The organism is Dietzia sp. PP-33 (assembly GCF_033790845.1).
Taxonomy (GTDB): domain Bacteria; phylum Actinomycetota; class Actinomycetes; order Mycobacteriales; family Mycobacteriaceae; genus Dietzia.
Genome location: NZ_JAMYEI010000006.1, coordinates 113,093 through 227,202 on the forward strand (window position 1 = coordinate 113,093; position 114,110 = coordinate 227,202).

101 protein-coding genes, 3 tRNA genes and 1 pseudogene (2 of these 105 running past the window's edge) are annotated in these 114,110 nt (G+C 69.6%); 51 read left to right on the plus strand and 54 right to left on the minus strand.

The annotated features are described in order from the left end of the window. The 9 genes from NJE57_RS11870 to rpmH form a co-directional block, all read right to left on the minus strand. A protein-coding gene (locus NJE57_RS11870; RefSeq protein WP_319028638.1) for a hypothetical protein crosses the window boundary here: on the minus strand, positions 1–402 show its 5' portion. The gene continues 309 nt to the left of window position 1, outside the view; only the first 402 of its 711 coding nucleotides appear in the window; its start codon is at positions 400–402; its stop codon lies beyond the left edge, outside the window. Then, entirely contained in the window at positions 399–1,508 is a 1,110-nt protein-coding gene (locus tag NJE57_RS11875) for a ParB/RepB/Spo0J family partition protein (RefSeq protein WP_319028639.1), read from the minus strand. Before NJE57_RS11875 ends, NJE57_RS11870 begins: the two co-directional genes overlap by 4 nt. Further along, the gene (locus NJE57_RS11880) at positions 1,505–2,428 is read right to left on the minus strand and encodes a ParA family protein (RefSeq protein WP_319028640.1); all 924 of its coding nucleotides are present in this window, start codon (positions 2,426–2,428) and stop codon (positions 1,505–1,507) included. Before NJE57_RS11880 ends, NJE57_RS11875 begins: the two co-directional genes overlap by 4 nt. Positions 2,429–2,536: 108 nt before the next feature. After that, the gene (rsmG, locus tag NJE57_RS11885; protein ID WP_319028641.1) at positions 2,537–3,226 is read right to left on the minus strand and encodes a 16S rRNA (guanine(527)-N(7))-methyltransferase RsmG; all 690 of its coding nucleotides are present in this window, start codon (positions 3,224–3,226) and stop codon (positions 2,537–2,539) included. A 247-nt stretch (positions 3,227–3,473) separates the two neighbouring features. Continuing rightward, positions 3,474–3,962 carry a protein jag gene (locus tag NJE57_RS11890; RefSeq protein ID WP_319028642.1) on the minus strand — a complete coding sequence of 163 codons (489 nt, stop codon included), beginning with the start codon at positions 3,960–3,962 and terminating at the stop codon, positions 3,474–3,476. A 129-nt stretch (positions 3,963–4,091) separates the two neighbouring features. Continuing rightward, positions 4,092–5,282, minus strand: a complete 1,191-nt coding sequence (yidC, locus tag NJE57_RS11895) for a membrane protein insertase YidC (RefSeq protein WP_319028643.1) — start codon at positions 5,280–5,282, stop codon at positions 4,092–4,094. Between the two features lie 13 nt (positions 5,283–5,295). Next, positions 5,296–5,559 carry a membrane protein insertion efficiency factor YidD gene (gene yidD / locus NJE57_RS11900; protein ID WP_413464409.1) on the minus strand — a complete coding sequence of 88 codons (264 nt, stop codon included), beginning with the start codon at positions 5,557–5,559 and terminating at the stop codon, positions 5,296–5,298. Between the two features lie 41 nt (positions 5,560–5,600). Further along, entirely contained in the window at positions 5,601–5,966 is a 366-nt protein-coding gene (gene rnpA / locus NJE57_RS11905; RefSeq protein ID WP_319028646.1) for a ribonuclease P protein component, read from the minus strand. Positions 5,967–5,984: 18 nt separating this feature from the next. After that, a complete protein-coding gene (gene rpmH / locus NJE57_RS11910) occupies positions 5,985–6,128 on the minus strand; it encodes a 50S ribosomal protein L34 (protein WP_319028647.1) in 144 nt (47 codons plus the stop codon). Positions 6,129–6,662: 534 nt separating this feature from the next. Between rpmH and dnaA the strand changes: the two genes are divergently transcribed. From dnaA to gyrB, 5 genes are all read left to right on the plus strand, one after another. Continuing rightward, positions 6,663–8,165 (plus strand): chromosomal replication initiator protein DnaA, encoded by a 1,503-nt coding sequence (dnaA, locus tag NJE57_RS11915; protein WP_413464406.1) that lies wholly within the window; start codon positions 6,663–6,665, stop codon positions 8,163–8,165. A gap of 606 nt (positions 8,166–8,771) precedes the next feature. Then, entirely contained in the window at positions 8,772–9,947 is a 1,176-nt protein-coding gene (dnaN, locus tag NJE57_RS11920; RefSeq protein WP_319028648.1) for a DNA polymerase III subunit beta, read from the plus strand. A gap of 25 nt (positions 9,948–9,972) precedes the next feature. Further along, on the plus strand, positions 9,973–11,205 hold the full coding sequence (gene recF / locus NJE57_RS11925; protein WP_319028649.1) for a DNA replication/repair protein RecF: 1,233 nt from the start codon (positions 9,973–9,975) through the stop codon (positions 11,203–11,205). Beyond that, positions 11,202–11,756, plus strand: a complete 555-nt coding sequence (locus tag NJE57_RS11930) for a DciA family protein (protein ID WP_319028650.1) — start codon at positions 11,202–11,204, stop codon at positions 11,754–11,756. The genes recF and NJE57_RS11930 overlap by 4 nt, the downstream gene beginning before the upstream one ends. A 113-nt stretch (positions 11,757–11,869) precedes the next feature. Continuing rightward, positions 11,870–13,993: a DNA topoisomerase (ATP-hydrolyzing) subunit B gene (gene gyrB / locus NJE57_RS11935; protein WP_319028651.1), complete on the plus strand. Its 2,124-nt coding sequence runs from the start codon at positions 11,870–11,872 to the stop codon at positions 13,991–13,993. 86 nt (positions 13,994–14,079) lie between these two features. Here gyrB and NJE57_RS11940 read toward each other — a convergent pair whose 3' ends face one another. Next, positions 14,080–15,408 carry a lipase family protein gene (locus NJE57_RS11940; RefSeq protein WP_319028652.1) on the minus strand — a complete coding sequence of 443 codons (1,329 nt, stop codon included), beginning with the start codon at positions 15,406–15,408 and terminating at the stop codon, positions 14,080–14,082. A gap of 211 nt (positions 15,409–15,619) precedes the next feature. On the opposite strand from NJE57_RS11940, the gene gyrA reads away from it, so the two are divergent. The 5 genes from gyrA to NJE57_RS11965 all read left to right on the plus strand — a co-directional run bounded on the left by gyrA (position 15,620) and on the right by NJE57_RS11965 (position 20,463). Then, positions 15,620–18,145, plus strand: a complete 2,526-nt coding sequence (gene gyrA, locus NJE57_RS11945; protein ID WP_319028653.1) for a DNA gyrase subunit A — start codon at positions 15,620–15,622, stop codon at positions 18,143–18,145. A gap of 6 nt (positions 18,146–18,151) precedes the next feature. After that, a complete protein-coding gene (locus tag NJE57_RS11950; protein WP_319028654.1) occupies positions 18,152–18,859 on the plus strand; it encodes a DUF3566 domain-containing protein in 708 nt (235 codons plus the stop codon). An 88-nt stretch (positions 18,860–18,947) separates the two neighbouring features. Continuing rightward, positions 18,948–19,021 (plus strand) — tRNA-Ile (locus NJE57_RS11955). 58 nt (positions 19,022–19,079) lie between these two features. After that, positions 19,080–19,152 (plus strand) — tRNA-Ala (locus tag NJE57_RS11960). A gap of 78 nt (positions 19,153–19,230) precedes the next feature. Further along, positions 19,231–20,463, plus strand: coding sequence for an MFS transporter (locus NJE57_RS11965; RefSeq protein WP_319028655.1), 1,233 nt, complete (start codon positions 19,231–19,233; stop codon positions 20,461–20,463). A gap of 67 nt (positions 20,464–20,530) precedes the next feature. Here NJE57_RS11965 and NJE57_RS11970 read toward each other — a convergent pair whose 3' ends face one another. Together NJE57_RS11970 and NJE57_RS11975 are read right to left on the minus strand one after the other, a co-directional pair. After that, entirely contained in the window at positions 20,531–21,016 is a 486-nt protein-coding gene (locus NJE57_RS11970) for a hypothetical protein (protein ID WP_319028656.1), read from the minus strand. 10 nt (positions 21,017–21,026) lie between these two features. Next, the gene (locus tag NJE57_RS11975) at positions 21,027–21,602 is read right to left on the minus strand and encodes a nuclear transport factor 2 family protein (protein ID WP_319028657.1); all 576 of its coding nucleotides are present in this window, start codon (positions 21,600–21,602) and stop codon (positions 21,027–21,029) included. 53 nt (positions 21,603–21,655) lie between these two features. Between NJE57_RS11975 and NJE57_RS11980 the strand changes: the two genes are divergently transcribed. Genes NJE57_RS11980 through NJE57_RS11990 form a run of 3 tightly spaced genes read left to right on the plus strand, consistent with a single transcriptional unit; the run spans position 21,656 to position 24,601 of the window. Beyond that, positions 21,656–23,110 (plus strand): FAD-dependent oxidoreductase, encoded by a 1,455-nt coding sequence (locus NJE57_RS11980; protein ID WP_319028658.1) that lies wholly within the window; start codon positions 21,656–21,658, stop codon positions 23,108–23,110. After that, positions 23,107–23,862, plus strand: coding sequence for a PaaI family thioesterase (locus NJE57_RS11985; protein ID WP_319028659.1), 756 nt, complete (start codon positions 23,107–23,109; stop codon positions 23,860–23,862). Before NJE57_RS11980 ends, NJE57_RS11985 begins: the two co-directional genes overlap by 4 nt. Before the next feature lie 40 nt (positions 23,863–23,902). Further along, a complete protein-coding gene (locus tag NJE57_RS11990) occupies positions 23,903–24,601 on the plus strand; it encodes a PaaI family thioesterase (protein WP_319028660.1) in 699 nt (232 codons plus the stop codon). A 71-nt stretch (positions 24,602–24,672) separates the two neighbouring features. On the opposite strand, the gene NJE57_RS11995 is transcribed toward NJE57_RS11990, so the two are convergent. Next, the gene (locus NJE57_RS11995; protein WP_319028661.1) at positions 24,673–25,491 is read right to left on the minus strand and encodes an SDR family NAD(P)-dependent oxidoreductase; all 819 of its coding nucleotides are present in this window, start codon (positions 25,489–25,491) and stop codon (positions 24,673–24,675) included. A gap of 12 nt (positions 25,492–25,503) precedes the next feature. On the opposite strand from NJE57_RS11995, the gene NJE57_RS12000 reads away from it, so the two are divergent. After that, positions 25,504–26,262 carry a PaaI family thioesterase gene (locus NJE57_RS12000; RefSeq protein WP_319028662.1) on the plus strand — a complete coding sequence of 253 codons (759 nt, stop codon included), beginning with the start codon at positions 25,504–25,506 and terminating at the stop codon, positions 26,260–26,262. 26 nt (positions 26,263–26,288) lie between these two features. Here NJE57_RS12000 and NJE57_RS12005 read toward each other — a convergent pair whose 3' ends face one another. Further along, a complete protein-coding gene (locus NJE57_RS12005; RefSeq protein WP_319028663.1) occupies positions 26,289–26,939 on the minus strand; it encodes a TetR/AcrR family transcriptional regulator in 651 nt (216 codons plus the stop codon). A 42-nt stretch (positions 26,940–26,981) separates the two neighbouring features. Next, positions 26,982–28,535, minus strand: coding sequence for a fatty acid desaturase (locus NJE57_RS12010; protein ID WP_319028664.1), 1,554 nt, complete (start codon positions 28,533–28,535; stop codon positions 26,982–26,984). A gap of 230 nt (positions 28,536–28,765) precedes the next feature. Here NJE57_RS12010 and NJE57_RS12015 point away from each other — a divergent pair, with 230 nt between their 5' ends. Beyond that, positions 28,766–30,631 (plus strand): ABC transporter ATP-binding protein, encoded by a 1,866-nt coding sequence (locus tag NJE57_RS12015; RefSeq protein WP_413464410.1) that lies wholly within the window; start codon positions 28,766–28,768, stop codon positions 30,629–30,631. A gap of 117 nt (positions 30,632–30,748) precedes the next feature. Here the strand turns inward: NJE57_RS12015 and NJE57_RS12020 are convergent, their stop codons facing one another. The 4 genes from NJE57_RS12020 to NJE57_RS12035 form a co-directional block, all read right to left on the minus strand. Next, positions 30,749–31,678: an SDR family oxidoreductase gene (locus NJE57_RS12020; protein WP_319028665.1), complete on the minus strand. Its 930-nt coding sequence runs from the start codon at positions 31,676–31,678 to the stop codon at positions 30,749–30,751. 108 nt (positions 31,679–31,786) lie between these two features. Continuing rightward, positions 31,787–33,124: a TrpB-like pyridoxal phosphate-dependent enzyme gene (locus NJE57_RS12025; RefSeq protein WP_319028666.1), complete on the minus strand. Its 1,338-nt coding sequence runs from the start codon at positions 33,122–33,124 to the stop codon at positions 31,787–31,789. A gap of 130 nt (positions 33,125–33,254) precedes the next feature. Further along, a complete protein-coding gene (locus tag NJE57_RS12030; RefSeq protein WP_319028667.1) occupies positions 33,255–33,431 on the minus strand; it encodes a hypothetical protein in 177 nt (58 codons plus the stop codon). A 10-nt stretch (positions 33,432–33,441) separates the two neighbouring features. Next, the gene (locus NJE57_RS12035) at positions 33,442–34,119 is read right to left on the minus strand and encodes a hypothetical protein (RefSeq protein ID WP_319028668.1); all 678 of its coding nucleotides are present in this window, start codon (positions 34,117–34,119) and stop codon (positions 33,442–33,444) included. Between the two features lie 86 nt (positions 34,120–34,205). Here NJE57_RS12035 and NJE57_RS12040 point away from each other — a divergent pair, with 86 nt between their 5' ends. Beyond that, positions 34,206–34,736 (plus strand): peptidylprolyl isomerase, encoded by a 531-nt coding sequence (locus NJE57_RS12040; RefSeq protein ID WP_319028669.1) that lies wholly within the window; start codon positions 34,206–34,208, stop codon positions 34,734–34,736. A gap of 139 nt (positions 34,737–34,875) precedes the next feature. Further along, positions 34,876–35,610, plus strand: coding sequence for a rhomboid family intramembrane serine protease (locus NJE57_RS12045; protein WP_319028670.1), 735 nt, complete (start codon positions 34,876–34,878; stop codon positions 35,608–35,610). Here the strand turns inward: NJE57_RS12045 and NJE57_RS12050 are convergent. Together NJE57_RS12050 and crgA are read right to left on the minus strand one after the other, a co-directional pair. After that, positions 35,600–36,127 carry a PH domain-containing protein gene (locus NJE57_RS12050; protein ID WP_319028672.1) on the minus strand — a complete coding sequence of 176 codons (528 nt, stop codon included), beginning with the start codon at positions 36,125–36,127 and terminating at the stop codon, positions 35,600–35,602. The two genes, NJE57_RS12045 and NJE57_RS12050, sit on opposite strands and share 11 nt — an antisense overlap. 367 nt (positions 36,128–36,494) lie before the next feature. Beyond that, complete coding sequence (crgA, locus tag NJE57_RS12055; RefSeq protein WP_319028673.1) at positions 36,495–36,761, minus strand: cell division protein CrgA; 267 nt, start codon at positions 36,759–36,761, stop codon at positions 36,495–36,497. A gap of 88 nt (positions 36,762–36,849) precedes the next feature. Here crgA and NJE57_RS12060 point away from each other — a divergent pair, with 88 nt between their 5' ends. Then, a complete protein-coding gene (locus NJE57_RS12060; RefSeq protein WP_319028674.1) occupies positions 36,850–37,530 on the plus strand; it encodes an aminodeoxychorismate/anthranilate synthase component II in 681 nt (226 codons plus the stop codon). A gap of 193 nt (positions 37,531–37,723) precedes the next feature. Here NJE57_RS12060 and NJE57_RS20020 read toward each other — a convergent pair whose 3' ends face one another. The 8 genes and pseudogenes from NJE57_RS20020 to NJE57_RS12095 all read right to left on the minus strand — a co-directional run bounded on the left by NJE57_RS20020 (position 37,724) and on the right by NJE57_RS12095 (position 47,222). Continuing rightward, positions 37,724–38,659, minus strand: coding sequence for a PASTA domain-containing protein (locus NJE57_RS20020; protein ID WP_413464407.1), 936 nt, complete (start codon positions 38,657–38,659; stop codon positions 37,724–37,726). A 206-nt stretch (positions 38,660–38,865) separates the two neighbouring features. Next, positions 38,866–39,741, minus strand: a pseudogene (pknB, locus tag NJE57_RS20025) (Stk1 family PASTA domain-containing Ser/Thr kinase); the annotation flags it as partial. Then, the gene (locus NJE57_RS12070; RefSeq protein WP_319028675.1) at positions 39,738–41,312 is read right to left on the minus strand and encodes a serine/threonine-protein kinase; all 1,575 of its coding nucleotides are present in this window, start codon (positions 41,310–41,312) and stop codon (positions 39,738–39,740) included. The gene NJE57_RS12070 and the pseudogene pknB, both read right to left, overlap by 4 nt. After that, a complete protein-coding gene (locus NJE57_RS12075) occupies positions 41,309–42,790 on the minus strand; it encodes a penicillin-binding transpeptidase domain-containing protein (protein WP_319028676.1) in 1,482 nt (493 codons plus the stop codon). Before NJE57_RS12075 ends, NJE57_RS12070 begins: the two co-directional genes overlap by 4 nt. Positions 42,791–42,797: 7 nt before the next feature. Continuing rightward, complete coding sequence (locus NJE57_RS12080) at positions 42,798–44,246, minus strand: FtsW/RodA/SpoVE family cell cycle protein (RefSeq protein ID WP_319028677.1); 1,449 nt, start codon at positions 44,244–44,246, stop codon at positions 42,798–42,800. Positions 44,247–44,249: 3 nt separating this feature from the next. Further along, positions 44,250–45,785 (minus strand): PP2C family protein-serine/threonine phosphatase, encoded by a 1,536-nt coding sequence (locus NJE57_RS12085; protein WP_319028678.1) that lies wholly within the window; start codon positions 45,783–45,785, stop codon positions 44,250–44,252. Continuing rightward, positions 45,782–46,240, minus strand: coding sequence for an FHA domain-containing protein (locus NJE57_RS12090; RefSeq protein ID WP_319028679.1), 459 nt, complete (start codon positions 46,238–46,240; stop codon positions 45,782–45,784). Before NJE57_RS12090 ends, NJE57_RS12085 begins: the two co-directional genes overlap by 4 nt. A gap of 88 nt (positions 46,241–46,328) precedes the next feature. After that, positions 46,329–47,222: a DUF3662 and FHA domain-containing protein gene (locus NJE57_RS12095; protein WP_319028680.1), complete on the minus strand. Its 894-nt coding sequence runs from the start codon at positions 47,220–47,222 to the stop codon at positions 46,329–46,331. A gap of 208 nt (positions 47,223–47,430) precedes the next feature. Between NJE57_RS12095 and NJE57_RS12100 the strand changes: the two genes are divergently transcribed. From NJE57_RS12100 to pntB, 3 genes are all read left to right on the plus strand, one after another. Further along, a tRNA-Leu gene (locus NJE57_RS12100) sits at positions 47,431–47,516 on the plus strand. A 387-nt stretch (positions 47,517–47,903) separates the two neighbouring features. Further along, the gene (locus NJE57_RS12105; protein WP_319028681.1) at positions 47,904–49,517 is read left to right on the plus strand and encodes a Re/Si-specific NAD(P)(+) transhydrogenase subunit alpha; all 1,614 of its coding nucleotides are present in this window, start codon (positions 47,904–47,906) and stop codon (positions 49,515–49,517) included. A 4-nt stretch (positions 49,518–49,521) separates the two neighbouring features. Beyond that, positions 49,522–50,943, plus strand: a complete 1,422-nt coding sequence (gene pntB / locus NJE57_RS12110) for a Re/Si-specific NAD(P)(+) transhydrogenase subunit beta (RefSeq protein ID WP_319028682.1) — start codon at positions 49,522–49,524, stop codon at positions 50,941–50,943. A gap of 112 nt (positions 50,944–51,055) precedes the next feature. Here the strand turns inward: pntB and NJE57_RS12115 are convergent, their stop codons facing one another. Further along, on the minus strand, positions 51,056–52,429 hold the full coding sequence (locus NJE57_RS12115; protein WP_319028683.1) for an ammonium transporter: 1,374 nt from the start codon (positions 52,427–52,429) through the stop codon (positions 51,056–51,058). A 276-nt stretch (positions 52,430–52,705) separates the two neighbouring features. Here NJE57_RS12115 and glnT point away from each other — a divergent pair, with 276 nt between their 5' ends. The 7 genes from glnT (at position 52,706) to NJE57_RS12150 (ending at position 60,934) form a co-directional block, all read left to right on the plus strand. After that, a complete protein-coding gene (gene glnT / locus NJE57_RS12120) occupies positions 52,706–54,124 on the plus strand; it encodes a type III glutamate--ammonia ligase (protein WP_319028684.1) in 1,419 nt (472 codons plus the stop codon). A 111-nt stretch (positions 54,125–54,235) separates the two neighbouring features. Further along, on the plus strand, positions 54,236–55,132 hold the full coding sequence (locus NJE57_RS12125) for a glutamine amidotransferase (RefSeq protein ID WP_319028685.1): 897 nt from the start codon (positions 54,236–54,238) through the stop codon (positions 55,130–55,132). A 120-nt stretch (positions 55,133–55,252) separates the two neighbouring features. Beyond that, positions 55,253–56,047, plus strand: coding sequence for a protein glxC (locus NJE57_RS12130; RefSeq protein WP_319028686.1), 795 nt, complete (start codon positions 55,253–55,255; stop codon positions 56,045–56,047). Positions 56,048–56,137: 90 nt separating this feature from the next. Then, complete coding sequence (locus NJE57_RS12135) at positions 56,138–57,520, plus strand: FMN-binding glutamate synthase family protein (RefSeq protein WP_319028687.1); 1,383 nt, start codon at positions 56,138–56,140, stop codon at positions 57,518–57,520. Positions 57,521–57,616: 96 nt separating this feature from the next. After that, positions 57,617–58,282 carry an XRE family transcriptional regulator gene (locus tag NJE57_RS12140; protein ID WP_319028810.1) on the plus strand — a complete coding sequence of 222 codons (666 nt, stop codon included), beginning with the start codon at positions 57,617–57,619 and terminating at the stop codon, positions 58,280–58,282. Between the two features lie 157 nt (positions 58,283–58,439). Continuing rightward, the gene (locus tag NJE57_RS12145) at positions 58,440–59,717 is read left to right on the plus strand and encodes an allantoate amidohydrolase (RefSeq protein WP_319028688.1); all 1,278 of its coding nucleotides are present in this window, start codon (positions 58,440–58,442) and stop codon (positions 59,715–59,717) included. A gap of 26 nt (positions 59,718–59,743) precedes the next feature. Continuing rightward, a complete protein-coding gene (locus tag NJE57_RS12150) occupies positions 59,744–60,934 on the plus strand; it encodes an FAD-dependent oxidoreductase (protein ID WP_319028689.1) in 1,191 nt (396 codons plus the stop codon). Between the two features lie 6 nt (positions 60,935–60,940). Here the strand turns inward: NJE57_RS12150 and NJE57_RS12155 are convergent, their stop codons facing one another. Together NJE57_RS12155 and NJE57_RS12160 are read right to left on the minus strand one after the other, a co-directional pair. Beyond that, positions 60,941–61,417, minus strand: coding sequence for a hypothetical protein (locus NJE57_RS12155; protein ID WP_319028690.1), 477 nt, complete (start codon positions 61,415–61,417; stop codon positions 60,941–60,943). Positions 61,418–61,516: 99 nt separating this feature from the next. Continuing rightward, positions 61,517–62,875, minus strand: coding sequence for an acyl-CoA dehydrogenase family protein (locus tag NJE57_RS12160; protein WP_319028691.1), 1,359 nt, complete (start codon positions 62,873–62,875; stop codon positions 61,517–61,519). A gap of 146 nt (positions 62,876–63,021) precedes the next feature. On the opposite strand from NJE57_RS12160, the gene NJE57_RS12165 reads away from it, so the two are divergent. After that, positions 63,022–63,981, plus strand: coding sequence for a TIGR03620 family F420-dependent LLM class oxidoreductase (locus tag NJE57_RS12165; protein ID WP_319028692.1), 960 nt, complete (start codon positions 63,022–63,024; stop codon positions 63,979–63,981). Between the two features lie 60 nt (positions 63,982–64,041). On the opposite strand, the gene NJE57_RS12170 is transcribed toward NJE57_RS12165, so the two are convergent. Then, positions 64,042–64,569, minus strand: coding sequence for a hypothetical protein (locus NJE57_RS12170; RefSeq protein ID WP_319028693.1), 528 nt, complete (start codon positions 64,567–64,569; stop codon positions 64,042–64,044). A 142-nt stretch (positions 64,570–64,711) separates the two neighbouring features. Between NJE57_RS12170 and NJE57_RS12175 the strand changes: the two genes are divergently transcribed. Together NJE57_RS12175 and NJE57_RS12180 are read left to right on the plus strand one after the other, a co-directional pair. Then, a complete protein-coding gene (locus NJE57_RS12175; RefSeq protein WP_319028694.1) occupies positions 64,712–66,130 on the plus strand; it encodes an MFS transporter in 1,419 nt (472 codons plus the stop codon). A gap of 105 nt (positions 66,131–66,235) precedes the next feature. Next, the gene (locus NJE57_RS12180; RefSeq protein WP_319028695.1) at positions 66,236–67,768 is read left to right on the plus strand and encodes an HNH endonuclease signature motif containing protein; all 1,533 of its coding nucleotides are present in this window, start codon (positions 66,236–66,238) and stop codon (positions 67,766–67,768) included. A 67-nt stretch (positions 67,769–67,835) separates the two neighbouring features. On the opposite strand, the gene NJE57_RS12185 is transcribed toward NJE57_RS12180, so the two are convergent. From NJE57_RS12185 to NJE57_RS12200, 4 genes are all read right to left on the minus strand, one after another. Further along, positions 67,836–68,609 (minus strand): alpha/beta fold hydrolase, encoded by a 774-nt coding sequence (locus NJE57_RS12185; RefSeq protein ID WP_319028696.1) that lies wholly within the window; start codon positions 68,607–68,609, stop codon positions 67,836–67,838. Between the two features lie 151 nt (positions 68,610–68,760). After that, entirely contained in the window at positions 68,761–69,306 is a 546-nt protein-coding gene (locus tag NJE57_RS12190; protein ID WP_319028697.1) for a polyketide cyclase, read from the minus strand. A 154-nt stretch (positions 69,307–69,460) separates the two neighbouring features. Next, positions 69,461–71,719, minus strand: a complete 2,259-nt coding sequence (locus NJE57_RS12195; RefSeq protein ID WP_319028698.1) for a catalase — start codon at positions 71,717–71,719, stop codon at positions 69,461–69,463. A gap of 181 nt (positions 71,720–71,900) precedes the next feature. Next, on the minus strand, positions 71,901–72,140 hold the full coding sequence (locus NJE57_RS12200; protein ID WP_319028699.1) for a zinc-ribbon domain-containing protein: 240 nt from the start codon (positions 72,138–72,140) through the stop codon (positions 71,901–71,903). Between the two features lie 90 nt (positions 72,141–72,230). Between NJE57_RS12200 and NJE57_RS12205 the strand changes: the two genes are divergently transcribed. The 3 genes from NJE57_RS12205 (at position 72,231) to NJE57_RS12215 (ending at position 75,085) form a co-directional block, all read left to right on the plus strand. Continuing rightward, a complete protein-coding gene (locus NJE57_RS12205) occupies positions 72,231–73,541 on the plus strand; it encodes an AI-2E family transporter (protein WP_319028700.1) in 1,311 nt (436 codons plus the stop codon). Beyond that, complete coding sequence (locus tag NJE57_RS12210) at positions 73,541–74,068, plus strand: hypothetical protein (protein ID WP_319028701.1); 528 nt, start codon at positions 73,541–73,543, stop codon at positions 74,066–74,068. The genes NJE57_RS12205 and NJE57_RS12210 overlap by 1 nt, the downstream gene beginning before the upstream one ends. Before the next feature lie 114 nt (positions 74,069–74,182). Then, positions 74,183–75,085 (plus strand): alpha/beta fold hydrolase, encoded by a 903-nt coding sequence (locus NJE57_RS12215; RefSeq protein ID WP_319028703.1) that lies wholly within the window; start codon positions 74,183–74,185, stop codon positions 75,083–75,085. A gap of 163 nt (positions 75,086–75,248) precedes the next feature. Here the strand turns inward: NJE57_RS12215 and NJE57_RS12220 are convergent, their stop codons facing one another. Further along, positions 75,249–75,671, minus strand: a complete 423-nt coding sequence (locus NJE57_RS12220; protein WP_319028704.1) for a hypothetical protein — start codon at positions 75,669–75,671, stop codon at positions 75,249–75,251. Between the two features lie 263 nt (positions 75,672–75,934). On the opposite strand from NJE57_RS12220, the gene NJE57_RS12225 reads away from it, so the two are divergent. After that, complete coding sequence (locus tag NJE57_RS12225; RefSeq protein ID WP_319028705.1) at positions 75,935–76,531, plus strand: maltokinase N-terminal cap-like domain-containing protein; 597 nt, start codon at positions 75,935–75,937, stop codon at positions 76,529–76,531. 84 nt (positions 76,532–76,615) lie between these two features. Here NJE57_RS12225 and NJE57_RS12230 read toward each other — a convergent pair whose 3' ends face one another. Together NJE57_RS12230 and NJE57_RS12235 are read right to left on the minus strand one after the other, a co-directional pair. Further along, the gene (locus tag NJE57_RS12230; protein WP_319028707.1) at positions 76,616–77,167 is read right to left on the minus strand and encodes a YceI family protein; all 552 of its coding nucleotides are present in this window, start codon (positions 77,165–77,167) and stop codon (positions 76,616–76,618) included. A gap of 139 nt (positions 77,168–77,306) precedes the next feature. After that, entirely contained in the window at positions 77,307–77,975 is a 669-nt protein-coding gene (locus NJE57_RS12235) for a FadR/GntR family transcriptional regulator (RefSeq protein WP_319028708.1), read from the minus strand. 189 nt (positions 77,976–78,164) lie between these two features. On the opposite strand from NJE57_RS12235, the gene NJE57_RS12240 reads away from it, so the two are divergent. Further along, a complete protein-coding gene (locus NJE57_RS12240; RefSeq protein ID WP_319028709.1) occupies positions 78,165–79,919 on the plus strand; it encodes a 2-isopropylmalate synthase in 1,755 nt (584 codons plus the stop codon). A 54-nt stretch (positions 79,920–79,973) separates the two neighbouring features. Here NJE57_RS12240 and NJE57_RS12245 read toward each other — a convergent pair whose 3' ends face one another. Genes NJE57_RS12245 through NJE57_RS12255 form a run of 3 tightly spaced genes read right to left on the minus strand, consistent with a single transcriptional unit; the run spans position 79,974 to position 82,884 of the window. Next, the gene (locus NJE57_RS12245) at positions 79,974–80,885 is read right to left on the minus strand and encodes an alpha/beta hydrolase (protein ID WP_319028710.1); all 912 of its coding nucleotides are present in this window, start codon (positions 80,883–80,885) and stop codon (positions 79,974–79,976) included. Further along, positions 80,882–81,532: a TetR/AcrR family transcriptional regulator gene (locus tag NJE57_RS12250; RefSeq protein WP_319028711.1), complete on the minus strand. Its 651-nt coding sequence runs from the start codon at positions 81,530–81,532 to the stop codon at positions 80,882–80,884. Before NJE57_RS12250 ends, NJE57_RS12245 begins: the two co-directional genes overlap by 4 nt. Then, positions 81,529–82,884 carry a flavin-containing monooxygenase gene (locus NJE57_RS12255; protein WP_319028712.1) on the minus strand — a complete coding sequence of 452 codons (1,356 nt, stop codon included), beginning with the start codon at positions 82,882–82,884 and terminating at the stop codon, positions 81,529–81,531. The genes NJE57_RS12250 and NJE57_RS12255 overlap by 4 nt, the downstream gene beginning before the upstream one ends. Before the next feature lie 157 nt (positions 82,885–83,041). Here NJE57_RS12255 and NJE57_RS12260 point away from each other — a divergent pair, with 157 nt between their 5' ends. Both NJE57_RS12260 and NJE57_RS12265 read left to right on the plus strand, forming a co-directional pair. Next, positions 83,042–83,818 carry an SDR family oxidoreductase gene (locus NJE57_RS12260; protein ID WP_319028713.1) on the plus strand — a complete coding sequence of 259 codons (777 nt, stop codon included), beginning with the start codon at positions 83,042–83,044 and terminating at the stop codon, positions 83,816–83,818. A gap of 23 nt (positions 83,819–83,841) precedes the next feature. Then, a complete protein-coding gene (locus NJE57_RS12265) occupies positions 83,842–84,678 on the plus strand; it encodes an SDR family oxidoreductase (protein ID WP_319028714.1) in 837 nt (278 codons plus the stop codon). 48 nt (positions 84,679–84,726) lie between these two features. Here NJE57_RS12265 and NJE57_RS12270 read toward each other — a convergent pair whose 3' ends face one another. Further along, positions 84,727–85,137 carry a cupin domain-containing protein gene (locus tag NJE57_RS12270; protein WP_319028715.1) on the minus strand — a complete coding sequence of 137 codons (411 nt, stop codon included), beginning with the start codon at positions 85,135–85,137 and terminating at the stop codon, positions 84,727–84,729. Between the two features lie 90 nt (positions 85,138–85,227). After that, positions 85,228–85,686: a DUF1622 domain-containing protein gene (locus NJE57_RS12275; protein ID WP_319028716.1), complete on the minus strand. Its 459-nt coding sequence runs from the start codon at positions 85,684–85,686 to the stop codon at positions 85,228–85,230. Between the two features lie 106 nt (positions 85,687–85,792). Between NJE57_RS12275 and NJE57_RS12280 the strand changes: the two genes are divergently transcribed. The 5 genes from NJE57_RS12280 (at position 85,793) to NJE57_RS12300 (ending at position 91,910) form a co-directional block, all read left to right on the plus strand. Beyond that, the gene (locus NJE57_RS12280; protein ID WP_319028717.1) at positions 85,793–86,941 is read left to right on the plus strand and encodes an LLM class flavin-dependent oxidoreductase; all 1,149 of its coding nucleotides are present in this window, start codon (positions 85,793–85,795) and stop codon (positions 86,939–86,941) included. Between the two features lie 94 nt (positions 86,942–87,035). Further along, positions 87,036–87,386: a thiamine-binding protein gene (locus NJE57_RS12285; RefSeq protein ID WP_319028718.1), complete on the plus strand. Its 351-nt coding sequence runs from the start codon at positions 87,036–87,038 to the stop codon at positions 87,384–87,386. Continuing rightward, complete coding sequence (locus NJE57_RS12290) at positions 87,383–87,838, plus strand: hypothetical protein (protein ID WP_319028719.1); 456 nt, start codon at positions 87,383–87,385, stop codon at positions 87,836–87,838. Before NJE57_RS12285 ends, NJE57_RS12290 begins: the two co-directional genes overlap by 4 nt. A gap of 356 nt (positions 87,839–88,194) precedes the next feature. Beyond that, positions 88,195–89,151 carry an ATP-binding protein gene (locus NJE57_RS12295; RefSeq protein ID WP_319028720.1) on the plus strand — a complete coding sequence of 319 codons (957 nt, stop codon included), beginning with the start codon at positions 88,195–88,197 and terminating at the stop codon, positions 89,149–89,151. Further along, complete coding sequence (locus NJE57_RS12300) at positions 89,148–91,910, plus strand: S8 family peptidase (RefSeq protein WP_319028721.1); 2,763 nt, start codon at positions 89,148–89,150, stop codon at positions 91,908–91,910. The genes NJE57_RS12295 and NJE57_RS12300 overlap by 4 nt, the downstream gene beginning before the upstream one ends. A gap of 591 nt (positions 91,911–92,501) precedes the next feature. On the opposite strand, the gene NJE57_RS12305 is transcribed toward NJE57_RS12300, so the two are convergent. From NJE57_RS12305 to NJE57_RS12320, 4 genes are all read right to left on the minus strand, one after another. After that, entirely contained in the window at positions 92,502–93,017 is a 516-nt protein-coding gene (locus NJE57_RS12305) for a GNAT family N-acetyltransferase (protein WP_319028722.1), read from the minus strand. 374 nt (positions 93,018–93,391) lie between these two features. After that, a complete protein-coding gene (locus tag NJE57_RS12310) occupies positions 93,392–94,384 on the minus strand; it encodes an esterase/lipase family protein (RefSeq protein ID WP_319028723.1) in 993 nt (330 codons plus the stop codon). A gap of 230 nt (positions 94,385–94,614) precedes the next feature. After that, positions 94,615–95,385, minus strand: a complete 771-nt coding sequence (locus NJE57_RS12315; protein ID WP_319028724.1) for an SDR family oxidoreductase — start codon at positions 95,383–95,385, stop codon at positions 94,615–94,617. 148 nt (positions 95,386–95,533) lie between these two features. Then, complete coding sequence (locus NJE57_RS12320; RefSeq protein WP_319028725.1) at positions 95,534–96,280, minus strand: class I SAM-dependent methyltransferase; 747 nt, start codon at positions 96,278–96,280, stop codon at positions 95,534–95,536. A gap of 225 nt (positions 96,281–96,505) precedes the next feature. Between NJE57_RS12320 and NJE57_RS12325 the strand changes: the two genes are divergently transcribed. The 4 genes from NJE57_RS12325 to NJE57_RS12340 are packed head-to-tail and all read left to right on the plus strand — an operon-like array spanning position 96,506 to position 99,605. Beyond that, a complete protein-coding gene (locus NJE57_RS12325; RefSeq protein WP_319028727.1) occupies positions 96,506–97,102 on the plus strand; it encodes a sigma-70 family RNA polymerase sigma factor in 597 nt (198 codons plus the stop codon). Next, positions 97,099–97,743: a methylated-DNA--[protein]-cysteine S-methyltransferase gene (locus tag NJE57_RS12330; RefSeq protein WP_319028728.1), complete on the plus strand. Its 645-nt coding sequence runs from the start codon at positions 97,099–97,101 to the stop codon at positions 97,741–97,743. The genes NJE57_RS12325 and NJE57_RS12330 overlap by 4 nt, the downstream gene beginning before the upstream one ends. Next, positions 97,740–98,378 (plus strand): LysE family translocator, encoded by a 639-nt coding sequence (locus NJE57_RS12335; protein ID WP_319028729.1) that lies wholly within the window; start codon positions 97,740–97,742, stop codon positions 98,376–98,378. Before NJE57_RS12330 ends, NJE57_RS12335 begins: the two co-directional genes overlap by 4 nt. Before the next feature lie 24 nt (positions 98,379–98,402). Further along, positions 98,403–99,605 (plus strand): MFS transporter, encoded by a 1,203-nt coding sequence (locus NJE57_RS12340; RefSeq protein ID WP_319028730.1) that lies wholly within the window; start codon positions 98,403–98,405, stop codon positions 99,603–99,605. 188 nt (positions 99,606–99,793) lie between these two features. Here the strand turns inward: NJE57_RS12340 and ppc are convergent, their stop codons facing one another. Then, positions 99,794–102,670 (minus strand): phosphoenolpyruvate carboxylase, encoded by a 2,877-nt coding sequence (ppc, locus tag NJE57_RS12345; protein WP_319028731.1) that lies wholly within the window; start codon positions 102,668–102,670, stop codon positions 99,794–99,796. 132 nt (positions 102,671–102,802) lie between these two features. Here ppc and NJE57_RS12350 point away from each other — a divergent pair, with 132 nt between their 5' ends. Beyond that, entirely contained in the window at positions 102,803–103,219 is a 417-nt protein-coding gene (locus tag NJE57_RS12350) for a DUF4870 domain-containing protein (protein ID WP_319028732.1), read from the plus strand. Positions 103,220–103,231: 12 nt separating this feature from the next. Here NJE57_RS12350 and NJE57_RS12355 read toward each other — a convergent pair whose 3' ends face one another. Then, the gene (locus NJE57_RS12355) at positions 103,232–104,983 is read right to left on the minus strand and encodes an AMP-binding protein (RefSeq protein WP_319028733.1); all 1,752 of its coding nucleotides are present in this window, start codon (positions 104,981–104,983) and stop codon (positions 103,232–103,234) included. An 86-nt stretch (positions 104,984–105,069) separates the two neighbouring features. Here NJE57_RS12355 and NJE57_RS12360 point away from each other — a divergent pair, with 86 nt between their 5' ends. Then, positions 105,070–105,687, plus strand: a complete 618-nt coding sequence (locus NJE57_RS12360) for a hypothetical protein (protein ID WP_319028734.1) — start codon at positions 105,070–105,072, stop codon at positions 105,685–105,687. Between the two features lie 102 nt (positions 105,688–105,789). Next, positions 105,790–106,614 carry a tyrosine-protein phosphatase gene (locus NJE57_RS12365; protein WP_319028735.1) on the plus strand — a complete coding sequence of 275 codons (825 nt, stop codon included), beginning with the start codon at positions 105,790–105,792 and terminating at the stop codon, positions 106,612–106,614. On the opposite strand, the gene NJE57_RS12370 is transcribed toward NJE57_RS12365, so the two are convergent. Beyond that, positions 106,598–106,987, minus strand: a complete 390-nt coding sequence (locus NJE57_RS12370; RefSeq protein WP_319028737.1) for a hypothetical protein — start codon at positions 106,985–106,987, stop codon at positions 106,598–106,600. The genes NJE57_RS12365 and NJE57_RS12370 overlap by 17 nt on opposite strands. Before the next feature lie 238 nt (positions 106,988–107,225). Between NJE57_RS12370 and NJE57_RS12375 the strand changes: the two genes are divergently transcribed. Further along, positions 107,226–108,374, plus strand: coding sequence for a DNA gyrase subunit A (locus tag NJE57_RS12375; protein WP_319028738.1), 1,149 nt, complete (start codon positions 107,226–107,228; stop codon positions 108,372–108,374). On the opposite strand, the gene NJE57_RS12380 is transcribed toward NJE57_RS12375, so the two are convergent. Further along, positions 108,367–111,801 carry a UvrD-helicase domain-containing protein gene (locus tag NJE57_RS12380; protein ID WP_319028739.1) on the minus strand — a complete coding sequence of 1,145 codons (3,435 nt, stop codon included), beginning with the start codon at positions 111,799–111,801 and terminating at the stop codon, positions 108,367–108,369. The two genes, NJE57_RS12375 and NJE57_RS12380, sit on opposite strands and share 8 nt — an antisense overlap. Continuing rightward, positions 111,798–114,110 carry the 3' portion of a PD-(D/E)XK nuclease family protein gene (locus NJE57_RS12385; RefSeq protein ID WP_319028740.1) on the minus strand. The gene runs 720 nt beyond the window's last position, so only the last 2,313 of its 3,033 coding nucleotides appear in the window; the start codon falls outside the window, past its right edge; its stop codon occupies positions 111,798–111,800. Before NJE57_RS12385 ends, NJE57_RS12380 begins: the two co-directional genes overlap by 4 nt.

Sequence of the window (114,110 nt, forward strand, 5' to 3'; positions counted from 1 at the left end):
CCCGAACGCCTCGACCGCCTTGATTCCGCGACTACGCAGATCGACGACGACAGCGTCGAGGAGGGATGTCAGAGATCCGGCGGGAGCCCCCTGCTCGACGCTCATTCCGGCGAGGAGGATGGCATCCGAACCCACCGGGGACGTGGGGAAGCACGCGGCGCGGGGGACCATCCCGGGGGGCGCATAGAACGCGGCGCCGGTCGAGCGATCGCCGTATCTCGCGATCTGGCCACACACTCCCCACTCCAGGGAGACGTGCGAGATCCACGCCTCCTTCTCGAACTCGGGATCGCCCGGTTCGGGCTGACCGTCCTGACCATCCGTCTGCCAGTACACGCACCTGCGGGCCCGGGGGCCAAGGTCGTCTACGGCGGTGAGGTCTAGTGGCCGGATCGAGATCATCGGGACGTACCGGTCGCCCCACCCTCGAGTAGCGAGAGCACCCGCTGGAGGTCCTCGGTGTCGCCCACGTCGATCGTGATCCGTCCCTTGCGCCGCCCCATCGTCACGGAGACCGAGGTCTCGAACCGATCCGACAACCTGCCCGCCACAGCCTCGAGCTCGGGATCGCGTTGACGACCCCTGGGGGATGGGGGCGGCTTGCGCTTCGATTCGTCCCCGTCCCGGTTGGCCAGGGTGACGATCTCCTCCGTCGCCCGCACCGACATGCCCTCCGCCACAATTCGCGCGGCGAGGTCGTCCTGGGCCTGCCCGCCCGCTTCGAGTCCCAGTAGGGCTCGGGCATGTCCCGCGGACAGCACTCCTGCGGCGACCCGTCGCTGTACGGCGGTCGGCAACTGCATCAGACGGATGGCGTTGGTGATGGCCGGGCGGGACCTCCCGATCCGCGCGGCGAGTTCGGCCTGCGTCACGCCGAACTCCTCGAGCAGCTGCTGGTACGCCGCCGCTTCTTCGAGGGGGTTCAGTTGGACCCGGTGGATGTTCTCCAGGAGTGCATCCCGGAGCAGGTCCTGATCGTCGGTCTGACGCACGATCGCGGGCACCGTCTGGAGTTCCGCACGCTGGCTCGCGCGCCAGCGGCGTTCGCCCATGATGAGCTGATAGCGACCCTCTGCGATCTCACGGACCACGATCGGTTGGAGCAGACCGAACTCCTTGACCGAGTGGGCGAGCTCGGCGAGCGCCTCTTCGTCGAAGTGCGTGCGGGGCTGCTTGGGGTTCGGCTCGATCGCAGAGGGAGCGATCTCCATGTAGACCGCTCCGGGGTCGACGAGCTCCTCGGTTTCACGTGAAACCTCCGCCTCGTCCATGCCGTTGGCAGGAGTCTCGTCTATGGGCCCCCGTGTGGCCGACGCCGTCTCCGGCGGCGGCCCGGCCGACCCACTCGATTCCGTCCTCCGGCGAGGGGGAGTGGTCCTGGGTCCGCCGCCCCGTGGGCCCAGGATCACATCAGCGGCATCGTTGCCCAGCCGTGGCCCCTCGTCCGGACCGGTGGGGATGAGAGCAGCCAGCCCACGTCCGAGGCCGCCCTTGCGTTGCTGACTCATCGACTCTCCTCCGTGCCGGTCGACGCCCGATCGTCCGGCATCGCGCCGTCGAGACGGTCAGCGCGACTGTTGAGTTCTTTCGCCGCATCGAGGTACGCCAGCGCTCCCCGTGATCCCGCGTCGTACTGCAGGATGGTCATCCCGTACCCGGGGGCTTCCGAGACCTTCACGCTGCGGGGGATGACGGTCCGGAGAACGGTGTCCCCGAAGTGCCGTCGCACCTCTCCCGCGACCTGCTCCGCGAGCTTGGTCCGGCCGTCGTACATCGTCAGCATGATCGTCGCGATCTCGAGAGTCCTGTTGAGGTGCTGCTGGATCATCTCGACGTTGCGCAGCAACTGGCCCACACCCTCCAGCGCGTAGTACTCGCACTGGATCGGGATCAGCACCTCTCTTGCCGCCACCATCGCGTTGACGGTCAGGAGCCCCAGAGAAGGCGGGCAGTCGATCAACACATAGTCGATTCCCAACGACAGCAGATCCTCCATCGCGAGCACCTCCGCGAGCCTGCGCTCACGTTGATCGAGGCCCACCAGCTCGATCTCGGAGCCGGCCAGGTCGATGGTGGCCGGGATGCAGAACAGGTGCTCCCCGTGGGGGCTGCTCTGCATCAGGTCCTCGAGCGGGCTCTCCCACATCAGGAGCTCATAGCTCGACGGGGTGCCCTCCCGGTGATCGACGCCGAGTGCGGTACTCGCATTGCCCTGCGGGTCCATGTCGATCACGAGGACACCGAGCCCCCCGAGTGCCAATGCGGCAGCGAGATTGACCGTCGAGGTGGTCTTACCGACCCCGCCCTTCTGGTTGGCGATCGTGATGATCCGGGGGGACGTGGGTCTGGGCAACTCGAGCGCGTCACCGTGGAGTACCTCGTTCGCCTGCCTCGCGGCTGCGAAGATCGGGGTCTCGTCTTCGGACATCCGTCACCTTTCGAATACATGATGGAGAATCTCAGGTCTGCTGTTCGTCGCCAGCGGTGTCAGTGTTTCACGTGAAACCGACATCACCGGGGGCGATCCCGGCCCACCTCACCGACGCCGCGGTCCGCCGGCGCGAGAGCGTGGGCCCCGAGACCCCATCCTAGTCCCGAGAGTCGCGATCACCAGCCTCGTCTCCTCGGCGTCCGGTGCAGATACCACCTCCACCCGAGCCTCGCCGAATCCGAGCTTTCGCAACGCACCGGCATCCCGCTCGACTTCCTCGGACGCGGACGCACCCTTCAACGCCACCATTCGACCGCCGGGCCGGAGCAGGGGAGCGGACCACCCAGCGAGCTTTGCCAGAGGAGCCACGGCCCGAGAGGTCACGACATCGGCACGGCCGGCCTCAGCGATGACCGCCTTCTCCTCCGCGCGACCCCGGATCACACGGATGTCGATCCCCAACTCATCGACAACCTCTTGCAGAAAGGTCGCGCGGCGCAGAAGCGGCTCCACCAGGGTCATCCGCAGATCCGGGCGAGCGAGCGCCAACGGCACACCCGGGAGCCCGGCCCCACTCCCGATATCGACCACAGCCTCCCCCTCGGAGAAGCCTCCCGCCGCCGCGGCGCTGTTGAGCACGTGCCGATCCCACAGTCGTGGGCGCTCCCGTGGACCCATCAGACCGCGCTCGAGTCCTGCCGTGGCGAGGATCTCGACGTACCGGGTGGCGCGGTCCAGGTTGGGCCCGAAGACGTCCCGCGCACCACCCGGTGGGATCGGGATCGGCTCAGTCATCCCCGATGCGTCCTCTCGTGCCGGGGACGTACGGGCAGGGAAATTACCCAAGCCGTCACGTGATGTTTCGTCGCTAGTGTGCTGATCCATCGCTACGCAGCCCCGTTCTACTGTTGACCGGCCCCGGTTTCACGTGAAACACCGGCGAATAACAATGCTGTAAGTCATGCCCTCTACACGGAGCAGGGGCGCGGACCCGATGTCCACGCCCCCAACCTCGTTCATGCGCTCCCACAACCGCAGACGATCATTCCGGCAGTACGACCACTCGCCGTTCGGGCTCGACCCCGGTGGAATCCGACGTCACGCCCTCTATCTCTGCTATCGCATCGTGGATCACCTTGCGTTCGAACGGAGTCATCGGCTCCAGCTCCTCGGATTGCCCCGACTCCAGGACCCGCTGGGCCGCGACACGGCCGGACTCGGTCAGTGCCTCCCGCTTGGCGGCACGCCAGCCGGAGATATCGAGCATCAACCGACTTCGATCGCCCAGCTCCTGCTGCACGGCCAGCCGGGTGAGTTCCTGAACGGCATCGAGGACCGCCCCGTCCGAGCCGACCAGACGATCGAGATCCTCGCTGCCGTCGATGCTCACGACTGCGCGATCACCCTCCACGTCCAGATCGATATCCCCGTCGAAGTCCAGGATGTCCAAGAGCTGTTCGAGGTAGTCGCCGGCCACCTCGCCCTCCTCGACTAGACGCTCCTCCGACACCTCGATGTTCTTCTTCGACATGGATCTGCCTCCGTCATGACCGCCGATCGCCCGGCCCGTACGAGCCGACGAATACTTCCCCCAAGTATGGGACAAGGTCCCCGGCGCCGGAGCATCGGGGACCTTGTCGGTAGTCGAATCGAACCGCGGTCAGCGCTTCTTTTTCTTCTTCTTGTTCTTCCCGCCGCCGCCACCGGTCTTCTGGGCCGGCCGGGTTCGCTGACCCCCGGGTTGCTGCGGCTTCTGACCGGGACGTGGAGTGGCGCCCGGGGACGGTGCTGGCTCGATCGTCGCAGAGGAGTCCACCTCGTCGTCGTCGTCGTCCCCCGTAGCCTCCACCGTCACCGGAGAGGCCACGGCAGCGCCCGCCGCAACACCCCTGGCCTTCTTCGGGTTCACCGGCTTCACCCCCACCTTGGGCGCCAGGGTCTTCTGCTCCTCACGCCGCTTGAGCGCCGCGACGTCATCCTCCTTGGCCATCTTCTCGAACAGGTAGTACTGCTGGCCCAGAGTCCACAGGTTGTTGGTGACCATGTAAACGAGAATCGCCATGGGCCAGAACGCGCCCGTCACCAGGATGCCGATGGGGAACGCCCACAGCATCAACTGGTTCATGATCTTCGCCTGCGGGTTGGCGGCCGCCTCGGGGGACTGACGGGACAGCGAGATCCGGGCGTTGAGATGGGTCGTGACCGCAGAGACGATCATCAACGGGATGGCCACCAGGATGATGTTCCAGCGCTCGAAATCCAGCGCCGCGCCGGGATCGACGAATGCCTGGAACTGCTCGACCGGCTGCGAGATGAAGGACGACAGAGGGGCCCCGAACAGCCGGGCATCCAGGAAACTCTGCACCTCGTCGGCGTTGAAGACGTAGTTGCCGGTGTTGCGGGTCTCCTCCGCGGTCATCCCGAGGGCGCCGAAGGCGTCACCCATGCGGTTGAAGGACCGGAGCACATGGAACAGGCCGAGGAACACGGGGATCTGGATGAACATCGGCAGGCAGCCCAGGACGGGATTGAAACCCTCCTGCTTCTGCATCTTGCGCGTCTCGGTCGCGAGCTTCTCGCGATCGTTCTTGTAGCGTTTCTGCAGCTCCTTCATCCGGGGCTGCATCTCCTGCATCTTCCGCGAGAAGCGGATCTGTTTGGCCGCCGGCCAGAACAGCATGATCCGGAGAGTCACCACGAGGAAGATCACGGAGAGCGCCCAGATGATGCCGCTCGAATCCGCCGACTCCACCCACGGCAGTAGACCACCGAGGAACGCGAAGATCTTGTGCCAGAACCACAGGATCCCGGAGATGGGGTAATAGACCAGGGGGTCGGTGATGAACGACATCGGTGCTTGAGTCCTAGCTTCGTTCGGAATTGTCGTGATGCTCGTGCGCGTGATCGGCGTGATCCGCGAATCGGTCGGGAGCACGTGGCTCGGGGACGGGGTCCCATCCGCCGGGTGTCCAGGGCCCACACCTCAGCAACCGCCACACGGACAACCAGGTCCCGTACCAGGCACCGTGCACACGGACGGCCTCGACGGCATAGCTGCTGCACGTGGGTTCGAACCGGCAGCTCGGAGGGGTGAGAGGTGAGATGCCCTTCTGGTAGAAGTCGAGCATCCACAGGAGCACCCGCGCGACGGGCCCGTGGCGACCCGCGCTCACGCCCGGACCTCCAGGGCGCGGGCGACCGCGGAGGCGAGCCCGGTACGCATGTCGCGAACCAGATCCGAGTGGGTGGCCGTCGCCGAGGCCGGATTGGCCCTGATCACCACGAGCAGATCGGGCCGGACGTCCCCCAGCATTTCGGCCGCGACATGACGAAGCCGCCGGCTGACACGGTGACGGGTCACCGAATCCCCGACGGCTTTACTGACGACCAGGCCGAAACGCGGACCGCCCACGCGGACATCCGAGGAGTCCACGTGGGCGTGCACGACCATGGTCCGACGGCCCTTCCTGGCACCCTGCCGCACCACCGTCGCGAAATCAGCGGAACGGTGGAGTCGATGGGCCCTGGGAAGCACCAGCCACCCCGACCCGGATCAGGCCGTCAGCGAAGCGCGGCCCTTGCGGCGACGATCGCCGACGATCCCGCGGCCGGCGCGCGTACGCATCCGGAGACGGAAGCCGTGCACCTTGGCGCGACGACGGTTGTTCGGCTGGAAAGTCCGCTTGCCCTTGGCCATGGTTGGCTCCTCACGTGAAGTAGGCGCCACTCGTGCGCCCGGTCGAGTTCAAGATGTCGTCGCCGGCACCACCGGACGGCGGTACCACGACGCGCCGCACGCCCCACGGGCGCGCGACAGACTGTTAAAGATTACGCGCACGGGTCCCCGGCGACCAAACCGTGTAATCCCATCCGCACCACGCTTACCACCCCGCAGGCCACGACAACACGCCGAGCCCCGAGGATGCTTGACATCCGCCCTCCAGTTGATCTTGAGGGTTGCCCACGAGTTCACGGTGTTGTTACGGTCATTCATCATCGAGCCCCACCCGGGCCGTCCGAAGTAGTCCTTAGATCAGTACGTCCAACCCTCACCCACTGAAGACCGACCCCGTCACCACGGGAGCGGTCTATCTTCCACAGCTGTGGACAACCATGTGGATACCTCGGTAGACCTGGGTCGGAGCCTGTGGATAGAGTGTGGTGCCCGGCGTCCGCCGGATGCCCCGGCCACCCGGAGCCGCTTCACGCCGACGAGAGGAGACCGCCCACCGTGGCTCCTGAACTCGAACACGTGTGGAATGCGGTCCTCGACAAACTGACCGACCCGGCGCTGGCGAGCGACGACAACCCGGCGCTGTCCCGGCAGCAACAGGCCTGGTTGCGTCTGGTCCAGCCCATCGCCGTGGTCAACGGCTTCGCGATGCTCGCCGCGCCGTCGGCGTTCGCCCGCGACAACATCGAATCGGTGCTCCGCGGCCCGATCACGCGGGCACTGAGTTCGCAGCTCGGGGAACCCGTGGACCTGGCCGTCAAGGTGGACACCTCCCTCGCCGGACGCCACCATCAGACCGATGACGACGACGCGCGCATCGACGTCGACGAGATCCACCGGCCCGAGCCCGACCCGTCACATCCGCCGGCCACCTCCCGACCCGTCCGGATGACGGAGGAACAGATCGCGGCCGAACGGCTCCTCCACGGCAGCGACCGGGACGAGGCACTGTCCGCAGCCACCGCTCCCGGACTCAACGAGCGCTACACCTTCAGCGCGTTCGTCCAGGGCAACTCCAACCGGTTCGCCCGTGCCGCCGCGCTCGCCGTGGCCGAGGCGCCCGCGCGCGCCTACAACCCGCTGTTCATCTGGGGTGAATCGGGTCTCGGCAAGACCCACCTGCTCCACGCGATCGGCCACTACTCCCTCCGGATGTACTCCGAGCAGAAGGTCAAGTACGTCTCCACGGAGGAGTTCACGAACGACTTCATCAACTCCGTCCGCGACGGACGCCAGAACATGTTCAAGAAGCGGTACCGGGAAGCGGACATCCTCCTGGTGGACGACATCCAGTTCCTCATCGGCAAGGAACAGGTCCAGGAGGAGTTCTTCCACACGTTCAACACGATCCACAACGCCCAGAAGCAGATCGTCATCTCCTCCGACCGCCCCCCGAAGCAGCTCCAACCGCTCGAAGACCGGCTGCGCACCCGCTTCGAGTGGGGTCTGATCACGGACATCCAACCTCCCGAACTCGAGACGCGCATCGCGATCATCGACAAGAAGGCCAAGTCGGAGAACTACGTGGTTCCCCGCGACGTCCTGGAACTCATCGCCACCCGCGTCCAACGCAACATCCGCGAACTCGAAGGCGCACTCATCAGGGTCGTGGCGTTCGCATCCCTCAACGGCCACGAGATCGACGTCCCGCTGGCGGAGGTGGTGCTGCGCGACGTGGTGTCCGACGACGACTCCCTGCAGATCTCGGCGGCCACCATCATGGCGGTCACCGCAGAGTTCTTCTCCACCAGCATCGACGAGCTCTGCGGCACCTCCAAGACCCGCTCACTCTCCCGTGCCCGACAGATAGCGATGTATCTGTGCCGGGAGCTCACCGACCTCTCACTGCCCAAGATCGGCGTCACCTTCGGCGGCAAGGACCACACCACGGTCATGTACGCCCAGCGCAAGATCCTCAAGGAGATCAAGGACGACCGGCGCACGTACGACCAGATCCAGGAGCTCACCGCCCGGATCAAGGAGCGCTCGCGTTCACTCTGACGGGTCCGCTACACGCGGGCCTGGAGCGGCTCGCTCGTACGCTCGTCCTGTTTGCTGCGTCGCTACCGACGCCACTTCGCCGCACCCTCGCCGCAGCCTTCCGAGGCCGGCCCCGTGGAGCGCCCGCCGTCGACCGGTCCACCCGCCCCGCGATGCAACTGTGACCTCGTTCACACCTGTTTTCACACCCTTCACACCTGTGGACAACTCTGTGGTTTCCTGTGGACCGACGGTGGACAGACGGTGGACCGAAATCTGTGATTCCACCGAGCGGTCGGGGAAGTCACAGGATGAGCGTGATCGGTCCACACCCTGAAATCGCTCCGGACCTGCGAGAAGGGCGCTCCGCTAACAATTTCACAGGACCTACTACTACCTCTTATCTCTCTATAGAGTTCTTGTAAGAAGTAGGCATGTGGAACGGCGAGCCTGCTTGACCGGGTTACAGGAGTCCGTGTTCCGGCTGTCGGTGGGAGCGGTTACTCTCATGGAGATGCTTCGTCGGACACCGACCGAGGCCAGAGAGTTCCACTGCTCCCGCCGCGAACCGACCACCCGTCCAGATACCGCCTCCCGGTATCCGCCCCGCCCAGAAAGAGGTCACCGATGGAGATCACGGATCCGACGTTCCGCGTCACCCGCGAGGACTTCGCAGATTCGGTGGCCTGGGTGGCACGGACCCTGCCGTCACGACCGTCGGTTCCGATCCTCGGTGGGGTTCTCCTGGAGGCCGACTCGGGTCTGACGATCTCCGGTTTCGACTACGAGACCTCCGCCCAGGTCTCCGTCCCGGCCGAGGTCTCCGAGCCGGGGAGCACCCTCGTCTCGGGTCGACTGCTGGCGGACATCGCCCGCGCGCTCCCGGACCGCCCGGTCGAGGTGACCGTGAGTGCGCAGAAGATGTACATCAATTGTGGATCCGCCAAGTTCACCCTGCCGACGATGCCGGTGGAGGACTACCCGCAGCTGCCCGCGATGCCCGGGGTCACCGGTTCGGCCGCGGTCGACGCGTTCTCCGAGGCCGTCGCCCAGGTCGCGGTGGCGGCAGGAAAAGACGACACGCTGCCGATGCTCACCGGTATCCGGATGGAGATCGAGGGCCCCCGGGTCACGCTCATCGCCACCGACAGGTTCCGGCTCGCCATCCGGGATCTCGAATGGGAGCCCGCTCGTGACGACGTCGCCGTCGAGGTCCTCATCCCGGCCAAGACGCTGTCCGAGGTGACCCGCTCGGCGGGTCAGGGCGGCCGCGTCGACCTGAGCCTCGGCGCCGGCTCGGAGGTCGGGGCCGACGGCATCATGGGTGTGCTGGTCTCGGGACAGCGCACCACCACGCGCCTCCTGGACGCGGAGTTCCCCAAGGTTCGTCAGCTGCTGCCGACGCAGCACACGTCGATGGCGATCGTGCAGGTCGACGGACTGGTCCAGGCCATCAAGCGAGTCGCCCTGGTCGCCGACCGTGGCGTGCAGGTCCGGATGTCGTTCTCCGATGGTGAGCTGGCCCTCTCCGCAGGTGGCGACGACGCGGCCCAGGCCTCGGAGACCCTGCCGGTGGACTTCCTCGGCGAGCCGTTGACCATCGCGTTCAACCCGGGTTACCTGCTCGACGGTCTCGGGAGCATGCACTCGGCGCGCGTCGCGTTCGGATTCACCCAGGCCAGCAGGCCCGCGGTGCTCCGGCCGGCGCCGGAGACCCCGCCGTCCCCGGATGCCGACGGCGCGATCGCGCCCGTCGAGTCGAACCACACCTACCTGCTCATGCCGGTCCGCCTACCGGGCTGACCCGGCTCGTCCCAGGACAACCGGCATGCACCTGCGTCACCTGAGACTCCTGGATTTCCGTTCCTGGCCGCTGCTGGAGATGGAGCTCGAGCCCGGGGTCACCACGTTCGTGGGTCGTAACGGTCACGGAAAGACGAACATCCTCGAGGCGATCGGGGTGCTGTCGACCCTGAGGTCCCATCGGGTGGCGACCGACTCACCGATGATCCGCACGGGAGCGGCGACGGCCCTGATGGGTGCGCTCGCCCACAACGCCGGCCGCGAACTCACGGTCGAACTTGCCCTCAACTCCGGCAAGGCCAACCGGGCGCGTCTCAACACCTCGCCCTGCCGGCGCCTCGGTGACATCCTGGGGGTGGTCCAGTCGGTGCTCTTCGCTCCCGAGGACCTGGCGCTGGTCAGGGGCGAACCGGCCGAACGACGGAGACTGCTCGACGAACTCCTGGTCCAGCGGCGGCCGGCCCACGGTGGGGATCTCGCCGAGTACACCTCGGTACTCAGGCAACGCTCGGCGCTGCTCAAGTCGGCGTCCGGTGCGCTCCGGCGTGGACGGGGCGATGAGGCCACGGCCGCCCTGGACACACTCGACGTGTGGGACGGCCGGATCGCCGAACTGGGGTCGAGGATCGTCGCGGGTCGGATCGGTCTGTTGGAGGAGCTGCGCCCGCTGGTCGCCGAGGCCTATCGCGGTCTGGCCCCCGAGTCCCGGTCCGCCGACATGACGTATCGGTTCCGGGTCGCCGAACCGCCGGCACAGTCCGAACTGACCGACCCCGGTTTCATCGAGGCCGTTCTGCTCACCGAACTGGGCAGACGACGGCAGGACGAGATCGACCGGGGATTGTCTCTCGTCGGCCCGCACCGGGACGACGTGCTCCTGACTCTCGGCGAGGAGCCCGCCAAGGGGTTCGCGAGCCACGGTGAGACGTGGTCGTTCGCACTGGCGCTGAGACTCGGATCGCTCGGGTTGCTGCGTGCGGACGGCATCGAGCCGGTACTGCTGCTGGACGACGTGTTCGCCGAACTCGACCGTCACCGTCGCGCTGCGCTCGCGGACGTGGCGCTCGGGGTGGAACAGGTCCTGGTCACCGCGGCGGTCGGGGAGGACGTCCCCGAAGGGTTGCGGGGTACCCGTCATGACGTGGTGATGACCGGTGAGGGCTCGGGTCGTCACTCGGCGATGACGGTGTCCCGCGCGTACACCGGTCAGGAAGACGACGACGAGAACCACGTTATCGACAGTGAGGACCAGCCGTGACCAGCGACCAGAACAGGGGCGGAGAAACACCGTCCGACAAGCCGCAACGTGGTTATGACATCGCCAGGCAGGCCCTCGAGGAGGCGCGGGCCCGGGCCCGGGCCGACGGTAAGCAGGTCGGCCGTGGTCGTACCGGTCCGGTGGGCGGCGGCAAGCGTCTGCGCAAGCGCGGATGGACCGGTGCGGGTGCCGATCCCTGGGACCCGCAACCTCTCGGCCGCCTCGTGGGGCAGGTGGCCAAGAGACGGGGTTGGGACGACAAGGTGACCACCGGCCGGCTCTTCGCGGAATGGGACCGGATCGTCGGTGAGGACATGTCCGCGCACGCCACGCCGGAGCGTCTGGAGGAGGGCGTCCTGTACGTCCGCGCATCCAGCACCGCGTGGGCCACCCAGCTCCGGTTGGTGGCGGCCGACATCCTCCGCAAGATCGCCGCGGCGATGGGGCCGGGTCACGTCCGTCGCCTGAAGATCGAGGGACCGGAGAAGCCGAGTTGGCGGATGGGCCCGTTGCACGTGTCCGGTCGCGGACCGCGCGACACCTACGGGTGAGAGTGGGCTCGGCCGCCTCGTGGGGCCGGTCGCGGCGAGCCCGCGGGCCGCGTGCGGGTTGTCGCAGGTAGACTGGGCCGGTCCCAGACCCCCGAGACGCGAGGAGTTCGCACGTGGCGGACGCCAAGAGCAAGGCCAACAAGAACGGCTCGAACGACTATGGCGCGTCGTCGATCACCGTGCTCGAAGGGCTCGAGGCGGTCCGTCTTCGCCCGGGTATGTACATCGGCTCGACCGGGCCGCGAGGTCTGCACCACCTGATCTGGGAGGTCGTGGACAACTCGATCGACGAGGCCATGGCCGGCCACGCGACCGGGGTCAAGGTCACGCTGCTGGAGGACGGCGGCGTCGAGGTGATCGACGACGGCCGCGGCATCCCCGTCGAGATGCACGAGTCCGGCATGCCCACCGTGCAGGTCGTCATGACCCAGCTCCACGCGGGCGGCAAGTTCGACTCCGACTCCTACGCGGTGTCCGGTGGCCTCCACGGCGTGGGTATCTCGGTGGTCAACGCCCTGTCGACGCGGGTCGAGGTCGAGATCAAGCGCGATGGTCGGTTGTGGCAGCAGAACTTCGATCTCGCCGTCCCCGCGGAGCTGGTCGACGCCGGACCCGCGGAGGGGACCGGTACCCGGGTGCGCTTCTGGGCCGATCCGTCGATCTTCGAGTCCACGGAGTACGAGTTCGACGTGGTGGCCCGTCGTCTCCAGGAGATGGCGTTCCTCAACAAGGGACTGACCATCACGTTGACCGACCGGCGTCCCGTGGCGGAGAAGGCCGCGGAACTGGATGCCATCGCGGACAGTGAGGGACGCGGATCCGACTCGGCGCCCGGTTCCGACGAAGGCTCGGATCTCGCACACGCGGTGGACGCGGAGTCGGCCTTCGTCGATGGTGCGGCCGACGCTGTCGAGCCGGTCCGGGTGGAGCCCGTGAAGGTCCGTGAGCGCAAGCGCACCTTCCACTACCCCGACGGGCTGAAGGACTACGTCACCGCGATCAACAAGTCCAAGACGGCGATCCACCCGACGATCCTCTACTTCGAGGGCAAGGGCACCGGTCACGAGGTCGAGGTCGCGATGCAGTGGAACTCGGGCTACTCGGAATCCGTCCACACGTTCGCCAACACCATCAACACCCATGAGGGCGGCACCCACGAGGAGGGCTTCCGTGCGGCGTTGACCTCTCTGGTCAACAAGTACGCGCGCGAGAAGAAGCTCCTCAAGGAGAAGGACCCGAATCTCACGGGAGACGATATCCGCGAGGGCCTCGCCGCCGTGATCTCCGCGAAGATCTCGGACCCGCAGTTCGAGGGCCAGACCAAGACCAAGCTGGGCAACACCGAGGTCAAGGGCTTTATCCAGCGTCAGGTGTCCGAGCACGTGGGCCACTGGTTCGAGGCCAACCCGGCCGAGGCCCGGGTGATCATCAACAAGGGCATCGCCTCGAGCCAGGCCCGCGTCGCCGCGCGCAAGGCCCGCGAGATGGTCCGCCGCAAGTCCGCGACCGACATTGGCGGACTACCGGGGAAGTTGGCCGACTGTCGCTCCAAGGACCCGGCCAAGTCCGAGCTGTACATCGTGGAGGGCGACTCCGCCGGCGGCTCGGCCAAGTCCGGCCGCGACTCGATGTTCCAGGCGATCCTCCCGCTGCGGGGGAAGATCATCAACGTCGAGAAGTCGCGTATCGACAAGGTCCTCAAGAACACCGAGGTCCAGGCGATCATCACCGCGTTGGGTACGGGGATCCACGAGGAATTCGATATCGAGAAGGTGCGCTATCACAAGATCGTGCTGATGGCCGACGCCGACGTCGACGGCCAGCACATCTCGACGCTCCTGCTCACCCTGTTGTTCCGGTTCATGAAGCCGCTGGTGGAGCACGGGTACGTCTACCTGGCGCAGCCGCCCCTCTACAAGCTCAAGTGGGGCAAGGGCGAGCCGGACTTCGCCTACTCCGACCGTGAGCGTGACGAACTGCTCAAGATCGGTCTGGAGAAGAAGCGTCGGATCAACGTCGAGGACGGGATCCAGCGGTACAAGGGTCTCGGCGAGATGAACCCCAAGGAACTGTGGGAGACCACCATGGACCCGACGGTGCGGACCCTGCGACTGGTCACCCTCGACGACGCGGCGGCAGCGGACGAGCTGTTCTCGATCCTCATGGGCGAGGACGTCGACGCGCGTCGTAACTTCATCACCCGCAACGCCCGCGATGTGAGGTTCCTGGACGTCTGAGTTCAGCCATCGGTTGGCGGACATCTCGTGGGAGATCACTGGACTGCGAGATGGGATCCCCTGCGAGATGTCCGCCAACCGATGGGTTAGAACGACCCGCAGTCGTTCGGCGCCGGGAGTCCGGCCAGACGATCGATGATGAACCGCACGGCGGGTTCGAAGTTGGTCACCGCGGCGGCGGCGTGGGTGACGCCCGGGATCAGCGGGGTGGTCTCGTACCGCAGATGCACCGGAGCGCCTTGTCCGCACCAGTCGCGACCCAGCTGCTCGACCTGCCCCAGCGGGATGATGTCGTCGTTGACCCCACCCGCCAACATCACCGGCACGGCGGGCGCGCGGCTACCGATCCGCTGGTGGTCGAGGACCCGCAACGCGTCCGGCTCGTCGCGGATCAGTTCACCCAGGCTCCGCCCCGAGGTGGTCCATCCGGACGTGGTGTGCCCGCCGTAGGCGATGCGGGTGTCCGCCAGGCAGAGCCCCGAGAGGTCGTCGAGCGCCGACCGCCCCGCGTCGTTGAGGTGCCGGTCCACCACCCGACGGACAGCCGGGTACCGCTCGACCATCCCGTTGATGGCGAAGCCGATCGCGCCCGTCAGGCTGGACCCGTCGATGTGGTCGAGTACGGCGAGTAGATCGGCCGGGGGCGCAGAGGCGTATGCCGCACGGACGTCCAGTTCCGGGGCGTACACGGGGGCCGACTCGGCCGCAGCAGCGGAGGCCCCGCCTCCCTGGGAATGGCCCCAGAAGACCACGGGTGACTGCTGCCCGGTGAGAGCCTGCGCCGCCCGGGCTCCGTCGAGCATGGCGTGCGCCTGTTCCACACGGTCCGCGTAGGTGTGGATGCCGGGCGTGCCGAGGCCGATGTAGTCCACGACCATCACCCGGAAGCCCCGGGCGGCCAGCACCAGTGCGAAGCCCTCCTCGTAGGACACCACCGGACCACCGGTCCGGGGATTGGTTCCGAGCCCGGACTCGATGTTCCGGGAGGGGGCGCACGGATCGCCCTGTCCCTGTGTGCCCGGCCCGAGGACCAGGGTCGGGCGGGGGCCGGGGCCGTGCCATGGTGCGGTCGGGTCGTAGAGCGCGCCGGAGGTCGCCACCGGGCCCCCGTCGACATCGGCGGTCTGGTAGATCACCCGCCGGGCGACGGCCGGCAGCGGGGACGGCAGCGAGGGGAGCCCGGGGACGGCCACCGCCAGTGGCAGGGCGGCGGATTCGGCGCGGAGGACCTCGCCGGGCGCGGCGGTCGGCAGCGTCCGGGTGTCGTAGAACCCGCCCGGGAGGTCGACGTCATCGGCAGCCGCGACCGCGGGGTTCAGCGTGAGCGCCCCGAGTATCAGGGACACGGTCGCGGCCAGACCCGCGAGAACTCGTCGGTGGGTGATCGGCGCGGAGAGTGGTGAGGAAGAGCGCATGAAGTGAGACTAGAGTCACAGTGACGGGCGTGGGCATGCCACGGGCGGCGCGCTCGGCGGAGTGCATCGAGGCGCCTGCCGCGCGCCCGCCGATCAGCGTTTCCGCAGGACCTATAGACTGGGTGGGTCCTAAGGCCGCCGTTTCGCACGCGCGCGCCCGCGACATCGTCGGCGAGTAGAGCCAGCGCGACGAGGAACCGAAGAGGAGCCCATGACGGACACGACGTTGCCGCCCGACGCCGGGGGACACGACCGCATTGAACCGGTCGACATCCAGGCGGAGATGCAGAGAAGCTATATCGATTATTCGATGAGCGTCATCGTCGGGCGGGCGCTCCCGGACGTGCGGGACGGGCTCAAACCCGTCCACCGTCGCATTCTGTACGCGATGTGGGACAACGGCTACCGGCCCGACCGCACGTATGTGAAGTCGGCGAAGCCCGTCGCGGACACCATGGGCAACTATCACCCACACGGTGACTCGGCGATCTACGACACCCTGGTCCGTCTGGCCCAGCCGTGGGCGATGCGCTATCCGATGGTCGACGGCCAGGGCAACTTCGGCTCGCGCGGCAACGACGGTGCGGCCGCCATGCGCTACACCGAGTGCAAGATGACCCCGCTCGCCATGGAGATGGTGCGGGACATCGAGAAGAACACGGTGGATTTCCAGCCGAACTACGACGGTAAGACGTCGGAGCCGGTGGTCCTGCCGTCCCGGGTCCCCAACCTGCTGATCAACGGGTCCAGCGGCATCGCGGTGGGGATGGCCACCAAGATGCCGCCGCACAATCTCCGCGAGGTCGCCGAGGCCGTCTACTGGACGCTGGAGAACCCGGACGCCGGTGACGACGAGGCGATCGCGGCGTGCATGGGCTTCATCAAGGGCCCGGACTTCCCCACCCACGGGTTCATCGTGGGCGACCAGGGGATCAGGGACGCCTACACGACCGGGCGCGGCTCGATCCGGATGCGCGGCAAGACCTCCATCGAGGAGGACGGCAACCGGACCGTCATCGTGATCACCGAGCTGCCCTACGAGGTCAACCCGGACAACATGATCCTGTCTATCGCCGAGCAGTTGCGTGACGGCAAGATCGCCGGCATCTCCAAGATCGACGACGAGTCGTCCGACCGCGTGGGCCTGCGGATCGTCATCACGCTCAAGCGTGACGCCGTGGCGAAGGTCGTGCTCAACAATCTCTACAAGCACTCCCAGCTGCAGACGTCGTTCGGCGCCAACATGCTGTCGATCGTCGATGGTGTGCCGCGCACCCTGCCGATCCATCAACTGGTGCGTCTGTACGTCACGCACCAGATCGAGGTCATCGTCCGGCGCACCCAGTACCTGCTGGACGAGGCCGAGAGGCGGGCCCACATCCTGCGCGGTCTGGTCAAGGCGCTCGACGCGCTCGACGAGGTCATCGCGCTCATCCGCCGGTCGCAGACCGTCGACATCGCTCGCGAGGGCCTCAAGGACCTCCTCGACATCGACGACGACCAGGCCCAGGCCATCCTCGACATGCAGCTCCGCCGCCTCGCGGCCCTGGAGCGGCAGAAGATCGTCGACCAGCTCGCCCAGATCGAGCTCGAGATCGCCGACTACAAGGACATCCTCGCCCGGCCCGAGCGCCAGCGGGCGATCGTGTCCGACGAGCTGCGCGAGATCGTCGAGAAGTACGGAGACGACCGACGCACCGTGATCATCCCGGCCGACGGAGACGTCACCGACGAGGATCTGATCGCCCGCGAGGACGTGGTCGTCACCATCACCGAGACCGGATACGCCAAGCGGACCCGCACCGACCTCTACCGCGCCCAGAAGCGCGGCGGGAAGGGCGTGCGAGGCGCCGAACTCAAGCAGGACGACATCGTCCGGCACTTCTTCGTCTCCTCGACGCACGACTGGCTGTTGTTCTTCACCACCAAGGGGCGGGTCTACCGGGTCAAGGCGTACGAGCTGCCCGAGGCCAGCCGTACCGCCCGCGGCCAGCACGTGGCCAACCTCCTCGCCTTCCAGCCGGAGGAGCGCATCGCCGGGGTCATCCGGATCAAGGGCTACCAGGACGCGCCGTACCTGGTCCTGGCCACCCGGAACGGCCTGGTCAAGAAGTCCAAGCTCGAGGACTACGACTCCCCGCGGTCCGGCGGTCTCATCGCCGTCAACCTCCGCGACGGTGACGAGCTGGTGGGCGCGTCACTGGCCGGTCCCGAGGACGACCTGCTGTTGGTCTCGGAGAAGGGGCAGTCGATCCGCTTCCACGCCAACGACGACACGCTGCGCCCGATGGGCCGGGCGACGTCCGGTGTGATGGGCATGCGGTTCAACGACGGGGACGCGCTGCTCAGCATGTCCGTGGTACGAGCCGAGTCGTCGGATCAGGAGAAGTACTTCCTCCTCGTGGCCACCGAGCGCGGGTACTCCAAGCGCACTGCGCTGAGCGAGTACGCGGCGCAGGGCCGCGGCGGCAAGGGCGTGCTCACCCTGATGTTCGATCCGAAGCGCGGCAAACTCGTCGGCGCGACGATCGTGGAGTTGCAGGACGAGCTCTATGCCATCACCTCCAGTGGCGGCGTCATCCGGACGTTCGCCAAGCAGGTCCGCAAGGCGGGCCGGCAGACCAAGGGCGTGAGGCTGATGAACCTCGGCGAAGGCGACTCGCTGCTGGCGATCGCCCGCAACGCCGACGAGCCCGACGACGAGGACCGGCTCGACGCCGGGACCGACAAGGAGTAGCAGCCGATGACCGACCCGAGCGACTCACCCGACAGCGGCCCGGCGCCCAAGGGGTCCACCCCTGCGCCGGGCTTCGGCGGCGGGTCGGCCGGTTCGCCGGCGGGCCCCTCGGCAGATCCCTCGGTCGACTCCTCGACCGGCACGGACTCCACGCATTCGGACTCCACGTACGCGGACCACACCCCGGCGGACCGCACCCCGGCGGAGGACACCGCCGCGGACAACCGGGCGACCACGGCGTTCCCTGTCGCCTCCCAGCATCGGGCCGAGGGTGTGCCCGGGGGGGTCTCGACCGCCCACTCGGGAGGCGCGGCCGGTCGCGCGGCACCGATGGTCCCGCCCACGGAGCGGCGCGGGCCGATGGAGTCGGTACTCGTGCTGCGACGCATCGACCCCTGGTCGGCGTTCACCACCGTGCTCGGACTGATGTTCGCGCTGTACCTGGTGTGGATGGTCGCGATCGGCGTGACCTACCTCCTGCTCTCCGGCATGGGGGTGTGGGACCGGCTGGGAGGGCTGCTCTCCGGTGTCGCGGGGGACGAGTCCGCGGCCGCGATCGGGCCGTCGACGATCTTCCTCTACAGCGGCGGCGTGGGCCTGCTCAACGTGCTGCTCCTGTCGATCCTGTGCACCCTCGCGGTGTTCATCTACAATCTCGCCGCCGGTCTGACCGGTGGCGGCGTGCAGGTGACGCTCAGCGATCGCCGGAACTGAACCGGCGGATCAGGCGGCCCACCGCCCTGCGGGGCTTCCCGATTTGGGCGGTGGCGAGGACGTCGGGTAGATTAACGCTTCGGTACGAGGGCCTATAGCTCAGGTGGTTAGAGCGCCAAACTGATAATTTGGAGGTCGGAGGTTCAAGTCCTCCTAGGCCCACCCCGCACGGCAGACGCCGGATCGCCAGCCGCGGTCCGGCGTTCACGCTTTGTGGTCCGGGGCCTTAGCTCAGTTGGTAGAGCGCTGCCTTTGCAAGGCAGATGTCAGGGGTTCGAATCCCCTAGGCTCCACTCCTCCCGCCCCTTCCCGTCTCCCGTTCTCATCGACGGGTATCGGACCGTGGCGGAATCGACCCCAGGAATCTCCCCGTGCACAGCACCAGCCGATCGTGGACCCCGTTCGTTCTGATGGCGCTCGTCGTGATGGCAGCGCTCATGTCGAGCGCGACACCCTCTCCGCTGTACGTCGACTACCAGGAGGCGTGGGGGACCGGCGGGACCATGATCACGGTGGTCTACGCGGTGTACGCACTGGCGGTGCTGGTCCCGCTGCTGTTCCTGGGGCGCCTGTCCGACGCGATCGGCCGGCGACCGGTGGTGATCGCGGGCCTGGTCCTGCTGGTGCTGAGCATGATCGCGCTGGCCGCGGCGCCGTCGGTGTCGTGGCTGATCGCCGCCCGCGTGGTGCAGGGCCTGGGTGTCGGTCTGGTCACCGGCTCGGCGGCCGCGGCGATCATCGAGCTCCATCCGTCCGGGAACGCGCGCGCGGGAGCGCTCACCAGTAGCTCCACCACCAATTTCGGTATCGCGGCCGGTGTGCTCCTGGCGGGCGTGGTGGCCACCTCGTCGTCGTCGCCGCTCGTCCACCCGTACGTTTTGATGGGCGTGATCCTGGCCGCGCTACTGGCCGGTGTGGTCTTCCTGGTGCCCGAGACCTCGGGCACCGGACCGGAGACGTTCCGGGACGCCGTTCGGGTCCAGCGGATCGCGGTACCGGTCGGGGCGAGGCCGGCGTTCGCGTTGGCCTCGGTGTGCGTGATCGTCTCCTGGTCCGTCGGCGGGGTCTTCCTCGGCCTGGGCGGCGCGATCTCCAAGGACCTCGTCGGTCGGTCCGACTACCTGGTCACCGGGCTGGTGGTGGCGTGTCTGCAGGCTGCAGCCGCACTGGCCCAGCTGGTGTGGAACCTGCGTGCGGGTCAGGAACAGTGGCGCAGGGGAGTGGTGATCGGTGGGGTGACCCTCGTGGTGGGACTGGTCGCCGCCTCCGTGACGCTCGAGGCGGCGTCGGTGCCCGGGTTCGTGGCGGCCGCGATGGTGACCGGCGTGGGGATGGGACTGCTGTTCCTCATGGGCACGTCGCTGGTGGCGCAGCACGCCCCCGATGACGCTCGGGGGGAGATCTTCTCCGCGCTGTTCGTGGTGGCCTACCTGTCCCTGGGTGTGCCCGCGGTGGTGGCGGCGCTGCTGGCCGAGGTCGTCGGGCTCACCACCGCGTACCACCTGATGTCCGCGGTGGTCTCGGTGATCGCGGTGGGTGCGCTCGTCGCGGTCGCCCGTCGGAGGCCGCCCCGCCGGTCGGTCGACGGGCCGGCCGCCGCGTGAGGTGACTCAGTTGCTGAGTGACTAGCTGCCTAGTAACTAGCTGGCTGAGTGACTGACTGCCGAGTGACTAGCTGCCGAGTGACTGGCTGCTGAGTGAGTGGGCGGCGGCGGCCACGCCGATCGCGGCCAGGCCCGTCCGGATCCGGTCGGAGGCCAACAGTGCCTGAATTCGGGGCCGCGTGACCTGCTCCTGGGCGATGCCCATGTGGAGCGGCACGACCCCGGCCGTGAGGGCCGGAATGGCGACGGTGGTCAGGCACGCGACGATGGTGGCGGCCAGGCCGCCGCGCTCGGCGGACCGGGCCGATCCGTAGGTGGCCCACGCGGCGGCGCCCAGGCCGGAGGCGTACAGGGTGAGGGCGACCGGGGCGATCCGGCGGGCGTGGTCGGCCTGGCGTTCGGCGATCCCGAGGGTGGGGCCCTCGAAGAGCGTCGGATAGACCACGGAGGTGACCATGGACTGGAATCCCAGCTGGGCCGCGGACATCGTGAGCAGGGCGAGCCGGCCCGCCCGGAGGGTGGGGTCCGGGCCCGCGGGGCGTCGGCGGATCATGTCCCCCAACCTACCCCTCGCGGGACCTGCCCAGCAGGCGTCGTCCCTCGCCGTCGTCGGTCACCGCGCGCGCGGTGCGCAGCACCACACGCCAGCCGCGGTCGGTCGCGTCCACCGGCCCGCGGCGCTCGAGTTCCCACCGGTTGGCCGTGACGCGCATGACGGTGTAGCGCCCCGGGCGGGAGGAACGGACGACGAGCTGGGTGTACCCGGTGGCCACGGCGTGGTCTCCGTCGAGCAGGACCACCGGCAGTCCGGGGACGTGGCCGCATCCGTGTGCGATGAGTCCCTGGTGGGCGTCCCCGCGCACCATCTCCGTCAGACCCCGGTGTCCCTCGAGTAGCCCGGTGTCGACGTCGTAGACCCCGTCGTCGGTCCAGAGCTCGGCCACGCCCTCGGCGTCGCCGGAGTCCACCCGCGGGGAGTAGGAGGCCACCAGCCGGAGGATCGCGAGTTCGTCCGCGACGCGGCCCTGGGCGGTCTCGGCGGCCGCGAGGCGGGCTCGTGCCGAGTCGAGCCCTTCCTCGAGGGCCGCGAGCCGGGCCTCGATCGGGACCGAGGGCATGGGTGATGGAGGAGAGGACATGACAGTGACACTAATGTGCCGTCTCACGCGATGAACACGTTATAGTTTCGGCCATGACGGACACCAGGCCAGACACTCGTCCATCGCTACACACTGCAGACGTGGTGGTGATCGGCATGGGCATCGCTGGGGCGTGCGCGGCGATCGAGGCGGCGGAGGCCGGGGCGTCGGTCATCGTGCTGGAGGGCGCCTCCGGGCCGGGAGGGTCGTCGGCGCAGTCGGGGGGCGAGGTCTACCTGGGCGGCGGCACCTCCACCCAGCGCGCGCTCGGGGTGGAGGACACCGAGGAGGACATGCGGGCGTTCCTCACCGCCGCCCTGGGCCCGAACGCGGACGAGGCCAAGATCGCCGACTACTGCGCTGGCGCGGTCGAACACCACGACTGGCTGGTGGCACACGGGGCCGACTTCAACCACAAGCTGTGGGAGACCCCCACGTGGATGCCGGGGGACGACTCGGGGCTGATGTGGATGGGCGAGCGCGCCCAGCCCTACGCCTCGATCGCCCGGCCCGCCGCGCGCGGACACCGGCCGCCCGCCCCGAACTTCGCCGGCAACGTGCTCATGGACTCGCTCGTGGCCACCGCGCAGAAGGCGGGGGTCGAGCTGCACTGCGACGTCAAGGCGCGCTCGTTGATCGTCGAGGGGGGCCGGATCGTCGGTGTCCGCGCCACCGTGTTCGGTGAGCCGCGCGAGTACCGCGCCACCGGTGGCGTCGTCCTGGCGACGGGCGGGTTCGTGGACAACGACCGCATGCTCGAGCAGTGGGCCCCGCAGCAGGTGGGCAAGGACAAGGTCTCCGACGGCCGCGACGACGGCTCGGGCATCGAGATGGGCATGGACGTCGGTGCCGCCGTGCGCCGCATGCACCAGACGGAGACGGCGATGCTCATCATCCCGCGCCTGGTGGTGGGGGCGATGCTCGTCGACGGTGACGGACAGCGCTTCATCAACGAGGAGGTCTATCCGGGCCTGTACTGCCACGCCGCCGTGCACCACCGCCGTCCTCCGGTGTGGGTGATCATCGACGAGAAGGGCATCGAGGACGTCCCGGAGTCCGAGCTGTGGGGCATGCAGCCCATGCACGCGGCCGAGACCATCGAGGAGCTCGCCGAGGACTGCGGCCTGCCCGCCGGGGCGTTGGCCGACCAGCTCCGTCGCTACAACGAGGGTGCCGGCCGCGGCGAGGACCCGCAGTTCGGGAAGAACGCGCAGTGGGTGCGGCCGCTCGAGCCGCCGTTCGGCGCGTACCCAACCGGGGCGGGTGGGCCCGACACGTACAACGGGCTCCCGCTCAAGGCGCAGGGCTTCACGCTGGGCGGCCTCCACACGGACCTCGAGTCGCGGGTGCTCGACCGCGCGGGTGCGCCGATCCCCGGCCTGTTCGCCGCCGGCCGCTGTACCCACGGCCTGCACGGTGACGGCTACATCTCCGGCACCTCGCTGGGCGACGGGTCGTTCTACGGCCGCCGCGCCGGGCGCGGGGCGGCGCAGGGGACGGTGGGATGACCGACCGGCTGGCCGGTTCGGGAGCGGATGCCCCAGCCGGTCAGGTGGCCGGTCGGGTGGGCGACCCACGGCGACCACGGCCCGATGTGGAGACCGGACCGCTGCACCCCTCCCGCGGTGGTGGGGAACCGATCGACACGCTGGACGACGACGAGGCGGGCCTCTACGCGTTGGTGGACCAGCTGCGTCGCATCCGCGCGCTGACCACCGGCGGGGTGTTCGAGACGGACCTCGGTCCGCTGACCGCACGGTTGCGCGAGGTGGCCGACCGGTTGGAGGACGCGTCGGCGAGCCCGGAGCGCAGGCAGGCGGTCGCGTGGTCGACGGGTGACTACGTGGCCAACTGTCCGGTGGTCGGGCGGTCCAACGCCCTCGCCCCGCCGGTCGAGTTCGAGATCCTGGAGGACGGGACGCTCCGTGGGGAGGTGACCCTCGGGTTGGAGTACCAGGGCCCGCCGGCGTGCGTGCACGGCGGGATCGTCTCGTTGTTGTTCGACGTCGTCCTCGGCCGGGCGAACTTCCACGCCGGCGCCACCGGGATGACCGTCTACCTGGACGTCGACTACCGCAGCCCCACCCCGGTCCTCGAGCCGATCGTGGTGACCGGACGGCAGGTGCGGGTGGACGGTCGCAAGATCTGGTCCCAGGGTGCGATCCACGCCGACGGCCGGTTGTGTGCGACGGCGGAGGGCATGTTCGTCGAGCCCGGTGGTCTGCTCCTGGAGAACCGCCGACGCCTGGCGGGAGGGTGATCGGCGGCATCCGGGTGATTGCGGAGTAGATTCGGTTTTCGTGACCACCGATGCCTCCGCCACCGACGACCGCCCCTTCGGAACGACCGACCCCGCCTCGGCCGCCGAGGAGGGGACCCCGTTCCTGCGCCAGGACGACGACGCCTCCGGCTCCACCGAGCTGGCCCGCGAACTGCGCCGGGTACGGGGCCTGGTGGCGGGCTCGCGCTTCGACGACGTCCACGACGCCGTCACCATCGTCCGTGAGCTCGCCGACCACCTCGAGGCCGTCGGCACCATAGTGCGCCCGTCGGACTACGCCACCTGGGGCGTTCCGGAGCACCTCGCCTCCAACCCCGCGATCGGCAGCCGCAACCCGGTCTCGCCGCCGCTCGAGCCGGTGGTGCTGCCCGACGCCACGGTGCGGGCGGATCTGCGGCTGGGCATCGAGTACCAGGGCCCTCCCGGTTGCGTGCACGGGGGGATCGTGGCGCTGGTCTTCGACGAGATGCTGGGCCTGGCCAACGCCGCCGCCAAGAGCGTGGGGATGACCGCGGACCTCAGGGTGATCTACAGGTCGCCGACGCCGTTGTACGCCCCGCTGCGGTTCGAGGCGCGGCAGGACCGGGTGGAGGGTCGCAAGATCTGGGCCAGCGCCACCGTGTACAACGGCGAGACGCTGTGCGCGCGCGCCGAGGCGTTGTTCATCGAACCCAGGGGGATCTCGGAGTCGCAGCGGGACCAGCCCATCGAGGGCTGAGTCCGGTCGGTTGCCGTCGGTCGCCCGTCCGCGGCCACCTCCGTCGCAAGCCCGCTGTGGAGGGGCGCCGGCTACTCGCCGCGCAGGGCCTTCATCCGCTTGTGCGCCCCGGCCACTATCCGGCCGCGGTCGACGCCGGAGCTGAACTCGACACCCGTGCGATTGCCCTCCCCGCCGCAGACGTGGACGGGGCCGTCGCCGATCGACGCGAGGACCTCCTCGGCGACGTCGGCGGGCTCGCTCACGGTCATGCCCGGCAGATCCATGTCCAGACCGGCACGGATCATGGCCGGAGTGCGGGTGACGCCGAGGATGACCTCGACCACGTCGACGCCGTGCCCGCGCATCTCCAGCCACAGGCCCTCGACGAACACCCGGCTGAAGGCTTTGGCCGCCGAGTAGATGCTCATGTCGGCGTGACCCAGGTAGCCGGCCATCGAACCCATCACCACGATCCCGCCGCGACCGCGGGCCTTGAGGGCGGGCGCGAAGTGCCGGATGACGTGCATCGAGGCGGTGATGTTGAGGTCGATCACCTGCTGGACCCGGTCCATGTCCGACTCGGCGAACTCCGCGCCGTAGGTGTTGGCGCCGGCGTTGAGGATCACCAGACCCACGTCCAGTCCGTCACAGGCGGCGGCGATCCCGTCGGAGGCGCCTGGTTCGGTGAGATCGACCGAGAGCACGCGGCACTCCACGCCCCGGGCGCGGACCGCGTCGGCGGTCTCCTCGAGGGGGCCGCTCCTGCGGGCGACGAGCACCGAGGAGACTCCGGCGTCGGCCAGGCGGAGGGCGATCTCGGCGCCCACCCCCTCGCTGCCGCCCACGATCAGAGCCCAGGGACCGTACGCGGAGGGATCGAACTGCTTCTTTTTGACGGGTGTCGACATAGTCTTCAGAGTATGGCTAACGACAGTGGCAGTCCCGAAATCGGTCGAGGTCCGCTCCCGAGGATCGAGGGCGTGGACGATTTCCAGCTCAGCAGCATGCGGGAGAGTCGCGGGCAGACCTTCGACCCCGTCCCGGTCCCGGACCTGCCCACGCCGGATCCCGACCTGGACCGGTCGGTGGCCGAGCTACGCAGGCTCCGCGACGCGATCGCCGGGCTCGCCCATTCGGAGGTCGAGTTGGGGGACATCGCGGACCGGCTGGCCGAGGTCGCGGACCTCCTCGAACCGCGGGTCCCGGACCCCGCGACGCGGCTGGAGAACATGTGGACGGGTGCCGGGTCCCGCCGGGCCAACCCGGTGGGCGGGCCGGAGAACCCGATCGCCCCGCCGGTGCGGTTCTCCGGCTGCGATGACGGCTCGGTGACGGCCGAGGTCACACTGGGCGTCGCGTACCAGGGTCCTCCCGGTTGCGTCCATGGCGGGATCAGCGCGCTGATCATCGACCACATGATGGGCTTCGCGAACCACTGGGGGGGCCGCTACGGCATGACCGCCCACTACGAGATCGACTACCGGTCGCCCACCCCGCTGCTCCGGCCGCTGACGTTCCGCTCGTGGGTGGACGAGGTGGACGGTCGCAAGACCTGGACCAACGCGACCATCCACGCCGGGGACCGGCTGTGTGTCCAGGCCCGCGGTCTGTTCCTGGAGGCGAGCGTCGCGATACCGGGCCGCCCTGACGAGCGGTACACCGTGGGGGACGGGGCCTGATCGCCCCCGCCCCCTGCCCCCTGCCCTCAGGGCTGCACCTCGACCGGCGACTGCAGGTCGACCTGCACCACCTTCTGCAGGTAGGGGGCGATCACCTCGGTCAGACCCGAGGCCAACTGCTGCGGATCGTCGGGCGGCAACGAGATGAAGCTGATGCCGATCCGGGCGATGATCGAGGCGGCCAGCCGGGCCTGGGTCTCCTCGATCCGCATCCAGCTCTCGGACAGTGCCGGCATGAGCACCTCGGTGGCACGCTCGATGAGCGGCCCGGCCTCGGTGGTGATCAACCGCAGCAGGTCCGGTTTGATGTCGCCGGTGACGAGGGCGCGGATGAGCGGGTCCCGACGGCTCGACAGCAGGAAGCCGTTGATCCCCTCACTCAGGGCGAGCTCGATCTGCCCCGGATGACGGATGATGGAGTCCCGGATCTCGCCCGCGAAGGTCTCGGACAGCTGGAGGGCGTAGGCCTGCGCGAGACCCTGCCGGTTGCCGAACGTGCTGTAGAGCGTCTGTCGGCTGAGCCCGGCCGCCTTGGCCACGTCGGACATCGTCACGGCCGACCAGTCGCGGGACTCCAACAACTCGTGCATCGCCTCGAAGACGGTGCGGCGAGGTGACCAACGCTCCCCCTGGGGGTCCCCGGAGGAGCGTTGGTCACTGGAGCGGTGGCGCGGCATGAGGTCCATTGTTCCTGATCTCTCGCGCCGTGCGGTGGAGGGCTACTTCACAGGCCGGAAGTCGACCTTGTCACGGACGCCGCAGTCCGAACACCGCCAGGTGTCGGGGATCGCCGACCACGGGGTCCCGGGCGGGAAGCCCTCGCGCGGTTCGCCGGCGGTCTCCGAGTAGTGGTGCCCGCAGTTGGGACACACGTACTCACCGGTGGGCGAGGTCTGGTCGGGGGCGATGTCGGTGTCCGCGACGACCTTCTCTGCCACCGCGGTGGACCCGGTCGCCGCCGGATCGGCCCCGTACCGGGCGAGAATCTTCTCGCGCTTGGACGGCTGGATGTTGGCGCGGGTGATGTCACCGTCGTAGTGGGCGAGGACGCGCTTGTCCATGACCTTGCGCCACAGCGGCGGCACGTACGCCAGGACCATCATCGTGGCGTACCCCGACGGCAGCTGCGGGGCCTGCTCGAAGCTGCGTAGGACCTGGTAACGGCGCATCGGGTTGGCGTGGTGATCCGAGTGACGCTGCAGGTGGTACAGGAAGATGTTGGTCACCAGGTGGTCGGAGTTCCAGGAGTGCTCCGGGCGGCAGCGCTGGTAGCGGCCGGCGGAGGTCTTCTGCCGCTTCAGTCCGTAGTGCTCCAGGTAGTTGACGACCTCCAGCAGGGAGAAGCCGAAGATCGCCTGGACGATCAGCCACGGCGCGACCTCCCAGCCGAACACCGCGATGAGCCCGCCGAACAGCACGGCGGTCATGAGCCACGCGTTGAGGTTGTCGTTACGGAGGGTCCACGGGCTCTTGCCCAGGCGTCCGAGCCGCTCGGACTCCAGGTGCCAGGCAGACTTGAGCGAACCGAACACACTGCGGGGCAGGAAGGCCCAGAACGATTCGCCGAACCGCGAGCTGGCCGGGTCCTCCGGGGTCGCCACGCGGGCGTGGTGGCCGCGGTTGTGCTCGATGAAGAAGTGTCCGTAGCCGGTGGTGGCCAGGGCGACCTTGGACAGCCACTTCTCGCTGCCCGCGATCTTGTGACCGAGCTCGTGCGCGGTGTTGATGCCGATGCCGCCGGTGATGGCGACGGTCCAGGCCACGCCGATCGAGGCGGCGATCCCCAGCCCGCCGTCGTAGCCGAGCCACGACAGGTCATCGGCGGTCCACAGGTAACAGGCCGCGATGAGGGACGCGTACTGGAACGGGATGTACAGGTAGGTGCACCACCGGTAGTACGGGTCCGCCTCGAGCTTGTCCATCAACTCCTCCGGCGGGTTCTCCCCGTCCGCCCCGATCGCCAGGTCCCCGAGCGGGATCGCGACGTAGACCAGGACGGGCAGCAGGAACCACGCCGCCGTGGCGGCGATCTCCCAGCCCAGGGCGTTGAACCCGGCGACGAAGGGCATGGACAGGAAGAGCCCCACCGCCGGGATCACTCCGAGCAGCCACAGGTACCGCTTGGCGTCGGTCCACGGGTACGGGTCGACCTCGACCTCGTGGCCGTGGTGGTGACCGTGCTCGTGCGTGTGCTCGTGCGCGTCGTGCGCCGCGTCGGACCCGTCCGGGTCCCGTGCCCCGTCGCGAGGGCGGATGTACTCGGTGCTGGACATCGTCGACGACCTCCACAATCTGCTTTGATGTGGCATATGCCACTCTCTTGAATACAGATTAGACAAAAACCGCGCCCCTGTCTAGACAGCGGGAGGGATTTTGTCCACGGCTGGGATAGCGGCGCGAGCGGAGGCCGGGCCGGGCCGGAATAAGGGTGCCCGGGGCGGGGTTGTACCGTCCGGTCGTCGGAACCCCTCTCCGGCGGGGGAGGAGCGGGCGCGACGTGACGATGCAGCAGGCCGCGATGCGCACCCTGATGCGGGCCGAGAACAACAACATCTCGATGGACCGCAGCGTCTTCACGCGCGAGAACTTCCGCCGCATCGGGCAGTTCGCCCGTCCGCACACCCGGCTGATCGTCCTGTTCCTCATCCTGTCCGTGTTCGGGGCCACCCTCGCGGTGGTGACCCCACTGCTCGCCGGCCGCGTGGTCACCGCGATCGTGGACGGTGCCGAGGTGCGGGTGGTGTTCCTCCTCGCCGCGGCCATCGCTGCGATCGGGATCGTCGAGGCGATCAACAACGTGGTCACCAGGTTCTGGTCGGCCCGTATCGGTGAGAGCCTGATCCTGGACCTGCGCCGATCGGTGTTCGACCACGTCCAGACCATGCCGGTCGCGTTCTTCATGCGTACGCGGACCGGCGCGCTGGTCAGCCGGCTCAACAATGACGTGATGGGCGCCCAACGGGCCTTCTCGGACACGCTGTCCGGGGTGGTGTCGAACCTCGTCCAGCTCATCCTGACCCTCATCGTGATGGCCGGGCTCAACTGGCAGCTGACGCTCATGTCGGTGCTGCTCCTGCCGGTGTTCCTCTTCCCCGCCCGCTACGTGGGCAGGCGGCTCGCCAGGCTCCGCCGCGAGGCCTCGGATCTCAACGCGTCGATGAACGACCAGATGACCGAGCGTTTCAACGCCGGCGGGGCGACCCTGGTCAAGCTCTTCGGCCGCCCCGACGCGGAATCGGCGGAGTTCGCCTCCCGGGCGGGACGCGTGCGGGGAATCGGTGTCCGCACCGCGCTGCTCATGAGCGTGTTCATGAACTCGCTGACGCTGGTCTCCACACTGGCGCTCGCCCTGGTCTACGGCGTCGGCGGCTGGTTCGCCCTCACCGGCGGGATGGATGCCGGCTCAGTCGTCGCCCTCGCGCTCCTGCTCACCCGCCTCTACGGGCCGCTGACCTCGCTCGCCAACGCGCCGATGGACGTGGTGACCGCCATCGTCAGCTTCGAGCGCGTCTTCGAGGTCCTCGACCTCGATCCGTTGCTCAAGGACGCCCCCGACGCGGTCGACGTCCCGGAGGGGCCCGCCTCCATCGAGTTCGACGACGTGCGGTTCTCCTATCCCTCGGCGGACAAGGTCTCCCTGGCCTCGCTGGAGGAGGTCGCCGTCCTCGACACCCGTGGCGGACAGGAGGTCCTGCACGGGGTCAGCTTCCGGGCGGACCCCGGACAGATGGTCGCGTTGGTCGGGTCGTCCGGGGCCGGGAAGTCGACCATCGCCTCGCTGCTGCCGCGGTTGTACGACGTGGACTCGGGAGCCGTGCGGGTGGCCGGTCTCGACGTGCGCGAGGTGACCTCGTCGTCGTTGCGTCGGACGGTGGGCATGGTCACCCAGGACGGCCACCTCTTCCACGACACGATCCGTTCCAACCTGACCTTCGCGCGGCCCGAGGTCACCGATGACGTCGTGTGGGACGCCCTGCGGCGGGCGCGGCTGGAGGACCTGGTCCGGTCGTTGCCCGACGGGTTGGACACCGTTATCGGCGACCGCGGCTACCGGCTCTCGGGCGGCGAGCGGCAGCGCCTGACCATCGCGAGGCTGCTCATCGCGGAGCCGTCGGTGGTGGTGCTGGACGAGGCCACCAGCGCACTGGACTCGACCAACGAGTCAGCGGTCCAGGAGGCCCTGACCGAGGCGATGTCCCACCGGACCTCGCTGGTGATCGCCCACCGGCTCTCGACCGTCCGCGCGGCCGACCGCATCCTCGTGCTCGAGGCCGGGACCGTGGTGGAGTCGGGCACCCACACCGAACTGTTGGCCGCGGGCGGGCGCTACACCGAGTTGTACGAAACGCAGTTCGCGGACCAGGAGTAACCCGCCGCCGCCGGATACGGCTGACGCGATCCGGCGGACATCTCGCAGGGATCCACGCGGATTTCCCTGCGAGATGTCCGCCAGACGCGGTGGGGCGTGGCGGCCGGCCGCGGTGGCTCAGCTCTCGAGGTGGAGCCCCAGTTCGCGCGCCGCGAGCGCGGCGTACTTGGAGGTCTGCTCGAACGCGGACTCCAGCGGGTTGGCGTCGGTGACGTCGGCGATCTCGTTCCACCGCTCGGCCACGACCTCGGGGGTCCGGGCGTTGTCGGGCAGGTAGACCCCGCGGCTCTCGACCATCTGGGAGACGGCGAAGACTCCCGCGCCGGCGCCGAGAATGGTCTTGGTGGGGGCGTCCTCGCTGACCATGAACAGCGCACCGGGGGCGATGGTCTCCGGCCCCATGATGTCCAGGACCCGCTGCGGCAGCAGGTCCTCGGTCATGCGGGTGGCGGCGGTCGGGGCGATGGCGTTGACCTTGATGTTCTTCTTGGCTCCCTCGATGGCCAACACGTTCATCAGGCCGACCAGACCGGACTTGGCGGCGGCGTAGTTGGCCTGGCCGAAGTTGCCGTAGATGCCCGAGGACGAGGTGGTCATGAGGATGCGGCCGTATCCGGCCTCGGCCATATGGGGCCAGACGGCCCTGGTGCAGTTGACCGAGCCCATGAGGTGGACCTCGAGGACCTTGCGGAAGTCGTCGGTGTCCATCTTGGCGAACGACTTGTCGCGCAGGATGCCGGCGTTGTTCATGAGGACGTCGATCCGACCCCACTTGTCGATGACGGAGGAGACCAGCGCGTCAACGGCGGCCTCGTCGGTGATGTCGTTGCCGTCGACCATGGCCTCGCCGCCGGTGGCGACGATCTCGTCGACGACGTGCTGGGCGGGGGAGGACGTGCCGCCTTCACCGTGGACGTCGCCACCGAGGTCGTTGACGACGACCTTGGCGCCGCGCTCGGCCAGCGCGAGGGCGTAGGCGCGGCCGAGGCCGCCGCCGGCACCGGTGATGATCGCGACACGGTTGGTGAAATCAATCGGGTTGACCATGGGTGACTCCTGAGGTTGAAGAGGGGGTCGGTTCAGATGGTAGGCGGGTCTCCCGCACCGGCACCGGCACCGGCACCGGGAGGCCGGAGTGTGCCGGATTCGTACCGGTCAGCCCAGCTCGCCGCGGACGTACGACTCGTAGGCCGGGAGATCGAGGAACCCGTGGCCGGACAGTCCGATCACGATGGACGGGCCCGTGCCCGCCTCGCCGGTGTGCTTGCGGGCTTCGTCGAACGCTCCCGCGAGCGCGTGCGTGGACTCGGGCGCGGGCACGATGCCCTCGGCCTTGGCGAACTCGACGCCCGCGGCAAAGGCGACGTTCTGCTCGACGGCGATCGAGTCGAGCAGGCCGAGGTGCTTGACGTGACTGACCAGGGGCGCCATCCCGTGGTATCGCAGACCGCCCGAGTGGATGGGGTCCGGAACGAAGTCCTGGCCCAGCGTGTACATCTTCATGAGCGGGGTCAGTCCGGCCACGTCGCCGTGGTCGTAGCGGAACTCGCCCTCGGTCATGGACGGGCAGGCGGTCGGTTCGACGGCGACGATCTTCGTCTGCGCGCCGGTCAGGTTCTCGCGGATGAACGGGAACGCCAGACCGGCGAGGTTGGAACCGCCCCCGGCGCAGCCGAAGACGAAGTCGGGTGCGGTCTCGCCGAACATCTCGAGCTGCTTGAGGGCCTCCTCGCCGATGATCGTCTGGTGCAGGCACACGTGGTTGAGCACGGAACCGAGGGAGTAGCGGGCCTCGGGATCGCCCGCCGCCACCTCGACGGCCTCCGACACGGCCATGCCCAGTGAGCCGGGGGTGTCGGGGTCCTTGGCCAGGAAGGAGCGGCCCGCCTCGGTGAGGTCGGACGGGCTCGGGTGCACGGACGCGCCGAAGGTCTCCATGAGCATGCGGCGGTACGGCTTGGACTCGAAGGACGCCTTGACCTGCCACACCTCGACCTCGATGCCGAAGGCCTGCCCGGCGAACGCCAGCGAGGCGCCCCACTGTCCGGCGCCGGTCTCGGTGGTGAGCTTGGTGATGCCCTCCGCGGCGTTGTAGTACGCCTGCGCCACGGCGGTGTTGGGCTTGTGTGAGCCGACCGGGCTCGTGCCCTCGTACTTGTAGAAGATCCGCGCCGAGGTGCCGAGGGCCTTCTCCAGCCTGCGGGCCCGGATGAGGGGTGAGGGCCGCCAGAGGCGGTAGATCTCTCGGACCTCCTCCGGGATCTCCACGTACCGCTCGGGGGTGACCTCCTGCTCGATGAGCGCCATCGGGAACAGCGGCGCCAGGTCCTCGGGGCCGAGCGGCTCCTTGGTGCCGGGGTGCAGGTGCGGCGCCATCGGCTCGGGCAGGTCGGCCTGGATGTTGTACCAGTGGGTCGGCATCTCGCTCTCGGGGAGCAGTGCCTTGACCAGAGGTGCCGTGACCGGCGAGCCGGAGGGAGCGTCAGACGTCATGTGGTGTCCTCGAACGGTGTGGGGAGGGGTGAGCCACACCTCATCTTAGGAGGTCGCGCCGCATGGGTAGGTGGGGGATCCGTCCGTTGAGGCCATCCTCGCCGCGGCGGACGACTCCGAACTGCTCGAATCACTGCCGGAGGTGGGCCTGAGCACCGAACTCCACCGGTCTATCTTCGGCGTACGGGCAGTCCTGGCCCGCGACGAAGACGCCCACGCGCAGCGTGTACAGCGCGTGGGCGTCCAGTGGTCCCAACCCGGCCAGGGAGGAGGCGACGACCCTCAGCGGGAAGTCCCCCTCACTCACGACGAGCGGGTCACGACTTGTCGGACGGCGTCCCGTCGGCGCGACCGTTGTCGGACGGCTGCGGTGCGGAACCGGCGGCGACGCCCGGGGAGGCGCTTCCGGCCGCGGGAGTGGTGCCGTCCGACTGGTCTGCGGGACCCTCGGGATCGGGGGAGTCGATGGTGAGGTCCTCACCGGTCTCGGAATCGTTCTCGGTCGCCGAACCGGAGGCCGGGGCGCTCGCCGCAGCGGTCGAGGCCGTGGTCCCGGGGGTGGTCGTAGGCGCGGCTCCGGAGTGGTCCTGCCCACGAAGGAAGTACGCGGCGGCTCCCGCGACTGCCGCACCGCCGGCGAGACCGACGATCCACAGGGGGGCGACGCGGCGCAGCGGGCTGCGCTTCTTCTGGGGTGCGGCGAGGGCGGAGGTGTGCTCCCGCAGGGCGTCGGCGTGCTGCTTGGCGTCGGATGCCAGGTTGTCCAGGAGTTCCGCCTGCTCCGCGCGACGATCGCGCACCACCTGGATACCGCGGCTCGCACCGAACAGGGCCAGACCCACGGGCCCACGGGTGGCGGCCACGGCGGCCTCGCCCAGGAAGCGGGGGTCCTTGAGGTCGAATGCCTTGCGGGCGGCGGTGCCGGCCTGCTTCAGGTCCTTATCCGCCTGCTTGACGGCTTTACGCTCAGCGGCGCGATCGCTTCGTGTGCTCATGGGTAGATGGTGGCACAGCCCTCGGACACCGACCACCACCTCGCCGACATCCACCTCGCCGACATCCCCCCTGACCGCGTGGCAGGATGGAGCGCGTGAGCATCGCAACGCAGAAGGCAACCATCCACACGAACAAGGGCGACGTCGTCGTCGAACTGTTCGGCAACCACGCCCCGGAGACCGTCGCGAACTTCGTCGGTCTGGCCGACGGTTCCAAGGAGTACTCCCAGCCGAACGCCAAGGGGGAGAAGTCCGGGCCGTTCTACGACGGCTCGATCTTCCACCGCGTCATCTCCGGGTTCATGATCCAGGGTGGCGACCCCACGGGGACCGGCCGCGGTGGCCCGGGGTACCAGTTCAAGGACGAGTTCCACCCGGAGCTCCAGTTCTCCGAGCCGTACCTGCTGGCCATGGCCAACGCCGGACCGGGCACCAACGGTTCACAGTTCTTCGTCACCGTGGGCCCGACGCCGCATCTGAACAACCGGCACACCATCTTCGGCAAGGTCGCCGACGCGGACTCGCAGAAAGTCATCGACGCCATCGGCACCACCAAGACCGGCGCCATGGACCGCCCGGTCGAGGACATCGTGATCGAGTCCATCGAGATCTCCTGACAGGTGATCCCCCTGGTCGTGTCAGACACGGCCCGGCGAGCGGCGCGGGCACCGGGACTCCGGGCCCGCGCCGTCGGCTTTCCGCGACACGCTCGCCCGCCGGGCGTGACCTCCCAGGAACCGTGACACCCGAGAAACCATGACCACCCAGACCCACCGCGGCGGTGCCGTCTCCCGCTTCTTCCGACTCCAGCCGGTGACGGCGTGGCTCATCACCGCGAACCTCGCCGTGTATGCCGCCACGGTCGCCCAGGCGCGGAGCATGCTCGGCAACAACGCCTCCGCGCTGTTCGAGGCCACGGCGCTCTACCCGCCGCTGGTCGCGGTGCAGGACGAGTGGTGGCGGCTGCTGACCTCCACTTTCCAGCATTTCGGGCCGATGCACCTGCTGCTCAACATGTACATGCTGTGGATCCTGGGCCTGGGGATCGAGCGGAGCATCGGCCACCTGCGATTCCTCGCGTTGTACATGGTCTCCGCGCTGGGCGGGTCCGTCGCCGTGATGTTCTACGGCCAGAACGCGCTCACGGCGGGGGCGTCCGGCGCGATCTTCGGGCTCATGGGCGCCTACGCCATCGTCGCGATGTCCATGCGGCTGGATGTCAAGGGGATCGGCCTGTTGTTGGTGCTGAACATCGGGGTGAGTTTCCTGGTCCCCGGGATCTCGCTCGCCGCGCACCTCGGCGGCCTCGGGGTGGGCGCGGTCGCCGCGTTCGCCCTGGTGGTGCTGCCGCGCCGGCTACCGAACCGGGTGGGCCGCAGGGGCCGGGAGGTCGCCTCGTGGCTCGGCTACCTGCTGGTGGTCGTGCTGGTCGTGGCGGCCGCCTGGTATGCGGCCGACACCATGTCACTGGGCTCCCTCCTCACCCGGTAGCGGTCGGCCCCCGAGAACCAGGGCCGCCAGAACCAGGCCCGTCAGAACCCGGCCCGCCAGAACCAGGCCCGCCAGAACCCCCGAACCCCAGCCCGACCAGCGTCTCGATCACCTCGCGCGGATCCGCGCCCAGGTCGCCGCGGGTGAACACATCGAGTTGCTCTCGTCCGCGGTCGTCCACGTACTCGAGCCGCATGAGGTGCTGACGCACACCCCACCTCGCGACCCCGAGTGCCCGCACCTCCACGATCTCGGCTGGTGGCACGAACACCACGCCGCCGAGTTTCTTGATCGCCAGCTGGCCGTCCACGACCTCGATCCGTGGCCGTCGCAGCAACTGCACCACCCCCGCGGGGACGAGGAGCACGGCGAGAAACCCTGTGAGCAGCAGCCCCAGCGGATCCCCGTTGACCAGGCCCACCACCACGGCGCCGATCCCCAGGGCGATCTGGGCGGCCGGCCACAGCGTCCCGGGGGACCACGAGGCGGCCCGGTGACCGCCGGTCGGCGCTGCCATCTCACTCGCTCCGCCACTCATTCCGCCATCCTCCCTTATCCACAGGCGTTATCCACACTGTGGATGAATAACACCGGTGGAGTTCGATTCGCGTTCGAGAGGACAGCACCCCGACCTGCGATGTCGTCCTCGTCGTCGTCGTGGCGGGTTTATCCCCAGTGTGGAGGGAGTTGTCCACAGCCTGTGTGGGCGTGTGTAGGCCCTGGTAACACCGGTCACTTCGTTCGATACACCACGTTGACCTGCGACTATGTCAATTCGCGGAGAAAATGCAGGTCACCCCCCGCGGAATGCGGGGGGTGACCTGTGGACAAAGCTGTGGATTGCGCGGAACCGGGTCGGATCCGGCCCCGGCAGCGGCTCGGGGCTACCGCCAGTTCATGGTCATGAGCAGGCCGACCACGGCCAGACCGAACCCGATGGCGAAGTTCTGCCAGGTCTCGAGGGACTGCATGAACGGGATCCGCTCCCCGGCGATGTAGTACGTGACCAGCCACACCAGACCCAGGATCATGAGACCGAACATCACGATGAGGTACCACTGTGAGGTCGGGGTCCCCTTGACCTTCACGGGGGTGCGGCTGACGGCCGCGTCTGTGTACTCGGTCTTCGACCGGACCTTTGACTTGGGCATGGCGTCCTCGCACTGGTGGGTATGTTCGGGCCACCCTACCAAGCCCGGCGCCGGGCGTTCATCCCACCGACGGCAGTACGCTGCATCTATGCGCATCCTCGTCGTCGACAACTACGACAGCTTCGTCTACAACCTGGTCCAGTACCTGGGCCAGTTGGGTGCGACGTGCGAGGTGTGGCGGAACGACGACGACAGGCTCCTCGGCCCGGACGGTGACTACGACCCGGCTGCGCTCGCGGGCGTCATCGCGGAGTTCGACGGCGTTCTGCTCAGTCCGGGCCCGGGAACGCCCGATCGCGCAGGGGCCACGATCCCGCTCATCGGGGTCTGTGGACGCGCAGGGGTTCCCGTGCTGGGTGTGTGCCTGGGGCACCAGGCGATCGGTGAGGCGTTCGGCGCCACCGTCGACCGGGCGGCCGAGCTCATGCACGGCAAGACGAGCAGGGTCACCCACGACGACTCGGGCGTCCTCGCTGGGATCCCCAGCCCGTTCACGGCAACCCGCTACCACTCGCTGACCGTTCTGCCGGAGACCATCCCGGACGAGCTGGTCCCCACCGCGTGGACGGACTCCGGCCTGGTCATGGCGATGCGCCACCGCGAGATGCCGGTGCACGGCGTGCAGTTCCACCCCGAGTCGGTGATGAGCGACGGGGGCCACCGGATGCTCGCGAACTGGCTGGGGATGTGCGGCGAGCAGCCGGCGGAAACCCTGGTCGCGAACCTGGAGCAGGAGCTCGACCGGGCCCGCGGCGCCGCGCTGGCCTGAGTCGCCGCCAGCCGCGCCGCCGGCCCGTCGCTCGCCCGGCCCGGCCCGGTGCCCGCCCGTCGAGTGGTAGCAAATACGCCCAGACTCGGAACCCGCCCTGGGGAAACGTGAACGGGAGTGACCACTCGGCGGGAACCGGGAGGCGGGAGCTGGGAGCAGGGAGCTGGGTGGGGGAGGGGCCTGCCCCCGGGCCTCAGCCGGGACCGGGCACGAGGCCGAAGCGGATCACCCGTACCACCACCTGGTCGTTCACCCCGGCCTCGCCCACCGGCGGCTGCTGCGAGAAGATCTGGCCCACCCGGGACAGGTCGGGGTCGTTCTGCGGGAGCTCGACCAGCTGCGCCCGGCCTCCCCGCCATCCGGCCCGCTCGAGCTCCGCCAGCGCCTCGGGCACGGTGTCACCCACGAGGTTGGGCATGAGGAACCGGTTGCCGGCGGAGACCTGGAGCGTGATGGTGGCGCCCTTGAGCTGGGTCTGCCCGGCCGGCGTGGACTGGTCCACCACCTCACCCTCCGGGGCGGTGCCGTCGACCCTGCTGGTCTCCACCCGGAACCCGGCGCCCTCGATCGTCGCCCGGGCCGAGTCAACCGACTGGCCCACCACGCCCGGCACCTGCAGTTGCTCGGGACCCGAGCCCACCGTCAGTCTGACCGGGCGATCGGACGGAACCTGAGCGCCCGGCGCGGGGTCGGTGTCCACCACCTTGTCCTGGTCCTCTGCCGTGGAGGGCCTGACCTCGTTCTCCGGGACCACCTGGAACCCGGCCTCCTCGAGGGCGACCCGGGCGTCCGCGGGTGACATCCCCATGACGTTGGGGACGGAGAGGATCGGCGCGCCGGTGGACACCATGAGGTTGATCTCGGAACCCACCGGCAGGCGCTTGCCCGCGATCGGGTCGGAGGAGATCACCAGCCCCTCGGGGACCCGGGGGTCCGGCTGGGGGATCTCGACCGGCTCGAGCCCCAGGGCCGAGAGCTCGTCGACCACTTCCTGGACGGGCCGCTGGGCCACCTCGGGGACGGTCACCTCCTGGACCTGGACCACGGAGTCGTCGCGATCGGACGCCGCCCAGATCGACACCGCCGCGACGACACCGAGGACCAGCAGGACCGCGAGCGCGATCGTCACCGCGCGGGGCCGAGTCCGGTCCACTGCGCGGTGGTTGCTCCGGCGGCCGACCCCACGGCCGTCCCCGCGGCTGCACCCGCGGCGAGCCCGGGCAGGGCGTGCGCCTCGGTGGGCGCCTCGGAGGGCGGGATCCGGTCCGACCGGCCCGAGCCGTAGCCGGCGCCGGTGAACCCGTGGGGGGCGTCGGGTCGCTGTTCGTCCTCGAGCTCGTCGTCGGAGAGCACCAGCGGGGCGGACGGCCGGCCGCCGGTCAGGACCGCGATGAGGTCGGTGCGCATGTCCCCGGCGGACTCGTACCGGTTCTCGGGATTCTTGGCCATCGACTGCATCACCACGGCGTCGACGTACCGACCGACCTCCGGGTTGACCGCCGACGGGGGACGCGGCGTCTCGCGGACGTGCTGGTAGGCCACGGCCACGGGGGACTCGCCGGTGAACGGCGGGGCTCCGGTGACCATCTCGTAGAGCACGCACCCGGCCGAGTACAGGTCCGAGCGGGCGTCCACGGTCTCACCACGCGCCTGCTCGGGACTGAGGTACTGGGCGGTGCCGAGCACCGACGAGGTGTTGGTGAGCGTGGAGCTGGCATCGCTGACCGCACGGGCGATACCGAAGTCCATGACCTTGACGGCCCCGTCGCGCGAGATCATGATGTTCGCCGGCTTGACGTCGCGGTGGATGATCCCCCTCTTGTGCGAGAAGTCCAGGGCGCCACAGACGTCGGCCATCACCCCGAGTGCGCGGTCGGGCTCCATCGGCCCGTCCATCTTGACGATGTCCCGGATCGTGTCGCCCTCGACCAGCTCCATGACGATGTAGGGCAGGGTGCCGTCGTCGGTGTGCTCCTCACCGGTGTCGTAGATCGCCACGATGGAGGGATGGTTGAGCGACGCCGAGTTCTGGGCCTCCCGGCGGAAGCGTTGGTAGAAGGTCTCGTCGCGGGCCAGTTCCGACCGCATGATCTTGACGGCCACGTCACGGCCGAGGACGGTGTCGCGGCCGCGGTGGACCTCCGACATGCCACCGAATCCGAGCACCTCGCCGATCTCGTACCGCCCGGCCAGCAGTTGAGGTGTGGTCATCCGCCGTCACCTCCCCTGCCGTTGTTCGCGACCCCCCCGGCATTACCGGCCGCATTACCGGCCGCATTGCCGGCAGCGTTGCCAGCCGCGTCACCACCGTTGCCACCCTGTTCCTGCGGCGCGAACGAGTTGAACTCCGAGGTCAACGAATCCAGCATGTCCTGCAGGTCGGGCGCCGGGGGCTCGGCGGTGGGCTCCGGTTCCGGTTCCGGTTCCGGTGTGGGTTGGGGAGCGGGCTGCGGGGCGGGGGCCGGCGCCTGCGGCGTGGGGGGTGGCGTGACCGAGGTCGTGGCGGGGACCGACGGGGTTGTCCGGCCGAACAGGCCACCGGAACCGAAGACACCGGCGTTGGACAGCGCGATCACGGCCGCGACCGCGAGGGCCGCGATCAGGACGACCACGAGCAGGAACCACCCCGCGCACCCGGCACCACCGCGCCGACGGGGCGGTCGGGAGGTCACGGGCGGAGCCGGGTGGCGACGGGCGGGGGCCGGAGCGGGCGGGCGCTGGTCCCGGGGCCGCGGCCGGCCCTGCGACCCGGGCTGGACCCGCGTGGCCGGACCGGGCTCGAGCCGGGTGTACGCCCGGGTGCGGTCGGTGCCCGGGCCGCCCTGGGTACCGGCTGACTCGTCGGGCAGGACGGTGGTGGCGGCCGTGGCCGCGGCGGCTCCGGCTGCACCGGCCAGCGCCCCGCCGGCGGCCGCGGCGATGAAGGCGCGGGGAGGGCGCGGATCCCGACCGGCGCGCACGTCGGACACCGCCTCGGCGAAGGCCTCGCCGTCGGGATACCGCCGCCCCGGCTCCTTGAGCATGGCGTCGGTCAGGAGGCGCCGCACGGGCGCCGGCACGGAGTCGGGCAGCGGCGGCGGCGTCTCGCGCACGTGCATCATCGCGACGCTCACGGGCGAGTCCGCCACGAACGGACGCCGCCCGGACACGCACTCGTAGCCCACCACGCCCAGCGAGTAGACGTCGCCGGCCGGAGTGGTCTCGTGCCCCATGGCCTGCTCGGGAGCGATGTACTGGGCGGTGCCCACCACCATCCCGGCCTGGGTGACCGCCGCGGACCCCATGGACTTGGCGATGCCGAAGTCGGTGAGTTTGACCTGCCCGGCGGGCGTGATGAGGACGTTGCCCGGCTTGACGTCCCGGTGAACCAACCCGATCGCGTGCGCGGCGTTCAGTGCGCGACCGGTCTGTTCCAGCATGTCGAGGGTGTGTCGCAGCGGCAACGTGCCCTCGCGGGCGAGGACGTCCGAGAGAGGCTCACCCACCACCAGCTCCATGACCAGGTAGGACAGCGGGGACCCCGAGGCCGGGTCGTCGATCTGCCCGTAGTCGTAGACGGTCGCGATACCCGGATGGGAGATCCGCGCGGTGACCTTGGCCTCGGACCGGAACCGCTCGACGAACTCCGGGTCTGAGGAGAACTCGGCCTTGAGCACCTTGACCGCCACGTGACGGTCGAGCACGGCGTCGTCGGCCTCCCACACCTGACCCATTCCCCCCGTGGCGATCAGACGCAGCAGGCGGTACCTGTCGGACAGGAGAGCTCCCGAGTTGAGGCTCATCCGGGGCCCCCGAGGAGAGCTCCGAGGACCTCGCGCCCGATGGGTGCGGCGTACGTGGAGCCCACCGTGTCGCGGGTGATGCCCGGCCCGGACTCGATCGCCACCGCCACCGCCACGTCCTGGCCGGGGACGAAGGCGATGTACCAGGTGTAGGGGATCGAGTCGGACGAGTCCACGCCGTGCTCGGCGGTGCCGGTCTTGGACGCGATGGTGACCCCGGGGATCGACCCGCCGGAGCCCGCGGCGTTCGCCTCGGCCCCCACCATGAGCTCGGTGAGGGTGCCGGCCTGTTCGTCGGTGAGGGCGCGGCCGTCGTCCTCGGGCGTGAAACCCTCGACGACGGAGAGGTCGGGCGCCGTCAGTGAACGGATCAGCTGCGGTTCCATCCGGACCCCGCCGTTGGAGACGGTGGCCGCCACCATCGCGTTCTGGAGCGTGGTCATGCGGACATCGCTCTGTCCGATCGAGCTCATGGCGAGCTGGGCGGCATCCTCCATCTGCCCCAGTCCCGACGGTGCCACGGGGATCCCGAAGTCCTCCGGGCGGGTCCCGTCCACGCCGAACTTCTCCGACATCTCGGTGAACGCCTCGGCACCGATCTGCTGGCTGAGTTCGACGAACGGCACGTTGCAGGAGAGTTCGAAGGCGGTCCGGAGGGTGACCGTGCCGCCCCCGCAGGACTGCCCGGCGTAGTTCTCCAGGTAGGTCGCGGTACCGGGCAGGAGGGTCCGGTCGGCGCCGGACACCGGGGTGTCGGGACCGACCCCCTGCTCGAGTGCCGCCGCCGTGGTGATGACCTTCATGGTGGAACCGGGCGGCAGCGACTGCTGGGTGGCGTGGTTGAGCAGCGGCCGGTCGGGGCTCTGTTCGATCCGCGCCATCTCCTGGGCCCGGACGGTCTGCTCCTGGCTGGACAGCGAGTTGGGGTCGAAGGACGGGCTCGACGCGAGCGCCAGCACCTCACCGGTCGAGGGCCGGACGGCCGCCACGGAACCCACCACCGGGCCCTGGCCCGCACCCCGCTGGAGGGCGGAGTACGCGACCTCCTGGGCCACCGGGTCGAGCGTGAGCTCCACGGATCCGCCCTGGGGGGTGCGGCCGGAGATCAACCCGGAGATGCGCTGGGAGAGCAGGCGGGGGTCGGAGCCGCTGAGGAAGGCGTCCTGGGACTGTTCGATCCCCGAGGTGGCGAACTGCAGAGAGTAATAACCGACCGTCGGGCCGAACGCGACCGGGTCGGTGGGGTAGGTGCGGACGAACTCGTACCTGCCCTCCGAGGGCAGCGACATGGCCAGGACCCGGCCGCCGGCGGTGATCTGTCCGCGCTGGCGGGAGTACTCGTCGAGCAGCATGCGGGTGTTCCGGGCGTCGGCGCGCAGGTCGTCGGCCCGGAAGACCTGGACCCAGGTGAGTTGGAGGAGCAGCGCCACCACCATGACCATGGCGGCGATCGCGACCTTGCGGATGGCGGAGTTCATGTGGCGCTCACCCGGACTTCCGGACGCGGGCCAGCAGCGGGGTGCGCATCATGCCGGTCGCCGCCTCGGCCAGGGCCGGGGCCTGACGCGGTGTGGGCAGCGGGCGGCGTGCGTCGTCGGACAGGCGGAGCAGGACGGCCAGCAGCGCGTAGTTGGCCAGCAGGCTCGACCCGCCATAGGCCATGAACGGCAGTGTCAACCCGGTCAGCGGGATGAGGGTCGAGACGCCACCGACCACCACGAACACCTGGATGGCCATGGTGAAGGCCAGCCCCACGGCGACCAGCTTGCCGAAGCTGTCCCGGATCGTCAGACCCACCCGGATCCCGCGGAGGATGATGACCGCGTAGAGCATCAGCACGGCCGCCAGACCGATGAGGCCCAACTCCTCCCCGATGGTGGAGGTGATGAAGTCGGTGTTCGCGAACGGCACCTGGTCGGGTCGGCCGTTGCCGAGACCGGTGCCGCCCATGCCTCCGGAGGCGAGCCCGAACAGGGCCTGCGAACTCTGGTACCCGCCGGTGTCGAAGAACGCGAAGGGGTCCTGCCAGATCTGGAACCGCACGCGCACGTGGCCGAACAGCGCGTAGGCCAGTACGCCGCCGATCGCCACCAGCACCACGCCGATGAGCAACCAGCTCACCCGTTCGGTGGCCACGTAGAGCATGGTCAGCACGGTCGCGAACAGCAGCAGGCACATGCCGAGGTCGGTGTTGAACACCAGCACGCCCAGCGACAGGAACCAGGCCACGATGATCGGCCCGAGATCGCGGCCCCGGGGCAGGTCCACGCCCAGGACCCGGCGGCCGGCGGTGGTGAACAGCTCCCGCTTCTCGACCAGGATCGAGGCGAAGAAGACGATGAGGAGGATCTTGGCGAACTCACCGGGCTGGATGGTGAAGCCCGGCAGGATGATCCAGTTCTTCGCGCCGTTGATCTCCGAGAACCGGGCGGGCAGCACGGCCGGGATCGCCAGCAGCACCAGACCGGCCAGGCCCATGGTGTAGCCGTACCGGGCCAGCACGCGGTGGTCGCGCAGGAAGTACAACACCCCCGCCATGACGGCCAGTCCGATCAGCGTCCACAGCAACTGGCGGGTGACGTCCATGCCGGGCGGGTCGCTGCCGTTGGCGACCGCGCGCGCCGCGTACGCCAGGTCCAGGCGGTAGATCAGCACCAACCCCAGGCCGTTGAGCAGGGCGACGCCCGGGAGCAGGACGGGGTCGGAGAAGGGCGCCAGCCAGCGGATCAGCAGGTGCGCACCGCCGCACAGGCCCAGGTAGGCGAGGGTGAGCCACAGCAGCATCAGGCTCATCTCCTGCTCCTGGGCCAACTGGACCAACAGGAGAGCGAAGCCGACGATCACCGAGGCGGCGACCAGCAGGACGAGTTCCTTGCCACGCCGGGGCGGGGCGGGCCTCGTCTGCGTTCCGGGGGCGGTGGTGGGGGCGGTCACCGGTCAGCTCACCGCCCGGCAGTTCTCACCCGGCACCGGGGCCGGTGCGGGGCGTGGGGACGGCTCCGGGGACATCGTGGGTGAGGGAGACGCTGTGGGTGAGGGAGAGGTGGGTGGGGGAGAGGTGGTGGTCGCGGGCGAGGCGGCGGGTGACGGCGAGAGGGGCGACGACGGCGAGGTGGCGTCCCCGGCCGGCTCCTCGGTCTGCTCCTCCGGTTGGCACGGTGGCAGAAGGTTGTCCTCCGCGAGCCTGGAGACCTGGGCTCCCGCATCGGAGAGGCTGCCCGACGGCATCCCCGCGCGCACGGACTCGCGGGCCGGCTCCCGCAGGTCGCCGAGGGTGAAGACGTCGCAACCGGGCGGGATCGCGTCCGGGTCGTGCATCGTGAGCGCACCCTCCGCCGTCAGACACGCCACCTGGGAGACCGAGGCGAGCGAGATGCCGAACACCTCACCCGAGATGCCCCGCTTGACCACCACCTGGCTGTCCTGCTCGGTGACGAAGTAGTTGCTGCGCACGAGCAGCGCGGACACGCCGACGATCCCCGCGATCAACAGCAGCACCCCGGCCACGCTCAGGGCGAAACGCCAGCGACTGCCGCGCGGAGGGTCGGCGTCCTCCTCGTCGTCGTCGGACTCGTCGCCACCCCCGGACCCCGTGCCGGCGGTGCCGTTCGCACCATCGGTGGATCCCCGTGAGGCGACCTGGGCGCGGGAGAACGCGGCGGCGCGGCCGGCCGCGGTGTCGGCGTTCACCGCGATCTCGCCGGGCTCGTCGGTGGAGGCCGCACCCACGACGACGGGGACGACCGTGCCCCCGCGGGGTGAGTCCACGACCTCGGCCACCACGACCGTGACGTTGTCCGGACCTCCCGAGCGCAACGCGAGTTGGACCAGGCGGTCGGCGGCGGCGTCGACCGACCCGGTCCCGAGGGTCTCCTCGATGGTCTCCGCGCTCACCGGGTCGGACAGGCCGTCCGAGCAGAGCAGGTAGCGGTCACCCACCCGTGCCTCGCGGACGGTGGTGGTGGGCTCGACGGGGTCGCCGGTGAGGGCCTTGAGGATGAGCGAGCGCCGGGGGTGCACGTGTGCTTCCTCGGCGGTGAGCTCGCCGCGGTCGACGAGCGACTGGACGAAGGTGTCGTCCTTGGTGATCTGCGTCAGGGTGCCGTCACGCAGGAGGTAGGCACGCGAGTCGCCCACGTGGATCAGACCCATCCGGCGCCCGTCGAAGAGCAGGGCGGTGAGCGTACAGCCCATCCCGTCGGACTCCGGATGAGCCTCGACGTGCGCGGCGATCGCGTCGTTTCCGTCGTTCATCGCCCGGGTGAGCGCGTCGGCGAGGTCGGATCCCGGTTGGTCCTCGTCGAGTCTGGCGAGGGTCGCGACCATGATCTGACTGGCCAGTTCGCCCGCCGCGTGGCCGCCCATCCCGTCGGACAGGACGAGGACGCGGGGCGCGGCGTACGCGGAGTCCTCGTTGTTCTCGCGCACCATCCCGGTGTGGGATCGCGCGGCGTAGGTGAGCGCGGGGGTCACGCGCGCAGCTCGATCACGGTCTTGCCGATACGGATCGGGGTGCCGGCGGCCACCTTCACCGGGGTCGTCACCCGTGACCTGTCCAGATAGGTGCCGTTGGTCGAGCCCAGGTCCTCGAGGAACCAGTCCGGGCCGTGGGGTGAGAGCCTGGCGTGCTGGTTGGAGGCGTAGTCGTCGTCGATCACCAGCGTGCACGAGTCGGCACGGCCGAGAAGGACCGGTTGTTCGGACAGGGTGATGCGGGTCCCGGCCAGCGCTCCCTGGGTGACGACGAGGTGGCGGATGGCCCTGGGACCGCGGCCGAGGAGGCCACCCCGACGCTCGCCCTGGCCGCCCGATCGCATGCCGACGTTGCCGAAGACGTCGGTCTTCAGAGCCCTCAGCGTGAGATAGATGAACAGCCACAGCATCACCAGGAGGAGGCCACGCGACAGTTGTAGGACAAGTCCCTGCACGGCTTGGTCCTCCCCTCTTGAAGGTCAGGTCACCTCGGGCAACGAGTGATCGCCCCCGGCGGTTCCCGGGGGTCGGTTCACGTCGAGGCTAGTCGAACCGGACGGTGATCTCCGAGTGTCCGACGCGGATGGTGTCGCCGTCCGCCAGCTGCCAGTCCTGAACCGGGCCACCGTTGACGGTGGTCCCGTTGGTCGAGCCCAGGTCCGTCAGGACCGCCTCGCGGCCGTCGAAGCGGATGTCCGCGTGTTGCCGGGACACCCCGGTGTCCGGGAGCCGGAAGGCCGCGTCCTGGCCGCGACCGAGCAGGTTGGACCCCCGCTGGAGCCGGAAGGTGCGGCCGGAACCGTCCTCGAGGTGCAGCGTCACCGCGAGAGAGGCGCGGCCCTGGGTGATCTGGGTGGGCGCGTCGGACGGGCCGCCCCAGCCGGTGTTCTGGCCGGTGGACCCGGATCGGGTGGCCACGGGGTAGTTGGAGGCGGGTGCCTGCATGGGGTTGTTCTCCTGACTGGCGCTCGGCGGCGCTGGGCTCGGAGGCGCAGTGGCCGGGGACGACGGTGCCGGGTGGCCCGGCGCCGGCGCCGGCGCGGCGGCCGAGATGTGGAACGGGACGGCATCGGGGTCCACGACCCCGTTGATACGCATCTGCCCGGTGTGGAGGTCGTCTCGTTCGACGAAGGTGACGGTGACCGGGCCGTAGGTCTCCCAGCCCTGTTCGGCGACGTGATCCGACAGATGGCGGGAGAAGGTCTTGACGGCCAGGGCCTCGTCCTCGGTGAAGGACGCGTAGTCCGACCGGGCGAGGGTGATGGTGTAGCTGTTGGAGACAAGAAGGTGACCGTCGACCACCTTCAGGGAGGCCTCCGCCTGCTTGCGCAGCTGGGCCTCCACCTCGGCCGCGACCACCTTGCCGCCGAAGAGTCGGGCGAAGGCGTCGCCGACCGCGCCCTGCAGTGTGCGTTCGAACTTGCCGACGATTCCCACGGGCGCCTCCTTCTCTCTGCTGATCTGCTGCCGGTTCCACGGTCGGTGTGGTCGAGTGCCCGTCGCGAGTCGACGGCATCCGGTCGATCATAGAGGCGACAGCGGCCCGAAGCACGCGCCTACGATCTCCGGGGTCCGGGGGAGCCGGGTTCCACCTGCCGATTAGTGTGGCCGGTTTGGTGCGTGTTAACGTATTCGGGCGTTACTCGGGCGAGTGGCGGAATGGCAGACGCGCTGGCTTCAGGTGCCAGTGTCCTTCGGGACGTGGGGGTTCAAGTCCCCCTTCGCCCACCATATGAGAGCAGCCCACGGCTGCACGACGAGCCGGCCGCGAGGCCGGCTCGCTGCATTTCCGGTTCAGGTGAATCTCCCACCTGGCGTTGCGTTCTGCAACCTGAATCAGGTTCAATTACTAGGGTGCCGTAGGCTCACCCGGAAGTTCCGCCGCGGGACCGGGCACCACCCTGCCCGCCCCGGAGGACGACGCCACTGCGGTGAATGAAGCACGGGCACCAACTCTCCCGACATGCTTCGCGTGCTCTGATCCTGGATCGGTGACTGGAGCGCACCCCGGTGTACCAATCGCCGGGGACTGTGGACAAGAGGAACTGAACAGATTACGAAGGTCAGAGTCGGTGCCAGGGCGCCGACTCACCACAACGCTGTCAAAGGACACCCCCTATGGCCTCGAGCCTCGAAGAGATCCCCGATGTGACAACGGAGACCGATATCCGCGACAGCGCGGACGCCCCGTCCGTGATCGGCGTCGTCGCCGAGTCCGATCCCGCGGAGAACCGCGTGGCCGCCACGCCGGCCACGGTCGCCAAGCTGATCGGCCTGGGTTACCGGGTCGTGGTGGAGCACGGCGCGGGAACCCGCGCCGAGTTCTCCGACGCGGCCTACGCCGAGTCCGGCGCCGACCTGGTCGACGGCGACACGGCCTGGTCGGGCGACGTCGTCATGAAGGTCGCCGTCCCCACCGAGGCCGAGGTGACCCGGCTGCGGTCCGGTGCGACCCTCGTCGGCCTGCTGGCGCCCGCGCAGAACGACCGACTCCTGACCGCCCTCGCCGAGCGCGGCGTCACCGCACTGGCGATGGACGCCGTTCCACGGATCTCACGCGCCCAGTCGATGGACGTGCTGTCCTCGATGGCCAACATCGCCGGCTACCGCGCCGTGATCGAGGCCGCCCACCACTTCGGCCGCTTCTTCACCGGTCAGGTCACCGCCGCGGGCAAGGTCCCGCCGGCCAAGGTCCTGGTCGCCGGGGCCGGCGTCGCGGGCCTCGCGGCGATCGGCGCCGCCAGCAGCCTCGGGGCGATCGTGCGCGCGACCGACCCGCGGCCCGAGGTGGCTGACCAGGTCAAGTCCATCGGCGGCGAGTACCTGCCGGTCGAGGTCCCCGAGGAGGAGAAGGAGGTCTCCAGCGACGGCTACGCCAAGGCGACCAGCGAGGCCTACGACCGCGCCGCGGCCGACCTCTACTCGACCCAGGCCGCCGACGTGGACATCATCATCACCACCGCTCTCATCCCGGGTCGTGCGGCGCCGAGACTCATCACCGCCGCCGATCTCGCCACGATGGAGCGCGGTTCGGTGATCGTCGACATGGCCGCCGCGCAGGGTGGCAACGTCGAGGGCAGCGTCGCCGATCAGGTCGTGGTGACCGAGGGCGGCGTGACCATCATCGGTTACACCGACCTGGCCGGGCGTCTGCCCGCGCAGGCCTCCCAGCTGTACGGCACCAACCTGGTCAACCTCACCAAGCTCGTCACCCCGGACAAGGACGGCCGGTGGGCGCTGGACATGGACGACGTGGTCCAGCGCGGCGTGACCGTGGCCAGGGGCGGCGAGATCATGTGGCCGCCCCCACCGGTGCAGGTCAGTGCCGCTCCCGCCGCGGCAGCCGCTGCGCCCGCCGAACCGCCCGGGGAGAAGAAGAAGCTCTCGGCGGGGGCCCGGTTCGGGTTGATCGGCCTGGGGATGGCGCTGCTGCTGGTGCTGATGGCCGTTGCACCGGGCGACATCCCGCGCCACATCACGGTGTTCGTCCTGGCGATCGTGATCGGTTACTACGTGATCGGCAACGTCCACCACGCGCTGCACACGCCGCTGATGTCGGTGACCAACGCCATCTCCGGCGTGATCGTCGTGGGCGCGTTGCTGCAGATCGGCATAGACAACTCCCTCGGCCTCGCGCTGGCCGCCCTGGCGATCCTCGTCGCGTCCATCAACGTCTTCGGCGGATTCGCCGTGACCCGTCGCATGCTCGGCATGTTCTCGAAGGGAGCCTGAGAAGATGTCATTTGTGACCGCCGCAAACGCGGCCTACCTCGTGGCCGCGCTGCTGTTCATCATGTCGTTGGCCGGCCTGTCCAAGCACGAGACCGCCCGTCGGGGCCTGACCTTCGGGATCGCCGGGATGGCGTTGGCACTGGTCGCCACCATCGTGCTGGTCCTCGACCACCGACCCGCCACGATCGGCATCGTGCTGATGGTGGCGGCGGTGCTCATCGGCGCGGCCGTCGGTCTGTGGCGTGCCCGCAGTGTCCAGATGACCGAGATGCCCGAGCTCATCGCCCTCCTGCACTCGTTCGTGGGTCTGGCCGCCGTACTGGTGGGCTGGAACGGCTACCTGGAGCCCGACCTGCACGGTGAGCTCACCGGTTCGCTGCTCGGCATCCACCACGCCGAGGTGTTCATCGGCGTGTTCATCGGCGCCATCACCTTCACCGGGTCGATCGTGGCCTACCTCAAGCTGTCGGGGAAGATGAAGTCCGCTCCGCTGGTCCTGCCGGGCAAGAACCTCATCAACCTCGGCATCCTCATCACGTTCGTCGTGCTGACCACCGTGTTCGTCGTCACCCCGCAGCTGTGGATGCTCGTCGTCGTCACCGTCCTGGCCCTGGCGCTGGGGTGGCACCTGGTGGCCAGCATCGGCGGCGGCGACATGCCCGTCGTGGTCTCGATGCTCAACTCCTACTCCGGGTGGGCCGCCGCGGCGACGGGCTTCCTGCTCGGCAACGACCTGCTGATCGTCACCGGCGCCCTGGTCGGCTCCTCGGGTGCGTACCTGTCCTACATCATGTGCAAGGCGATGAACCGCTCGTTCATCTCCGTGATCATGGGCGGCTTCGGCATCGAGGCCGCCTCGGGCGAGGGCAAGGACCACGGCGAGCACCGTGAGATCGACGTCGAGTCGGCGGCCGAGCTGCTCGCAGGCGCCTCCTCGGTGGTCATCGCGCCCGGATACGGCATGGCCGTGGCCCAGGCGCAGTACCCCGTGGCCGACCTCACCCGCACCCTGCGGGATCGGGGAGTGGACGTGCGCTTCGCCGTGCACCCGGTGGCGGGGCGGTTGCCCGGCCACATGAACGTCCTGCTGGCCGAGGCCAAGGTGCCGTACGACATCGTGCTCGAGCTCGACGAGATCAACGACGACTTCTCCGATACCGACGTCGTCCTGGTGATCGGTGCCAACGACACGGTGAACCCGGACGCCGCCGAGGACCCCGGCAGCCCGATCGCCGGCATGCCGGTGCTGCACGTGTGGGAGGCCACCGACGTGATCGTGTTCAAGCGGTCCATGGCCGCGGGCTACGCGGGTGTCCAGAACCCGCTGTTCTTCCGTGACAACACCCAGATGCTGTTCGGCGACGCCAAGGACCGGGTCGACGACATCCTGGGCGCGCTCAAGGACCAGCCGGTGGGCGCCCGCTAGGGACCACCGGTACACCTGTACGACGACGAGGGGGCGGCCCCGGAAGGGGCCGCCCCCTGCTGTGTCGAACGGCGGTGGCAGGAGCTCCGCCCCGCGAGCCGGGGCGCAGGTCCTAGGTGGAGGTGGTCCCGGGCGAGGCCGGGGCGGTCGGCGCAGCAGTGCCCGCCTCGGAGGCGTCCCCCGCGTCGGTCCCGAGTCCGTCGTCTACGAGACCGTCGGTCCCGGGCCCGTCCTGGAAGTAGGCCATCTCGCGGTGGTAGGCCTTGTCGAGACCCGCGAGCTCGTCCTCCTCGGTGACCCGCAGACCCATCGTCTTGTCCAACGCGAGTGCGATGAGCAGCGTGACGATGAAGGAGTAGGCGAGTACCGCGCCGGTCGCGACGGCCTGGGCGCCGAGCTGACCGAATCCGCCGCCGAACAGCAGTCCGGCCTCACCCACGGGGGAGGCGGGATCGGCGAGCACGCCGATGAGCAGGGTGCCGATGATGCCCGCGACCATGTGCAGGCCGGCGACGTCGAGCGAGTCGTCGTATCCGAACCGGTACTTCAACCCCACCGCGTAGTGGCAGACCACGCCGCAGATCAGACCGATCGCGATGGCGCCCAGGGGGCTGACCGCGGCCGCGGCCGGAGTGATGCCCACGAGGCCGGCCACCAGGCCGGAGGCCACTCCCAGCGTGGTGGGGTGCTTGGCCCTGACCTGCTCGGTGATCATCCAGGCGAGTGCGCCGCACAGCCCGGCGACCACGGTGTTGAGTGCCGCCACACCGGCGGTGTTGCCGGCCGCCACCGCGGAACCGGCGTTGAACCCGATCCAGCCGGCGAACAGCATTCCCGCGCCGAGGAACGTCAACGGGACGCTGTGCGGCCTGCTGACCGTGGGGAACCCGGCGCGTCGACCGAGCACGAGCACCAGGGCGAGCGTCGCGACACCGGCGTTGATGTGGATCGCGGTACCGCCGGCGAGGTCGATCGCGCCCAGGTTGTTGGCGATCCAGCCGCCCACGACCGATCCGTCCTCGGAATCGAACGCGAACACCCAGTGGGCCACGGGGAAGAACACCAGGACGGGCCACACGACGGCGAAGACCAGCCAGGTGGAGAACCGCATCCGGTCGGCCACGCCACCGGCCACGAGGGCGACGGTGATCCCCGCGAACAGCAGGAGGAACCCGGCGAACAGGGCGGGCGGCAGGCCCGGGGTCTCGGGCTCGGCCATGATGCCCCTGAGCCCCAGGTACTCGAGCGGGTCACCGAGCAGGCCGACGCCCCCGAGGGTGTTGCCGAAGGTCAGTGAGTAGCCGACCAGGACCCAGAGCACGGCCATCACGGCGACCGCGCCGATGGTCATCATCATCATGTTGAGGGTGCTGCGGATGCTGACCATGCCGCCGTAGAACAGGGCCAGGCCGGGGACCATGAAGGCCACCGCGACCATGGCGGCGAGCACCCAGGCGGTGTCGGCCGCCGCTATGGCTACGTCCATGTTTCTCTCTTCTCTCTGAGGCCACTCCGGTGTGGGGCGACGGTGGAAACCTGCGTTTCACAGTGTGATCCCGTGTTGCTTACCTGCGGGTACCGCGACGGTTTCCATTCGGTTACCGCGGCCGGACGTCAATTGCCCCTGCGCCGTCGCATCTCCGGAACCAGCTGTACGCGAGCCCGTATGGCGTCCAGAAACCCGTAACGCAGCGGTAACCAACCAGCGGTTTATTGGCAGTACATTTTGATCACCACTCAGAAACTCGGGTCAGGAGAAGTCATGACAGTCACCGCAGACCCCTCCGTCGGGGTCGCCGACCACGCGAACGGAGCCGAAGTCGAACCGTCGTTCCCGTCGGCCGCCTCGACCGCGGCCGTCGGATCCGCTCCCGGCACCCTCGTCCGGCTGGTCGCCGACTCCGGGACGCGATTCGTGTTGGCCGTGTTCACCAACCTCCGCGGCAAGCCGTGCGCCAAGCTCGTCCCGGCCTCCGCTGTCGACCAGCTGGAGGCCGGCGAGCTCGGGTTCGCCGGGTACGCCGCCGATGCGATCGGCCAACAGCCCAGAGACCCCGACCTCCTCGTCGTCCCCGATCCCAGGTCCTTCACCTCGCTGGACTTCATCAAACCCGGACTCGCCCTGGTGCACTGTGACCCCTGGGTCAGCGGGGAGCCGTGGCGCTTCGCGCCGCGCGTGATCCTCGGTCGGATGCTCGCCGACGCCGCCCGCGACGGGCTCGAGCTCAAGGTGGGGGCAGAGGTCGAGTACTTCCTGGTCCGTAAGAACGCGGACGGTTCCCTGCGTACCGCCGACCCGAAGGACGACGAGTCCCACCCGTGCTACGACGCCCGCGGCGTGACCCGGATGTACGAGCACCTGGCCGGCGTATCCGACGCGATGAACGTCCTCGGCTGGGCCAACTACGCCAACGACCACGAGGACGGCAACGGGCAGTTCGAGCAGAACTTCGCCTACGACGAGGCGATGGTGACCGCCGACCGGGTGATGACGCTGCGCTACATCATCTCCATGCTCGCCGAACAGCGGGACATGATCGCCACCTTCATGCCCAAGCCGTTCTCCGACCGCACCGGATCGGGGATGCACCTGCACATGTCACTGTGGCGCGACGGGGACCCGGTCTTCCCCGCCGCCGAGGAGGACCCGTACGGGCTGGGGCTGTCGCCCACCGCGTACTCCTTCATCGCCGGGGTGCTGGCACACGCCTCGGGCATGCACTCCGTCCTGTGCCCCACGATCAACTCCTACAAACGTATCGGGGCTCGCACCACGGCGTCCGGGGCCACATGGTCGCCCACCGACGCGACCTACGGCGGCAACGACCGCACCCACTACCTGCGCGTACCCGACGGGAACCGCGTCGAGCTCCGCGGCGGTGACGGCTCGGCCAACCCCTACCTCGCCGTGGCGGTGCAACTGGCCGCCGGTCTCGACGGCGTGCGCCGGGACCTCGACCCGGGCCCGCCGGCCACGGTCACCGACGCCACCCACAGCCTGCCGCCGACCCTCCTGCACGCCGTCGAGGAGATGCGCCGGGACGAGGTGGTCCGGGCCGCACTCGACATCGGTGGCGACGGGGTGGCCGAGTACTACGCCGACCTCAAACGCGAGGAGTTCATCTCCTGGCACAACACCGTCACCCAGTGGGAGATCGACGAGTACCTCACCGCTCTGTAACCCACGCCGAGCCACGCCGAGCCACGGCGGGCCACGCCTCGCCACGGCCGACTGGCCACCCACCACCTACCCGGTCCACCCCCGGACCCACCACATCCCCAGGAGAAGCCCATGTGCGGCATCGTCGGACTCCATCTGCGCGACCCGGACCTCGAACCCCGGCTCGGCGACCTGCTCACCACCATGCTCGGCGAGATGACCGACCGGGGCTCGGACTCGGCCGGCGTCGCCGTGTACGGCAACGCCGACTGGACCCCGCCTGGATCGGCCAACGTCACCGTCCTGGCCGACGGCGTGGACGCGGCGACCCTCGCCTCCCGCATCGGCGCCCACCTCGGTCGGCAGGTCGGCGGCCGTGACCTGGGGGCCACCGTCCTCCTGACCGCGGACACCGGGGCCGAGACGCTCGCCTCCGCCGTCCGGGAGGCCGCCCCCGACGTGGTCCTGGTGGGCATGGGCGGCGAGCTCGCCGTTCTCAAGGGAGTCGGACTGCCGCTGGATCTGGCGACCGGCTTCGGACTCCCGGGGGCCTCCGGTTGGCAGGGCGTCGGACACACCCGGATGGCCACCGAATCCGCGGTCACCCCGGCCGGCTCGCACCCCTTCTCCGTGGGCCCGGACCAGTGCATCGTCCACAACGGATCCTTCTCCAACCACGCCTCGGTGCGCCGTGAGCTGGCCCGGCGAGACATCCACTGCGACACGCTCAACGACACCGAGGTCGCCGCACGGTTCGTGGCGGAACAGATCGCCCACGGCGCGGGCATCGACCAGGCACTGGCAGAGATGGCCGGGGTCCTCGACGGCTTCTACACCCTGTTGGTCTCCACGGCCGAGGAGTTCGCGGTGGTGCGCGACCCGATCGCCTGCAAGCCGGCGGTGATCGCCGAGACCGACCGATACGTGGCGATGGCCTCGGAGTACCGCGCCATGGCGCACCTTCCGGGTATCGCCGACGCGCACATCTACGAACCCGAACCAGGGCGCGTCTACCACTGGCACCGCTGAGGCAGACCCCTCGTGCGGTTCGGAAACCGTGCCCCGATCCCGTGCCCCGAACCCGTGCCCCGAACCCGTGCCCCGAAACTGTGCCCCGAACCCCGGCCGCCCCCCAAGGAAGGAAGAACGATGACCGCCACACCGGAACAGGCTCTCGCCCTGAAGACCGCAGACCCGCAGACCGCAGACCCGGAGACCGCAGACCTGAAGACAGCAGACCCCGGCCCGGACGAGCGGTCCGCCTCCCGGCGCGAGATCGACGTCCGCGACTCCGGACTGCGGGAGACCAACCGGACCCTCCAGGACTCCGACGGCACCGGCCGGTTCCTGCTCACCGAGCCCAGGGGGGCACACGCGCTCGCCGTGGGACTGGATCAACCGGACGAGGTGGTGATCGACGGGCCCACCGGGTACTACACGGCCGGGATGAACGACGGTGCCCACGTGACGGTCCACGGGAACGTGGGGGTCGGGGTCGCCGAGAACATGATGTCCGGGACGGTTCGGGTCCTCGGGTCGGCGTCCCAGTCGGCCGGGGCGACCGCGCACGGCGGCCTGCTGGTGATCAGCGGTGATGCCGGTGCCCGGTGCGGGATCTCGATGAAGGGGGTCGACATCGTCGTCGGCGGTTCGATCGGCCACATGAGTTGCTTCATGGGCCAGGCCGGCCGCCTGGTCGTCCTGGGCGACGCCGGTGACGCGCTCGGTGACTCCCTCTACGAGGTCCACATCTACGTGCGGGGGCGGGTCGCCTCGCTCGGCGCCGACTGCGTGGAGAAGGAGATGAGACCCGAGCACCACACCGAGCTGGAGGACCTCCTCGAGCGGTCCGGTGTCACCGGCGTCACCACCGGCGAGTTCCGGCGCTACGGCTCGGCCCGCACCCTCTACAACTTCGACGTGGACAACGCCTCGGCGTACTGACCGTCACCCCAGACCGCGACATCCGCCCGCAACACCCGCCCGCCACATCCGCCCGCCACATCCGCCCGCGATTCCCGACAGGAGCCCGACATGCCCTTCGACGGACACACCAGTGTCGACCAAGCCACGCACGCACACCTCGCGCCGAGGGGCGACGACCCGACGCTGCGCGAATCCGCCACATTCCCCCGCGCGGTGATCAACGAGATCCAGCGCGCCGCCGCGACCGGGATCTACGACATCCGCGGCTGGGGAGCCAAGCGCAAGGTCCCGCACTTCGACGACCTGCTCTTCCTGGGCGCGTCGATGTCCCGGTACCCGCTGGAGGGCTATCGCGAGCGTTGCGGCACGGACATCACGCTCGGCACCCGCCACGCCGCGACACCACTGCACCTGGACATCCCCGTCACCATCGCCGGGATGAGCTTCGGCGCCCTGTCCGCCCAGGCCAAGGAGGCCCTGGGCCGCGGTGCCAGCGCCGCCGGCACGTCCACCACGACCGGCGACGGCGGCATGACGACCGAGGAGCGCGGGCAGAGCTCGAAGCTCGTCTACCAGTACCTTCCTTCGCGCTACGGGATGAACCCCGTCGACCTGCGCAAGGCCGACGCCATCGAGGTGGTGCTGGGCCAGGGCGCCAAGCCCGGGGGCGGCGGCATGTTGCTGGGTCAGAAGATCTCCGACCGGGTGGCGCAGATGCGGACCCTGCCCCTGGGGATCGATCAGCGGTCGGCGTGCCGGCACCCCGACTGGACGGGCCCCGACGACCTCACCATCAAGATCCTCGAACTGCGCGAGATCACCGGCTGGGACAAGCCCGTCTACGTGAAGATCGGTGCCACCCGCACGTACTACGACGTCAAGCTCGCGGTGAAGGCCGGCGCGGACGTGGTCGTGGTGGACGGCATGCAGGGCGGGACCGCGGCCACCCAGGACGTGTTCATCGAGCACGTGGGTATCCCCACGCTCGCGGCGATCCCCCAGGCGGTTCAGGCCCTCCAGGAAATGGGAGTGCACCGTGAGGTGCAGCTCATCGTCTCGGGTGGCATCCGCTCCGGTGCCGACGTGGCCAAGGCCATGGCGCTGGGTGCGGACGCGGTGGCCATCGGGACGGCGGCGCTCATCGCGTTGGGGGACAACGATCCCCGGTACGAGCAGGAATACCGCGACCTGGGTTCGGCGGCCGGGTTCTACGACGACTTCCAGGACGGCCGTGATCCGGCCGGCATCTCCACCCAGGACCCGGAGCTGGCGCGTCGACTGGATCCGGAAGCAGCCGGTCGACGCCTGGCCAACTACCTGCACGTACTCACGATGGAGGCGCAGACCATTGCCCGGGCGTGCGGCAAGTCGCACCTGACCCACCTCGAGCCCGACGATCTGGTGGCGTTGACCATGGAGGCCGCCGCGATGGCACGAGTACCTCTGGCCGGGACCGACTGGATCCCCGGACGCGCGGGACGGGAGCTCTAGGTGACCGTCGCTGCGGGGGCCCGGGCGTCGGCGCCCACCTCGACGTCTGCGGGTGTGGGCTTCCACCGGGAGGAAACCATGACTACCGTCGAGGGCATGGGAGCCGGACAGGACAACGCGCGGAGGGTCGTCCACCAGGAGGCGCCGCGTGAGCTCCCGGTGGACGTGCCCACGGGCAACGATCTCGAGAGGATCATCGGTTTCCACGTCCGGAGGTTGCGGCAGGCCGAGGGCCTCGGGGTGGCCGAGATGGCGCAACGGATCGGCATCTCCAAGGCGATGCTCTCCAAGATCGAGAACGCGCAGACGTCCAGCTCCCTGAGCATGCTCGCCAAGCTCGCCGCCGGTCTCGACGTCCCGGTCACCTCACTGCTCCGCGGCGCGGACGCGAGGCGCGACGCGGTGTTCACCGCCGACGGGCAGGGCGCGACGATCGTCGGCCGTGGCACCTCGGCGGGACACGTCTACGAGCTGTTGGGGGCGCTGCGGGGACCCAACAAGCGGATCGAACCGGTATTGGTGACCCTGACCGCCGAGTCGGAGACCCATCCCCGCTTCCAGCATCCCGGCACCGAGCTGCTCTACATGCTCTCGGGGGACATGATCTACCACCACGCCGAGTCGGAGTACCGCCTCCGCCCGGGAGACTCGTTGCTCCTCGACGGCGAGGGGGTCCACGGACCGGTCGCGATGCTGGAGCTCCCGATCCGGTTCCTCTCGGTGACGGCCTACCCGGACGGCGTCGACGGCGTCGACGGCTGAGCCCACCCGGCTCCACGGGACCGCTCGACCACCGTTCCGCTCAACCACCGCTCCGCCCACCACCGGCACTCCGGCACCTCCCTCCACGACGGCCCCGTCGCCGGGACGTGGCACACCCATCCCATCTCCACCCTTCGACACCTCCGAGGAGCCCGCCATGACGGCACCGGCACCCACGACCGTCGCCTCGCTGATGTCCGCGATCGCGGACGTCGGCACCGACCCGATCAGGGGCGGGTACAGCCGCCCCGTCTACTCCACCGCGGAGCTGGAGCTGCGCGAGTGGTTCCTGTCCGAGGCGGCCGCCCGCGGTCTGGAGACCGAGACGGACCGCAACGGGATCATCTGGGCGTGGTGGAATCCGGCGGGACACCCGTTGGAGGGTGCCGTCGTCACCGGAAGTCACCTGGACTCCGTGCCCGGGGGCGGGGCCTTCGACGGACCTCTCGGCGTGGCGTCGGCGCTGGTCGCGATCGACCAGCTGGAGGCCCGGGGTCTGCAGCCGCGACGAGCCCTGGCACTGACGGTGTTCCCGGAGGAGGAGGGGTCCCGTTTCGGGCGGGCGTGTCTGGGTTCGCTGCTGCTCACCGGGGCGATGGACCCTGCCACCGCGGCGGCACTGACCGACGACGACGGCACCACCTACGCCGAGCTGTGCGCGGCCAACGGGCTGGATCCGGCGCGCCTGGGGCGTGACGAGCAGGCGCTGCGGCGGATCGGGCGGTTCGTGGAACTGCACGTGGAGCAGGGTCGCGGCCTGATCGACCTGGACGGCCCGGTTGCGGTGGCGTCGTCGATCATCGGGCACGGCCGCTGGCGGGTGACCTTCACCGGCCAGGGCAACCACGCCGGCACCACACTGCTGGCGGATCGCCGGGACCCGATGATCCCGGCCGCCCGCACGGTCCTGGACGTCCGGCGGATTGCGCGCGTCCATCGGGGGGCCAGAGCCACCGTCGGGCGGATCGTCCCCACCCCGGGCGGAACCAACGTCATTGCCTCCCGGGTGGACCTGTGGCTGGACGTGCGTCATCCGGACGACTCCGTGACCGCCCGGATCGTCCACGAGATCACGGAGGCGGCCTCGATGGCGGCCGCGCACGAGGGCTGCGGGATCACGATCGTGCAGGAGTCGCTCAGCGGCTCCGTCGCCTTCGACCCGGCGTTCCGTGACCGACTGCTCGACGAGCTGCCCGGGGTCCCCGTCCTGGCGACCGGTGCCGGCCACGACGCGGGTGTACTGGCCGCCCACGTCCCCACCGCCATGCTGTTCGTCCGCAACCCGTCCGGGGTGTCGCACTCCCCGGAGGAGCACGTGGAGGACGCCGACGCCGAGCGGGGTGCCGATGCCCTGGCCGATGTCCTCGCCGACCTGCTCACCGCCGACCACCTCCCCGCCGACCACCTCCCCACCAAACACCTCCCCATCAGCTGATCTCACGAATCCGGAGAGCGATTCCCATGACAGACACCGTGAAGTACCTCATCATCGGCGGCGGCCTCGAGGGGCTGTCCATCGCCTGGAACCTCGCCGAGCGCGGGGAGACCGACGTGCTCGTGGTGGAGAAGGACACCCTCTGTTCCGGGATGACCGGCAAGTCCAGCGGCATCGTCCGCTGCCACTACGGCTCGCCCACCATGGCCGCGCTGAGCTGGCACAGCATCCCGGTGTTCGAGAACGCGGGCGAGCTGCTCGGTGACGATGTGGCGTTCCGCCAGTGCGGGTACGCCGTGATCGTCGGCGAGGAGAACCTGATCCCACTGCGGGCCAACGTGGCGATGCAGCAGAGTCTGGGGATCGAGACCGAGATCATCGCGCCGGACCGCATGGCGGAGCTGTGGCCCGGCCTGAACGTCGACGACGTGGCGGCGGCGGCGTGGGAACCCCGCGGTGGTCGGGGGGAGGCCTACATGACGGGGATGGCCTTCGCCGCCGCCGCACGAGGGCGAGGGGTGCGGGTGCGGCAGAGCACCCGGGTCACCGCGCTGCTGCGGGGTCGCGGCGACAGGGTGGTGGGGGCGGAGTTCGCCGACGGCACCCGGGTGTACGCCGACCAGGTGATCCTCGCGACGGGGGCGTGGGCACCGCAGTTGGGCGCAGGTGTCGGGCTGGACATCCCGGTCAGGGCGCAGCGCGCGCAGCTGGTCCTGGTGGACCAGGGCGAGCCGCTGGAGCAGGTCCCGACGCTGTCGGATCTGGTCGGTCTGCAGTACCTGTGCCGTGAACCCAACGGCGAGATCCTGGCCGGGAACTCCGATCACCAGGCGCCGCAGTACATCGACCCCGACTCCTATTCCAACCGTGCCGACGCATCGACCGTGGAGAAGGTGGTCGAACGGCTGATGCACCGTCTGCCCGGCATGCCTGATCCGTCGATCACCGGCAGCTACGTGGGAGCGTACGACACCACCCCGGACTACAACCCCGTCATCGGCCCCTCGCCTCTGGACGGACTGTTCCTCGCGGTGGGGTTCTCCGGCCACGGGTTCAAGATGGCACCGGCGGTCGGGCGGCTGGTGGCCGAGTTGCTGCTCGACGGGACGACGACGATGACGGGCGTCGACCCGGCCGACTGCCGACTCTCCCGTTTCGCGGAGGGCAGCCTCACCACCAGTCTGAACCCGTACGTGGGCGCCGGACAGATGCGGTGATCCCGCTCAGTTCTCGCGGAGTGCGTCCGTGCACCGCAGGCGCAGCTTCTCGAGCTGTTCGCCGTGCTCGACGGCGCGCTGCACCAGGGCCTCCAGCGTGGGACGGGGCAATCGGGGATCGCCGATGTCGAGCAGGGCCCGGAATCCGAGTTCCTTGCCACGCACCGCGATCGTGAGCGCCTCCAACTCGAGGAGATCGCTGAGCGGCGATCGCTCGGCGAACCGTCGGTTGGGCTTGAGCTGCCCGAGCTTCTCCGCGGCGCGGGCGGGGAGGTCCTTGAGCATCGACGGGGACGTCCCCGCCAGCGTCATGAGTTCCTCCTGGGTCCGCAGGTCCTCCTCGGTCTCGTCGCCGATGCGGGACACGACGGCACGGGTCTCGGGATCCTCGTGGTCGGCGGCGACCCGCCGGAAGAGGTCCACCCCGGCAGCGGCACCGGCGTGGTGGTCCTGCATGTACGTGTGCAACAACTCGGTGGCCATACGGGCGACGGTACGGCCTCTCCGCAGCGGGGCAACCGCTCTCCGCTGCGGGGCAACCGCGCGACGTCGGGACCGGCATCCCGTTCGTCCACCAGCCGATCAGCGCGCGAGCAACCCCTTGGCGATGTGCGTCACCTGGATCTCGTTACTGCCCGCGTAGATCATGAGCGACTTGGCATCGCGGGCGAGCTGCTCGACGCGGTACTCGGCCATGTACCCGTTCCCGCCGAACAACTGCACCGCCTCCATCGCCACGTCGGTGGCGGCCTCCGAGGAGTACAACTTCATCGCCGACGCCTCCGCGAGCGAGAGAGGCTTGCCCGCCCGCGCGCGCTCGATGGAGTTGAAGACCATGTTGCGCACATTCATCCGCGCCACCTCCATCTTCGCCAGCTTGAGCTGGATCAGCTGGAAGCGCCCGATCTCCTGGCCCCAGAGGGTGCGCTCGCGGGAGTAGTCAACGCACAGCCGGTGGCACTCGGAGATGATGCCCAGCGCCATGGTGGCCACCCCGATCCGCTCGGCGGTGAAGCTCGACCGGGCCGACTCGCGTCCGTCGCCCCCGCGTCCCTCCTCGGACTCGCCGAGCAGCCGGTCGCGGCCGAGGCGGACGTTGTCGAAGAACAGCTCGCCGGTCGGGGAACTGTGGAGTCCCATCTTCTTCAGCGGCGCGCCCTGCGTCAGGCCCTCCATTCCCTTGTCCAGGACGAACGTCAGGACCTTGCGGTCGCGCTTGTCGGCGTCCGAGGCCGGGCCGGTGCCTGACCCGCCCTCGTCGAGCTTGGCGTAGACGATCATCACGTCGGCGTAGGGGCCGTTGGTGATGAAGGTCTTCTGGCCGTTGAGGATGTAGTCCTCGCCGTCGCGCCGCACGTAGGTCCGCATGCCGCCGAAGGCGTCCGAGCCGGAGTCCGGCTCGGTGATGGCCCACGATGCGACCTTCTCCATGGTCACGATCCCCGGCAACCAGCGCTCCTTCTGCGCCAGCGTGCCGCGGGAGGCGATCGTGGTGGCGCCCAGTCCGAGGCTCACGCCCAGCGCGGAGACCAGACCCATGCACGCGCCGGCTGGTTCACTGGTCACCACGGCCATCATGGAGTCCCGGTTCTCGAGGGCGCCGCCGGAGTCGCTGTCCTCGTCGTCGTCCTCCCTCCCGCTGCCGGAACCGCCGCCGCCAGTTCCGCCACCGCTGGTTTCGCCGCCGCTGGTTTCGCCACCAGCGGTTCCGCCCCCGGCCGCCGCGCCGACCGTCTCCCTCGTCCGCTCCCTGGCCAGCATCTTCTCGACCCCGTCCCGGGCCATGGAATCGATCCCGAACTCGGCGAACAGCTTGCGGATGATCGGGTACGGCGGAATCTCACCGCTCTCCAGGGCATCGATCTGGGGGCGGATCTCCTTGGCGATGAAGGCGCGCACGGCGTCGCGGATCATCAGGTCGGTCTCGGACCACTCGTACATCGGCGTCTCGTCTCCTCGGTACCCGGGGCGTGTCGCGCAGCACTGCAACACGTGTCAACTCAGTGTGTCGCGGTCGGGGCGGCGGGCGCGGCCGTTTGGGACGAATGGCGACGCGGCACAGGTAGGGGTCGGGCACACTCGGGGACATGAGTGCTCTCCAGGACAGCGCATCCCACCGAGTCCGCCACCACCCTGCAGGTCGCGAGCAGTTGGGCCGGGTCGGTCTGTGGACCGGTTCGCTCGAGGGGGTCCCGCCCGCTCGGATCCCTGACCTGCTCGGCGAGCTCGACGACCAGGGTTGGGGCTCGCTGTGGTTCGGCGAGGCCGTCGGCCGTGAGGCGTTCACCGCCGCGCAGCTGTACCTCGGGGCCACGCGTCGGATGGCCATCGGCACGGGGATCGCCAACATCTACGGACGGGACGCCTCGGCGGCGGGCGCCGCGGCCCGCACCATCGAGGCAATGCATCCCGGTCGATTCGTCCTGGGCCTCGGCGTGTCCCATGCCCCGCTGGTGGAACGCCATCGGGGCCACAACTACGGGCGCCCGCTCTCGGCTATGCGCGAGTACCTCGACGCGCTCGACCGTACGCAGGCGATGGCTGCGGGCGAAGAGACGATGCCACCGGTCGTCCTCGCGGCGCTCGGTCCCAAGATGCTCGAGCTGTCCCGGGACCGCACCGCCGGTGCCCACCCGTATCTCACCCTCCCCCAGCACACCGCTCGGGCGCGCGAGATCCTCGGCGGCACCGGGGAGGACGGGCCGGCCCTGGTCGTGGAACACGCCGCGGTGGTCACCGCAGGTGTAGAGGACGACGACGAGGTGTGGCGGTCACGGGCTCACGACCATCTCAACGTCTACACCGGGCTGCCCAATTACCGGAACTCGTGGACCCGCCAGGGATTCGACGAGTCCGACTACGTCCGCGGCGGCAGCGACCGCCTCAAGGAGGCCATGGTGACCCGCGGGATCGAGGCCACCAGGGCCCGGGTGCGGGAACACCTGGACGCCGGCGCCTCGACCGTGTTGGTCCAGGTGCTGGGAGAGAACATCATGGTCCCGCCGGTCGAGGACTGGCGACTCGCCTCCGAGGGGCTCCTGGACTGAGGTCCCCTCCTCGACCGGCGGGCTCCTGGACTGACGGCCCCTTCTCGACCGGCGGGCAGGTCAGCCGTCGTAGGCCACGGTGTCGACGACGATCGGTCCCGCCACGGCTCCGCCGGTGGTGGTGAGTCGGTATTCGACCCGGCCTGCTCCGGTGGGAATGATCGCGTCGTACGGGTGCGCGATCGGATCCGGGACCCCGAGGGAGATCCGCGGGTGGGGGATCTGCGCGACCTTCTGGCCGGTCGTACCGTTGTCGAGATTGCGCCACGAGAGCGTGGCGGTCACGTTGCACGGGCCCACCCCGACCACGGCGAAGGCCCAACTGACGCTGGCTGAACCGGGGTAGCCGTCACCCTGGAGAGAGGTGGACACGGCACCGGCGCACGCACCCGTGGGGGATCCGCCCCAGGCGACCAGTCGGTTCGGCGCCGGCAGGAGTTGTGTGAGGGCCTCGGAGGACCCCTGGGCATTCGCGGTGGCCGGGGCCGAGAGGACTCCGACGGCTGCGACGGCCGTGGCGGCGATGGCCGTCGTCACGGTAGCGGTGGACCGGCGGGCGACCCGCCGGGACGTGCCAGTGGTGTTCACAGCAGTAATGGTGGCACCGGAGCGGGCCGCGGACAAGGCCCGGCGGCGAGGGCGGTCGGGGGCAGACGGTGTCGGGCGCGAGGAGAACGGGTTCGACACCTGTCTGTAATGTCCGTCGAAAGGGACTCCGAGAGGACATGGGATGGGTTCAGCAACGCGCGGCGGAGACGCCGTACGCACGGAGGAGAACGGGCTCATCGCGGTCCTGGCCTTCGGTGGGATCGTCATGTCCCTCAGTCAGACGCTGGTGATCCCGCTGCTGGGGATGCTGCCCTCGATCCTGAACACGTCGGCGACCAACGCCGCGTGGGTCGTCACCGTGACCCTGCTCGCGGGTGCGGTGGCCGGGCCGGTCATGGGCCGCCTCGGTGACCTCTACCCCAAGAAGTACGTGCTGATCGGTTGTACCGCGGTGATGGTCGTTGGCTCGGTCCTGTGCGCGCTCGCCACCTCGTTGTGGCCGATGCTCATCGGTCGTGCACTGCAGGGGGTGGGGATCGGCGTGATACCCATCGGCATCGCGACGATGCGCGAGGTGTTGCCCGCGGTTCGACTCGGGCCGTCGATCGCCCTCATGAGCTCGTCCCTGGGTGTGGGCGGTGCGCTCGGGCTCCCCGCGGCCGCAGCGCTCGCCCAGTACGGCTCCTGGCAGTGGATGTTCTGGGGTACGGCGGTCCTCGGTCTGGGGATCATCGCGATGATGGCCCTGCGGATCCGGTCACTTCCTGCCGCGAAACCCGACGGAACGCTGGACGTGGTCGGGGCCCTGGGTCTTGCGGTGGCCCTGATCTCGCTCCTGTTGGCAGTGTCCAAGGGGGCCGACTGGGGATGGGGGTCAGCGTTGACGCTCGGCCTGTTCGCTCTGGCAGCCCTGGCGTTCCCCGTGTGGGGGTGGTGGGGCATGCGGCACTCGTCGCCGCTCATCGACCTCCGCGTGGCGGCGCGCCGGCCGGTGCTGATGACGAACATCGCGTCGGTGCTGGTGGGGATGGGTTTGTATGCCCAGCTGCTCGTCATGCCGCAGATACTCCAGCTGCCGGTGGCCACCGGTCACGGTCTGGGCCAGTCGATGGTCGCCATGGGGTTGTGGATCGCACCCGGCGGGTTGGCCATGATGGCCGTCTCGCCCATCAGCGGTCGGCTCATCTCCACGCAGGGCCCCAAACCCACTCTCATCCTGGGGTCGTTGGTGATCGCGACGGGTTACGCCTCCGCCCTCTTCCTCATGGGGTCGACGTGGGGCGTCATGCTCGCGGCGATAATCACCAGCGCCGGCGTCGGGTTGGCCTACGGGGCCATGCCCGCGCTCATCATGGCGTCGGTACCGCACTCCGAGATGGGGTCCGCCAACAGCGTCAACACGCTCATGCGCTCGATCGGCACCACGACGGCCGCCGCGGTCCTCGGGGTGATCCTCACGCAGATGTCCATGGACTACGAGGGGTTGTTCGTGCCCACCGAGACGGGGTTCCGCGTGGGCCTTCTCCTCGGTTGCGGCGTCGCGCTGGCGGCTGCAGCCGTCGCCGCGGTGATCCCGCCCCCCTGGGCCACGGAGGACTGACCGGACCCGCCGGGGGCTCACCCTCCAGCCGTTGCGTGATCGTTACCCAAGACGCTTCTGTGTTCGATAGAATCGAACACAGAAGCGATCGGGCGGGGAGGCGTAATGGTCGGCGGTTCCAGTGGCGGAGGCGGGGCGGACGCGGCTGATGCCGTGGCTGCCGAGGCTCTCGCCGCTGAGGTGCTGTTCGCCGAGAACCGCGCGGCTGCTGCGCGATGCCGGGGCGTCCAGGCCCTCTTCGAATACCACGAGCGGCAGGTCGAGGCTCGGCTGCGGGAGATGGGCCCGGGAGAACCTGACTGGTCGAGGCTCGATCCCGTCGATCACGCGTGCCAGTCGCTGGTAGCCACCACCGGCATGACGTACTCGCGGGCGAGTGACGTGGTCCGGCTGGCCGTGGACGTGCACGCCTGGGCCCCCGCGGTGCTGGAGGCCATGGAATCGGGACTGCTGTGCGAGCGCATCGCCATGCTGCTGTGTAGCCGGATCAGGGATGTGGACCCCTCCCTCAGCCACGAGGTGCAGGCTGCGGTCGTCGAGGACTATCTCGAGCGACTCCGTAGAGGAGAGCGGCCCAACCGGAGGACGATCTCCCGTCACGCCGATGGCGTGGTCGCGAAGATCGATCCGGAGGGCGAGGCCGAGCGTCGACGCGAAGCCGCCTTCGGTCGGGGTGTGCGATTCCGCAGGGAGGACCGCGGGATGTGCACCATGACCGCCCGCCTGCCTGCAGCCGCGGGAGCGGTGCTGGCGGAGAGGATCGACGCCTTCGCGGGAAAGGCGGCACCCGGTGACCGCCGTAGCCTCGCGCAGCGGCGCGCCGACGCGCTGGTGGCGATGGCCACCGGAGACCATGTCGTGGTGGACCCCGACGCCGGGGATCGCGGCACATCAGCCCCGGGTTCTGCGAACCCCACTCCTGCGGGCGCCCGCGGTCCAGTCGCAGGTGAGGGTGCGCGCACGGGCAAAGCTGGCCAGGGTGAGGACGACCCCGCGCCCGCGCCGGTGAACGTCTCGCCGCTACTGCGCCCGCGTGTGACCGTGATCGCCAACGGGGTCGGAGCGCCGCATCTGGAGTTCGCCCGGACGGGAGAAGCAGCGCTCGAGACCCTCACCCGTCTGCTCGACTCCGCCAAGGGCGCGACCTTCGAGCTCGTGGACACGCGACCGGGGACCCACGATGGCGGGGAGAGCGCGTATCGCTATCGGATCCCGCCGGACCTGGCGCGACGAGTCCGGATGAGGGACGGGACCTGTCGACATCCCGGGTGCGCAGTTCCGGCGGACGCCTGCGACATTGATCACATAGTCCCCTTCAACCACTCTGATCCCAGTAGCGGCGGGCTGACCATCGAGAAGAACCTGATGTGCATGTGTCGGCGACACCATCGATACAAGACGTTCTCCGATGCCAGTTACGAATACTTCGACGGCGGGCGAATCAGGATCCGGTTCGGACGACATGTCCTGACCACCACTCCCACAGGTCCGCTGGCGCGTGCTCGTGGGTTCGTGACCACCCCGGTGCCCGAACGACCCCACCGGCCACCCGGGAGTACGTGGGACACCGGTGCCGGGACCGGCCCGGGGGGCAGCGGGCGGCGTGGTGATCACGACGACGATCCGCCGCCGTTCTGATCGCGCCGGGTTCTGATCGCGCCGGGTTCTGATCGCGCCGGGCCGTGTTACCGGCCCGGCCGCGGGTTCAACCCTGGGCGCGGGCGATGATCTCCGCGGCGAGATCGTCGGGGCGCTCCTCCGGGATCCAGTGGCTCGCACCGGTCATCTCGACGAACCGGTAGTCGGCGTCCACATAGCCGGCGGTCCGCTCCGCACCACCGCGGCCGAGAGCCGGGTCGCGGTCGCTCCAGACGAAGGTCGTGGGCACCCGGACCCGAGCCGTGGATCCCTTGGGTGAGGCGAAGGGCAGTGCCCGGTACCAGCCGAGTCCACCGGGAATAGCACCGTCGGCGACCACCTCGCGGTGGAAGCGCTCGATCATCTCGGGCGTCATGCCCATCCCGGCGAGGGCGCGTTCCGGTCGCTTGCCGCCTGAGGTGAGCACCCGCTCGGGTATCCACGGCAGTTGGAAGAAGCCGATGTACCAGGAGCGCAACAACTGGTCCGAGAGGAACATCGCCTTCAGGAAAGCCGCGGGATGGGGCACGGACACCGCGGTGAGGGTGCGGACCCGGTCGGGATGAGCGCTGGCCACGCCCCACGCCACCGCGGCGCCCCAGTCGTGGCCGACGACGTGGGCGGCCTCGAGATCGGCGCTGTCGAGCAGGGCGACCACATCCGCGACGAGTTCCGGTAGCCGGTAGGCCCGCCGGCGCCGGGGACGGGCGGTGGAGCAGTACCCGCGCTGATCCAACACCATCGTGCGGAATCCGGCGGAATGGAGCCGCGGCACCACCTGGTCCCAACTGCTCGTCCGCTGAGGGAAACCGTGGAGGAGGACGACGGGCTCGCCGTCCACCGGGCCGGAGTCGATCGCCCGGAACCGCAGACGGCCTCGGGTGAAGGAGATCTCCTCCGACCGCGGCGGCGCCGCAGGCGGGCGCGGTGGTTGGGGCGGTGGTTGGGGCGGGTGCTGCGGCTGCTGGTGAGTCGGGCCAGTGATGTTCGGATCAACCACGGACGTACCCTCTCCGGACGGCCCTCTCGAGGATGCCCAGTGTCGCTTTGAGTGCTGACGCGTCCAGGACCGGGAGGATGCCGGAGTCGCGCCACTTGGGATGTGCGTCGGACCAGTCGTAGTAGCTCACGACCTCGGTCAGGGGCCCGCTCTCGTCCCCGTCGCTCGGGAGTGGAGCGAGGCGGTATCCGTAGGTGTGGCCGATGGGCGGTTTGATGGTGCCGTCGATGGTCCAGGCTATCTCGACGTCCGGCTCGAACCGGGAGATGATCACGGTGACGTCGTACCGGCCGAGGTCGTAGTCGCCGAGCGACTCCCGGTCCATGTGGACGACGAACCGGTCGCCCCGGGCGGAGACCGCCGGCCCCTCCGCGGACTGGAGCATCCCGGAGGAGTCGATGGCCACGTGACCGTCGGGATCGCAGAGCACGGCGAACACCCGGTCCGGCGGCGCCGCGATGACCCGACGGGCCTCGAGGCGGAACCCGGGGGTGGCGTCGTCGGCGCTGGACGAGCTGGTCGCTTCGCTGTCCGTCATGCCGTCGACGCTACCCCCGGGCATCGGTCCGTCGCCCTGTTCCGGGCGATCGGAGCCGCTGTCAGCTGTGCACTGTCTCCTCAGCCGTGCACTGTGTTCTTAGCCGTGCACTGCGTTCTCAGCCGCGCACAGTGTTCTCAGCTGCGCGCTGCCATCAGATCCGTGCGGGATCCGGCCGGTCCCACGCGCGGTGGGTGGCCAGCAGCGGCTTGAGCGCGGGCAGGACGCCCGACGCCTCGTCCACCGCCACGACGCCGGGGGTGTCGGCGGTGAGCCCGAAGTCGGCGAACCGATCGATCGGCGCGAGCGAGGCGATCGCCTTCTTGTGGCGGAACATCTCGCTGATCAGCACGTCCGTGTTCGGGTGGGCGGGCAGGTCCACCACGACCAGGGCGTCGAACTCGATGGACCGCTGGGTGCGGTAGGTGCGCGACACCGTGACCGTCTCGGGATCGTCCGGATCGCCGCCGCTGAGCTTGCCGCCGGACGGGGCGATCACGAGCGGGACCATGTCGTCGTCGAACACGGCCTGCTCCAACGCCTTGACCGCGGCGACATCGGAGGCCTCGGTGACGAGGATCCCGATGAGGCGCCCGTCGGAGGGCCACTCGCGCCCGATCTGGGAGAGCGCGGGGCTCGTGACGACCTCGGCCGTGGGGACCTTGGCGGGCGCCGGGAGACCGAGACCGGTGGCGACGGTGACGGCGAGGTCGTGATCGATGTGGGCCAGCTGCTCGACCTGGCGGGTCTTGATGTTCTCCTCGTAGCACTTGCCCAGCTCGAAGGTGTACGCGCCGGCGACGTGCTCCTTCTCCACGTCCGTCAGGCTGTTGTAGAACAGCGTCGCCTGCGAGTAGTGGTCGTCGAACGTGGCCGGGGCGTCCCGCACCACCTGCGCGTCGGCGATGTGCTGCGCCACCTCGACCAGGGCGCCGTCGTCGGCACCGGCCAGGAACGGGCAGCCCCCGTCGAGACTGTTCGGCTGGTACGGAGCCACACCCACGTGGTCGGCGGTCTGGTGCATGCCGTCACGCAGCATGTCGTTGACCGGGGCGTGCGGCCGGTTGATGGGAAGCTGCCCGAAGTTCGGTCCGCCCAGCCGGGAGATCTGGGTGTCGAGGTACGAGAACAGCCGGCCCTGGAGGAGCGGGTCGTTGGTCACGTCGATGCCCGGCACGAGGTGGCCGGGGTGGAACGCGATCTGCTCGGTCTCGGCGAAGAAGTTCTTGGGGTTGGCGTTGAGCGTCATGATGCCGATCACCTGGACCGGCGCGAGCTCCTCCGGGACGAACTTGGTCGGGTCGAGCAGGTCGATGCCGTGGAACATCTCGCTCACACCGTTCTCGTCGACCGTGTCGGGGAACACCTGGATCCCCAGATCCCACTTGGGGAACGCACCCGCCTCGATGGCGTCGGCCAGGTCGCGGCGGTGCAGGTCCGGATCCATGCCGGCCGCGATCTGTGCCTCCTCCCACAGCAGCGAGTGCACGCCGAGGTGGGGCTTCCAGTGGAACTTGACCAGGTTCGTCTCGCCGGCGGCGTTGATCAGCCGGAACGTGTGGACGCCGAAGCCCTCCATCATCCGGTAGGAGCGGGGGATGCCCCGGTCGGACATGTTCCACATCGCGTGCGCCTGGCCCTCGGTGTGGAGGGAGACGAAGTCCCAGAAGGTGTCGTGCGCGCTCTGGGCCTGCGGGATCTCACGGTCCGGGTGGGGCTTGCCGGCGTGGATGACGTCGGGGAACTTGATCGCGTCCTGGATGAAGAACACGGGGATGTTGTTGCCGACCAGATCCCAGGTTCCCTCCTCGGAGTAGAACTTCGTCGCGAACCCGCGGGTGTCTCGGACGGTGTCGGCGGAACCGCGCGAACCGAGGACGGTGGAGAAGCGGACGAAGACCTCGGTCTCCTTGCCCTCCGCGAAGAGCCCGGCGCGGCAGACGCTCGCGGCCGCGCCGTTGGCCTCGAAGACACCGTGTGCACCGGCGCCGCGGGCGTGGACCACGCGCTCCGGGATCCGCTCGTGGTCGAAATGGGTGATCTTCTCGCGCAGGTGGTGGTCCTGCAGGAGGGTCGGGCCGCGGCGACCGGCCTTCTGCGAGTGATCGGTGTCCGAGACCCGCGCTCCCTGGGCGGTGGTGAGGAACTCGCCCTGCTGGCGGGCCGCGTCCTCGGAGTCGGCGGACTCGGCACCGGTGGGACTGAACGGAGTCGCGCCCTTCTGGTCCGGCTTGGGGGGCAGGGGGCCGGTGGGGTCGGTGGGCTCGGCGAGTGACGGCGGCTTCGGGGCCGGGACGCCGGGCACGACGTCGCCGGCGCCGACGACCTCGTCGGCGAGCTTGCCTGCGGCGTCGGCGACCTTCTTGGCCGCGGCTCCGGCCGTCTTGGATGCGGACGATCTCTTGTCGGACATGTGACTCCTCCGGTGGTTGCGTGTGAGTGCACGGGCGTCACACCGACTGTTCCACTCCCAGCGGACTACGCAACCAGTCGCGCGGGAGGTGGGTGAGGAGTACGCTCCGGCGGCGCCCGGAGCTGCCCCGGCCGAGCCGAGCACCGGTTCACTACCGGCTCACTACCGGCTCAGTGCCCGCTCAGTACCCCCCGGCCAGGATCCGGTCGGCCTCACCGCGGTTGATCTTCGTGCGCCGTCCGCACGCCGTGCAGGTGGCGACATAGGTCGACCCCAACGGGATGAGCGGGATGAAGAAGACGGAGAACGCGCGCTTGTCGCGGTCCACCCGCTGGGCGGCCCGGTTGCCGCAGTGCGGGCAGGTCGCCTGGGCCAGGCCGAGGTTCCGGCTGGAGTTGCGGAACCCGAAGATCAAGAACATGGGGCAAGCCTGGCAGTGTGGCCGGGACAGCGCACCCGGTGAGCCCGAAGGCGACGTCGCCGGAGGCCGGGGGCGCATAAGGTGATCCTCATGACGACCCCGGTATCCCACGGCGACGGCGCCGGTCCGGCCGCGATCACCCGAGCTGATCTGCCGTACCCGGTGGTGCTGGCGGCGGCGTGGTCGGCGTGCCTGTTGCTGATCGCCGGAGGCGGCTGGATCCTCGGACAGGCGATCGGCCGGCTGTCGGTGATCATCGCGCCGATCGCCATAGCGGTGTTGCTGGCCGCCATGCTCCGGCCCCTGGTGGACCGCGTGCCGGCGCGGGTCCCGCGGGCGGGGGCGGCCCTCGTCGTCGTCGTCGGGGTCCTGGTCCTGGTACTCGGGGCGCTGGCGGCCGTCACCACCCAGCTCGCCACCGGGGTGCCCGCGATGCGGGACAAGCTCAGCAGCGGCACCGACGCCGCCCTGCAGTGGCTCGAGGAGGGGCCCCTCCACCTGACGGCCGACCGCCTGCAGGAGGCCGTCGTCCAGGTGCGTGCGTGGCTCGAGTCCCACTCGGAGGCCGTGGCCGCGGGAGCGGTCCAGTTCGGACACACCGCCGTCGACGCGGTAGCCGGCCTGCTCATCTGCCTGGTGTCGCTGTTCTTCTTCCTCTACCACGGCGAGAAGCTGTGGGAGTTCTTCCTCCGCTGGTTCCCGCGGGCGAGCCGGGGGCAGGTCGACCGGGCGTTCCGCCACGGCTGGGGCAGCCTCGGTGCGTACACCCGGACCCAGCTCACCGTCGCCGCCATCAACGCGACCGGGGTCGGCCTCGGTGCGCTCGTCCTCCGTGTGCCGTTCGTGATCCCCATCGTCGTGGTGGTGTTCCTCGCGTCCTTCGTGCCCATCGTCGGCACCCTCGTCGCCGGCATGATCCCCACCGCCCTCGCCCTCGTGGACAGGGGACTGGTGATCGCCATCGCGATGTTGGCGATCGTCCTGGTGGTCCACCAGGTGGAGTCGCACCTGCTGCAGCCCATCCTCATGGGTCACGCCGTGGCGCTCCACCCGCTGGCCGTGATCGTGGTGGTGGCCTCGGGGACCTACCTGTTCGGCGTCGTGGGCGCGCTGTTCGCCGTGCCCGTCACCGCCATGGTCAACACCGTGGTGCGATACCTGTCCGATGGTGGGGGCCCGGGCGGTGGGGGGTCGGGCGGTGGACGTTCGGGCGGTGACGGCCCTGGCGGGGGTTCGGATGGTGGCCCGGATGGTGGCCCGGATGACAGCCCCGGCGGGGGGCCCGGGCTGGTTCCCGACCGCACCGAGGTCTCCGGACCCGATGACGACGAGTCCACCGTGTCCGACGAGTCCACCGTGTCCGGTGGCGATCCCGCCGCCCGGTCCGGTCCGCAGACGTGATGGGACCGGCGAGGTCCCCGGGGGCCGGTGGCACGGGCGGCTCCGAATCCGCCGTCGAGGTGGTGCGCTCGAGCGTCATCGCCGCGCCCCGCGAGCAGGTGTGGGCACGTGTCGTGACCGCCGAGGGCGTGTCCGACGAGTTCAGGCCGCTGCTGGCCATGCGGTTCCCCACGTCCCTGGAGGGGGCGTCCATCGCCGATGTGCCGCTCGGTCGACCGGCCGGGCGGGCGTGGATCCTGCTCGGCGGGGTGATCCCGCTCGAGTACGACGACCTGGTGATCACCGAACTGGAACCGCCCCGCCACTTCCAGGAACGCTCGAGCCTGGGCTCCTGTCGGGTCTGGGACCACCGCCGCGAGCTCGAGGAGCTACCCGACGGATCGACCCGCGTCACCGACACCCTGCGGGCGGTGCCCCGTGCGCTCGTGCCCCGACCGGTCGTCCGTGCGGTGGTCGGCGCGCTGTTCGCCCACCGGCACTCGCGGCTCGCCAGGGCGTTCCCGCGCGAGTGCGACGCGGGAGTGTGACACGGGAGTGTGATAGGGAGAACTGCCCGGAGGGCGGTCGATGCCGCACAATGGAGGCAGGTCTACCTTGCGACGAAGTACGGCGCGGCAGGCCTTCCCGAGGGGGAATACACCATGCAGAAGACAATGCTCCATGGACGTGAGCTGGCCTATCGTGAGGCGGGGGCCGGCGAGGGGAAGCCCACGCTGCTGCTGATCCACGGGATGGCGGGAAGCTCGAGGACCTGGCGCGAGATCATTCCGAGGCTGGAGTCCCGGTTCCACATCATCGCCCCGGACCTTCCCGGCCACGGGGACAGTTCACTCGATTTCGACGACTACTCGCTGGGCGCGATGGCCTCGGCTCTGCGAGACCTGCTCGTGGTCAAGGGAATCAAGCGCTGCACGGTCGTCGGGCAGTCGCTCGGCGGCGGCGTGGCCCTGCAGTTCGTCTACCAGTACCCGGACTTCTGTGAGCGAATCGCCCTGATCGGCAGCGGTGGTCTGGGCAAGGAGGTCAACTGGATCCTCCGGTTGCTCGCCGTGCCCGGTGCCGAGCTCCTGCTGTCCGCCGGTGCGGCGCCGTTCCTGGTCAACGCCGGGAACACGGCCCGCCGCTTCTTCGGGGACAGGGGGGTCCGGGCGGTTGCGATGAACGAGCCCTGGGCGGCGTACGAGTCGCTCGGCAGGCCCGGCCACCGGAAGACCTTCTTCAAGACCCTGCGCGCCGTGGTGGACAACAAGGGCCAGGCCGTGTCGGCGCACAACCGGCTCTACCTGGCCGGGCAGTTGCCGTTCCAGTTGATCTGGGGAGACCGCGACCCGATCATCCCCGTCTCCCACGGGCACACCACCCATGAGGCGATCCCGGGTAGTCGTCTGGCGATAGTCGAGGGCACCGGCCACTACCCGCACGTGGAGGACCCGGCCGCGGTCGAACGGATCCTGGCGGACTTCATGGAGTCGACGGAGCCAGGGCATATCGACCACGAGATGCTCGGCGAACTCGTGATCGCCAGCGGCGACAGCGAGCAGTAGGCCGGCGGGGCCGGTAGCGGTCGATACCAACGGGGGCGCGGTCCCGATACCGCGACAGTCCCGACACAGCATCAGCCCCGAAACAGCTCCGCCCCGACACAGCATCAGCCCCGGCCCCCTCTCGCAGGGGGCCGGGGCTGATGAGCGGGAGATCAGTAGCTGATCAGGCGACCGCGTCGGTCTCGACGACGTCGTCGCCGGTGTTGTCGTCCCCGCCGGTGTCACCGTCACCCGGGACCTCGGCCTCGATGCCCCGGAGGATGTCGATCGCGCCGGAGATGTCACCGGTGGAGGCGGTGGAGATGGCCAGGTCGGCGTTCGCCAGGCACTCCTCGCCCGCCAGGCCGGGAGCGACGCCGCCGACGGAGCCGAGGAAGTCGTACGCGGAGATGGTGCCGCAGAGCTGCTGGGCTATCTCCGAGACCTCTGCGGGGGTCTCGACATCGTCGATGTCCGTCTCGGTCATCTCGGGGGCGCCGGCCGAGCCGCTGTCGAGGTCGGGGAGCTCGCTCTGGGCGGCGGCCAGTCCGGCACCGGAGAAGGACAGTGCGGCAGCGGAACCGATGATCGCGATGGTCTTCTTCATGATGGTCACCTTTCGTTCGAGCGCCGGGGTCTCCCGACTGCACGGCGGTCACCGTATCGACCGCGCCGCTCCCTGGCTGTGATGTGGATCACATACGACGGAGGCGCACGACGCCGATCCGGCCCGTGGGCAGCGCAGACGGCGCTCCGGGAAAATCTTCTTCTTTCCCGGCTGTCGGATTCGCGTCGTGTCCGCCGAGCCACCGGCGGGCGCGGCGAGAATCGACGTTTGCCGGACCACGCTTCTCCGGGGATGCTTAGTCCATGAGTGGAACCGCCGAGATCTACGACGCCGTCCTCACGCCGGGAAAACTGGATCTGCTCCGGGCGTGGATCCGGCGCCAGTCCTGGTTCGACGGCGACCCGGAGCAGGTGGAGCAGGTGACCGCCTACCGGTTTGTCGATCCCGACGGCGAGGTGGGCATGGAGTCCTTCCTGCTGACGGACGGCATCCGCACCATCCATGTGCCGGTCACCTACCGCGGCGCCGAGCTGCCGGGGGCCGAGGACGCTCTCGTCGGCACGATCGACCACTCGGTCCTCGGACCACGGTGGGTCTACGACGCGTCGGCCGATCCCGTCTACGTCACCGAGGTGCGCAGGGTGATCAGCCACCGCGACACCGCCGCCGACCACATGGCGGCGGAGGACGGGACTATCACCCCGGCGCCGGTCAACATCCGGGGCGGCGGTGCCGGTGCCGGCGGTGACGCCGAGGCCGCGCCGCGGGTCATCCGGGTGATCTCCGAGGAGAACGACGCCGAGGCCGACTGCCCGCTCATCGGCTCCCCGGGCACCCTCAGCGGGACCTGGCAGGACGCGGAGGGTTCGCACACCGCGGTCCTCGTCGTCATCGACTGACGCTCGCGCAGAACACCGCCCCCGCCTGGAAACAGGTGGGGGCGGTGTCGTCGCCGTCGGGTCGTGTTCCCGGGTCGGTGGTGCTCAGGCCTCCTTGATGGCGGAGACCTCGATCTCGAGCGTGACCTTCTCCGAGACCAGCACGCCGCCGGTCTCGAGTGCGGCGTTCCAGGTGAGGCCGAAGTCGCTGCGGTTGATCACGGTGGTGCCCTCGAAGCCCGCGCGGAGGTTGCCGAACGGGTCGGTGGCGGTGCCCTCGTAGTCGAACGGGACGGTGATCGACCGGGTCTGGCCCTTGATCGTGAGGTCACCGGTCACGTCGACGCCACCCGAGCCGTTCGCGGAGATCTTCGTGGAGCGGAACGTGATCTCCGGGTAGGTCTCCATGTCGAAGAAGTCGTTGGACTTGAGGTGGCCGTCGCGGTCGGCGTTGCGGGTGTCGATCGAGGAGGCGGTGATCGTGACCTCGGCGCTGGCGCCCTCGACGCCCTCGGAGGGAACCGTGACCGTCCCTTGGAAGTCGTTGAACGAGCCGCGGACCTTGGTGACCATCGCGTGGCGGGTGACGAAGCCCAGGCGGGAGTGGGTGTTGTCGATGGTCCAGGTGCCGGTCAGGTCGGTGAGGTTGGCGGTCATGGTGACTCCTTCTGGTCGTCCCGGCGGTGAGTGCCGGGATGGGTCTGTGTTGTGTCACCTACAGTAGGCCCAAGTCCATGATGTGTCAACAACTAGTGGTCCGGGTCCGGCCAGCCTCGCCAGTGACTCTTCACCCTGGTCATCGGGGCGGGCGCTTGAGCGATCCCAAATGGGTGCGGGTGAGGGCGGCCGTGCGCGCGCTGTCGCCGGATTCGATAGCTGAGTAGATGTCCTCGTGCACAGCGTGGTCGGCGTCATCTCCGTAGTCACCGCGATGCCGCAACATATCGACCATCGCCTCGCGATTGCGGGGCGCGAAGTGGTTGAACAGTTCGAGCAGGATCGGGTTGTGCGCAGCCACCAGGACGCCTCGATGGAAGGCCATGTCGGTGTCCACGTGCTCGTACACGTCGTGCCGATGGCGTGCTCGTTCTGCCAGGGCCCGGTGCAAGTTCGTCAGGTCTTCCTGTGTGCGTCGTTCTGCGGCCAGGGCGGACGCCTCCACCTCGATCGCAATGCGCGCTTCGATCACCGCGTCGATGTCGGCGCGACGCAGGACGGCGTCCCAGTCCTCGGCGATCTCCAGATTGGCCACGAAGACCCCGGCGCCCTGGCGCGAGGTCAGAACTTTCCGCCCGGCGAGCTGTCGTATCGCCTCGCGCACAGTGGACCTGCCGACCCCCAGCTGTTGGGCGAGCGTTGTTTCCCCAGGTAGCTTGCCTCCCACCTCCCACTCGCCGCTCCTGACCCGGTCCAGGAGTGCGTCAGCCGCCTGGTCGGCGAGGGATTCACGACGGACGAGTGGCATGGCGCCATTCTCGCACCACTCACCAGATGTCTACTTGTCTGAGGAGTTTGTGCTAGGGTCACCACCATGCTCTTGCACGGACTTTTCCTTCTTCTTCGCCACCACGACGGGGTGTAGCCAGACCGGCTCCCGTCGTGGAGTCGGAACATGCCGGTCGCCAGTATCCGACCCGCATGAAAAGGAACGAGCATGACCTTCCCCAGCATCAGCACGCCCGCCGGCGACGTCCCCAGCAACGCCCCCTCATGGAACCGCCAGCGCCACTCGCAGATGCCGTCTCATCGATACCGAGACGTGTACTCCCGCGTCGCCGTGCCCCTCACCGACCGTGACTGGCCGAGGAGTCGCATGACGTCAGCACCGCTCTGGGTGCCGGTCGACCTTCGCGACGGCAACCAGGCCCTGGCCGAACCGATGGACCCGACTCGCAAGCGCCGCTTCTTCGAGCTCATGGTGGCCATGGGCTACAAGGAAATCGAGGTCGGCTACCCCTCTGCATCCCAGACCGACTACGACTTCGTGCGCCTCATCGCCGACTCCGACATCGCCCCCGAGGACATCACGGTCGTCGTGTTCACCCCAGCCCGCCACGACCTCATCGAACGGACCGTGGAGTCGATCCGCGGCATCCGCAACGACGTCGTCATACACATGTACACCGCGACCGCACCGACCTGGCGCGACGTCGTACTCGGACACGACCGCGACTCGCTGACCGAGGTGATCCTGGGCGGTGCCCGCGACGTTCTGGAGTTCGCCCACGACCTGGGTAACGTGCGATTCGAGTTCTCGCCGGAGATCTTCAACCTCACCGAACCCGACTACGTACTCGAGCTCTGCGATGCGATCACGACGCTGTGGGATGCCTCGGTCCAGCGCCCCGTCATCCTCAACCTGCCCGCCACCGTCGAAGTTGCGACGCCGAACGTGTACGCCGACCAGATCGAGTACATGCACAAGAACATCGACCGACGGGAGGCGGTGATCCTGTCGGTCCATCCTCACAATGACCGGGGTACCGGCATCGCCTGCGCGGAATTGGCCGTCCTGGCCGGCGCCCAGCGGGTCGAGGGCTGCATCTTCGGAAACGGAGAGCGCACCGGAAATGTCGATCTGGCCACCCTTGCACTCAATCTGCACGCACAGGGAATCGATCCGATGATCGACTTCTCCGACATCGACGAGATCCGCCGCACCGTCGAACACGCCAACCGCATAGAGATTCACCCCCGACATCCCTACGTCGGCGACCTCGTTCACGCCGCCTTCAGTGGCACCCACCAGGACGCGATCAGAAAGGGCTTCGCAGAACACCGCGTCCGCGCAGCATCCGAGGGCGACACCAGTGCCGACACACCCTGGCGCGTTCCGTACCTGCCTATCGATCCCGCCGATATCGGTCGCAGCTACGACGCCGTCATTCGAGTGAACTCCCAATCAGGCAAGGGCGGAATCGCCTACCTGCTGGAGACCGAATACGGCGTCGACCTGCCGCGGCGCCTGCAGGTCGACTTCGCCCGCCACGTGCAGCGCTACACCGACACCGCGGGCAGCGAAGTCACCGCCGCCCAACTCTGGGCCATTTTCCAAGCCACCTACATGCGTAGGCCGGAGGACAACGGCATCGAACTCACCCGATGCGATACCGCTGGCGACACCACGACCATCATCCTCAACAACGGGGGGACCGAGCACACCAGCACCCACCACGATGTCGGCCCGGTCCAGGCCCTCACCGAAGCGCTCGGCCAGATCAACGTGGAACTCGACGTCCTCAGCCTGCACCGGGCCAGCACCGACTCAGGTGAGGACGGCGACGCGCTCACCCTGGTCGAGTACCGCCACCAATCGGAAATCGGTTGGGCCGCCGGAAGGAACAGTTCCGCCCTCACCGCCACTCTCGACGCTCTCGTCACCGCCGCAGCCACGGTCCGGGTGCGCTGATCACAGATGAGCGGCGACGGAAGGCCGGCGACAGCACGCTGGCGCGCGACCGGGTCAGCTCACGTGACGCCGTAGGAAGTGCAGTGTGTGGTCCACCGCGCGCTCGTGGCATGGCCGGCCGGGGAAGAGGTCGAAGTGGTCACCGGGGTAGTGGCGCACCTCCGCGCGGGCTGCGAACGCGGCGTCGGCGGCGGCGTGGGGCGGCGCGCTCCGGTCGAGGTCGGCGATCTGGATGAGGACGGGGATCCCGGCCAGTTCCCCTGCCCGGGCAACGGGTCGGAAGGAACCCAGCTCCGCGCCGACGCCGGCCCCGATCTCATTGCGCCAGGTGGGGCCGGCGACCGAGGTGTAGGCCTGTTCGTACCCCGGCAGTGAGAGCAGGGCGTGGGATCCCGGCGGGCCGACCAGGGGGACCAACGGCTCGGGCCGCCCCAGCGCCGTCGCCGCCCTGGCGGCCATGGTCGTGCCGGCCGAGCGGAGCAAGGTGCTCGGACGGTGCTGACGCGCGGCGGCCACCGCGGCGGCCCGTCCGTCCACGAGCGGCACCACCGAGATCACCGCCGCGATGGTCGATGACCCGCCGGGTTCGCGTGCCACCTCGAGGACGTGCCCGCCGCCCATGGAGCAGCCCCACAGGACGATCCGGCCGGCATCGACCTCCGGTCTGGTCGCGACCGCTGCGACCGCCGCTCGATAGTCGTCCTGCTGCCGGGACGGCGAGACGACCTGTCGGTGCCCGCCACCGGAGCGGCCGAAGCCCCGGTAATCGAACACGAACGCCGCGTACCCGGCCGCGGCGAATGCCTCAGCGAACGGGAGCAGGCCCGAGTCGGCCGTGCCGCCCAGCCCGTGGGCCATGACCACACAGGGTGCGGGGTCGGTCCCTCCGGCGGGTAGGAACCAGCCCCGGCAGGTGTCACCACCGGAGCGGAAATCGAGGTCGACTGGAGCGATCTGGCTGGTCACGAGTGTTCTCCTGGGGTGTCGACCGCCGGATCCGGACGGCCGTAGATGGCCCGGACCCACAGGTCGGAGGCGGTGGCGATCATGGGGTCCCGATCCGCGTCGGGGTCAAAGACGAGGCGTTCCAGAACCGATTCGTTGATCTGGATGAGGGCGGTGGCCAACGAGTCGGCGTCGGCCCCCTCCGGGGCCCGGCCGGCATCCCGTTCCGAGCGGATGTACTCGGCGATCGGCGCCGCCAGCTCGGTGCGTCCCTCGTCCCAGAGGCGTCGCATGGGCTCGTGCGTGGTGCGCGCGGTGAGCAGGGCCCGGTAGACGTGCGCGTTGTCGACCATCCGGTCGGCGAGTCGGTGCAGGGTCGTGGAGACCCGGGACCGGAAGCGGCCGTCCGAGTTGACCAGCATGTCGCTCGACTTGGCCGCGGTCGCCTGGATGGAGGAGAGCAGCACCGTGACCGCCGCGGCCTTGGAGTCGAAGTAGAAGTAGAACGCGGAGCGGGTGATCCCGGCCGCGTCGGTGAGATCGGCCACCGAGATGTCGTCGAGTTTCGTGGTGCGCAGTTGCCGGTCGAGTTCGGCCAACAACGCCTCCCGGCGCCGGTCGCCGCGAGGGGAGCCGTTCGTGCTCTCGCCGGAGGCCCCGCCGCTCACGCGGGGGCCGCCGTGCGGATCATCCCGCCGGAGCGCGCCGCACGCTCCCGGCCCCGGGGGATCTCGTGGGTCCGCATGTCGTGCTCGTAGAGGAAGTAGTCCACCTGTTGCTGGTGCCGCGGGGTGTCGAGCATGTGACCGATGTACTTCTTCTCGTCGGCGACGATCGCCCGCTCCATCTCCGCCCGCGGCGGTGTCCGGTACAGCCCGGCCGCCCACGCGGCCGCCAGCCGGGCCTGGGCCTCGACGAAGGGGAACAGGGTGGGCGTGGACTGGGCGAAGCCGACCATCACCAGGTCGTCGATCCCCGGGGAGAACATCCGCTTGTAGAGCGGTACGTGGTTGTGCGCGTCGGCGCTGAGGAACTCCGGGTCGAAGAACGGGAACGAGGTGTTGTAGCCGGTGGCCTGGATGACCACGTCGAACTCCTGGGCCGTGCCGTCCTCGAAGTGCACGGTCCGTCCCTCGAAACGGGCGATGTTGCCCTTGGCCGTGATGTCCCCCGAGCCCAGGCGCAGGGGCAACTCGACGGACTGCGTGGGGTGGGCCTCGAAGAACTTGTGGTTGGGCTTGGGGAGCCCGTAGGACTCCGGTCGACCCGCCGACATCGGCTGCATGGCCTGGATGGCCTTGCGCTGCCACGAATAGGGCAGGAACGGGAAGGTCGCGAAGTACTTGTCGGCCGGCTGGCCGGCGATGTACTTCGGGACGATCCACGCGCCCGACCTGGTGGAGATCACGACCTCGTTGCGCATGACCTTGGACGACAGTTCGACGGCGATGTCGGCAGCGCTGTTGCCCAGGCCCACCACGAGGATGCGCTTGTCCATCAGCTCCAGCGGGTCCCACGGGTCGACGTAGGCGTGCGAGTGGATCATCTCGCCGGTGAACTCGCCCGGGAAGTCCCCGAACCGCGGGTCCCAGTGGTGCCCGTTGCCCACCACGAGCGCGTCGAAGTGGCGGGTGCCGGTGCGTTCGGTGGTCAGCTCCCAGCCGCCACCGTCCAGCCGCTCGGCGTGCAGCACCCGGTTCTCGAACTCGATGAGGCGGAGGAGGTCGAAGGCCTCGGCGTAGTCGTCGAGGTACTGCTTGATCTGCGAGTGGTGCGGGAAGTCCGGGAACTCCTCGGGCATGGGGAAATCTCGGAAGCTCAGCTGGTGCTTGGAGGTGTCGATGTGCAGCGAGCGGTACGCGCTCGAACTCCCGTTGGGGTTGTCGAACGCCCAGTTCCCACCGATCCGGTCGGACGCCTCGAAGCACACCGCCTCGATTCCGTAGTCGTGCAGCATCTTCAGGGTGGTGAGACCGCTGATGCCCGCGCCGATGACGGCGACGGTGGGAACGGATGTCATGGGAACCTCTTCGACCTGGGGACCGCCTGGCCCGAAAGCTATGGCGTGAATCACATTACGGTCCTAGATTATGGCCAGGGATTGACGGGCGTCAACAGCGTGCCGGGCGCGCAGACGGGGCACCTCGCCCCGGGCCCCACCCCGGACGGAGGCGGAAATGGCAGACGACATGACCGACGGGCGGCACGCGGTGGTGATCGGCGGTGCCTCCGGGATCGGCTGGGCCACCGCTCGAGAGCTCGCCGCAGAGGGGTGGCGGACGATGGTCGCCGACGTCAACGGGGACCTCGCGAAAGCGCGCGCTGCCGAGTTGGCGGAGGCCCACGGACCGGGTCACCACCACCGGGTCGTCGACGTCGGTGACGAACCCTCGGTGGAGGCGCTCTTCGCCGGGACGGCTCCGGACCTCGTCGTGACGACCGCGGGCGTGAGCACCCTCGGGCTGGTCACCGACCACGACACCGCGGAGTTCCGACGCGTGGTGGACATCTGCCTCACCGGGGCGTTCCTGGTGTTCAAGCACGGGGGGCGGGTGGTTCGTGACGGTGGTTCGATGGTGGCGATCGCCTCGCTCAACGCCCGGCAGCCCGGCCGCGGAATGGCCGCCTACTGCGCTGCGAAGGCGGGCCTGGTGATGCTCGCGCAGGTCGCGGCGCTCGAGTTGGGGGAGCGCGGGATCCGGGTCAACACCGTCTCGCCCGGGTTCCTGGTCACCCCGCTCACCGAACCGGTCTTGCAGATCCCGGGCCTCGCTGAGGAGTACGCCGAGAACTCGGTGGTCCCGCACCAGGGCACCGCGGAGGACGTGGCCCGGGCGGTGCTGTACCTGGCCGACGCGCCCTGGATGACGGGGGAGGACCTGGCCGTCGACGGCGGAGCCCAGCTCAGGCGCTATCCGGATGTCCTCGGACTGGCGACGCGGGCCTTCTCGTGAGAGCGGCCCGTGTGGTCGGTCGGGTGTCCGGGGCCAGTGCGATCGTCACCGGGGGCGGGTCGGGGATCGGCGCGGCCCTCTCGGCGGCCCTGGTCCGGTCGGGTGCGCACGTGGTGGTGGCGGACATCGACCTCGAGGCGGCGACGCGGGTCGCGGACGAGATCGCCGAGATGTCCGGGTCGGGCAGCGCGCGGGCGGCCCGGCTCGACGTCACCGATGCCGGGGCCGTGGCCGCGCTCGTCGACGAGGTGGTCGCCGATCGCGGTGGCCTGGACCTGATGTTCGCCAACGCCGGGATCACCTGGGGCGGGGACACCGAGTTGCTCACGCTCGCGCAGTGGGACGCGATCGTGGACGTGAACATCCGCGGGGTGGTCCACTGCGTCCACGCCGCGTACCCGCACATGATCGGCCGCGGGTCGGGTTCACTCGTGCTCACCGCGTCGATGGGTGGCCTGTGTCCGGCGGGCCTGATCACCAGCTACGCCATGACCAAGCACGCGGTGGTGGGTCTGGGCCTCTCGCTGCGCGCCGAGGCTGCCGGCCACGGCGTCGGGGTGACCGTGGTGTGCCCCGCCGCGGTGGACACGGCGATCCTCGACAAGGGTCAGCTCGACGGATTCGACGGCAGGCACTTCTACCTCACCGGCCAACACGTGCGGCAGCCGCTCGACCCGGACCGACTGGCTAAGAGCGTGCTGGACGGAGTCGCCCGCAACCGCGCCCTCGTCGTGGAGCCGGCCCGGGCGCGCGCGACGTGGCGGCTGCAGCGACTCTCCCCGGCCCTGATGGACCGGATGCTGACGAGGTACGTGGGCGCGGTGCGGCGCCGGCGGGGCGGGGGCCCGGCCGGCGCCTGACGGCGGGAGCCGGGGCCCGGTGCCGCCGCCAGTGCTCGTCAGGGTTCGTCAGTGTTCGTCCGCGTCCGAGTCGGCCTTGGTGGGGTGGACGGTGCCGTGCGCGTGCTCCGGCGGGCCGTAGAGGGAGTAGACCTTGAGCGGTTCGTCGCCGATGTTGGTGACGTTGTGCCACGAGCCGGCGGGGACGAGGATCACCCAGTCGTCCTCGACCTCCTCGTCGAACTCGAGGCGGTCCTCCTCCGGGCCCATCTGGACCCGCGCGCGGCCCTGCTCGACGCGCAGGAACTGGTCGTGGTCCTCGTGCACCTCCAGGCCGATGTCGTCCCCGGGTGCGATCGCCATCACCGTCATCTGCATGTACTTCCCGCTCCACAGGGTGGTCCGGTAATTGGTGTTGGCGAGGGTCTCGTCCTCGATGTTCACGACGAAGGGCTTGGGCCCGTGATCGGTGGCGCTCATGGTGTGTCCTCTCGGTTTGCGTGGCACGGTCGGCCCCTGCGGTCCGACACATGCGGTCCGACTCGTGCTGTCCGACTCATGCTGTCCGGTTCATGCCGGGGCACCACCATCATGCCGCTCCCGGCGGGGCTCCGAGATCACCGCGGAGGGTGTCGGCGTCGGTGCCTGGTCCGGAGGGTGGGTGCTCTGCTGGGTGCCCTGCTGGGTGCCCCGCTTCTGCCACGGCCACCGGCCGGAGATCTCCAGCTCGAGTGACCAGCTCAGGAACGTCCTGATCAGCACGATCAGCCCGAGCACCGCGACGGACTCGAAGGTGGGGGAGATCGCGACCGTCCGGATGATGTCCGCGGCCACCAGGAGTTCGAGCCCCAGGAGGATCGCGCGGCCCAGTCGGCGGCGGAATGTGCCCAGGACATCGCCATCGGGTCCGTACCGGCGGCGAGGACTCAGGGCCAGTAGCGCCGCGACCAACGCCCCCACGACGATGGCGGCGACCCCCGCCACGTCCATCGTTCTGCCGACGAGTTCCATGCCCTCCGTGAACGTCATGGGCGAACTCTAGACCGGCCGGAGTCCGGCCGAGCGGGTTGGAAGGTGCGGGTTGGAGAGCAGGCTGGAGAAGCACTTTGATTGACAGATCAACTAATGTGGGGGCATGACTCAGCACACCACCTCCGTCACGACCCCCTCGTCGTCACACTCCGTCGCCTTCGGCCTCGACACCTTCGGTGACACCACCGTCGACCAGAGCGGCGTACCCGTTCACCACGCGCAGGTTATCCGCGACGTCGTCGACCAGGCCGTGCTCGCCGATCAGGTCGGCGTCGACGCGTTCGGTATCGGGGAGCACCACCGCCCCGACTTCGCGGTCTCCGCCCCGGATGTGGTGCTGGCCGGCATCGCCACCCGCACCGAGCGCATCACGCTCGGGTCGGCGGTCACGGTGCTCTCGAGCGACGACCCGATCCGCGTGTTCCAGCGCTTCTCCACCATCGACGCGATGTCCGGCGGGCGCGCCGAGGTCGTGCTGGGCCGCGGGTCGTTCACCGAGTCGTTCCCGCTGTTCGGCCTGGACCTGCAGCAGTACGAGCAGCTGTTCAGCGAGAAGCTGGACCTGTTCGCGGCGCTGCTGCCCGAGGAGCCCGTGACGTGGTCCGGCGATCTACGGCCGCCGCTGGTCGACCAGCGCGTGTACCCGCGCACCGAGGGCGGGCTCTCCGCGTGGATCGCCGTGGGCGGCAGTCCCGAGTCCGTGGTGCGCGCGGCCCGCTACCGCATGCCGCTCATGCTGGCGGTCATCGGCGGACCCGCCGGGCGGTTCGCGCCGTTCGCGGATCTGTACCGCGAGGCCAACGCGCAGCTCGCGGGTTCCGGGGCGGGGGATACGGGGGCGGGGGATACGGGGGCGCCGCGCCTGCCGATCGCCGTCCACTCGCCGGGCTTCGTCGCGGAGACCGACGAGAAGGCCGCCGCCTTGGCGATGCCGCACTGGTTGGTCAACCGCAACCAGATCGGCCGCGAGCGCGGATGGGGTGACGCCTCCGCGGCCGACTTCCACCGCGAGGTCCGCTCCGGCGCGATGTACGCGGGCTCGCCCGAGACCGTCGCGCAGAAGATCGCCGCGACCGTCCGCACTCTGGGTCTGGACCGCTTCGACCTCAAGTACGCCAGCGGCCCCATTCCGCACGAGGACCTGATGAACTGCATCGACCTCTACGGGCGGAAGGTCATCCCGCGGGTCCGGGAGTTGTTGACCGAGGCGCGGTACGAGCCCGGGGTGCCGCAGCAGGTGTCCCGCACCTGACGGTCGGTGCAGCGCCGGTGACCCGGTCGGCGTCGGCATCGATGCGGGCGGGCGTCGATCTGCGCCGGGCGGGAGAGGGGTTTACCGTGGTGTCATGCTCTTCGCGTTCTCCGTCGCACCCACCACGACCGCGGACGAGTCGGCGTCCATGAGCGAGGCCGTCGCCGAGGCGATCCGGGTGGTCCGCGCGTCCGGTCTGCCCCATGAGACCACCTCGATGTTCACCACGATCGAGGGCGACTGGGACGAGGTGATGCCCGTTATCCGTGCCGCCACCGACGCGGTGCTGGCGGTGTCCCCGCGGGTGAGCCTGGTGCTCAAGGCCGACCTGCGGCCCGGGCACTCCGGTGAGCTGCGGGGGAAGGTGGACCGGGTGGATCGTCGCCTGGCGGGGGACCCCAGGGGAGGGGAGAAGGGCGACGACGACGAGGTGGTCGCCCCGTGACCTCCCGCACCCCCTCGGATCACCCTGCGACAGACTCCGGGTCCGGTGCGGACGGCCCGGACCCGCGTGGTCCGCAGACGGTCGCATACGTGGCGGCCACCGTGCTCGGCGGGATAGGCGCGCTGGTTGTGGCGGCCGTGGAACTGACCTCCCCCGAGGCCGGCACCCTCGACGTCCTGCTGTGGAGCGCGCTCGCCGTCCTGCTCCTCGCCGCGGCCGCCCGCCGATGGTGGTTCGGGGCCAGCGGCGAGGACCGCTCGCGCCGCATCGCCTCCGAGCTCGGGGCGGCGGAGGTTTCCGAGGCGGTGCAGGCCTCGTCCGGTGAGGTCGACGCGGTCCGCCGGCTCCGGGTCGCCCACCCGGGTCTCGGGCTCCGGGACGCCAATGAGCTCGTTCAGCGCCACCGCGGCGACCGTCGGAGCGTGGAGGGGCGCAGTAGCGGGAACGGTTGACCCTCCCCGGGCCATCGAGGCCGACGCGACCTCAGGGTGTGATCGTGACGCAGCCGGATAGGTTTTTGTCGAAGGACTCATCGAAGACCGCTCTAGTTGAAGCTCTCACGAATGAATGCGTCGACACCAGCGCAATTTAGGTCGCCGAGAAGCTGCTTCTTGACAAGTGAAAGGCAGGCAAGCTCGGTCGTCTGCGCTGGTTCGAGTGGATCGTGGCGGAGTCGCCACCGGACGGCCCGTAAGGCAGGCGAGGGACCTGCGACCACGCCATGGGAGCGCCCGGCCTGTCTTGCCCGCGTGAGGTGTGAGCGGTCGGTACTATCCGGGGGTCTGATATGTCCATTAGGGAGGCCGACGTGGCGCGAGCCGACTTGCTGCTCGATCTCGTCGAGGCTGAGCGACGCGGGGACAAGGACCGGTTCAAGGTGCTGGTCGAGGCGGTCATTGCCGAGGAACGGGCCAACCAGCACCACCTGCTGGCCGATAGGCTCTCCGAGATCATCACCACCACGGGCCAGGGGCGAGCTCGCGACGACCGTGCCTCCGCGGTACGTGACCTACTCCAAGAGGTCGTCCCGGAACGACGTCTCTCTGATCTCGACCTCGGGCCCGTGCCGGGGCGGGTTATTGGTGAGCTGGTGGAGGAGCAGAAGCGCTCGGAGCTGCTACGCAGCTACGGCATTGAGCCTCGCAATCGGCTGCTTCTCTCCGGTCCCCCGGGTAACGGTAAGACCAGCGTCGCTGAGGCGATTGCAGCCGAGTTGATGCTGCCGCTGTACGTGGTGCGCTATGAGGGGGTGGTCTCGAGTTTCCTCGGTGAGACCGCCGCACGACTCGACAGCGCCTTCGAGTTCGCCCGCACCCGCCGCTGCGTGCTGTTCTTCGACGAACTCGACACGGTCGCCAAGGAACGCTCGGACGAGCACGAGACCGGTGAGATCAAGCGAGTGGTCTCCACGCTGCTGCTGCAGGTCGACCGCCTGCCCGCCCACGTCATATTGATCGGAGCCACCAACCACAGCGAACTGCTCGACCGAGCGGCCTGGCGCCGGTTCCAGATTCGCGCCGAGCTCAATGCCCCCAGCCGCGCCGAAGCCACCCGCTACCTCGAACGGCTCGCCGCTCGATTCGGTGGCGACCTTGGCTTCGCCCCGCGCACCCTGGCCGACAAGCTCGCCGGCGCGAGCTACGCAGAGCTGGAAGAGTTCGCCCTCGACGTACGCCGCCGCGCCGTCCTCGAACTTCCCGACTCCGATCACAAACGGATCGTGAGGGAACGCCTCGAACACTGGCGCAACCAGGCGAGCGGATGAGTCAGCAAGCCACCGCCGGTGCCGAAGGATCCAGCCCCTCCCCCGGCTCCGACTCGCGAACCCTGCTGGCACTGACTGCGCCGACTGTGGGCGACCGACACAAGCTGTCCCCCTCGGTCCCACCTGTCGTTCGAGGCCCCGGAGCTACACGCCAGGGCGAGAGGCTGTCCCCGCAATTCCGTGCCCTCGTCGAGGCTTTCGATAGGCGGCGCGTCCATCTGAGTGACGACGACGCCGACGAGCTCGACCCTGAACTGGTACTGGTCTTCGACCTCGCCGGATCGGTCGCCGACTTTCGCAACGCCGTCGACCGGATTGAGGGCCTGGAGTTCCTCTCCGAGTTCCTCGACGAAGACACCGACCCCGACGAGGACTTCGCCAGCTTTTCTCCCACCGAGGGCCAACTCGACGCCCAAGTCTCACGCTCGCTCTACCTGGTGATGTCCAACAGCGAGGCTGCCGGCCAGCTGGTCAACCTCTTCGAGGCTTGGCTGGCTGACCCAGACATCACGTTCAAGCACGGACTGGGCAAGTTCAAGCACGCCTTCGCCCAACTACGCGCCATCCGCAGGTGGGGCCCGCAGGACCGCGTCCGAGAGACAGGGCTGCTTGAGCAGTGGCGTGAGCACCTGGAGCTCGTCGGCCAATCGATCAGTCCAGTACGCGTCGAGGTCGAGCTGTGGTTCCGTCGCGGAGCCCCGGATCGAACCTACGCTGAAGGTCAAGTCGAAGAAGTACTAGCCGCGGCTGGCGGACGGGTCCTGCACCGCGCTCAGATCGCCGAGATCGGTTACCACGCCCTACTGGCCGAGCTGCCGGTCCAGCAAGTAGAAGAGGCGCTCGAGCGCGGAGCTCAAGCCATCGATCTGCTGACCACCGACGAGGTCATGTTCGTCACCCCGTTCGCCCCGATGACGGTCACCCAGCCCGAACTCGATATTCAGGACGACTCAGACAACGCAGGCCCGGACCACACCGACTCCAGCGACGGCAGTGTCGTGTCGGCCAGACCTGCGGATGCGCTGCCTCGCATCGCTCTTCTCGACGGGCTTCCCTTCGCCAACCACGACCGGCTGGCTGGCCGGCTGAGCGTCGACGACCCCGACAGCCTGGGCGTCAATTATCCAGTCTCAGCACGCCATCACGGCACCGCCATGGCCTCGCTAATCATCCACGGCGACCTCGATGCCGGCGGGGATCCACTACACAGGCCCCTGTATGTCCGCCCCATCCTCCAACCCCACCCCCTGAGCTCTGCAGCCGAGCAAGTCCTCGACAACGTCCTGCTGCCCGATCTGCTGCACCGCGCCATTCGCCGCATGATCAAGGGAGAAGCTGGCCGTGATGCAACCGCGCCAAGCGTGCGCATCGTCAACCTTTCTATCGGCTCACCGGCCCGCGCCCTGGTTAGGCGAATGAGCCCAACCGGGCGACTACTCGACTGGCTCGCCCTGGAGTACAATCTTCTCTTCATAGTCAGCGCCGGCAACCACACCCTTCCGCTGGCGATCCCCGCTTCGCAGGCCAACCAGCTGAACGCCGCGCGAGTTGCTGCGTTGCGCGCTGCTCGAGCAAACAGCCGAAAGCGTGGGCTCCTGCCTCCAGGCGATGCAATGAACGCGCTCACCGTCGGCGCCACCCATGCCGATGCCAGCTCTAACGTCCCCGCCTCAGGGCCCGACCACGCCGGTTTGGGCGCAGCGCAGCCCGGCAACCTTCCCGACACGGCCTGGAACCTGAACGAGCCGGGCACGCCGGCGTTCTACGGCGCAGTCGGGCCCGGCGTCGGCCGCTCCATCAAGCCCGACCTGCACCACACCGGTGGAGTGACGCTCTACGAGCGCCCCCTACTCCCCAGTGTGGGGTCCGGGGAAGTCGCAGACGAGGTAGTCCTGAATCCCCTGCGCACCTACGTCACCGGACCCGGCACAAGAGTCGCGGTGCCCGGACGTGGCGGGGCAACTTCCGCGACGGCCTTCACTGTCGGCACCAGCAACGCCGCCGCCCTGGTCTCACGCGAAGCCAGCGGCGTCTTCGACGTACTCGAGGCCGGCGCTGAGGCCGGCGATCCCGCCTTCCCCGACCCGCTCTACCATCCGGTGTTGGTCCGCGCGCTGCTAGTGCACGCAAGCTCGTGGGGTCCTGCTGCGCGTCACTTGCGCGATTCTTTGGCGCTGGATCCTCAACGAGCGCGGCGAGAACTGACCGCCATGCTCGGCTACGGCGTCCTTGACCCTGCGATGCTGGGACATGCCGCGACAAACCGGGCCGCACTCATCGCGGGCGGCTCCATCGAACGGGAACAAAGCCACACCTACCGGGTCCCCCTCCCATCCTCACTGCGCTCACGCCCCGAGTGGCACCGCATCACCATTACGCTGGCCTACATGGCCCCCACCGCGGGCAACCTCAGCCGCTACCGAGGCACCAAGGTTTACTTTGAACTCCCCGACCGTGCAATCACCGCCGGTGACCGTGCTGAGGCCACCCATTGGAGCGTTCGCAAGGGCAGCTGCCAGCACGAAATCATCGAGGGCGAGCGCGCCATGGTGTTCGGCGCCAATGAGACGCTCCCCCTCCGGGTGGAGTGCATGCGTGACGCCCAGACGCTGCGCAAGGGCGAGAGCGTTCGCTACGGCCTGGTCGTCTCGATCCAGACCGCGGCAACCACCTCAACCACGATCCACAACGAGGCTCGTGCACAGCTGCGCCAGCTGGTGCGTGCGCAGGCTCGCGAGCGTGGCCGGATTCAGAACTGATCTCTCGGTGGACGTTTCAGATACCAACAGAACATCAGTAAGGATCGAACGAGGGATCTCACTCCCCCTCCCAGAGGGCGTACCAAGACTCCCGGAGCGACTGGTTCAGGTGTCTCATTTGACGATCCTCTGACGCGACAGCTGACGGGCATGAAGCGGATCTGCGGTTACCCCAGCTCGATCCATGGGGCCTGCCTAGTGTTCATGTCGCATATGAGTGTCGTCCAGAACCCGAGCGCCTGTTAGGGGTATACGGGACGCTGGCCGCCTCGTCCCCGAGTCCGAGCGAGTGTGTGGCCTGCACAGTGAACGGTCGACTCGAAGCGGGAGTTCCTCGACCGGGAGGTGGTCGAAGCGCGCGATGGAGCCACGCCGAAACTCAAAGCTAGATTGGTTCGCTCCTGCTCTGGAAAACCTGACAGACGTCCTTCAACTACGCGGAAGGCGTTTCCCGCAAAGGTCCACGGCGACGAAAGTCGGTAGGCGTTCACGATCATCACCCGCCCTGGTGAGGACGCGGCCGGTGAGGTCCGTGACCGGGACAAAGGCCGGTTCCTCTGCGCGTCCCCGGTCGCAGAAGCCATGTCCTCCTCAGAGTTCCCTGCGCATGCAAGCGCGCGGCCACTGGTCAAGGCCGCTTGCGATCTCCGCGGCCCGGATTTTCTTGAGACCGGGGGTCTCCTCGTTCTCGGCGAGGTACCGGAACCCATGACGCTCGTAATACGGCCCGTTCCACGGGACGTCGATGTAGGTGGTCAGAGTGACCGCAGGAAGGCTGCATTCCCGCGCCCAACCGATCATGTGATTCAGCAGAGCCGTCCCGATCCCACGGTTCATGAAATCGCTGTGCACCGAGACCTGGTCCAGGTGAGCACTGGCGTCGATCACATCCGCCAGCAGGTATGCCACCGGCCGATCGGATCCGTCGGTGCTGACCCACGCCCGCCCGTTCTGCACGAACTCTCGTAGCGAGTCGATCGACGGCGGTTCGTCCTCGGCCACCACGGACATTCCGATCTCTGCAAAGGGTGCGCCAGCCGAGCGCTCGATGTCCTGCACAGGGACCAGATCGCTTTCCCTGGCAGGCCGGATACTTTGCGTGGTCACCGAATCTCCCCGCTCTCGTCGACCCGGGCAACGCGGTCTGGGCACTACATCCCTGGCGCCCTGCCTTGGTATCGGTTCGGATTCTATCGATCTCCCGGCCGCGACCCCCGTGCCCACGTTGGGGATCGGGCACCGCACGGACCTCACGTTCTCGCATGAGACCACCTCGATGTTCACCACCATCGAGGGCGACTGGGACGAGGTCATGCCGTCATCCGCGCCGCCACCGATGCGGTGCTGGCGGCAGACCCCGGTGGAGGGGAAAGAGGCGACGACGAGGACAACGAGGTGGTCGCCTCGTGACCTCCCGCACCCCCTCGGATCACCCTGCGACAGACTCCGGGTCCGGGGCAGACGGCCCGGGCCCGGTGATCTCAGCAGGCGCCCGCGCCGCCGAGCGCCCGGGCGACCATCGAGTGCGTCCGCGGATCGAGCGCCATCCCGCCGTGGGAGGTCGGGCCGCCGCCGCACGCCTGCTCCGGAACCCGCCACCCGACGCCGGGCCCGGCCACGAAGCTCCGCTGCGGTGGCAGGAGATGGTCGCCGCCGGTGGCGATGAGCGTGTAGGCGACCCCGGGCAGGAACGGGGTGCGGTCGAGTCCGTACCAGGCGGTGAGCATGGGGCTGCCGGGTGACAGTTCGGCCAGACCCCGCAGGTTGGCGGCCCACAGCGCCGCGCCCGCGAGCCCTGGCGGCAGCTGATGGGGGATCAGCCCGCTGTTGTCCGCCCCCCAGTACCCGCCCACCGAGACGACCCGGCCCACCGCGCCGGGTCGCAGCACCTTGGTGGTGTACCCGGCGATCGAGGCGCCCTGGGAGTAGCCCACCAGGTCGACCTGTGCAGCGCCGGTGACCGCGCGCACGTGGTCGATCACCCCGGCGAGCTGCGGACCGGACGCGCCGACGATCGAGTCGAGACCTCCCCGGGCGGGGTTGCCCACGTAGGCGCCGAGGGTCGGGGCGATCACACAGAATCCCTGCCGCCGTAGCGGCTCGCCCAGTCGCGGCACGGTGTTGGGGCCGTTGTCGAACGTCCCGTGGACCAGGATCACCGGCCGCGGGTGGGACGGGGTCGGGCGACAGGTGACCGGGGTGTCCACCGCAGCGGGCGGGCCGGGTGCGCCGAGGGGCCCGTTGATGCCGTTGAGTGCCTCGGTCACGTACGGCCCGAGCTCACCGGTGGGATCCAGGTCCCCGACGAGGCCCGTCAGTGCGTCCTCCACCGGCCCGGCGGCGGCCTGCGGGACGAGTGTGGGTGCAGCGGTGGTGGTCGTGACCGCTGCGGCGACGGGTACGGCCAGCGCGCCGGCGACGAGGGCGCCAGCCAGTCGGGAACGCAGACGGCGTGGGGTGCGGGAACCGGGCATGGTGACTCCCAAAGAGTGTGAGGTCACACAAGTATGCGAGTGCCGAGCGGGATCGGGTACCGCACGGGCCTCACGTTCTCGTCGCGCGGGACGACCACTGCGGACGCCGTCGGCCGGGCGGGTGCCCGGGGCTGGTCGAACTCAGGTCGCGGACGCCAAGGTGGCCCCTGATCTCAACAAGGCTCAGTGCAACGCTCGGAGTCGCCCCACGATCAGCTCGAAGTGAGGTCCTACTGGGCCAGGACTTTGTTGACCAGGCGCGTCGCGAAATTGGGCGAGAACTTGGAGATGTTCGCGAGCACGGTCGTCTGCTCACCGACGCTGTAGGACGTGCGATGAAGGCGGCGGTCAAGGGTCGTCGGATGGACGGACTGCCAGACCTTGTCCGCGACCTGGTCGGGCGTGATCTTGATGCCGAGCGTCTTGGTCGTCTTGGCCTTGGGGTCCGCGAGAGCGGTCTTGGCCCACAACGGCCAGATCCCCACCACACGCACGCCGTGCGGTGCCCACTCGAGCTCCAACGCCTCGGTCAGTCCGGCGACGTAGAACTTGGCGGCGCTGTACGTGGCGATCCCGGGCTGACCGTAGATCGCCGACGCGGACGCGATGTTGACCAGGTGCGACCCCGGCGTGGCCTTGAGGTACGGGAACGCGGCTTTGGCGCCGAGCGTCACGCCCAACACATCGATGTCGATCTGAGCCTTCACCGCGTCCGCCGAGATTTCCACCAAGTCGCCGGCAACAAGAACGCCCGCGTTGTTGTCCAAGACGTCGAGCGTCCCGCCGGTGTGCGAGGTGAACTCGCCAAGCGCCTTCTCCCACTGCTGCATGTCGCGGACGTCGAGCTCTCCGGTGATCCAGTCGGGATGCCTCGACTGCACCGCGGCCAGGGCGTCCTTGTCGACGTCGTACACCCCGACAGTCCATCCCTCGCGGCCGAATCGCTCCGCCGTTGCCAGACCGATCCCAGCCGCCCCGCCCGAGATGAAGATCGATGCCATTCGCTGTCCTCCACACGCAAGTCCGATGCGGCGTGCCGCCCGGAGATATCCGATACTCGACAGTACCGAGCACTGGACTGGCGAGGGAAAGCTGTATCAGTGTCGATCGGAGGAGACGCGGCTCGCGATCACCGCGTGGGGATGAGTGTCAGCGCTTCATGAGGGCGAACACGCCCCATCCGAGGTACTCACGCGTGAAACGCGCGTAGCGGGCGGGCGCGGTGGCGAGTTCCTCACGCACCTCCGGGGCCAGATCGTCGTCGGGGTTCCGGTCGAGCCAGAGGCGCAGGTTGAGCCATTGGGCCGCTGTGTACCGGTCCCAGCTGTCCTGGTCGGCGAGCATCATCTCGACGATGTCGTACCCGAGATCGTGAAACGTCCCCATCAGGTCTGGGAGCTCCTGAAAGTCGTCGATGGCGGTGGCCTGGCAGGCGACGGCCGTCTCCTCGTCCGGCGGGGTCCGCCGCCAGTACGGCTCGCCGATCAGCATCACGCCTCCGGAACGCAGGCTGCGATCGAGCAACTCGGTCGTCCCGGCGACACCGCTGCCGATCCAGGTGGCACCGACGCATGCGGCCAGATCAACCGGCTCGTCCGCCACATGGCCGGCGGCGTCACCGTGGATGAACTCGACACGGTCGGCGACGCCGAGTTCGGCGGCGCGGGCTCGGGCTGTCTCGGTGAAGACCGTGCTGATGTCCACACCGGTGCCCGTGATCCCGTGATCACGCGCCCAGGTGCTCAGCATCTCGCCCGAGCCGCTGGCCAGGTCCAGTGCTCGCGTTCCTGGGGCGAGCTGGAGGGCTGCCCCTAGGGCGGCGAGCTTGACCTCGGTCAGTGGATTGTGGATCCGATGGCTGCTCTCGCGGATGGTGAAGATGCGGGGAAGGTCCATGACCGCAACTCACCTCCATAGGCAGCCACTCACCAGCGGTGTTGATGGTCCGAAGATAGCACCCGCCGCGGACGTCGACGTCAGGTGAAGGCCCCCGTTCTCGCCTCCTGCCTCACGGACCTCACGTTTCCGTCGCGCGGAACGACTACCTCCTGAGACCGGTGGCCGGGGTGAGTGGCCGGGGCGCGTGAACGTGGCGCCGGAGACGAGGGGAGGATCTGACCTATGAGGGCAGCCTTCGACGGTGCGGTGGTCCGGCACGGGCCGACCGTCCTGCGGGTGTGCCGTGCGGTCCTGGGTCCCGGCCCCGACGCCGACGACGCCTGGTCCGAGACGTTCCTGTCCGCTCTGCGGGCCTGGCCGGGCCTGCCGGAGGAGACCAATGTGGAGGCGTGGCTGGTCAGGGTCGCCCACCGCCGCGCCGTGGACGTGGTGCGCAGATCGGCGCGCATCGCTGCCCCGGCGGGAGGTGTGGACGACGTCGCCCTGCTCGAGGAGTGGGCGGGCGGTGGCCGCGGGAGGAGTGGCAGCCGTGCGGGCGACGACGACGAGCTCGGCGAACACCCGATCTGGGGCGCGGTCGCCGCTCTGCCCACCCGGCAGCGGCTCTGTGTGGCCTACCGATATCTGGGCGGGTTGCCGTACGCCGAGATCGCCGCGCTCACCGGTGGCGGTGAGGCAGCCGCCAGACGCGCGGCGGCCGACGGGGTGGCGGCCCTGAGGCGGACCGTGGAGCGAGAGACCGTGCCTGACCAGACCGTGACTGACCAGACCGTGACTGACCAGACCTTGCAGACGACACCAACGATGGAGGGGTCATGACCGGGGACGACGTCATCGACACACTCCGCGGCGCTCCCGCGGACACGGGCCGGTTGCGCGACCGCCTGGCGCGGCAGGCGCAACAGGAGGGGCTGGTGGACGTCCTGGTCCGGTCCGTCGACTCGCCGATCGGCGGGTTGCTCCTGGCGGCGACCCCGCAGGGTCTGGCGTATGTGGCGTTCGAGGGCGAGCCCCGGGACGAGGTCCTGCAGATGCTCGCCGCGAAGATCGGGCCCCGTGTCGTGCAGGCGGGTGCCTCCGGATCGCCGGACGAGGCCACCGGTGGCGTCGATGCCACAGGAGTCCTCGACGACGCCACCACGCAACTCCACGACTACCTCGCGGGTCGTCTGCGGGAGTTTTCCCTGCCGCTGGACACCGTCCTGGCCTCCGGGTTCCGAGGTCTGGTCCAGCGCCGACTGCCCGACGTGGGGTACGGGCACACGGCGACCTATCGGGAGATCGCCACCGCCCTCGACAAGCCCGGGGCCGTCCGCGCGGTGGGCACGGCGTGCGCCACCAACCCGCTTCCCCTGGTGTGGCCGTGCCACCGGATCCTGCGCTCGGACGGCGGCCTCGGCGGCTACCGGGGCGGGCTCGAGGTCAAGAAGCGTCTCCTGGCGATGGAGTCCGCTGCGTGACCGCGGGACAGGTCGCGGCGCTCTACGGAATCTGGGTGATCGCGGTGATTTCGCCGGGGCCCGACCTCGTCGTCGTCCTCCACCGCTCGCTCGTCGGGCGACGCCACGGTGTCGCCACCGCGGTAGGGGTGGTCACCGGCATCGCGGTCTGGCTCGCGGCCGCGTTCGCCGGCCTGGCGGCACTGGTGCGCGTGTACCCGCAGCTCATGACGGGGTTGCAGGTGGCCGGCGGACTGCTGCTGGCGAGCCTGGGGGTGCTCGGACTTCGGGGGTGGTGGCGAGCGCGGTCGGGGGCGGACCCCGACGAGCCGTCCGCCGACGAACCCGACCCGAACCTGCCCGGGGCCGACTTCGCCCGAGGTCTGGCCACCAATCTGGCCAACCCCAAGGCGCTGGTGTTCTTCGGCGCCGTCCTGACGCCGTTCCTCAGCGGCGAGGTCCCTCCGGGACAGTCGGTCGTGCTGGTGGCGGGGATGATCACCGTGGCGCTGGTGTGGTTCTGCACCCTCGCCGTGGCGGCGTCGCACCGACGTGTCAACGAGCGGGTCGGACGGGTCCTGCCGACGGTGGACGTGATCGTCAGCGTGCTGTTCGTGGCGGTGGGGGTGGCGTTCGTGATCGAGGCGCTGACCTGACGAACGGCGGCTAGGTTCTGCCACATGACAAGTCCGCCTACCGATCGCGCCTGGTTGCGCGCCGCCCTCGCGGTGTTCGCCGTGGGGTGGGGCGCCAACCAGTTCGCGCCGCTGTTGTTCCTCTACCGCGAGGAGCAGGGCCTCGGTCAGTCCGACGTCACCGCGATGTTCAGCGTCTACATCGTCGGGCTGCTGCCGACGCTCCTCGTGGCCGGTCGGTGGTCCGATGCCCACGGGCGGCGGGTACTCATGCGACCGGTCCTGGTCCTGTCGCTGGTCGCCACCGTGCTGATGCTGCTCGGCCCCCAGGACCCGCTGTGGCTCTACCTCGGCCGGTTCCTGGCCGGGCTCGCCTCGGGGGCCGCGTTCGGGGCGGGGAGCGCCTGGGTGCGCGAGCTTTCCGCCGGAGCCCCGCCCGGGACCGGCGCACGTCGAGCCGCGATCGCCCTGACCGGCGGATTCGGGCTTGGCGGGCTGGTCGGCGGCCTGGTGGGCCAGTTCGCTCCCGCTCCCATGCTGTCGCCCTACCTGCCCCATCTGCTGCTCGGCGCGGTCGCGCTGGTGGCCGCCTGGAACGCCGCCGACCCCTATCGTCCGCACGGTGGCGCCGACCCGGCCGGGCTCATCCCCGCCAGCGCGGGCAGCCGCAGGTTCCTGCTGGGGGTCGCACCGTGGGCGCCGCTGGTGTTCGGCTGCGCCAGCATGTCGTTCGCGGTCCTGGCGGACCTGCTGGGTGGGGACGCCGGGGGCCTGCCGACGGCGTACGCCGGGGTGATGGTCGGCATCACGCTCGGCGCCGGAGTGTTGGTCCAGCCGACCGTGCGCCGACTCGCGGCGGCCTCCCCGCCGTCCCGGCCCCCGGTGATGGGGCTGACCGCCGCCGCGCTGGGTATGGCCGCCGGGGCCGTCCTGGCCGCCTCGCCGGAACTGCCGGGGCGGGCGCTGTGGCTCCTGCCCGTCGCGGTCCTGCTCGGTGCGGGATACGCGACCCTGCTGGTGGCCGGGTTGGTCGAGGTCGAGATCCAATCCGGGCCCCGCGACCACGCCGGGCTCGTGGCCGTCTTCTACGTCCTGGCCTACCTCGGCATGGCGACGCCGTACGTACTCGCGGTGCTCTCCCGCCTCGGCGGCCCAGTGCCCTGGATCGCGGCCCTGGCGGTGGTGTGCGTGCTGCTCATCCCGCTCACGCAGCGGCAACTGCGCGAGCACCCCGCAGCTCCCCGGTGACGGCCGCCAACCCGGGCCCCCGCCCGTGTCGACCGGACCCGGCGCAGGACCGACCGGATTCTGGTCGTTCGTATTGCGGATAAATTGCCGATCCGCCGCAGTGGCCACGACCAGGATCACACTGCAAAATCACACTGCAAAACCACACTGCGTGCGGCGGCCTCGACGCCGGCGCTGTCCTCGTGCTCCTACCCCGAGTTGCGCAGCGCCGTGGCCAGGCCGTTCATCGTCAACTGGATGCCGGTCCGCACGGCCGGGTCCTCGTCGCCCGCACGGTACCGGCGCAGCAGTTCCACCTGCAGGACGTTGAGCGGTTCGAGGTAGGGGAAGCGGTTGCGGACGGAGCGGGCGAGCGCCGGGTTGTCGTCCAGCAGGGTCTCGTTGCCGGTCACGGCCAGCAGCATCTCGCGGGTGAGGTCGAACTCCTCGGAGATCACCCCGTGGATCCGGCGGCCCACCTCGGCGTCCGGGACGAGCGCGGCGTAGCGACCGGCCAGGTCCATGTCCGCCTTGGCCATGACCTGCGCCATGTTGGACAGCATCGTGCGCAGGAACGGCCAGTCGGCGTAGAGCCGCCGCAACACCGATAGTCGCTCGTCGGCGTCCCCGGTGCCCTCCCGGTGGACCCAGTCGCGAAGCGCGGTGCCGACCCCGAACCACCCCGGCAGCATCACGCGCGACTGCGACCACGACAGCACCCACGGGATGGCCCGCAGGTCGTCCACGGTCGAGGTCTGTTTGCGCGAGGCCGGTCGGGAGCCGATGTTGAGCTCGCCGATCTCGCTGAGCGGGGTCGAGGAGGTGAAGTACTCGATGAACCCGTCGTCGTGATGGACCAGAGACGCGTACGCATCGCGCCCCAGCCCCGCGAGCTCGGCCATCACCCCGTACGCCTCCTCGGCGCGATCGCCCAGCCCCTCGACGTCGAGGAGGGAGGCTTCGAGAGTGGCGGCCACCAGGGCCTCGAGGTTGCGGCGAGCCCGCCCGGGCTCGGAGTACTTGGCCGAGATGACCTCGCCCTGTTCGGTGATCCGCAGCGCACCCTGCACGGCACCGGGCGGCTGGGCGAGGATCGCGTCGTAGGAGTTGCCTCCGCCCCGGCCCACCGCACCGCCTCGGCCGTGGAAGTAGCGCAGGTGCACCCCGGCGCGGTCGGCTGCGTCCACGAGGTCGCGTTCGGCCTCGTAGAGCGCCCAGTTGGCGGCGAGATAGCCGCCGTCCTTGTTGGAATCCGAGTACCCGAGCATCACCTCGAGGACGTCGCCCTGCGCACGGATCAGCGCCCGGAACTGCGGGATGGCCAGCGCGGCGTCGAGGATCCCCGGACCGGCCGCGAGGTCGTCGATCGTCTCCAGGAGAGGGATGAGCCGCACGCTGGACCGCGGTTCCTCCGGGTCGCCGGAGAACAGACCCACCTCGCGCAGGAGGATCGCCGGCTCGAGCAGGTCCGAGACCGATCCGCACATGGAGACGATGTAGTGCGGCACCACCTCGGCACCCAGCAGGTCCACCGCCGCGGCGGCCGCCCGCATCACGCCGAGCTCCTTGGCCGCCAGCTCGGACAGCTCCGCCCGCGGGCCCAGCAGGGGCCGGTCGTGGGAGAGCTCGCGCAGCAGCAACTCGACGCGCGAGTCCTCGTCCAGCGCCGAGTAGTCCTGGCTCACGCCCGCCAGCGCGAACAGCTCGGTGAGCACCTCCTCGTGCGACTCCGAGTTCTGCCGCATGTCCAGGGCCTGCAGGTGGAACCCGAACGAGCGCAGCGCCCAGCGCAGATCCCTCAACCTCGGCGAGCGCAACAGGTCGGAACCGCAGGCCGCCAACGCCGAGTCGATGGTGTCCAGATCGGCCAGCATCTCCTTCGGGGAGGAGTACGGCTCGTCGTCGTCACGCCCGATCGCGGGGGACGACGCGGCGGGCGACGACGACGAGGAGACCACCCGCGCGGCGAGCCGCCGGCGGATCACCCGCACGGCGCGGCGGAAGGGCACGTCCTCGCGGGTGGCGGTGACCTCGTCGCGGACCTCGGGCAGCCGGTCGGCCAGCTCACGCAGCTCGTCGGGCACCCGGACGACCCGGGCCGAGAGGGACAGCTCCCGCTCGAGCCGGCGCAGCTGATCGGTGTAGTGCCCGTGCAGGAGCTCGGCCGCACGCTCGGTGGCGAACCGCACGACGTCACCGGTGACGTAGGGGTTGCCGTCGCGGTCGCCACCGATCCACGAACCGGGGCGGACCACGGCGCGGGCGCCGGTCCCCAGTCGCTCGGCGATCTCGGCGTTGAGCGGCGGGATCACGTCCAGCAGAGTGGCCTCGTGGTACTGCAGTCCACTGAGGACCTCGTCTTCGATGCGCGGGCGCTCACTGCGGATGATCGCGGTCTGCCACAGCGTGAGCACCTGGCGACGGAGGTCGAGTTCGATATCTGCGGTCTCGGCCCGGGACACCCTGTCCTGTGACCCAGCGCGCAGGGCGTCGCGGCGGCGCATGAGGGCGTGGACGCGGCGCGTGACCTCGAAGACCGTTCGACGGCGGGTCTCCGTGGGATGCGCGGTCAGGACGGGGGAGACGCGGGCGGTGGCGCGGACCGATTCGAGTTTCTCGGGGTGGTGCTCGGCACCGGCCAACCGGGACCAGGTGGCCTCGAGGTCGCCGTCCGGCGCGGGTTCGCCCGCAGCGGTGTGGATGCGGCGCCGGCGCTCCTGGTGCAGATCCTCGGCCACGTTCGCCAGGAGGGCGAACAGCGAGAACGCGCGGATGACGGGGATGATCTGCTCCGCGCCGAGATCGGTGAACAACGCGGCCACCTCGTCGCGGTCGGCATGCGAGCGGCGGACGGCGAAGGCCGTGCGGCGGGCGGTCTCCACCAGGTCGAAGACCTCCTCGCCCGCCTGCTCACGCACGGTGTCGCCCAACAGGGCGCCGAGGAACCGGACGTCGTCCCGAAGCGGGGCGACGGCCTCCTCGAGCGAGTCTGGCTGCGCAGTCTCGGATAGCGCAGTGTCGGACGATGCTGTGTCTGACCGTGCTGGGTCGGAGGGTGTCGGATCCGGCTGGGTGGAGTCGGCCATGGCCGCCACAGTAGGCGTGACATATGACAGGCGCGTGAAACTCGGGTTCTCGTGGGGGAGGTGAGGTCGACGACGTACGAAACCGGGGACTTCCCTGATGCCCCGCCGACGCCGGTGGCGCACACTGGTGACATGACCCAGCAGCCCGGATTCCAGCAGTACGGCGACCCCCGGTTCGGACAGGAGCCCGTAGCCGGGCCCGACGACCGCACCCCCGCAGCCCTGGCGCACGCGTCCAGCCTGATCGCCATGGCGCTGTCCGCGGGCTGGCTGTCCTTCGTCGGTCCGCTCGTGATGTGGTTGATCTACAAGGACCGCAGCCCGTTCGTCCGGCAGGCCGCGGCGGGTTCGTTCAACTTCAACCTCGGCCTGTGGATCATGAGCATCGTGGGGTGGATATTCATCATCACCGTGATCGGCATCCCGATCGGCCTGGTCCTGCTCGCGGTCTCCTTCGTCCTCCAGATCGTCGGGCATCTGATCGGCACCGTGCGGGCGACACAGGGCCGCACCATCAACTACCCGTTCCAGTTGCGCATCCTGAGCTGAGTCCGCCGCCGCTCACACCCCCTGCGGCTGCCGTCCGTGGAGACGGTACTGCTCGAGCACCGAGTCGCGGACTGCGCTGGTCAGCGGCCGGAACTCGTCGTCGTCGTCCCCTCCCACCAACGCGGCGCCGCCGCGCACGTACACCTCGCCCGGTTCGGTCCAGGACTGGCGGCGCAGGCTGGGCTTGGCGATCTTGCGGGTCGCGGTGACAGGCATGGTGTCCATGATCCGCACGAAGCGCGGCGCCCACTTGGTCCCCATGTCGGGCTGGGTCCGGCAGAACTCGGAGAAGGCGGCGGGGTCGAAGGTCACTCCCGGCTCCAGCTGGATGGCCGCCATGACCTGGTCGCCCGTGCGGGGATCCGGCACGGGGTAGACGGCCACCACCAGGACGCCGGGGAAACGGTCGAGGATCCGCTCGACGGGGCCGGCGGAGAAGTTCTCGCTGTCCACGCGGATCTTGTCCCCTGAGCGGCCCGCGAAGTAGAAGACGTCCTCGGCGTCGCGGTAACCCAGGTCGCCGGAGTGGTAGACCTCGCCGATGTTGCGTTCGGCGGTCGCCTCCGGGCTGCGGTAGTACCCCTCGAACATGGCGGCTCCGGTGAGGTTGCAGATCTCGCCGATCGCCTCGCCCGCGTTGGCCAGGCCCCCGTCGGCGTCGAACTCGGCACGCGGACACTCGTTCCCCTCCTCGTCGAGGATCGCGACGTTCATGTGGGCGCCCGCGACGCCCAGGGCGTCCGGCGGGGTGTCGGGGGTGCGGCCGATCACGACCCCACCCTCGCTGGAGCCGTAGGACTCGCCCGGCTCGACGCCGAAGCGGCGGGCGAACTCGGCGCGGTCGTGGGCCGAGGCCTCGGTGCCGAACACGATCCTGAGCTCGGTCTGCTTCTCCTCGGGACGCTCGGGCTGGGCGAGGATGTACGAGAGCGAGCGGCCGACGTAGTTGACGTAGGTGGCACCGAAGCGCAGGACGTCCGGTAGGAAACCCGAGGCCGAGAACTTCCGGCGCATCGCGAACGTGCACCCCACGAACGCGGCCGGGGCGAACGCGGCGAACATCGCGTTGCCGTGGAACATCGGCATCGCGCTGTAGGCGACGTCGTCCAGTTCCAGGTTGCGGTAGTTGATCGTGCCCAGCATCGCGAGCCGGCCGGTCGAGCACATGACCGCCTTGGGCGCACCGGTGGAGCCCGAGGTGAACAGCAGCGCGAGCAGGGTGTCGGGGTCGCGGGCGGCATCGGTGAGCCGTGGCGCCGCGCCGGCATGCGCGGCGAGGAGGCCCTGCCAGTCGGCCGAGTCCACGTCGTGCACGGCCACGACGCCGCCGGTCTCGTCGGAGAGTGCGAGGCCGTCGAGCAGCGCCACGCCCTCGGTGTCGGTGACGATCACGTCGCAGTCGACCCCGCGGATGTCCGAGGCCAACTCGGCGCCGCGGCGGGTGGGATTGATACCGATGACGGTCACGCCCGCCATCGACGCCCCGGACAGGAGGAACAGATACTCGGGCTCGTTCTCCAGCAGAATGCCCACGTGCAGGTGCCGGAAACGCTCGGGGCGGTCCGCGTACGCGTGGGCGTGCGTGGCGGACCAGTCGGACAGGATGGCGGCGCGGATCGCGCTGTCCGCCACGAACTCTCGCCACGTCCATCTCGCGTCCTCGAAGAGCAGTCCGGGATTGTCGTCCGACGAGCGTTCGAGGAGGATCTCGCCGAAGGTCTGGTGACGCATCTCAAAACCGGGGTTGAACCGAGGTGTGGCCATTCATTTAAGTTAGCGCATTACTGTGACCCGGACGACAGTGATAAGACGATGAGCACCCATCCCCCGCCCGGTAGGACCGCTCCCTCGTGACCACCCCCTCAGCACGTTTCCCGCGCCCGCCCTGGGGTGCCCGCTTGCTCGGACTCGAGCGGGAGGAGCCCCCGCGCCGGAGGAGGCGCGTCCAGGGTGTGCTCGCCCGGATGCTGGTCATGACCCACGGGCTCGGCGCGCTCGGTGTCTGGATCGTCATCGGCCTGCTGCTGCCCGTCGATCAGGTCATCGCAGGGCGGTTCAGTACGGCTGCCCTCCTGGTGACCCCGGTCACCGCGGTCGTCGGGATCTCGATCGGCTCGTGGTGGCTCATCCGGGTGGTGGCCGGCTGGATGACGTGGGCTGGGGCTGACGAGAACCGACCACCGACGGCGGAGGAACAGTCGCGATGCCTGTCCGCGCCCCTCGGCATCACCCTGCGTCAACGAGGGCGCGCGGTTGTGCGAGATGGCCAAGGAGCGTCCCACCCGGGTGCTCGCCTCGGGCACCGTCCTGCGAGCGACGGCCGCCGACGAGTCCGGCTACTGGACCGCCGGGGAGATGGTGCAACTGCGGGGTCGTTCCACTCCGACCACGCTAGCCTGGCCGACCGTGTGCCCTCCCGGGCACCTCGCGCCGGGTGCCGGGAGGCGGGCGGAGTAGGAACGGGGTGAGATCCGGTTCCGTGGTGGCCCCCTCGCACCGGTTCCCGCGATCCGGTAGGAACGAGGGAGCGGCGCGTCATCCGGACGCGCACGAGCCGAAGGGGACGCGGGATGGGCGCAGACGCGCGCATGAACACCGAGGTCGACGCCGAGGTGGTCGTTTCCGGGTGGACTTCCGGTGACATCCGACTCACGAGCGTGCACAATTTCCGCGACATCGCCGGCCCCGGGTACGCGCTCCACCCGTCGGGGGCCATGGCCCGCGGCCTCGTGTACCGGTCCACCACGTTGTCAGTGAGCGAGGACGACCTCGGGGTGCTCGAACGGCTCGGGGTGAGCACCGTGGTGGACCTGCGGACCGGAGACGAGATCACCAGGCACCCCGATGTGCTCCCGGCTGGTGCCGAGTACCACGCCATCGACGTGCTCGCCGGTCACACCTCTGCCGCCACCTTCACCGGCGTCGGGACCTTCAGCGTCGAGGACGCCCGCCGCGAGATGGCGACGACCTACGACAGGTTCGTCCTCGGTGAACAGGAGCGGATCGGCTTCGGTCGAGCCGTCCACGCCGTGGCGCGGTCGACGGGCCCGGCGATCGTCCACTGCACCGCAGGGAAGGACCGGACGGGGTGGATCTCCGCGGTTCTCCAGTTGCTCGCCGGTGTGCGGGAGCAGGACGTGATCGCCGACTATGTGCTGACCCGCGAGTTGTCGGCTGACTTCGTCGACTCCATCCGCGGCTTCGTCCGGACCGAGATGCCGGACCGGGCCGAGGCGATCGACGTACTGATCGGTGTGGAGGAGAGCAACCTCCGACGTTCGTTGACCGCGATGGACAGGGAGTTCGGGGACGTCCGTCGGTACCTCGTGGACGGCGCCGGCCTGGAGGACGATCTGGTGGATGAGCTGGGGGCTCGGCTCAGATCAGGACGATGACGGCCCCGAGCACGCCCCCGAAGCCGATCGACTCGAGGATCACCGCCACAGTGCGGCCCACCTCGGATCGCGCTGCCGCGTGGACCCGGGGGCCCGCCAGGGTCAGCGCGAACACCAGGATGATCACGACCACCCCGACCAGCGTGTCCGCCAGCCGCGTCGCGACGCCGTAGACCGCCCCGGCACCGAGCAACCCGCCGATCAGCGCAGCCGCGACCGCGGTCAGCGGCGCCGGGAAGACGGCGGCGTGGAGGGCGTCGGGATCGTCCGACACCGCGTGGGCGCCGGTCAGGCCCCCGGTTGCCCCGCCCACGGGAGAAGGCGCCGGGGTCGACGCGGCCCGGCCCCCGTCCTCGATCACGCGTTGACTCATGCTCCGGACCCTACGTACTCTCGCCGGCGGAATCCTGGTACGTCGATGTGAGCTACGCCAAGCCCGTGGAAGCCCTGGTCAGGGGGCCGCAGTGGGCAGAGAGATCGGTCACAGACCCCCGGGGGAGCCGTGAGCGGTGGCCGGATGACGGCATGTCCACCAGAGCGGTGGCGGGCGTAGGATTCGCGGGGATCCGGTGGGGGCCGGGCCTGTGAACGTTGAGGGATGGGGGTCTGACGTGGTCGTTGAGGGTGCTGTCGGAGGGTGGTTCGAGCCAGGTGACGACCTCGGGAGGTCGTGGGACGAGTTCGAGGCGATCCTCCTCGCGAGCCGGGACCTCGACGCGGTCATGGAGACGATCCGTGACGCGGAATCGCCGGTCGAGGCGCGTCGTGCGCTGAAGTTCGGCTTCGGCTTCACTGGCCGGCAGGCCGCGCTGTTGCTCACTCTCCCGGTGATGTCGTTCACGCGGTCGGAACGGGAGCGGATGCGCGCGCACAGCCGCGCGCGGATGGACCTCCTCGCCGATGTCACCGGGGTGCTGCCCGCAGTGCGCGAAGGCGGACCCGAGGTCGTGCCCGACCGGGTGGAGTCGTCGTTTCCGGTGCGGGAGGTGGAGCCTGTTCGGGAGGTGGACGCCGCCGAGTCCCCGAACGGGTGGGGAGCGGAGTTCGACGGGACGCTCGACCGTATCCGGTCGGCGATGGACGGCGCTCACGGCGCCACCACGCGGGAGTCACCCGTCGCGGTCACCGCCGACACCGGCCCGTCGACCAGGCGGGCCCGCCGGTCGGGTGCCGGGCAGGACGACGCTGCCGCGGTCCTGGACGAGCAGGTCGGGGAGCTGTGTGAGGCGGTGGCCGCTCTCCTGCGGGTCGAGGGTGTGCCCGGTGCCTGGTTGGATGATCCCCGCGCGTCCGACAGTCGGACCGGTGAGCTCCTGGACCGCTGCGGTGTCGATGACGCGGTGGGGATCCGTACCCTGCTCTGGCATCTACGCCGGACGGGTCTTGATTCGGTGGAGGGTCTGCTGCCGTTCGCGGAACCGTTGGGCGCCGCCGAGGGTTTCGACGTGCAGGCACTGCGCTTCGAACACGCGATGGCCATCGGCGATCTCGGTTCGGAACCCGCGAGCGGGGCGAGTTGGTCCGGACGCCTGTGGCCGATCGCGGAGCGGAGCGGATACGGGTACGCGGTCTCCTACCGGAGAGGCCGGGGCGCGGGAGCGGTGTGGGCGTACGGCGGAGACGAACCACTGCACCGCGTGTGGGACTCCGTCGTGGACCTGCTGGTCGAGGTGTACCAGGCGGTGGCCACAGGGGAACCCTGCGACGGGGCGCTCGCCGCCGCTGCGGACGGCCGGATCGTGTGGACGAACCTCAGCTGATCTCCCGCCCGACGACGGTGGCCCTGCTGCCGCGGCAGAACACCAACTCGATGCGCGAGACCTCCCGGCCGGTGGTGACGTTCAGCAACTCCGCGTAGGCGCACAACTGGAGCAGGTACTCGTCGACGGTTCCGGTGGTCACACTGACGTCGGTCTTGTAGTCGATGACGGACAGCGAGCCGTCGGGTTCGTCCACGACCAGATCGACGACCCCGTCCACCGCGACCGTCGTCCCGCCGGCGGTGGCCAACGGCCCCGCTACCGGCACTTCCACCCAGTGCGGACGGGTGGCCGCCCTCCTCACCGGCGCCGAGGTCAGGGCCGTGCGGGCGACGGCGACCATCTCGGCGACGGCGTCGGGGGTCCGGGTATCGCGGAGCCCGCCCCCGAGTCCGAGGGCCGTGAGCTGATCTGTGGCCCACCGCTCCCAGCTCGTGGGTGCGCCGGACGGGTCGTCGAGGGCGGCCGCCGCGGAGAAGTCGGAGTGCTCGGCGAGGTGGTGGACGGCGGTGCCCACATCGGGGCCGGACGCCACGGGCACGCTCCGGGGAGCGGGCGGCAGCTCCTCTGCTCGCGCGGGAGCGGGGGCGAAGCGGTCCCGCAGTGCGGCGGCCAGTTGCTCGGGGAGGGGGACGGCAGCGGGATCGGTGGAGTCCGGGACGGCAGGGGCTCCCCCGGCGGGGGCCGGGTGGACGATGCGGGTCGCCGACCATCCCGCCCGCTCCGCCGAGAGGACGGAGATCGCGCGACTGCGCCGGTTCCACTCGTCCTCGTCGGGGACGTCGACCGGAGGTGCGGCCGCCGGGCTGAGAAGGCCCTCGCCGTACGGGACGAGTTCCGGGGCATCGGGTTCCTCCATCACCGACCCGAGCAGCGATCCCCACAACTTCTTGGGCTTCGGGTTCTTCTCCTTGGTGAGGACGTACCCGTGGCCGGAGACCGCGAGCCGGCTCTCGGCCCGCGTTGTCGCCACGTACAGCAGCCGGATCCGTTCCGCCAGGGAGTGCTCCGCCTCGCGCTCTGCAGCCCGGGCGAATCGCGGGTCACGCACCTGCTTGGAGAACGAGGCCACGGGACGGGGCGGATCGTCGTCCGTCCACAGGAGTCTGTCGCGGTCCCCGGGCCACCCGCGGCTCATCCCGGCGAGGACGACCATCGGGTACTCGAGACCCTTCGAGGCGTGGATGGTGGTGATCCGCACCGCGTCGACCCCGATCTCGGGGATCGCGGCCTCCGGGACGCGGGCGTCCTCGGCGGTGAGGGCCAGCGCCCAGTCGGCGTAGTCCCGCAGGTCGGCTCGGGCGGGGTCGGCGGCGGACTCCTCCCACTGCCAGGCGTGCTCGATCACGAAGCGGATGCGTCGCCACAGGTCACGGCGGCGAGGGGACTCGGCGACCGACTCGAACACCATGCGGTCGTGGACGAGCCTCTCCAACAACTCGCCCGGTCGCCGGGTGGCGCGGGCGAGGGCGGAGAGATACGCGATCCCCTCGGCGACCGGGGAGTCGGACAGGTCGTCGGGTGCCGGGGCGCCGGGCGCCCATGCTCCCCCCGCAGCGCGCCAGCGGAGCATGTCGTCGTCACCGCAGCCGAACAGCGGGGAGCGCAGGGCGCCGACCAGGCACGCCTCGTCGGCGGTGTTGGCCACCGCCCTCACCGCGAGGAGGAGGTCGCGGATCTCCGGGGTGCCGTAGACGATCGACGAGGCCTCGGTACGGAAATCTATCCCGGCGTGGTCGAGGCACTTCTCGATCATGGGCAGCGATCCCCGAGAGGGCAGCAGGATCGCGATGTCGCCGAGGCGGAGCGGGGTCTGCTCCCCGGCCTTGGACTCGTGTGTCCACCGTTCACGGATCGCGGTCGCGATCACCCGTGTGACGTCGGAGGCCTCGGTCCAGTGGCGTTTCTGGTCGTCGGTCGCGTCAGGGGGGCAGTGGTCGTCCTGTTCCGGGACGTCCTCGGTGCGGAAGACGAACGGGCGGGGGCCGTGCGCCGGGTCGTACGGCGGGCGGCCGGGCCCCGGTTCCAGGGCCCGGTACTCGGGCTGCACCCCGTCGGCTGCGAGCAGGACCTCGGAGAACACCGAATTGACCCAGTCGAGAACCGCTCGCGAGCACCGGAAGTTGGTGCTCAGTCGCTCGATCTCCACCCCGTGCCCGTTCTGGGCGCGCAGGTAGGTGGAGATGTCGGCCCGCCGGAAACGGTAGATGGACTGTTTCGGATCCCCGACGGTGAACAGGCGCCCGGACTCGGGACGCCGTCCCGACCCGTCGGCCGTGAGCAGCGTCGCGAGGTCGAGCTGGATGGGGTCGGTGTCCTGGAACTCGTCGATCAGGATCCGCGGATACCGGTTGCGGACGCGCTCCCGGACCTTCTCGTCCTGCAGCAGCTCACGGGCGAGGACGAGCTGGTCGTGGAACTGCAGGGTCCCGTGTCTGCGCCGATCGTCAGCGTGTCGGCGGACCACCGGGATGAGGGCGTCCAGGACGATGGCGATGCGTGGCCGCCAGTGGGCGGCGAGGACATCTCCGCAGAGTGCGGGGAGTCGCTTGATCTCCTCCTTGATCTCCTTCACGGCGTCTGTACCGCCCCAGTTCGGGCCCCTGCCCCCGTTGCCGGGGCCGATCGGCTTGGCCAGGAGCTCCACCCAGGTCGGTGACGCGGTCTGGTCCGTGGTGGCCGACTGTAGGTCCGTCAGCCACGCCTCGTGTCGGGACAGGGTCTCGTACAACTTGTCCGTCTCGTCCTGGCAGGAATCGCGCCACCCGATGATCGATCCGACCGCGGCGACGACCTCGGCGAGGTCGGGGGAGGCGGGCAGCTCGGCGTCCGGCGCCCCGCCGGAGTAGAGGGGTCGGGTGGGGAGGCGGTCCCAGTCGCGGTGCAACGCCTCGACCATCTCGCGGAAGGCCGGCGCGCCGACCCCGGCGTCGAGTATGTCGTCGACGGCCTGGGCGAGGACCCCGGTGCGTGACCCGTCCCGTGCACCGCCGAACAGGACGGATGCGCATTCCTGCCACATGGTTTCGACGGCCGCCTTCTCGGCGGTGTCCTGCTGGGCGGTCACCCGCGGGGGGATCCCGGCCTCGAGCGGGTTCTCCGAGAGCAGGCGCAACGCGAACGAGTGGAGGGTGCCGATGGCCGCGGTGTCCAACCCGGCGAGCGCGACATCCGCGCGTCGGTCCCCCTTGTCCCGTTCGCCCACGAGGTGGACGCGGAGCCGGTCCCGCAGCTCGGCGGCCGCCTTTTCGGTGAAGGTGATCGCGGCGATCTCGTCCACGGGTACGCCGTTCGAGAGCAGGAGAGCGCTCAGCCGCCGGACCAGGGCGTGGGTCTTGCCCGTCCCCGCCCCGGCCTCGACGAACAGGGTGGTGGCGGTGTCGCTCTCGACCCGGTCCCGGGCGGGTTGGTCGTGGAGTCGGTTCACGTGCGCGTATCCGATCCGGTCGCGGTCACACTGTCGTCGGCCATACCGGCGGCGATGCCGGCGAACGCGGGATGGGACGCCAGCGGGCGCTGCCGGGACAGGCGCTCCCAGGAGCGGTCCAGGTCCGCTCCTCCGAGGAGGTCGGCCAGGTCGCGGGAGGATCCGCGTCCGCCCTTGAGGGGGAACCATCCCCGCTCGACGGCGTCGACCAGGTGGCCGACATCGGTGCGGACCCGCTCCATCAGGGTGTCCGAGACGGGGAGGGCGATCTGCTCGAAGCCACCGCGTTCGGTGCAGTACCAGTAGCGGACCTCGCTGACCGGCAGACCCCGCGCGGAGGCTGCGGCTGCGGCGTACAGGGGGAGCTGGAAGCGGGTGCCGGTCATGGTGGGGTCGTCCTCGCTCGGGCGCTGCTCCGGGGTGGGCGGTGTCCCGGTCTTGTAGTCCGTGACGCGCTGGGTGCCGCCGCGGGCATCGAGCCGGTCGATCGAACCGGCCAGCAGCAGTGTCCGGGGTCCGCGGGAGGTGGACACCTCGAACGGGATCTCGACCGTCGGGGCGTCGGGGGTCTCGCGGCCGAATCCGAGCTCGGTGGCGGTGGGCCGCCACCCGGCGTCGGCATCGGAGCTGTCCTCGTCGAACCAGCGGCCGAGCTCCGCGGCCAGGAGCATCTGCCGTCGGCGCCACAGCGGGGCGAGGAGCCCGGGGGCGGCGGCCACAGCCTCCTCGCACTCCCGGCGGAGCGCGGACATCAACAGGTCGCGATCGGGGCCGACTCCGCGCTCGAGGCGTTCGGAGACGTAGCGCTGCAGGATCGCGTGGACCAGGTCGCCGTAGTCCCGCAGGTCCATCTCGATGTCGGCCGCGGGGTCCTCGAGCGGCCGGACCGTCAACACGGTGCCGAGGAAGAACAGGTAGGGACTCTGGGCCCAGTCCTCGAGCCGGGTCGGCGAGACCGGGCGGTCGAGGACGGTCACCAGGTCGCTCACCGAGGAGACGTCGCCGGTGAACCGCGAGAAGACGCCGCGCCGCCGGTCGCGGCGCATCTCGTGGGCACGGGCGAGCAGTTCCGGGACGTTCGGACCCACCCGCCAGCCGTGGGCCGCGAGCCCGCGGATGCGTAGCTCGGCGGGGGTCGCCGGGTCGGAGCCGAGTGCGGCCGGCGGGGAGAGGACGCCGTCGACGAACGACGGGACGGCCGTGACGAGCGGGCAGTCCGCGACGTTCTCCAGCCACCTGGTGGCGTGGACTCCTCTACCCGCGAGCCGGGACAGGGAGGGCAGGAGCCACCGGGACGGGATCCGGCTCCCGCCGCCACGCATGGAGCCCCGGGGGAACGAGCACACCCTGTGGGCCGCGCCCGCGGACAGGGCGAGTTGGAGCACCCGGTACCGCTCGTCGAGCAGCTCCGGGGCCGGGGGCTCGACCGCGCCTTCCGGGAGTAGGGGATCGGGTCGGTGGAGAACGGGCATCAAGCCTTCCGCCATCCCCACGACGCACACGGTGTCGAGTCTTCTGCCCACCGCGTCGTTGACGGGACCGAGGGTGACGCCCGCGCCCTCCTCGCCGACCCTGTCGCTGATCGAGTCCAACCGTGTGGTCACCGCACCGACGATCCGGTCGCGGGTGATCGCGGGGGAGATGGTGTCCAGGTCGACGAGCGACGCGACGGCGGCCCGGACGGCGGCCCGGTCGGGGCTCTGCCGGAACAGGGAGGTGAGCAGCGAGTCCACCGTGGCGACGACCTCGGCCCAGGTCCGGGCGGAATCGAGGGCGCCGAGTCCGGTGCGGACCCGGTCGACCAACCGCAGCACCGCCGCGGCCACTGCCCGATCGGCGTCGCGGAGACCCGGGTCGCCGAGCCCGCCGGGGGGCGCGGACCCCGCCGCGTCCGGCTCGGTGGTCAGGTGTTCGGCCAGTCGCTCCCAGTCGGTCCCACCGATCACGGGGAACCGTGTGCGGGTGAGCAGTTCGAGACGACGCGAGGAGACCGGTGTGCCCGTGTCGTCGACGGGGGCCACGGACCCCTCCGCGACGATCGAGAGCAGTTCGGCCCGCGGCATCAGGTCCGTGTCCATCGCGAGCAGGCGGGTGAGGGACCGACCGGCGGGCGTGCGCCCCAGTCCGGTGACGGAGGGCCCGTCGACGGTGATCCCCGCCTCGGAGAACGCGCGCAGGAGCAGGCGGAGATAGGGATCGGGTGACGGGTAGTAGACGCCGATCCGGTGGCCCGGGATCCCCTCCGCCAGGCGGGAGCGGACGAAGCGGACGACGGCCCGGACCTCGTCGTCCGAGTCCGAGGCGTGCAG

What these genes read in the sequence shown, in the direction of transcription:
- NJE57_RS11875 (WP_319028639.1), bottom strand. Translation starts at nt 1,508, where the DNA reads ATGAGTCAGCAACGCAAGGGCGGCCTCGGACGTGGGCTGGCTGCTCTC.
- NJE57_RS11880 (WP_319028640.1), bottom strand. Translation starts at nt 2,428, where the DNA reads ATGTCCGAAGACGAGACCCCGATCTTCGCAGCCGCGAGGCAGGCGAAC.
- rsmG (WP_319028641.1), bottom strand. Translation starts at nt 3,226, where the DNA reads ATGACTGAGCCGATCCCGATCCCACCGGGTGGTGCGCGGGACGTCTTC.
- NJE57_RS11890 (WP_319028642.1), bottom strand. Translation starts at nt 3,962, where the DNA reads ATGTCGAAGAAGAACATCGAGGTGTCGGAGGAGCGTCTAGTCGAGGAG.
- yidC (WP_319028643.1), bottom strand. Translation starts at nt 5,282, where the DNA reads ATGTCGTTCATCACCGACCCCCTGGTCTATTACCCCATCTCCGGGATC.
- yidD (WP_413464409.1), bottom strand. Translation starts at nt 5,559, where the DNA reads ATGCTCGACTTCTACCAGAAGGGCATCTCACCTCTCACCCCTCCGAGC.
- rpmH (WP_319028647.1), bottom strand. Translation starts at nt 6,128, where the DNA reads ATGGCCAAGGGCAAGCGGACTTTCCAGCCGAACAACCGTCGTCGCGCC.
- dnaN (WP_319028648.1), top strand. Translation starts at nt 8,772, where the DNA reads ATGGAGATCACGGATCCGACGTTCCGCGTCACCCGCGAGGACTTCGCA.
- recF (WP_319028649.1), top strand. Translation starts at nt 9,973, where the DNA reads ATGCACCTGCGTCACCTGAGACTCCTGGATTTCCGTTCCTGGCCGCTG.
- NJE57_RS11940 (WP_319028652.1), bottom strand. Translation starts at nt 15,408, where the DNA reads ATGCGCTCTTCCTCACCACTCTCCGCGCCGATCACCCACCGACGAGTT.
- gyrA (WP_319028653.1), top strand. Translation starts at nt 15,620, where the DNA reads ATGACGGACACGACGTTGCCGCCCGACGCCGGGGGACACGACCGCATT.
- NJE57_RS11950 (WP_319028654.1), top strand. Translation starts at nt 18,152, where the DNA reads ATGACCGACCCGAGCGACTCACCCGACAGCGGCCCGGCGCCCAAGGGG.
- NJE57_RS11970 (WP_319028656.1), bottom strand. Translation starts at nt 21,016, where the DNA reads ATGATCCGCCGACGCCCCGCGGGCCCGGACCCCACCCTCCGGGCGGGC.
- NJE57_RS11975 (WP_319028657.1), bottom strand. Translation starts at nt 21,602, where the DNA reads ATGTCCTCTCCTCCATCACCCATGCCCTCGGTCCCGATCGAGGCCCGG.
- NJE57_RS11980 (WP_319028658.1), top strand. Translation starts at nt 21,656, where the DNA reads ATGACGGACACCAGGCCAGACACTCGTCCATCGCTACACACTGCAGAC.
- NJE57_RS11985 (WP_319028659.1), top strand. Translation starts at nt 23,107, where the DNA reads ATGACCGACCGGCTGGCCGGTTCGGGAGCGGATGCCCCAGCCGGTCAG.
- NJE57_RS11995 (WP_319028661.1), bottom strand. Translation starts at nt 25,491, where the DNA reads ATGTCGACACCCGTCAAAAAGAAGCAGTTCGATCCCTCCGCGTACGGT.
- NJE57_RS12000 (WP_319028662.1), top strand. Translation starts at nt 25,504, where the DNA reads ATGGCTAACGACAGTGGCAGTCCCGAAATCGGTCGAGGTCCGCTCCCG.
- NJE57_RS12005 (WP_319028663.1), bottom strand. Translation starts at nt 26,939, where the DNA reads ATGCCGCGCCACCGCTCCAGTGACCAACGCTCCTCCGGGGACCCCCAG.
- NJE57_RS12010 (WP_319028664.1), bottom strand. Translation starts at nt 28,535, where the DNA reads ATGTCCAGCACCGAGTACATCCGCCCTCGCGACGGGGCACGGGACCCG.
- NJE57_RS12015 (WP_413464410.1), top strand. Translation starts at nt 28,766, where the DNA reads ATGCAGCAGGCCGCGATGCGCACCCTGATGCGGGCCGAGAACAACAAC.
- NJE57_RS12020 (WP_319028665.1), bottom strand. Translation starts at nt 31,678, where the DNA reads ATGGTCAACCCGATTGATTTCACCAACCGTGTCGCGATCATCACCGGT.
- NJE57_RS12025 (WP_319028666.1), bottom strand. Translation starts at nt 33,124, where the DNA reads ATGACGTCTGACGCTCCCTCCGGCTCGCCGGTCACGGCACCTCTGGTC.
- NJE57_RS12035 (WP_319028668.1), bottom strand. Translation starts at nt 34,119, where the DNA reads ATGAGCACACGAAGCGATCGCGCCGCTGAGCGTAAAGCCGTCAAGCAG.
- NJE57_RS12040 (WP_319028669.1), top strand. Translation starts at nt 34,206, where the DNA reads ATGGAGCGCGTGAGCATCGCAACGCAGAAGGCAACCATCCACACGAAC.
- NJE57_RS12045 (WP_319028670.1), top strand. Translation starts at nt 34,876, where the DNA reads ATGACCACCCAGACCCACCGCGGCGGTGCCGTCTCCCGCTTCTTCCGA.
- NJE57_RS12050 (WP_319028672.1), bottom strand. Translation starts at nt 36,127, where the DNA reads ATGGCAGCGCCGACCGGCGGTCACCGGGCCGCCTCGTGGTCCCCCGGG.
- crgA (WP_319028673.1), bottom strand. Translation starts at nt 36,761, where the DNA reads ATGCCCAAGTCAAAGGTCCGGTCGAAGACCGAGTACACAGACGCGGCC.
- NJE57_RS12060 (WP_319028674.1), top strand. Translation starts at nt 36,850, where the DNA reads ATGCGCATCCTCGTCGTCGACAACTACGACAGCTTCGTCTACAACCTG.
- NJE57_RS12070 (WP_319028675.1), bottom strand. Translation starts at nt 41,312, where the DNA reads ATGAGCCTCAACTCGGGAGCTCTCCTGTCCGACAGGTACCGCCTGCTG.
- NJE57_RS12075 (WP_319028676.1), bottom strand. Translation starts at nt 42,790, where the DNA reads ATGAACTCCGCCATCCGCAAGGTCGCGATCGCCGCCATGGTCATGGTG.
- NJE57_RS12105 (WP_319028681.1), top strand. Translation starts at nt 47,904, where the DNA reads ATGGCCTCGAGCCTCGAAGAGATCCCCGATGTGACAACGGAGACCGAT.
- pntB (WP_319028682.1), top strand. Translation starts at nt 49,522, where the DNA reads ATGTCATTTGTGACCGCCGCAAACGCGGCCTACCTCGTGGCCGCGCTG.
- NJE57_RS12115 (WP_319028683.1), bottom strand. Translation starts at nt 52,429, where the DNA reads ATGGACGTAGCCATAGCGGCGGCCGACACCGCCTGGGTGCTCGCCGCC.
- glnT (WP_319028684.1), top strand. Translation starts at nt 52,706, where the DNA reads ATGACAGTCACCGCAGACCCCTCCGTCGGGGTCGCCGACCACGCGAAC.
- NJE57_RS12125 (WP_319028685.1), top strand. Translation starts at nt 54,236, where the DNA reads ATGTGCGGCATCGTCGGACTCCATCTGCGCGACCCGGACCTCGAACCC.
- NJE57_RS12130 (WP_319028686.1), top strand. Translation starts at nt 55,253, where the DNA reads ATGACCGCCACACCGGAACAGGCTCTCGCCCTGAAGACCGCAGACCCG.
- NJE57_RS12135 (WP_319028687.1), top strand. Translation starts at nt 56,138, where the DNA reads ATGCCCTTCGACGGACACACCAGTGTCGACCAAGCCACGCACGCACAC.
- NJE57_RS12140 (WP_319028810.1), top strand. Translation starts at nt 57,617, where the DNA reads ATGGGAGCCGGACAGGACAACGCGCGGAGGGTCGTCCACCAGGAGGCG.
- NJE57_RS12145 (WP_319028688.1), top strand. Translation starts at nt 58,440, where the DNA reads ATGACGGCACCGGCACCCACGACCGTCGCCTCGCTGATGTCCGCGATC.
- NJE57_RS12150 (WP_319028689.1), top strand. Translation starts at nt 59,744, where the DNA reads ATGACAGACACCGTGAAGTACCTCATCATCGGCGGCGGCCTCGAGGGG.
- NJE57_RS12155 (WP_319028690.1), bottom strand. Translation starts at nt 61,417, where the DNA reads ATGGCCACCGAGTTGTTGCACACGTACATGCAGGACCACCACGCCGGT.
- NJE57_RS12160 (WP_319028691.1), bottom strand. Translation starts at nt 62,875, where the DNA reads ATGTACGAGTGGTCCGAGACCGACCTGATGATCCGCGACGCCGTGCGC.
- NJE57_RS12165 (WP_319028692.1), top strand. Translation starts at nt 63,022, where the DNA reads ATGAGTGCTCTCCAGGACAGCGCATCCCACCGAGTCCGCCACCACCCT.
- NJE57_RS12175 (WP_319028694.1), top strand. Translation starts at nt 64,712, where the DNA reads ATGGGTTCAGCAACGCGCGGCGGAGACGCCGTACGCACGGAGGAGAAC.
- NJE57_RS12180 (WP_319028695.1), top strand. Translation starts at nt 66,236, where the DNA reads ATGGTCGGCGGTTCCAGTGGCGGAGGCGGGGCGGACGCGGCTGATGCC.
- NJE57_RS12190 (WP_319028697.1), bottom strand. Translation starts at nt 69,306, where the DNA reads ATGACGGACAGCGAAGCGACCAGCTCGTCCAGCGCCGACGACGCCACC.
- NJE57_RS12195 (WP_319028698.1), bottom strand. Translation starts at nt 71,719, where the DNA reads ATGTCCGACAAGAGATCGTCCGCATCCAAGACGGCCGGAGCCGCGGCC.
- NJE57_RS12200 (WP_319028699.1), bottom strand. Translation starts at nt 72,140, where the DNA reads ATGTTCTTGATCTTCGGGTTCCGCAACTCCAGCCGGAACCTCGGCCTG.
- NJE57_RS12205 (WP_319028700.1), top strand. Translation starts at nt 72,231, where the DNA reads ATGACGACCCCGGTATCCCACGGCGACGGCGCCGGTCCGGCCGCGATC.
- NJE57_RS12210 (WP_319028701.1), top strand. Translation starts at nt 73,541, where the DNA reads ATGGGACCGGCGAGGTCCCCGGGGGCCGGTGGCACGGGCGGCTCCGAA.
- NJE57_RS12215 (WP_319028703.1), top strand. Translation starts at nt 74,183, where the DNA reads ATGCAGAAGACAATGCTCCATGGACGTGAGCTGGCCTATCGTGAGGCG.
- NJE57_RS12220 (WP_319028704.1), bottom strand. Translation starts at nt 75,671, where the DNA reads ATGAAGAAGACCATCGCGATCATCGGTTCCGCTGCCGCACTGTCCTTC.
- NJE57_RS12225 (WP_319028705.1), top strand. Translation starts at nt 75,935, where the DNA reads ATGAGTGGAACCGCCGAGATCTACGACGCCGTCCTCACGCCGGGAAAA.
- NJE57_RS12230 (WP_319028707.1), bottom strand. Translation starts at nt 77,167, where the DNA reads ATGACCGCCAACCTCACCGACCTGACCGGCACCTGGACCATCGACAAC.
- NJE57_RS12235 (WP_319028708.1), bottom strand. Translation starts at nt 77,975, where the DNA reads ATGCCACTCGTCCGTCGTGAATCCCTCGCCGACCAGGCGGCTGACGCA.
- NJE57_RS12240 (WP_319028709.1), top strand. Translation starts at nt 78,165, where the DNA reads ATGACCTTCCCCAGCATCAGCACGCCCGCCGGCGACGTCCCCAGCAAC.
- NJE57_RS12255 (WP_319028712.1), bottom strand. Translation starts at nt 82,884, where the DNA reads ATGACATCCGTTCCCACCGTCGCCGTCATCGGCGCGGGCATCAGCGGT.
- NJE57_RS12260 (WP_319028713.1), top strand. Translation starts at nt 83,042, where the DNA reads ATGGCAGACGACATGACCGACGGGCGGCACGCGGTGGTGATCGGCGGT.
- NJE57_RS12270 (WP_319028715.1), bottom strand. Translation starts at nt 85,137, where the DNA reads ATGAGCGCCACCGATCACGGGCCCAAGCCCTTCGTCGTGAACATCGAG.
- NJE57_RS12275 (WP_319028716.1), bottom strand. Translation starts at nt 85,686, where the DNA reads ATGACGTTCACGGAGGGCATGGAACTCGTCGGCAGAACGATGGACGTG.
- NJE57_RS12280 (WP_319028717.1), top strand. Translation starts at nt 85,793, where the DNA reads ATGACTCAGCACACCACCTCCGTCACGACCCCCTCGTCGTCACACTCC.
- NJE57_RS12285 (WP_319028718.1), top strand. Translation starts at nt 87,036, where the DNA reads ATGCTCTTCGCGTTCTCCGTCGCACCCACCACGACCGCGGACGAGTCG.
- NJE57_RS12300 (WP_319028721.1), top strand. Translation starts at nt 89,148, where the DNA reads ATGAGTCAGCAAGCCACCGCCGGTGCCGAAGGATCCAGCCCCTCCCCC.
- NJE57_RS12310 (WP_319028723.1), bottom strand. Translation starts at nt 94,384, where the DNA reads ATGCCCGGTTCCCGCACCCCACGCCGTCTGCGTTCCCGACTGGCTGGC.
- NJE57_RS12315 (WP_319028724.1), bottom strand. Translation starts at nt 95,385, where the DNA reads ATGGCATCGATCTTCATCTCGGGCGGGGCGGCTGGGATCGGTCTGGCA.
- NJE57_RS12320 (WP_319028725.1), bottom strand. Translation starts at nt 96,280, where the DNA reads ATGGACCTTCCCCGCATCTTCACCATCCGCGAGAGCAGCCATCGGATC.
- NJE57_RS12325 (WP_319028727.1), top strand. Translation starts at nt 96,506, where the DNA reads ATGAGGGCAGCCTTCGACGGTGCGGTGGTCCGGCACGGGCCGACCGTC.
- NJE57_RS12330 (WP_319028728.1), top strand. Translation starts at nt 97,099, where the DNA reads ATGACCGGGGACGACGTCATCGACACACTCCGCGGCGCTCCCGCGGAC.
- NJE57_RS12340 (WP_319028730.1), top strand. Translation starts at nt 98,403, where the DNA reads ATGACAAGTCCGCCTACCGATCGCGCCTGGTTGCGCGCCGCCCTCGCG.
- ppc (WP_319028731.1), bottom strand. Translation starts at nt 102,670, where the DNA reads ATGGCCGACTCCACCCAGCCGGATCCGACACCCTCCGACCCAGCACGG.
- NJE57_RS12350 (WP_319028732.1), top strand. Translation starts at nt 102,803, where the DNA reads ATGACCCAGCAGCCCGGATTCCAGCAGTACGGCGACCCCCGGTTCGGA.
- NJE57_RS12355 (WP_319028733.1), bottom strand. Translation starts at nt 104,983, where the DNA reads ATGGCCACACCTCGGTTCAACCCCGGTTTTGAGATGCGTCACCAGACC.
- NJE57_RS12365 (WP_319028735.1), top strand. Translation starts at nt 105,790, where the DNA reads ATGGGCGCAGACGCGCGCATGAACACCGAGGTCGACGCCGAGGTGGTC.
- NJE57_RS12370 (WP_319028737.1), bottom strand. Translation starts at nt 106,987, where the DNA reads ATGAGTCAACGCGTGATCGAGGACGGGGGCCGGGCCGCGTCGACCCCG.